74 protein-coding genes and 1 pseudogene (1 of these 75 running past the window's edge) are annotated in these 101,990 nt (G+C 56.0%); 52 read left to right on the top strand and 23 right to left on the bottom strand.

The features are described from left to right. Positions 1-453 (top strand): transposase (locus tag OSO_RS0131855; RefSeq protein WP_010586957.1); only part of this gene is annotated, 453 nt, incomplete at its 5' end. Positions 454-689: 236 nt separating this feature from the next. Continuing rightward, a pseudogene (locus OSO_RS0131850) lies at positions 690-1,058 on the top strand (family 16 glycoside hydrolase); the annotation flags it as partial. 67 nt (positions 1,059-1,125) lie between these two features. Here the strand turns inward: OSO_RS0131850 and OSO_RS0131845 are convergent. Next, entirely contained in the window at positions 1,126-1,479 is a 354-nt protein-coding gene (locus OSO_RS0131845; protein ID WP_010586955.1) for a hypothetical protein, read from the bottom strand. A gap of 385 nt (positions 1,480-1,864) precedes the next feature. Here OSO_RS0131845 and OSO_RS0131840 point away from each other — a divergent pair, with 385 nt between their 5' ends. Both OSO_RS0131840 and OSO_RS0131835 read left to right on the top strand, forming a co-directional pair. After that, positions 1,865-2,356, top strand: a complete 492-nt coding sequence (locus OSO_RS0131840; RefSeq protein ID WP_157605569.1) for a hypothetical protein — start codon at positions 1,865-1,867, stop codon at positions 2,354-2,356. Then, complete coding sequence (locus tag OSO_RS0131835) at positions 2,353-2,622, top strand: hypothetical protein (protein ID WP_010586953.1); 270 nt, start codon at positions 2,353-2,355, stop codon at positions 2,620-2,622. Before OSO_RS0131840 ends, OSO_RS0131835 begins: the two co-directional genes overlap by 4 nt. Before the next feature lie 271 nt (positions 2,623-2,893). On the opposite strand, the gene coaD is transcribed toward OSO_RS0131835, so the two are convergent. The 4 genes from coaD to OSO_RS0131815 all read right to left on the bottom strand — a co-directional run bounded on the left by coaD (position 2,894) and on the right by OSO_RS0131815 (position 7,293). Further along, a complete protein-coding gene (gene coaD, locus OSO_RS0131830) occupies positions 2,894-3,412 on the bottom strand; it encodes a pantetheine-phosphate adenylyltransferase (protein WP_010586952.1) in 519 nt (172 codons plus the stop codon). Between the two features lie 81 nt (positions 3,413-3,493). Beyond that, the gene (locus tag OSO_RS45955; RefSeq protein ID WP_157605567.1) at positions 3,494-4,966 is read right to left on the bottom strand and encodes an MATE family efflux transporter; all 1,473 of its coding nucleotides are present in this window, start codon (positions 4,964-4,966) and stop codon (positions 3,494-3,496) included. Positions 4,967-5,279: 313 nt separating this feature from the next. Continuing rightward, positions 5,280-5,777, bottom strand: coding sequence for a hypothetical protein (locus OSO_RS0131820; RefSeq protein WP_010586950.1), 498 nt, complete (start codon positions 5,775-5,777; stop codon positions 5,280-5,282). 130 nt (positions 5,778-5,907) lie between these two features. Then, positions 5,908-7,293, bottom strand: a complete 1,386-nt coding sequence (locus OSO_RS0131815) for a putative porin (protein WP_010586949.1) — start codon at positions 7,291-7,293, stop codon at positions 5,908-5,910. 729 nt (positions 7,294-8,022) lie between these two features. On the opposite strand from OSO_RS0131815, the gene OSO_RS45950 reads away from it, so the two are divergent. From OSO_RS45950 to OSO_RS0131735, 14 genes are all read left to right on the top strand, one after another. Beyond that, the gene (locus OSO_RS45950) at positions 8,023-8,940 is read left to right on the top strand and encodes an urea transporter (protein ID WP_010586948.1); all 918 of its coding nucleotides are present in this window, start codon (positions 8,023-8,025) and stop codon (positions 8,938-8,940) included. 94 nt (positions 8,941-9,034) lie between these two features. Then, positions 9,035-9,778, top strand: coding sequence for a hypothetical protein (locus OSO_RS0131805; protein ID WP_010586947.1), 744 nt, complete (start codon positions 9,035-9,037; stop codon positions 9,776-9,778). Positions 9,779-9,799: 21 nt separating this feature from the next. After that, entirely contained in the window at positions 9,800-10,102 is a 303-nt protein-coding gene (locus OSO_RS0131800; protein ID WP_010586946.1) for an urease subunit gamma, read from the top strand. 48 nt (positions 10,103-10,150) lie between these two features. Further along, positions 10,151-10,573: an urease subunit beta gene (gene ureB, locus OSO_RS0131795; RefSeq protein ID WP_010586945.1), complete on the top strand. Its 423-nt coding sequence runs from the start codon at positions 10,151-10,153 to the stop codon at positions 10,571-10,573. A 27-nt stretch (positions 10,574-10,600) separates the two neighbouring features. Further along, positions 10,601-12,319 (top strand): urease subunit alpha, encoded by a 1,719-nt coding sequence (locus OSO_RS0131790; RefSeq protein ID WP_010586944.1) that lies wholly within the window; start codon positions 10,601-10,603, stop codon positions 12,317-12,319. 137 nt (positions 12,320-12,456) lie between these two features. Beyond that, complete coding sequence (gene ureE / locus OSO_RS0131780; protein ID WP_010586943.1) at positions 12,457-13,029, top strand: urease accessory protein UreE; 573 nt, start codon at positions 12,457-12,459, stop codon at positions 13,027-13,029. 86 nt (positions 13,030-13,115) lie between these two features. After that, positions 13,116-13,787: an urease accessory protein UreF gene (locus OSO_RS0131775; RefSeq protein WP_010586942.1), complete on the top strand. Its 672-nt coding sequence runs from the start codon at positions 13,116-13,118 to the stop codon at positions 13,785-13,787. A gap of 26 nt (positions 13,788-13,813) precedes the next feature. Beyond that, positions 13,814-14,452 carry an urease accessory protein UreG gene (ureG, locus tag OSO_RS0131770; RefSeq protein WP_010586941.1) on the top strand — a complete coding sequence of 213 codons (639 nt, stop codon included), beginning with the start codon at positions 13,814-13,816 and terminating at the stop codon, positions 14,450-14,452. After that, positions 14,449-15,363 carry an urease accessory protein UreD gene (locus tag OSO_RS0131765; RefSeq protein WP_010586940.1) on the top strand — a complete coding sequence of 305 codons (915 nt, stop codon included), beginning with the start codon at positions 14,449-14,451 and terminating at the stop codon, positions 15,361-15,363. Before ureG ends, OSO_RS0131765 begins: the two co-directional genes overlap by 4 nt. Before the next feature lie 44 nt (positions 15,364-15,407). Next, the gene (locus OSO_RS48860; protein WP_010586939.1) at positions 15,408-16,793 is read left to right on the top strand and encodes a sirohydrochlorin chelatase; all 1,386 of its coding nucleotides are present in this window, start codon (positions 15,408-15,410) and stop codon (positions 16,791-16,793) included. 286 nt (positions 16,794-17,079) lie between these two features. Further along, on the top strand, positions 17,080-17,955 hold the full coding sequence (locus tag OSO_RS48855) for an AraC family transcriptional regulator (protein ID WP_050986224.1): 876 nt from the start codon (positions 17,080-17,082) through the stop codon (positions 17,953-17,955). Positions 17,956-17,972: 17 nt separating this feature from the next. After that, the gene (locus OSO_RS0131745; RefSeq protein WP_010586936.1) at positions 17,973-18,743 is read left to right on the top strand and encodes a class I SAM-dependent methyltransferase; all 771 of its coding nucleotides are present in this window, start codon (positions 17,973-17,975) and stop codon (positions 18,741-18,743) included. 585 nt (positions 18,744-19,328) lie between these two features. Further along, positions 19,329-22,658: an inverse autotransporter beta domain-containing protein gene (locus OSO_RS0131740; protein ID WP_010586935.1), complete on the top strand. Its 3,330-nt coding sequence runs from the start codon at positions 19,329-19,331 to the stop codon at positions 22,656-22,658. Positions 22,659-22,967: 309 nt separating this feature from the next. Beyond that, positions 22,968-23,672 (top strand): SIMPL domain-containing protein, encoded by a 705-nt coding sequence (locus tag OSO_RS0131735; RefSeq protein WP_010586934.1) that lies wholly within the window; start codon positions 22,968-22,970, stop codon positions 23,670-23,672. A 137-nt stretch (positions 23,673-23,809) separates the two neighbouring features. Here the strand turns inward: OSO_RS0131735 and OSO_RS0131730 are convergent, their stop codons facing one another. Further along, on the bottom strand, positions 23,810-24,340 hold the full coding sequence (locus OSO_RS0131730) for a hypothetical protein (RefSeq protein ID WP_010586933.1): 531 nt from the start codon (positions 24,338-24,340) through the stop codon (positions 23,810-23,812). Positions 24,341-24,765: 425 nt separating this feature from the next. On the opposite strand from OSO_RS0131730, the gene OSO_RS0131720 reads away from it, so the two are divergent. From OSO_RS0131720 to OSO_RS0131685, 7 genes are all read left to right on the top strand, one after another. Then, entirely contained in the window at positions 24,766-25,182 is a 417-nt protein-coding gene (locus OSO_RS0131720; RefSeq protein WP_010586931.1) for a hypothetical protein, read from the top strand. A 608-nt stretch (positions 25,183-25,790) separates the two neighbouring features. Next, positions 25,791-26,885 carry an MraY family glycosyltransferase gene (locus tag OSO_RS0131715; RefSeq protein ID WP_010586930.1) on the top strand — a complete coding sequence of 365 codons (1,095 nt, stop codon included), beginning with the start codon at positions 25,791-25,793 and terminating at the stop codon, positions 26,883-26,885. 368 nt (positions 26,886-27,253) lie between these two features. Beyond that, positions 27,254-29,479, top strand: a complete 2,226-nt coding sequence (locus OSO_RS0131710) for an O-antigen ligase family protein (protein WP_010586929.1) — start codon at positions 27,254-27,256, stop codon at positions 29,477-29,479. Between the two features lie 257 nt (positions 29,480-29,736). After that, entirely contained in the window at positions 29,737-30,924 is a 1,188-nt protein-coding gene (locus OSO_RS0131705) for a DUF1573 domain-containing protein (protein ID WP_010586928.1), read from the top strand. A 167-nt stretch (positions 30,925-31,091) separates the two neighbouring features. After that, positions 31,092-32,717: a multiheme c-type cytochrome gene (locus OSO_RS0131695; protein ID WP_010586927.1), complete on the top strand. Its 1,626-nt coding sequence runs from the start codon at positions 31,092-31,094 to the stop codon at positions 32,715-32,717. Between the two features lie 2 nt (positions 32,718-32,719). After that, positions 32,720-33,034, top strand: coding sequence for a DUF971 domain-containing protein (locus OSO_RS0131690; protein WP_010586926.1), 315 nt, complete (start codon positions 32,720-32,722; stop codon positions 33,032-33,034). A gap of 44 nt (positions 33,035-33,078) precedes the next feature. Continuing rightward, a complete protein-coding gene (locus OSO_RS0131685; protein ID WP_010586925.1) occupies positions 33,079-33,825 on the top strand; it encodes a hypothetical protein in 747 nt (248 codons plus the stop codon). Between the two features lie 565 nt (positions 33,826-34,390). Here the strand turns inward: OSO_RS0131685 and OSO_RS0131680 are convergent. Then, the gene (locus tag OSO_RS0131680) at positions 34,391-35,149 is read right to left on the bottom strand and encodes an AraC family transcriptional regulator (protein ID WP_010586924.1); all 759 of its coding nucleotides are present in this window, start codon (positions 35,147-35,149) and stop codon (positions 34,391-34,393) included. 297 nt (positions 35,150-35,446) lie between these two features. On the opposite strand from OSO_RS0131680, the gene OSO_RS0131675 reads away from it, so the two are divergent. Continuing rightward, positions 35,447-37,744: a PSD1 and planctomycete cytochrome C domain-containing protein gene (locus OSO_RS0131675; protein ID WP_162130574.1), complete on the top strand. Its 2,298-nt coding sequence runs from the start codon at positions 35,447-35,449 to the stop codon at positions 37,742-37,744. A gap of 9 nt (positions 37,745-37,753) precedes the next feature. Beyond that, positions 37,754-39,211: a DUF1501 domain-containing protein gene (locus OSO_RS0131670; RefSeq protein ID WP_010586922.1), complete on the top strand. Its 1,458-nt coding sequence runs from the start codon at positions 37,754-37,756 to the stop codon at positions 39,209-39,211. 11 nt (positions 39,212-39,222) lie between these two features. Here the strand turns inward: OSO_RS0131670 and OSO_RS0131665 are convergent, their stop codons facing one another. Continuing rightward, on the bottom strand, positions 39,223-40,524 hold the full coding sequence (locus tag OSO_RS0131665; RefSeq protein WP_010586921.1) for an L-fuconate dehydratase: 1,302 nt from the start codon (positions 40,522-40,524) through the stop codon (positions 39,223-39,225). A gap of 284 nt (positions 40,525-40,808) precedes the next feature. Here OSO_RS0131665 and OSO_RS0131660 point away from each other — a divergent pair, with 284 nt between their 5' ends. Further along, a complete protein-coding gene (locus tag OSO_RS0131660; protein WP_010586920.1) occupies positions 40,809-41,786 on the top strand; it encodes an FAD-dependent oxidoreductase in 978 nt (325 codons plus the stop codon). Between the two features lie 171 nt (positions 41,787-41,957). On the opposite strand, the gene OSO_RS0131655 is transcribed toward OSO_RS0131660, so the two are convergent. After that, positions 41,958-42,770 (bottom strand): hypothetical protein, encoded by an 813-nt coding sequence (locus OSO_RS0131655; RefSeq protein ID WP_010586919.1) that lies wholly within the window; start codon positions 42,768-42,770, stop codon positions 41,958-41,960. A gap of 448 nt (positions 42,771-43,218) precedes the next feature. Here OSO_RS0131655 and OSO_RS0131645 point away from each other — a divergent pair, with 448 nt between their 5' ends. The 7 genes from OSO_RS0131645 (at position 43,219) to OSO_RS0131610 (ending at position 50,840) form a co-directional block, all read left to right on the top strand. Beyond that, the gene (locus OSO_RS0131645; protein ID WP_010586918.1) at positions 43,219-44,658 is read left to right on the top strand and encodes a DUF1501 domain-containing protein; all 1,440 of its coding nucleotides are present in this window, start codon (positions 43,219-43,221) and stop codon (positions 44,656-44,658) included. A gap of 176 nt (positions 44,659-44,834) precedes the next feature. After that, the gene (gene rpmF, locus OSO_RS50195) at positions 44,835-45,014 is read left to right on the top strand and encodes a 50S ribosomal protein L32 (protein ID WP_010586916.1); all 180 of its coding nucleotides are present in this window, start codon (positions 44,835-44,837) and stop codon (positions 45,012-45,014) included. Between the two features lie 6 nt (positions 45,015-45,020). Further along, the gene (plsX, locus tag OSO_RS0131635) at positions 45,021-46,013 is read left to right on the top strand and encodes a phosphate acyltransferase PlsX (RefSeq protein WP_010586915.1); all 993 of its coding nucleotides are present in this window, start codon (positions 45,021-45,023) and stop codon (positions 46,011-46,013) included. A 259-nt stretch (positions 46,014-46,272) separates the two neighbouring features. Then, positions 46,273-47,181: an ACP S-malonyltransferase gene (gene fabD / locus OSO_RS0131630; RefSeq protein WP_010586914.1), complete on the top strand. Its 909-nt coding sequence runs from the start codon at positions 46,273-46,275 to the stop codon at positions 47,179-47,181. 644 nt (positions 47,182-47,825) lie between these two features. Next, on the top strand, positions 47,826-48,062 hold the full coding sequence (acpP, locus tag OSO_RS0131620; RefSeq protein WP_010586912.1) for an acyl carrier protein: 237 nt from the start codon (positions 47,826-47,828) through the stop codon (positions 48,060-48,062). Positions 48,063-48,065: 3 nt separating this feature from the next. After that, complete coding sequence (gene fabF / locus OSO_RS0131615; RefSeq protein ID WP_010586911.1) at positions 48,066-49,304, top strand: beta-ketoacyl-ACP synthase II; 1,239 nt, start codon at positions 48,066-48,068, stop codon at positions 49,302-49,304. A gap of 159 nt (positions 49,305-49,463) precedes the next feature. Continuing rightward, positions 49,464-50,840: a beta-ketoacyl-[acyl-carrier-protein] synthase family protein gene (locus tag OSO_RS0131610; RefSeq protein WP_083843012.1), complete on the top strand. Its 1,377-nt coding sequence runs from the start codon at positions 49,464-49,466 to the stop codon at positions 50,838-50,840. 393 nt (positions 50,841-51,233) lie between these two features. Here OSO_RS0131610 and OSO_RS0131600 read toward each other — a convergent pair whose 3' ends face one another. Further along, positions 51,234-52,646 carry a tetratricopeptide repeat protein gene (locus tag OSO_RS0131600; protein WP_010586908.1) on the bottom strand — a complete coding sequence of 471 codons (1,413 nt, stop codon included), beginning with the start codon at positions 52,644-52,646 and terminating at the stop codon, positions 51,234-51,236. Positions 52,647-53,539: 893 nt separating this feature from the next. Here OSO_RS0131600 and nusA point away from each other — a divergent pair. The 6 genes from nusA (at position 53,540) to OSO_RS0131555 (ending at position 63,187) form a co-directional block, all read left to right on the top strand. Continuing rightward, positions 53,540-54,916: a transcription termination factor NusA gene (gene nusA / locus OSO_RS0131590; RefSeq protein ID WP_010586906.1), complete on the top strand. Its 1,377-nt coding sequence runs from the start codon at positions 53,540-53,542 to the stop codon at positions 54,914-54,916. Between the two features lie 425 nt (positions 54,917-55,341). Then, the gene (infB, locus tag OSO_RS0131585; protein ID WP_010586905.1) at positions 55,342-58,224 is read left to right on the top strand and encodes a translation initiation factor IF-2; all 2,883 of its coding nucleotides are present in this window, start codon (positions 55,342-55,344) and stop codon (positions 58,222-58,224) included. Positions 58,225-58,304: 80 nt separating this feature from the next. Beyond that, a complete protein-coding gene (gene rbfA / locus OSO_RS0131580; RefSeq protein WP_010586904.1) occupies positions 58,305-58,763 on the top strand; it encodes a 30S ribosome-binding factor RbfA in 459 nt (152 codons plus the stop codon). 162 nt (positions 58,764-58,925) lie between these two features. Beyond that, complete coding sequence (locus OSO_RS0131570; RefSeq protein WP_010586903.1) at positions 58,926-59,819, top strand: hypothetical protein; 894 nt, start codon at positions 58,926-58,928, stop codon at positions 59,817-59,819. Positions 59,820-59,997: 178 nt separating this feature from the next. Then, entirely contained in the window at positions 59,998-62,319 is a 2,322-nt protein-coding gene (locus tag OSO_RS0131565; RefSeq protein WP_010586902.1) for a tetratricopeptide repeat protein, read from the top strand. 112 nt (positions 62,320-62,431) lie between these two features. Then, on the top strand, positions 62,432-63,187 hold the full coding sequence (locus OSO_RS0131555) for a YebC/PmpR family DNA-binding transcriptional regulator (protein ID WP_029247684.1): 756 nt from the start codon (positions 62,432-62,434) through the stop codon (positions 63,185-63,187). Between the two features lie 11 nt (positions 63,188-63,198). Here the strand turns inward: OSO_RS0131555 and OSO_RS0131550 are convergent, their stop codons facing one another. Both OSO_RS0131550 and OSO_RS45930 read right to left on the bottom strand, forming a co-directional pair. Next, the gene (locus OSO_RS0131550; RefSeq protein ID WP_157605565.1) at positions 63,199-64,473 is read right to left on the bottom strand and encodes a Gfo/Idh/MocA family protein; all 1,275 of its coding nucleotides are present in this window, start codon (positions 64,471-64,473) and stop codon (positions 63,199-63,201) included. Positions 64,474-64,611: 138 nt separating this feature from the next. Beyond that, on the bottom strand, positions 64,612-66,006 hold the full coding sequence (locus tag OSO_RS45930; RefSeq protein WP_010586899.1) for a BamB-related PQQ repeat family beta-propellar protein: 1,395 nt from the start codon (positions 66,004-66,006) through the stop codon (positions 64,612-64,614). 551 nt (positions 66,007-66,557) lie between these two features. Here OSO_RS45930 and OSO_RS0131540 point away from each other — a divergent pair. After that, positions 66,558-67,775 (top strand): glycosyltransferase family 87 protein, encoded by a 1,218-nt coding sequence (locus tag OSO_RS0131540; protein ID WP_010586898.1) that lies wholly within the window; start codon positions 66,558-66,560, stop codon positions 67,773-67,775. Positions 67,776-67,785: 10 nt separating this feature from the next. Here OSO_RS0131540 and OSO_RS50450 read toward each other — a convergent pair whose 3' ends face one another. From OSO_RS50450 to OSO_RS45915, 3 genes are all read right to left on the bottom strand, one after another. Beyond that, positions 67,786-69,765, bottom strand: coding sequence for an SGNH/GDSL hydrolase family protein (locus tag OSO_RS50450; protein ID WP_010586897.1), 1,980 nt, complete (start codon positions 69,763-69,765; stop codon positions 67,786-67,788). Between the two features lie 140 nt (positions 69,766-69,905). Continuing rightward, positions 69,906-70,943 carry a Gfo/Idh/MocA family protein gene (locus tag OSO_RS0131525; RefSeq protein ID WP_010586896.1) on the bottom strand — a complete coding sequence of 346 codons (1,038 nt, stop codon included), beginning with the start codon at positions 70,941-70,943 and terminating at the stop codon, positions 69,906-69,908. Between the two features lie 262 nt (positions 70,944-71,205). Further along, complete coding sequence (locus OSO_RS45915) at positions 71,206-73,794, bottom strand: CehA/McbA family metallohydrolase (RefSeq protein WP_010586894.1); 2,589 nt, start codon at positions 73,792-73,794, stop codon at positions 71,206-71,208. 537 nt (positions 73,795-74,331) lie between these two features. Here OSO_RS45915 and OSO_RS0131515 point away from each other — a divergent pair. Further along, positions 74,332-75,375, top strand: a complete 1,044-nt coding sequence (locus OSO_RS0131515; protein ID WP_010586893.1) for a YheT family hydrolase — start codon at positions 74,332-74,334, stop codon at positions 75,373-75,375. 138 nt (positions 75,376-75,513) lie between these two features. Here the strand turns inward: OSO_RS0131515 and OSO_RS0131510 are convergent, their stop codons facing one another. Continuing rightward, positions 75,514-76,299: a class I SAM-dependent methyltransferase gene (locus tag OSO_RS0131510; protein WP_010586892.1), complete on the bottom strand. Its 786-nt coding sequence runs from the start codon at positions 76,297-76,299 to the stop codon at positions 75,514-75,516. Positions 76,300-76,979: 680 nt separating this feature from the next. Between OSO_RS0131510 and OSO_RS48850 the strand changes: the two genes are divergently transcribed. Together OSO_RS48850 and OSO_RS0131495 are read left to right on the top strand one after the other, a co-directional pair. Then, on the top strand, positions 76,980-79,862 hold the full coding sequence (locus OSO_RS48850; protein WP_202799995.1) for a DEAD/DEAH box helicase: 2,883 nt from the start codon (positions 76,980-76,982) through the stop codon (positions 79,860-79,862). Positions 79,863-79,967: 105 nt separating this feature from the next. Beyond that, positions 79,968-81,395 (top strand): DUF1501 domain-containing protein, encoded by a 1,428-nt coding sequence (locus OSO_RS0131495; RefSeq protein ID WP_010586889.1) that lies wholly within the window; start codon positions 79,968-79,970, stop codon positions 81,393-81,395. 97 nt (positions 81,396-81,492) lie between these two features. Here OSO_RS0131495 and OSO_RS0131490 read toward each other — a convergent pair whose 3' ends face one another. Beyond that, positions 81,493-82,722 carry a PQQ-binding-like beta-propeller repeat protein gene (locus tag OSO_RS0131490; RefSeq protein WP_050986264.1) on the bottom strand — a complete coding sequence of 410 codons (1,230 nt, stop codon included), beginning with the start codon at positions 82,720-82,722 and terminating at the stop codon, positions 81,493-81,495. A 298-nt stretch (positions 82,723-83,020) separates the two neighbouring features. Here OSO_RS0131490 and OSO_RS0131480 point away from each other — a divergent pair, with 298 nt between their 5' ends. The 4 genes from OSO_RS0131480 (at position 83,021) to OSO_RS0131465 (ending at position 90,848) form a co-directional block, all read left to right on the top strand. Continuing rightward, on the top strand, positions 83,021-83,929 hold the full coding sequence (locus OSO_RS0131480) for a prolyl oligopeptidase family serine peptidase (RefSeq protein ID WP_040593452.1): 909 nt from the start codon (positions 83,021-83,023) through the stop codon (positions 83,927-83,929). Between the two features lie 118 nt (positions 83,930-84,047). Continuing rightward, positions 84,048-85,256: an alpha/beta hydrolase family protein gene (locus OSO_RS0131475; RefSeq protein WP_157605563.1), complete on the top strand. Its 1,209-nt coding sequence runs from the start codon at positions 84,048-84,050 to the stop codon at positions 85,254-85,256. Between the two features lie 230 nt (positions 85,257-85,486). Further along, positions 85,487-85,900 (top strand): BlaI/MecI/CopY family transcriptional regulator, encoded by a 414-nt coding sequence (locus tag OSO_RS0131470; protein WP_010586884.1) that lies wholly within the window; start codon positions 85,487-85,489, stop codon positions 85,898-85,900. Between the two features lie 4 nt (positions 85,901-85,904). Beyond that, positions 85,905-90,848 (top strand): carboxypeptidase regulatory-like domain-containing protein, encoded by a 4,944-nt coding sequence (locus OSO_RS0131465; RefSeq protein ID WP_010586883.1) that lies wholly within the window; start codon positions 85,905-85,907, stop codon positions 90,846-90,848. Positions 90,849-90,898: 50 nt separating this feature from the next. Here OSO_RS0131465 and OSO_RS0131460 read toward each other — a convergent pair whose 3' ends face one another. Further along, entirely contained in the window at positions 90,899-91,645 is a 747-nt protein-coding gene (locus OSO_RS0131460; RefSeq protein WP_010586882.1) for a GNAT family N-acetyltransferase, read from the bottom strand. 320 nt (positions 91,646-91,965) lie between these two features. On the opposite strand from OSO_RS0131460, the gene ruvB reads away from it, so the two are divergent. Together ruvB and OSO_RS0131445 are read left to right on the top strand one after the other, a co-directional pair. Beyond that, positions 91,966-93,075: a Holliday junction branch migration DNA helicase RuvB gene (ruvB, locus tag OSO_RS0131450; RefSeq protein ID WP_010586881.1), complete on the top strand. Its 1,110-nt coding sequence runs from the start codon at positions 91,966-91,968 to the stop codon at positions 93,073-93,075. A 182-nt stretch (positions 93,076-93,257) separates the two neighbouring features. Next, the gene (locus tag OSO_RS0131445) at positions 93,258-94,652 is read left to right on the top strand and encodes an MBL fold metallo-hydrolase (protein WP_010586880.1); all 1,395 of its coding nucleotides are present in this window, start codon (positions 93,258-93,260) and stop codon (positions 94,650-94,652) included. Positions 94,653-94,691: 39 nt separating this feature from the next. On the opposite strand, the gene OSO_RS0131440 is transcribed toward OSO_RS0131445, so the two are convergent. Then, entirely contained in the window at positions 94,692-95,756 is a 1,065-nt protein-coding gene (locus OSO_RS0131440) for a lysylphosphatidylglycerol synthase transmembrane domain-containing protein (RefSeq protein ID WP_010586879.1), read from the bottom strand. Between the two features lie 250 nt (positions 95,757-96,006). After that, positions 96,007-96,624, bottom strand: coding sequence for an RdgB/HAM1 family non-canonical purine NTP pyrophosphatase (gene rdgB, locus OSO_RS0131435; RefSeq protein WP_010586878.1), 618 nt, complete (start codon positions 96,622-96,624; stop codon positions 96,007-96,009). Positions 96,625-96,823: 199 nt separating this feature from the next. Between rdgB and OSO_RS0131430 the strand changes: the two genes are divergently transcribed. Next, complete coding sequence (locus OSO_RS0131430; protein WP_157605561.1) at positions 96,824-98,482, top strand: RNA polymerase sigma factor; 1,659 nt, start codon at positions 96,824-96,826, stop codon at positions 98,480-98,482. A gap of 52 nt (positions 98,483-98,534) precedes the next feature. Here OSO_RS0131430 and OSO_RS0131425 read toward each other — a convergent pair whose 3' ends face one another. From OSO_RS0131425 to OSO_RS0131415, 3 genes are all read right to left on the bottom strand, one after another. Then, positions 98,535-99,749, bottom strand: coding sequence for a PQQ-binding-like beta-propeller repeat protein (locus tag OSO_RS0131425; protein WP_010586876.1), 1,215 nt, complete (start codon positions 99,747-99,749; stop codon positions 98,535-98,537). Positions 99,750-99,874: 125 nt separating this feature from the next. Next, entirely contained in the window at positions 99,875-100,999 is a 1,125-nt protein-coding gene (locus OSO_RS0131420) for an FtsW/RodA/SpoVE family cell cycle protein (RefSeq protein WP_010586875.1), read from the bottom strand. Positions 101,000-101,152: 153 nt separating this feature from the next. After that, positions 101,153-101,990 carry the 3' portion of an acetyltransferase domain-containing protein gene (locus OSO_RS0131415; protein WP_010586874.1) on the bottom strand. It continues 359 nt past the right edge of the window, so only the last 838 of its 1,197 coding nucleotides appear in the window; its start codon lies off the right edge, out of view; the stop codon is at positions 101,153-101,155.

Raw genomic sequence — 101,990 nt, 5'->3', positions numbered from 1 at the left:
GAGCCCGTTCTGAAACATTCACGTTGGTGCCTGTTGAAACGCCCTGCGAATCTCACTCCAAAGCAAGTCGTGAAGCTGGCGGAACTGATGAAATACAATTTGCGTTCGGTGAGATCGCACTTGTTGAGAGAAGAGTTTCAGCGGTTCTGGGAATACGCTTCGGCAGGTTGGGCTGGGAAGTTTCTCGACGAATGGTGCGCTCGAACGATGCGGTCTCGCCTGGAACCGATGAAGCGGGTCGCTCGCATGCTGCGAAACCATCGCAACCTAATTCTCAACTGGTTCCGAGCGCGGGGAGCGATTTCCGCAGGTGTCGTCGAGGGATTCAACAATAAGGCGAAACTGACTACCAAAAAAGCTTATGGTTTTCGCACCTATGAAGCGATCGAAATCGCTTTGTACCATCAACTTGGAAAGCTGCCAGAACCAGAATTCATCCACAGATTCTGGTGAGGAGGCGAATATTTTTGATGATCCCGTGCTGAATGGACTTGCCAAAAAATGCGAGCGTCTGTGAAGGCGAGTGCGTTTCATTTAAAGCGGTCCACAGTATGCCGAAAAAACGCCGTAATCACACGCACGAATTTAAGCGAGCGGGCCACGTTTGGTGATCGACCGTCTGTTGTTCGCGGCTTGCTGAGGAGGAGCCATGCGGTGAGCAGCGTGAGCGGAATGACGATGGACCAGATTCGGGTATCCTCTTTCGCAATATCAAGAATGAGATGAAAGGCATGCAGATCCTGACTGGCGATTGGGCAACCGGTGAACTCATGGACGAATGGAATGACGATATCCCACGCTTTGGCGAGGGGGACGAGAATTTTCGACAGTTGATCTCGAAGACTGTCAAACGGGGAGATTGGAATAAAATCATGATCACTGCGAACGGTGATCATTTCACGGTTCGTCAGAATGGCGTCATCACGCTTGATGTCGAACACGCGATTGGACCGAAGTCTGGGCGAATCTCGTTCAAATTAGGTGACGACGCGCGGTTCCGTGCCAAAGAAATCGAGATCGCAGAATTGCCAGATGACTCTCAAGATGCCGCTAAATAACCGTCGAACACGTCCACTCACGACCTGTGAGGCGCGCGCATAGATCGAGACTTGAGAAACAAAAAGTTCACTCCGCAGGTTTTTTCTTCACGGCCTTTTTCGGCCACGGCTTTTTGGCTGCTGCCGCTTTCTGGCCTTCGGCAATCTTCTGGCTTGCGTGGTATTCCCCACGGGCCTCAACACGTGATTTCGTGCCAGCAACAAACGAGCGAAGCTGGGAAACGGAATCGAGCTGGACCTTCATTGAGAATTCGATCGTCGCGGGCAGATGGACGTTTTGGTACATCGTCGAATGAATCAGCATGTGTGGCATATTGGCGTCACGCATTTCCGCTGCCACTGACCTTAGCGTTTCGCTCGCGCGCACCAGATCGGCCGCAATTTGCTCAAGCTGCTCGGGAGTGCATTCGTTTCTAGCCATGCGGGAAGCAAAGCGATTCACTCGGAGTAGTTCAAATTGCAATGCTCGAAAATGGTTTCGTTGTTATAAAACGAGTTTGATAACGACATCACTCGCGATGAATCTGACTCTCGCCACAACGAAGCGAGAGCGTTTTAACTCACGCAATACAATTTGATTCGCCTTTCCGACCCCTCGCGGTCGATTCGTTGTGGCAGACAAAGCAATCCGCGAGGGGTTTTTCGTTTTCATGCCGCGAGCCAGAGACCTGGCTTACGCGTGCCTACTGCATCGCGTTTCGTTTGAGCGGGCCAAGCCGTACGCAACCTTTCTGCGCTACCGGTGCGCCCTGACGAAGCCTACGCGTTTTTTGTTTGTTGTCTGCCACATGAAAGAGGCTTTCCCAATGCCATTGCGCCCATCGTCTATTTCCGTTCCCGGTGACTGGGGCAGATTCGCGACAGAGAAGAGCATTTTGAAGCGGCTGGGGCCGGTTTGCGCCGTCCTCGAAATCAAGATGTACAACGAGTTTTCGCCGAAGCGGATTGATTCCGTACCTAGTGACGTCCTCCAAGGTCTGCCATTGGATTTGGCGGTCAAGTTCGCGAGGGAATTGAACCAGTTGCTGTTCACCCATCAGAAAAACAGATGGTCGTGCATGGCGATGAACGCCGCAGTTTTCTTCGTCCGTGACATGCCACCGGCAGACCGTCCAGCCGATCCATCCTGCGTTCCGATCGGTGCCCGTTTGGAATTAACCTACGACGAAGCCTTGGAGATTCAGAACCGCGAGAACTTTGCCCGTGAGCACAAACTGCTACGGCCAGATTTCTGGACGGTAGCCTTGCGGCCACTCATGACGCGTAGCGAGTTGCTGGGAATGGAGGTGGCTCAATGATGACCCTATCGCAATTACCGACCGAGCCAGTCAATTTCGATGTAGAGTTCGCGGCGCTATTGGAGCGTGAATCTAGCGACGGACGGCGCAAGGATGCGAGCGATCTGCCGTCACTGGAGCAGATCGCGGAGGAATGCCGGGCAATTCAGGCCAGTTGGTGTGACGAAGAGCGACGCTTGCGATCACGGGGAGAACTGTACCAAGCGGTCAACGCTGGTCATCATCACGCCAAGAAGCAGGCTGCCATGAAGGGCGGTGCCAGATGAGCAGACTTAACCCACTGGCGTCACTGGCCCCGATGCGAGACACAAGGGATACAGGGCGGACGAGCGACAGGGACTTGCTTCGTCGGCTCGATTCCGACCACGACGCGACAATGGGCGCGGATCGCAAGCAGCATGAGGGATCGGCCTGCAAGCTAAGATGGCGAAGGGTGTCCGTGCCGCAACAGACGGTCAATCGGATTGTCGCGAGGTGGGATGGCAGAGACGGTTCAACCGAGACCTTGAATGTGCCGCACTCGACAAGTGACGCCCGCTATCGGGTTCGTTCGTACTTTTGTAGGAGCGGGCCGACGACTTCTGGAGGCACGAACTCCTTGAGTTTGCTCAATGCGGTGCCTTGCGCCAATTGCGCAATCTGCTTAATCAGCGTGCTTGAGACGTGTGTGTATTTCTCGCTGGCCATCAGGAACAGAGTATCGATTTCCGGATCGAGGGCCCGGTTCGCGAGCGTCATCGTGAATTCGGTTTCGATATCCGTCAGTGTTCGCACGCCTCGCAACAGGACGCGGGCACCGCAGTGTCGGATAAACTCAACCGTCAGCCCTTCAAAACACTCAATTTCGACATTCGTCTGTTTCTGTAACACGTTACGCATCAGTGATAAGCGCTCGTCTGCGGTGAATAGCGGGTTCTTGTCAGGATTGATCCCGATGCCGACGGTCAGCCGATCAAAAATTGCTGCGCCACGCTTGATGATGTCCACATGGCCAAGTGTCAGTGGGTCAAAACTTCCCACGTAGACGGCATGATGCGAACTGAGCGTGGTGGCCATCGTGATGTCTCTCGCGGATGACGAGTACTTTTCAAACCTTAACACCAGGGGACCACTTGCTCGCCGGCCTCGACAAGGACTTCAATCCTGCGAAGCTTGGCAAAATACAGTGGGCGACGATGAGTCGTTGGATGTTGGAGAATCGGGCGTCGATCCCTTCCGATGAATAATCGACATTGTCTTCCAGCGTCCACTAAGAAATCGTCCCAGAAAGGCGAAACCCAGCACGATCACATACAGCGAGCACCATCCCCAGCTTGCCAGCAGGTCTGGCTTGTAGAGCTTCCAAGTCAGATAGGTGGGAATGACCAGAATTCCCCAGGCACACGCGCAGGTGACGACCATGGAAAAGACCGTATCTCCGGCGGCTCGTACCGCCGATCCGAAGATGATGGCCATGGCATCGAAGAACGAATAGAGCGCGACAAACCGCAGCAAAACCACCACAATCTCACGTGTCGCATGGAAGTCCTGGTCGTCGGCATACATGGCGTAAGGGATCAGCAGGACCTGCGGAAAGAAGACGTAGACGAAGCCGCAAGCGAGCATGATTCCACCGCCCAGGATGAATCCCTTCCAGGTGGAACGGGCAGCCAGTTCCGGTCGACCCTCGCCGATCCGTTGTCCCACCAGCGTGGACACGGCAATTCCGACGCCGATGACGGGCGTAAAGGCCAGCGTGTTCAGATTGAAGGCAATATTGGAGGCGGCCAGTTCACCGGGGCCAATCCAGCCAATGATCATGATAAATGCGGTAAACCCTGCGACGTCCAGAAACATCTGCAATCCGCTCGGGCCGCCGAATCGGAACAGGTCCGTCATCAACTCTCGATCGAAGCGGCGATGTGCCCAGAAGCGATAGGGGCCGCGCACCGAGTACCAGTACAGTAAGCCGGCATAACACAGCGTCGCGTAGACGTTGGCCAAATTGGTGGCGATGGCGGCTCCTGCGATCCCCAGTTTGGGGAAGGGGCCTTTTCCAAAAATCAGAGCCCAGTCGAGCCCCGCGTTCACCAGCACAGAGGACGCGTTGACCAGCAGCACCGTCATCGTTTGGCCGCGTCCGCTGAAGAAGCAGCCCAGAGCCGCGGGAAGAATCGCCGACGCACCACCCAGGCAAAGCCAGCGAAAGTAAGTTGCTTCTAGCGGCCAGATTTCTTCCGTGTGACCTACGAATCGAAAGATGTTTGACGACCAGATGGCGGGAATCATCAATAAGACGCCGCAGGCCAGCGAGAAATAAATCCCTTGCCAAACCGATGCGGAAACACGGTCCGGTTTGCGAGCCCCCTCGTATTGGGCGACGAAGGCGTTCATGTAGGAAACCATACCCATCGGCAGGCTCAGGCATGACCAGAACAGAATCCCCGCCGGAAGTGCGGCGGCGACCGATTCCTTGGAGTCCCAGGTTAAAAAGACGCGGTCGACGACATGCATCATCGATTGCGTGCTGGAACTCAAAACCATCGGCAGCGCGACAATCAACAGTTCGGCAAAGCTGCCTGCTCGATGACGCGAAGCTCGTAGATCGTGGGGGAGGGAATCGAGAGACAATATACGAACCTGAGCGAGGCGGCGGGGTCGGGACTGGAGCGAGCGGAAGTATGCAGCGCCACCTCCATACCGTCAATTCGCCATCGTGGGACGCGACGATCGGGGCAGGGCACGACAAATGTCCGTCGGCACAACAACGGAGAAGGCAGACACCTCACAAAATGAAAAGGTTCGCCCTGCGATGGCCGTTTTTACTCAGAATGAGGTCTGTTGAAATATCGCGGGCGCACATTCTTTTCCGTATATCACTGGCGTTTTGCCAACGTATCATTCGAAAACTTCATCCGTCATCCCTTGAGGCGCAAACCGTTGTTTACTGTGTGCGGCCTCGCAATTCGGCGCCACTTCGTGCGGTCAGAAGTTCCACATTTTCTTCGAACAATTTTTGGTTAAATCCCTGCCAAGCGACGATTTCGCGACCTTTCGCCGTGACCAACCAGATTTCATACGCGCCGCCCAAGGCCGGGATCAACATGTCGAAGATCGTGGAAAAGACATACTGCATCGGCCCCAATAGCAGGAGTGTTCCGAATCCCGCTCCCAGTGCGTTGTATTTCGTTTCGATGTACAGCACTGCGGGCAGGTTGCACTTTTGCGGCTTCAGCGGCACGAACCCGAGAAAAAGTTGCGTCCGAAATTTGTCGCCTTCAATCGTCGAGATCCGATACGTGCCCGCCAGCACGATCGGGGTAATGCAGCCAATCAGCTTCACCCACCAGGGAATCGGCAGAAGCAGAAACGGGACCAACACGAACCCGACGACCCAGTACCGAGGCGTCAAATTCGTGACAGGTTTCAGCGTGACTTCCATAAGCGATGGATCCGCAAAGAAAACGAGCGTTATTGGACTTGGCGATAGGACAACGCAGGGGTGTGTCCTTCAGATCACAATAAACATGTCGTCTGACGCACGCCATCCGCACGTCGCAAATCTTCTTGCCTCAAAAGATCAACTGCGCTCCCAGAGTGAACAGTTGAATTCGGTTGCTGCCAATCACATCACGTTCACTCCAGGTTGCCGTCAGGCGTGCGTTCGGGCCATTGACGACGTACTCGGTACCGATATCGAGTCCTTGCGAGTAAAGCCCTGTCGACGCCGCCAGAAAATCCCGGTTGTATCTCTGATACCGAGTGAAAGGTCGCAGGCGGCCGTTGATTGACCCGATCGAGATGATTTGGGGAATCAGATATCCAACATAGACAAACCCGCTGTCTCCTTGCTGACTGCTGGTGGCCAGGTTCTGGTTGTCGTAACGATAAAGGGCACCTTCGAGCGTGAACACGCCATTGTTGTCGAGCTTCTTTTCGAACAGCGCATCCATGCTCAGGCCAGTAAAGTTCGCGGGGTTTGCGGCCGTGCCTAGAGCGTTGTTCTGAGCCTGTACGACGAAGCCGATGGCCAGGATATCTTTCTGCCCGTAGTACGAGCTTTGGTGGTAATAACCCGGTTCCGGGTCGAGAAAGTTGATCGTCACCCGAGCGTCGACCTGGATATTGCCACTCGCATTCGGAGGACTATTCGGTGGATTGGTATAAGGCGACTGCAAGGTGGCTCCGGTCCCATTGAAGGCCCCGACGCTCCATTTGAGCATGCCACCACCCCACTGGCCCCAATACGCGGTACCGAGTTGACGACCTTGAAAGATGGCCGGATAGTTCGAGACGAACGGGAAGTCCCAGCCATTGATATAGAAGGGGCCGTCAATGTTCGAGCGGTCTGAGGGAGGCAGAAATTGCCCTGCCCAGACATGGAAATAGTCGCTGGTTTCGACTTTGACGATCGCGTCCAGAAGGTTAAATGTGCTGGGCAGGTCCAATGATGTGGGGCTGGCCGACTGGGCCAGGCTGACATCGGAGTTTAGTTCGAAGCCCAGCGAGTCAGTGATCTGGCCGCTGGTCAGAAGCCGGGCGTTGTTAACGGTGAAGTAATTTCCGCCGATCCCCGGGGCCGAAGCCGGTTGGGAATTGAACGAAGCCCGCACGGCCGCCCCAACCTTAGCCCATCGATCAGGTGCCCAGGTGTATTTGAAGCCCGAAGGATCGCAACCATCGCAGCAACCGGCGAATTTCGCGCAGGACACGTCGCCCGTCGCTGTTCCCAAGGCGAAGATAGTTGGGACGCGATCCGAGCCGCTGCTCTCGACGCCATCGAGCGGGTCAGAACCGCCGTCGTCCCCGAAGGATTCGTCTTCGTGTTCGTCGAAGGTCGAATCTTCGTCGGTCGATGACGAAACGAGTTTCACCCGCGCGGCTTTTTCAGCACAGGCCTGCTGCAATCCAAACCCACAGAGAATGGTAAAGAGAAGTCCGGCGTGAAGAGGCTTCATTCCGCGCTCCAGCTTCTTCAAGGAAGAGAGAGTGGCGTTTCATGCGAGTAAATTCGGTAGAGAGGCATGACTGAGACATGCGGTCAGATCTTTTCCATCGACCCAGACTTTCCGTGAAATTGAGCACAATCGCTATTATTGTGGGATTGTGCATCGCTCCTGGCCGCAAAGTCCTCCCATATTCCATCCGTAGATCAAATCGACAGGAATTCAATCGGGCTCGCAGTGCGTGTCGACCATCAAGTCTATCCCGCCAAAGAGGCTCTCGATTCTGTGTCTAAGCGGTCTTCATGAAAGAGGTCTCTTTAATGTCACGTGTGTCGTCATCAATACGTTCGTCGTATTGAAGTCAGCGATATATTGTGTTGCTGCACTGAATCTCTCCAAGCCATCGATAAGCCGACGTACAGGGGTGGATCATCGTGTTCACGGAATCGTGACAATGCGCACTGGCGCGCGCGCTGTGTTTGTCTCTTTAGAATGACGTGCCTCGTCAGATGAATTCAATGAATCGAGTGCGGGTCACCCTGTCAGAGGCGTCGGCGTATTTACGGAAATTTCGTATTCTTCTTTCGGACGGAAACAGAATTAGATTGATTGAGTGCGGCAGCCGAGAACAGATCTCCTTGACAATGCGGCGGGTGAGGGATAGCGTGATCACGCAATTGGCTCTGCAACGAGATTTTGGTCGCAAATCACCGTTCAAAATTCTCCCAGCGAGATGCGCTCATGGCTGTCGAGTCTGTATCGATAGAACAAGGTCAGCAATCCAATTCCGTCTTCCAGGACTGGTATGTCCCGCTGACGGGCTTGGGTCAAATCATGTTTCAGGGAAGTCCCCTGACTGGTGCTTTCTTTCTCACCGGAATTGCACTTGTTTCCCCGCTCGTCGCGGCCGGGGCGGTTGCTGGTTCTGTCATCGGAACGGTCACGGCATATGTGCTTGACTATGACCGTGACGAGATACGTAACGGAATCTATGGATTTAACTCGGCATTGGTGGGAATCGCGTTACTTGCTCGCGAGCAGCCGCAACTTCTCACATTCGGGCTGATTCTTGTTGGTTCGATCGTGGCGACTCTATTGACTTATGCGATGAGTCGACGACTTCCTGTCCCCTGTTACACTGCGCCATTCATCGTTACGACATGGGTTGCACTTTATATTGCTCATGAATTCAAAATTCCTGATGTCGTTGCATCGCCGTATGTGCAGGCCGAAAAACTGGACATGGCCGCCGCGGTCGTCCGTGGGATCAGCGAGGTGATGTTTCAGACGAGCGTCTTGACGGGCGTCTTGTTCATCGTCGGCATTCTATTGTGTTCTTGGAGATGTGCCTTCTGGGCCATGATAGGTTCGCTTGTGGGGTTGTTGACCGGACTTTCGCATGAAGCGCCAGAGGCAAATCTTTCACTGGGCATCTATGGATACAACGCCGCACTGGCCGCGATGGGATTGGCCCTCTATCGACGCTCTGTGATGCTACCGATTGTGGGTGCACTCATGTCCGTTCCATTCACGGAAAAAATCCCGCTCCTCGGTTTGCCAACCCTGACATCTCCGTTTGTTCTTGCAAGCTGGATCGTGATTGCCATGGATCGACTCGATGTGCGACTTTTCGGAACGCAACAAAACCCGAGCAATTGATCAATTCGTAGACGCTTGCCTCCATCTGGGAAACTCGGGAGCCGATACTCGAGTTGGAAGTCAAACTATTCACCAAAAATATACATGAGGAATTGTGGATCAGAATCTCGTCATGCTTTGTGGAGCAGCCGTGGCGATTGCCTTGACGCACACGTTGTGCGGGCCGGATCACTATGTTCCGTTTGTGGCGATGTCACGAGCCGGTAAGTGGTCACTTCGGCGGACCGTGATTGTGACACTTCTTTCCGGGCTCGGGCATGTGGGCAGTTCGGTCGCGCTGGGATGCATTGGAATCGCTGCAGGTGAACTGCTAACGCGGCTCGAGTTCATCGAACAGGCACGAGGACGGATCGTTGGTTGGATGCTGATCCTGTTTGGATTTGCCTACCTGTTGTGGGGCATCATTTATTGGCGACGAAATCAGCCGCACATGCACATTCATGGCGGTGCTCATCACTCACATCACCATTCCCTCCTCGACGTGGCGCATCATGATCAACCGCATACCTCTGCAATACAGGCTGCGGAAAGTTCGGCAAGCGAGCCACCTGTGGCGGTTCGTCTGACGCCCTGGGTGCTGTTTACGATTTTTGTGTTTGGGCCATGTGAACCGCTCATCCCACTATTGATGTACCCGGCGGCTCAATCTTCGCTGTCAGGTGTGTTGCTGGTGACAATTCTGTTTTCCGTAACGACAATTGCGACGATGCTGACTGTTGTTCTGTGCCTGTTGCAGGGAACAAAAAAGATGCACTTCACTGGACTTCATTCGTACAGCCATGCCTTGGCGGGGATGATTGTCATGCTGTGCGGATTGGCAATCAATTTCGGTCTATGAGACTGTGTTGGAGGAATCGAGATGCATTTAACCCCCCGAGAGATGGAGAAGATCCTCATCTATTCGCTCGCGGATATCGCTCTGAAGCGAAAAGCCAAAGGCTTGAAACTGAACCATCCCGAGTCGATGGCGGTGATCTGCGCGGCGGCGATGGATGGTGCCCGCGAAGGGAAAACTCTCGAAGAAGTCATGACGTCCGCCGCTCAGGTCTTGACGCGCGACGACGTCATGGAGGGTGTGGCCGACATGATTCAATACGTGCAATTGGAGGCGGTCTTCACGGATGGCAGTCGCTTAATCACCGTTCACAACCCGGTGAAATGATTGTTTCGTGCGTACGAACACTCCAAGGTTCACTTACGGAGACGCAGCATGGCCAAGCATGACAAAGAGCCGAAAGAGACCGCCCCGGTGGGCGGCCTGGTTCTCGGAAAAGGTGAGATTGAAATCAACGCCGGTCGACCGACGGTGACCTTGAAAGTTCGGAACACGGGTGATCGTCCGATTCAGGTGGGATCGCACTATCACTTTTTCGAAGTCAATCGCGCCCTGGAATTCGATCGCGCCGCCGCCTTCGGGATGCGGATGGACGTTCCCGCCACGACGGGACTTCGATTCGAACCAGGGGATGAGAAAGAAGTCACGCTGATCCCCATGGGCGGAAAACAGCGCATTTACGGCTTCGCCAATCTCGTCGACGGATGGACGGGTGGGGCTGAGTCCAATTACCGACCGAACTATGGAGAATCGGTCAAGCGCGCTCATGACCTTGGGTTCAAATCGAAGAAGAAGTAGTCACCGTCGATCACGGGAGCCAAAACGATGTCCAAGATGACTCGGAAGCAATACGCGGATTTGTTTGGTCCAACCAAGGGCGACAAGATCCGACTCGCGGATAGCGATCTTTATATCGAAATCGAAAAAGATCTTCGCAACTATGGCGATGAGGCCGTTTATGGTGGCGGCAAGACGCTTCGCGACGGGATGGGGATCGACAATACGGTGACCAGCGCTGCCGGGGCGCTGGATCTCGTCATCACCAATGCGACGATCTTGGATCCGTTGCTGGGCGTGATCAAGGCCGACGTGGGGATTAAGGATGGCCGCATCGTTGGAGTCGGCAAGGCCGGCAATCCCAACACGATGGAAGGGGTGACGCCCGGTCTGGCGGTGGGGCCCGCCACCGATGCGATCAGTGCCGAGCATCTGATCCTGACGCCAGGTGGCATTGATAGCCACATTCACATGATCTGTCCGCAGCAGGTTTATACGGCTCTCAGTAACGGCATCACGACGTTCTGGGGCGGGGGCATCGGGCCGACGGACGGTACTGCAGGAACGACCATCACCTCGGGGCCGTGGAATCTGGAGATGATGTTCCGCGCCATCGAAGGGCTTCCGGTCAATTTTGGTTTGCTTGGCAAAGGAAATTCATCGGGACGCGGTCCGCTCATCGAACAAGTTCTGGGCGGAGCGACCGGTTTCAAGGTCCACGAAGATTGGGGTTCGACCCCTTCGGCGATTCGCCGGGCGCTCGAAGTGGCGGAAGAGTACGATGTCCAGGTTTCGATTCACACCGACACGCTGAACGAATCGGGATATGTCGAAGATACGATTGCCGCCATCGATGGGCGAACCATTCACACGTTCCATACCGAAGGGGCCGGCGGTGGCCACGCTCCCGACATCATCAAGATTGCGGGCGAACCGAACGTGTTGCCCAGTTCGACCAATCCGACACTTCCGTATGGAATCAATTCGGTCGCCGAGCTGTTCGATATGATCATGGTGTGTCACAACCTCAACCCGAAAATCCCGTCCGACGTCGCCTTCTCGGAAAGTCGCGTTCGGGCCGAGACGATCGCCGCCGAAAGCGTGCTCCATGACATGGGCATACTTTCCATGATCACGAGTGATTCGCAGGCGATGGGACGCGTCGGCGAGAACTGGCTGCGTGCCATTCAGACGGCCGACTCGATGAAAAAGGCCCGTGGCAAGCTTCCCGAGGATACGCCTGGCAACGACAACTTTCGCGTTCTTCGTTTCATCTCAAAAGTCACGATTAACCCTGCCGTTGCACAGGGGGTCTCACACGTGATCGGTTCGATCGCCCCTGGTAAACTGGCCGATCTGGTGCTCTGGGAGCCGGCCTTCTTCGCCGCGAAGCCCAAGATGATCATCAAAGGGGGGTTGATCAACTGGGCGAATATGGGCGATCCGAATGCTTCGTTGCCGACTCCGCAGCCGACTTATTATCGCCCGATGTTCGGCGCTTTCGGTTCGGCGCTGTCAAAAACGTGCGTGACGTTTGTGTCTCAGGCCGCTCACGATCTGGATATCAAGAAGAAGTATGATCTTCAGCGCCTCGTGATGCCGGTCAAGGGGACGCGAACCGCCACAAAGCGTGACATGGTTCGAAACTCGACACTGGCGGATATTCAGGTGAACTCGCAGACGTTTGCTGTGACGGTCGATGGAGTTCATGCGACCGCCCCCGCACCCAAAAACATTGCAATTAATCAGCTGTACTTTTTCAGTTAATCCATAGTCGTGGCGGCCAGATCATTGACCTGCGATTCGAGATAAATCAGACGTTGTCCGACGTCCATTGACGTTGGCGATGCTTGATGGCTGCGACTGGCGAAATGACGATCATCCGCATCTGAGTGGAGAACATTGTGATCATCGTAGACAACGTCCTCGGAAATCTCCGAGACGACAATTGGAAAAGTCTGCTTCAGGGAGCCACGTTCGATTATCTCGATCTCGACCAGTGGCAGGCGCAAAAGAATCGCTTTCGCGCGGAAACTGCGCAGGGGATCGAACTGGCTCTATCGCTTGAGCGTAACAGCCGACTGCAAGACGGCGATCTCTTGCTCTGGGACGAGACGAATCGCAAGGCCACCGTCGCGCGGATCGCATTACAAGATGTGCTGGTGATTGAGTTGTCCAAGGTCATTGATCAGCGGGAACCGGCGAATTGGCAGACATGCTTTGAACTGGGACACGCGTTGGGCAATCAGCATTGGCCCGCTGTTGTCAAAGGGACGAAAGTCTATGTTCCGCTCACCGTCGCGAAACAGGTGATGGCCTCCGTGATGAAAACGCATGCCTTCTCTGGTATCACATACGAGTTCGTTCCGGGGACGGAAGTCATTCCCTACCTGGCACCGCATGAAGCGCGTCGACTGTTCGGTGGCGCTAACTCGACGCCGCATACGCATATCCTGCAATATGCGAACGCTCAGTAACCACTGTGAGTCGAAATTCGTAAACGCAATCTGACAAACGTCATCTGATCGGAGCGTCTTTTTCCGTGCCGAGCATTTCTGAGCTCATGCGAGCCCTGCAGTTCGGCGATTCCATGTTGCCGGTCGGCTCATTTTCCTTTTCCAGCGGGCTGGAATCGGCCGTGCAGGAACGCATTGTCCATGATCGAGAGACTCTGCGGCAGTTTGTGCTGACTGCCGCCGAACAGGCCGCAACCGGAGACGGCGTGGCGGTCTTAGAGACGCACCGTGCCGCGCGCGCCAACGATTTTGGTCGGATCGTGGTCGCCGATCATGCGGTCTTCAGTCGCAAGCTGAGCGAAGAGATGCGCACCATGACGATTCGCATGGGACGTAAACTGGCGGAGATGGCCGTGCAGACATTGCCCTCGGTCCCGCTTGTCAGTGATTGGCTGGCGGCGATCAAGCAGGGAGCCGTTCCCGGATGTTATCCGATCGGACAGGCGATCGTCTTTGCGTCACTTGATCTCTCTGAACAGGATGTGTTTGCCGTCCATCAGTATGGGGTGGCGTCGACAATTCTGGGAGCGGCACTGCGACTGATGAAGGTCAGCCATCTCGATACGCAGGCGCTGCTGTTTGAGGTCAACGAGGCGGCGGGAGCGGCCTACCAGCGCGTGGCCAATCTGCAGCTCGATGACATGTCCACGTTCGCGCCGGTGCTCGACATTCTGGCGGCGATCCATGTCAAATCGAAAGTTCGAATGTTCATGAATTGACAGACCGCAATTGAGGAAACTGGCAAATGAAGAAAATCTCGCGGGTTGGCGTGGGTGGCCCCGTCGGTTCCGGAAAAACGGCGCTCATCGAAGCGATCACGCCGATGTTGATCAAAATGGGCGTCCGGATTCTCGTCATCACCAATGACGTGGTCACGACGGAAGATGCCAAACACGTTCAGCGCACGCTGAAGGGGGTGCTGATTGAAGAACGCATCATCGGCGTGGAAACGGGGGCCTGTCCGCATACCGCCGTCCGCGAAGACCCCAGCATGAATCTGGCCGCGGTCGAAGATATGGAATCGCGGTTTCCGGAGACCGATTTGGTTCTGATTGAATCGGGCGGCGACAATCTGACGCTGACATTCAGCCCAGCCCTGGTCGACTTTTTCATCTATGTGATCGACGTGGCTGCCGGTGACAAGATCCCCCGCAAGAATGGACCCGGCATTACACAGTCGGACATCCTCGTGATCAACAAGACCGACCTGGCACCGTACGTCGGAGCCAGTCTTGAAGTCATGGAGCGTGATTCGTTGATGATGCGGGGTAAGAAACCGTTCTTGTTCACGAACTGCAAGACCAACGAGGGGATTCCCGAACTGGTCAACTTGATCCGCGAAAATATCCTGTTTGACCTCGATCTTTCGGCCGCCAGCAAATGAAACCGTTGCATCTGATTCCAGAGCTGGCTCCCTATCAGGATGAACCCAAGCAGTTGCCAACGGGTTCGCCCGGCAAAGTCGCAGAGTTGCGAATGGGCTTCGAGCGGCGTGGTGATCGCACCATTCTGGCCGATCTCTATCGCCGGGCGCCGCTCATCGTCCATCGCGCGATTTACTGGGATGAGGAGATGCCGGAGATGCCCTGCGTCTTCATCATCACCAATTCCGGGGGGATCCTTCAGGGAGATCGCAATTCCATCGCGATCACGCTAAGTGCCGGCGCTCGGGCGCATGTCACCACCCAGTCGGCCACAAAAGTCCACGAGATGGATGCGAACTTCGCGACGCAGATCCAAGAGATTGTCCTTCATGAAGACTCGTATCTGGAGTATCTCTCAGACCCGTTGATCCCCCATAAGCACACCCGATTCTTGAGTCAGACGCGCGTCGTCATCGATCCCAGCGCGACCTTGCTGTACTCGGAAATCTTGATGGCAGGTCGTAAGTATTACGGGGATGGCGAACTCTATCTGTTCGACATGCTCTCGTCGACGGTCAAGGGTGTTCGCCCCGATCAGTCAACGCTGTTCGCCGAGAAGTTCGTGATCCAGCCTTACGAAAAGTCGGTGCGACAGGTCGGGGTCATGGGAGACTACGACGTATTCGGCAACGTGATTCTGCTTACCCCCAAACACCATGCAGACCAGATTTTTGAGCAGATTCCCGCGGTGTTCAATCCCGATGAAGGGTGGGCAGCAGGGGCAAGCCGACTGCCGAACGATGCCGGACTGATCTACAAGATTGTCGGAATGGAATCGCATGTGGTACGTTCCAAGGTTCGCGAGTTCTGGTCCGTCGTGCGTCCTCAGGTCGTCGGCGCGCCCGTTCCACCAGAATTTGCCTGGCGTTAACGGACTGCTGAAATCGTCGTCATCGACGAGTGGATAGACTGCAAATGCGAATACCAACCGGCACGTTACTGGTCGCGCGTGACGTCGGTGCCGCCTGGGGCAGGCAACACGTTGAAGAGTTGGCTCAAGGTCTGGAGTCACGCCTTCACCAACCGGTGGCCGCTTGCCTGCCGGACATCGACGAAATACCGCTGCTGGAACGTATTCAATCTCTGGTCGAACCGACAACACGTCGGCTGGTCATTGTCCCGTGCGGCCTTCTTCCGGTTCCTGAACGTGGTTTCATTGCCCGATCAATCACGGCCGCGCAGCGAAAGTGGCCATCCCTAACAGTGCACGTCGCGGTGCCTTTGACCTGGATCGAATGGAGCGGCTGGTTGCGGCTGATCAGCCTTGATGCGATCCACGAACTTGCCGTTCCACCCGCGGACACAGGGGTTCTCGTCGTCGGGCAGATTGACTCCGATCCGATGGTGAACGCCAATCTGGCGCGGCTGGCACACTTGATCTACGAATCGAGTCCCTTGGCCACCGTGACTTACGCCTTTCTCGGTGGTGGGCAACCCGGTGTTTCTGATGCGATTCGGACGTTGGCCCGTCAGGGCCTGCGAAATCTGATCGTGATTCCGTGGCTCGTGTCCGACAACGTCAGCCTGGCCAAGCTTCAGGCGGAATTGGCTCAGGTCACGAAGACCTGCAACCTGCCTGCACAGCTCGTGCAACCGACGCTGGCGCATCCGGCTCTGGTCAATTTGCTCGTCGCGAATTGTTATGCCGCATTAACGTATGGTGGAGAAGACCAGCTGATCGATACCACGGCGAAACCCAACTCCGACGATCAGCCGTCCGAAGGTTCTTCGACGAGCGACCAATTGGCGGAAGATGCCTTTGAGCTTCAGGAGTTAGAAGCACGAATCAACGCGTTGCTGCCGTCGGAGTATCAGGGGCGTTATGAAGATGTTTCTTCGCAGTCCATGGGGACTGCCGGGCTGAAATATGACACCGATGGAAACGTCGCTTGGGACGAAATCTGGACCAGTTTTTGTGATCTGGCCCTGGCAGGCGGTCCGCCGCATCGCGGTCGGTTGCTCGAGGCCGTCTCGGCAGAAGACGTGAAAAAAGAGCCTGAACAATATCAGGCGGTCGTGACCGAGATTGGGCGTGGTATTCAAATGGTCACGGGCCTGCCCATTGTCGCCAGCGCGTCACTGGGGTGGATCGGAGTTCGCTGCGAGAATGAAGAGATGGCCGTCTGGCTGATGCGGGCGATCATCGTCGAAAACATCATGGTTCGCCGCGAAGGGAACGTCCTTTACTTACCGGCCGGTCCTCAATTTACGGTCAAACGCGAGATCAAGAACGTCATTACGGCCGTTGCAAAAACGGTTCACTATTGGACGGCACATCTCAATGCGCGACGCCAATCGTGAATGAGTCTTGTCGCCGCGAAGAAGCGACCGTTCGCCTCGGCTCTCTCGCTCAATCTGCCGATGGACGACATGATTCGCGATTTCAACGTTGGGATTCACGTAAGGTTCGTCGCGGGGCGTGAACCCGTTCGCCGTTCCAACACTCTTGAAAGAGATGGGGACTTCTCGTGTCTTGTCTGTGCAAAAAAATAGAGACCGGATGGTATTGCGTTGACGGATCGCGGGGCCCGACTCACCATTCGAAAAGCGGCGGTGGCAATCGGATTGAAAATGGTTGGAAATGTCCATGAAGAAAACGCAACAAAAGTACAACGTCTTCTGGACGTCGTGCATGGCCGATGTCGAGGCCTGGTCGTCGGAATGGCGGCACGCCCCGCAGCCTCGACATTCCCACGACTTTTTCCAGATCTCGCTGACTCGAAGTGGAACTGGTCAGGTCCGTCGTACCGGTCAGATGGCCACGTGCCCCGTTAATCATTTCGTCGCCTTTCATCCCGACGAAGTTCACGAGCTTCAACCGGATGGCAATGACGTTTGGGTGTTCGACACGTTGTATCTTCCAGTGAATCGCGTGGCCGAAGTGGTCGAAGGACTCACTGGATCAAGTCCTCGGCAGCAGCTTTCTCCGATGCCGTTTCATGACGCGGAACTTAAGGCCCGTTTTCGTCAGCTTCATCACGCTGTTGTGCACGGCGATGAACGACTTGCTCAAGACGATCGACTGTTGAACTTTCTTAAACGGCTTGCGTTACACCAGAGCCGACTGTCGGATTTGCCCCGTTTGCGGTCACATACGAAGGGGATCGAGCGGGTTCGTGACTATCTCGAATCGCGAATTGAGCAGAGTGTATCGCTGTCGGATCTCGCTGCCATCGCGGGGATTGGCTCGTTTCATCTGACGCGTCTGTTTCGTGAGCGATACGGTTTGCCTCCACACGCGTACCACATTCAGGCCCGCGTTCGGCATGCGCGTCAGATGTTGAAAGTGGGAGTTCCCGTGGTGGATGTGGCCGCTCGGGCCGGGTTTGCGGACCAGTCGCATTTGACCCGCCTGTTCAAGAAGCTGGTCGGCGTCACACCCGGAGATTTTCGCCTCAGGTCAAGATCGTTCAAGACGGATGACGCGGTCGACGCTCTAATGGCCCGCGACCAGTTCCACTGAAACGACGGAGACCAACGATGGATGCAGAACGACAACGGCAAATGATTCTCGATCAATTCACGCGGCAGGCGATCCCCTTCACGGAATTGCCCGCACATTCCGAAGAGGCTTCGAATCGGCTGGTCATCGAGACCGCCGGCATCACTCCCAACGATACGGTTTTGGATGTGGCCTGCGGACCGGGGCTGATCACCTGCGAGATCGCTGCGATCGCACGGCGTGTGACCGGAATCGATCTCACTCCGGCCATGATCGAGCAAGCGGAAAAGCGGCAATCCTCGAAGGGGTTGGCGAACATGGATTGGCGCATCGGTGACGTGACGGTTCTTCCATTTGACGACGCTTCGTTTTCGTCGGTCGTCACCCGTTACTCGTTCCATCATTTACTCGATCCGAAGGCGGTGCTGGCGGAAATGGTGCGAGTGTGCCAACCGGGCGGCAAGGTGACGGTTGTGGATATGTTCACGTCATCACCCGAACAGGCCGACGCACTCAATCAGGTTGAACGACTTCGAGATCCGTCGCACGTGCGGGCCTTGGGGGCGGACGAACTTGTCCAGCTCTTTGAAGATGCGGGACTGAAAAACGTCCGTACCGAGTACTACAAGGTGGAAATGCAGGTTGAAAAAATCCTGGCCGTGTCGTTCCCGAACCCGGGAGATGGTGACAAGGTTCGCCAACTGTTCCGAGACGATGTTGGAGTCAATCGGATCGGCATGGGAGCCATGCTCAAAGATGGAGCTGTTTACTACGCCTATCCAATTGTGATCGTCGTTGGCGACAAGTGAACGTCATCGAGCAAGAACACCTCTTCGCCTCTTCGCCTCGCCGCCTCGCCGCCTTGCCGTTGAGCCGCAACTCCGCTTCGTTGAACACGGAGCCAGCGGCGACGGCGGTTTTCTCATGGGCTGTTCAGCGGTCAACTCCGTGGATGTGTTGCGCACAGTCCGTGTGAAATGCCTCGGTACTCGATGAGCTGCGGTCCAACGAAATTCATGCCGATGAATCTTTCTGCCTGAATTCCACGTGAATTCACGCGATCTCTGATCTCGACTCATTCCCGATTGTTCGCTGAATTTCGAGAAAGACTGCCGTCGAAGGGGCTGCATTCACGTTCTCCGATTTTCGCAACGCGTCTAAGATCGGCCGCGGCCCATCTCCCCGTGTCGTGTGTTGCAGCCTTTAGAAATAACGGGGACTGGCTCCGAAGGTGCCTGTCCGCATTATTTCGCCCTCTGGTTCAGCAGGCCGATCACCCGAGCACTGACCTTCGCGCTTTATTGTTTGTGACGTCCGTGCATGACCCATCACATCGGTGGATGACGTGGGCCGAATGAGGCCACCATCGAGATGGACGTGCTGGAATTTTTTCGATGTTGACCAGTAGTCGAATTCAGTTGCTGCCAATGCAGATCGTCCCGCGATTGGGGATGATCGCATTGTCGTTTCTGTTGGTGACAAGAAGTGCCGTTTCGCCACGATCCGTTCAGGCGGGTGACTTGGTGTTCGATGACATACCCGCTTCGAAACCCAACAAAGACCTGTCTGATTCGGAATTCGACGTGGATGGTTCTGATGAACCCGCGCCGCGCCGGAAAAGGGCAAGGCCGACGGCGACGGAGGAATTTGAAGATTCGTCGACATCCGACCAGGTCTCACCGCACGTCATCGGCAACGGGTTCGGCACGATGGGACGAGCCAGCCATCTCGCAGGGAAAACGTTTGGTCGAAATGATTCGATCACGCCGCTCGAATTCATGCCGTACATGCTGACCGATCAGCATTTCATTTTTGCCGATGTCCGCGGATTTGTCACCAATCGATCTCAGGGTGGGGGAAACCTGGGGATCGGTTATCGCCGCCTCTTCGACGATCGGAATGCCTGGGCTGGTGCCAGCCTCTGGTATGATGCCGATCAGTCGACTTCGAGAATGTTCCAGCAGGTGGGTCTAAGCTTCGAATGCTTGATTCAACAGTTCGAATTCCGATCCAACATCTATCTTCCCGTCACGTCTTCTCAGATCTACTCCAACACGACCAACAACGCAGCGTTCGTGGGAAATCAACTGCTCTACACACGTTCCATCGATTCGGGAACGGCCCTGCGAGGGATCGACGCTGAAATCGGTTACGGCCGCCCCGTACTGGATCGGCACATCGTTCGCGGCTTTGTGGGCGGCTACCACTTTGAAGGTGGCTCGTCCGGGGGAGTGAACGGATTCAAGGCCCGAATCGAAGGGGTTGCGAATCATACGATTACGGCTCAGGCACTCTACACACACGATCATCTGTACGGCGACAATCTGATGGTCGGACTATCGATGCAGTTTCCTTTCGCAAGCAATCATCCGTCGACGGGTTGGACCAGAAACACACCGTCTCCGTTCCGGTTTGTCGAACGAAACTACAACGTCATTGTCGACCAGTCGCAAACGAACGATGCCAATCAGGTGGCCACCGATCCAACGACCGGTCAGGCGTATGTGATCGACCAGGTCTACGCACCTGCGTCGGGTCCCGTCCCTGCGATTCAAGACGGGACCACGGTCAATCCGTTCTCGTCTGTCGCGGCGGCTCAGGCCGCTGGTGGCAATGTGATTTTCGTGCAAAGCGGATCCGTCTTGAATCAACCGATCACGTTGTCGTCGGGGCAGCACCTGTTCGGTCAGGGAAATTTCTCCGAGAAGCTGGCGACGACCGGTGGCGGATACGTTCAGCTTCCAAATCTGCTGCAAGCAGGGCAAACCACGCCGATCATTCAGAACGTGACAGGAACGGCCGTAACGCTCGCGTCGGGAACCGAGGTGGCAGGTTTCAATATTGTGGGCTCCACGGGGAATGGAATCGCGGGGAATGGTGTTTCGGGAATCTCACTGCATGACTTGGTGTTTGCGTCAGTCGGCAGTGACGCGATCAACCTGACCAATGCCTCGGGCAACGTGACGATTCAAGATACACAGATCGCTTCTTCGTTCGGAAACGGAATCGTATTCAATGGTGGGAATCCGAACATCGCCTTCTACGGTTCCGGAAACACGATTAGCACTCAGGGAAATGGCTTTGTCCTGGAAAACCTGACGGGCGGGACCATTGCCGTCAGCAATCTGTCGCTGACGAATGTCGGCGAGACGGGATTGGTCATCGACAACGTGGCGACAGAAGCGTTCTTCTCGTCCTTGTCGGTCACGCAATCCGGGATGAGCGGCCCAGCGGGATCGGCCGTGGCGATTTCCGGAACGACCGGGGCCGACCAGACCTATCGCTTTACCGGGACGACAACGATCACCTCGCCAAGTGGAGCGGGCCTCGTGGTCGACGGCACCGATGCGAAGGTCAGCGTCACCAATTTGGTCGCGACGTCAGCGTCGTCGCTTCCCGCGATCTCACTGACGAATACGACGAGCACAATCAGTCTCGGAAATGTAACGGTGAATACCCACAATGCGATGGGTTTGTCTGCGAACAATGTCTCCAATCTTCAAGTGAGTAACGGCACGTTCACGACCGTGAATGCCCCGGCGCTCGACGTGGAATCCTCGGCGATCAACGCGACACTTCGATCGGTCTCAGTGGATGGGGGGCCGTATGGAATCAAACTGGAGTCGAGCACCGGCACCTTTACGATTCAGGGCAGCGGTGGCTATGCCTCGGGGGGAACCATCCAGAACACAACGACAGCGGGCGTACTGATCAATTCGTTCACGAATACCAGCCTCAATTGGATTGATTTCGTGAATAACGCGACCGGGATTCAGTCGACCGGCTCCACACAGCTCGCATTGACGGACTTGCGCATCAATGGCTCGGCCGGCTACGCGATCGACTCACTCAACGACAGCAATATGAATCTGTTCAGTTCGATCCTGGCCGGAAATGGATCCGTTGGCGGCGGGACCGTTCGAATGCAGGCAAGCGCCGTCGGAACGTTCAACTGGAACGTCGAGAACAACACGATCACCGATCCGAATGGTACTGCGATTCAGCTTCAGACTCAGCCCGGTGGGGAAGGGGCAACGCTGACCTCGTTGGTCACCGGCAACACGATCACGGGATACCACGACGGATCGTCGGCGATTGGTGTCAACTGGACGGGCACGGCCACGCCTACAATCAACAGCAATACGATAAATGCCTATGGCTCCAATATGACTGCCGTGATGCTTCAGGATGCGTCCACGACCGGACTTTTGACCGGAACCATGAATTCGAATTTGATCTATTTCCAAACGGCGGCGGCAAGTTCGGGGACCGGAATCTGGGTGATCGATGGTCAGTCGGGGCAAACCTCGACGATCACGTCCCTGGTGAACATTTCCACGAATACGATTCAGTTCCAGGGAACTGGCGGCACGGGACTGCGGTTCGGGCTCTACGACAAGAGCACCGACACGATTACGACAAATATCATCACGGATCAGGCGGGCGGGGCGACCGGAATGCTGTTTGACAGTGTCGCCGCCAATACCACCACGACGATTACCGGAAACACCATCACGTTGTTGGCCGGTGATTCTCTGATGCATCGCGGAATCATCTTTACGCAGGTCACCCCGACCATGAACCTCTATACACCGTCGAGCCAATCTGCGGGGACGGCCAATGCGATTTACAACGCAACCTCGACTCAGAATCTGTTCTCCATGCCAGCCGGGACTGCGGTCGGCGGCATCATTATCAACGGTTCTTACTATGTGACGCCGTAATGCACGATCAAAATGGCGTTCGGCGAACGCGTTGATAACTCAATCACACATGCGGCGCAGCGTTTCCTTGAGCCCTGATCAGGTGTTTTCCTGGCAAACCGTTCGTGAACGGTGAATAAATTGCGCCAAAGACTTCAAAATGCGGGAACTCGGCGCGGGAAATTTCATCTAAATGGCGAACGCCGGAAGGCCATCATCGCGCAGAACTTGGTGGCCGGCGTTTCCGACTGGAACTGACCGTGGTCCCTTCGTATGGTACCAGTCAGAACCCCTTCGCATCGCCATTTTGTAGGAATAGGAGTCGCTCTGATGTCGCGTTATTTCCTCACGGTTCTGTTGCTGTGCAGTGGTGTCGCGGTTGCCGACGAGATCAAACTTTCGCCGCGGCATGTCGCGGTGACCGGAACATCCATTTCGCGCGTTCAACCGGATACGGTCGTCTGGCAGATCAATATTCGGCGTGCCAATCGGGAATTGGCCAAGGCCCAGTCTGAATGTGATGACGCGGTGAAGAAGGTGCTGGCGCTACAGACTGAACTCAAACTGAAGCCGGAAGACATTCAAACGGGGTACATGTCGATCCAAAAGATTTATGATCACGACGCGACCGGGAATCAAACCTCATTCCGGCACTTCATGGTTGATCGTCATGTCACATTGCGTCAGCGCGACATCAGCCGGTTCGACACGATTCTGGCCAAGTTGATCGCCGCGGAAGATGTCGAAGTCGGCTATTCGCTGGAATCGTCGGAACTCACCTCGATTCGGACGAAGACCCGCCTGGATGCTGTCAAAGCCGCCCGTACGAAGGCGGCGGAGATGACCGAACTGCTGGGAGCGAAACTCGGTCGAGTCCTTCGGATCGCGGAACCTCAAGAATTTCACGGCATGCCCATGATGGCCAATACGTTTCGAGGCGCCGCCAAAGCCGAATCCGACGATGGCAGTGGTACATTCGCTCCCGGCACAATCGAGATTAAAGTGAGTATCGATGTGGCGTTTGAGATCGAGTAAACGATCCGCTTGAGCGAGCTCGTCAGCACAGTGCGCCCGGACGAATTTGTTCATGACAAAAGTCTTGAACATGTCGTCTGGGCGACGTCATTTTCGCGTCCTACTTTAAGACGACCCGACGCCGCCATTGTTCACGGTTAGTTCGCTGCCGCGGCCTTTGAAGCAGGGGTTGGACTCGATGTCTTGTGACCCAATGGCATCGCGACGGGGCGAAAGTACTTGAGTGTTCCCTGTTTGAAGCCTGTGGGGATTTTCAATTGGGATGGTTTTGCACTTGGGGATGGCACCCCTTGCTGGGCAATCAGAAGATGGCCGTCGGAATCGACTCTCAGAATGATCGCGACATGCTTATGAAACTGGTGTTTCACTCTCGTGATTGTCGTTGATTTTACGGTCCCTCTTCCTGTCTTATGCTTGTGAATCGTGGCCCATGCCGCGTCTTTCAGGACGATGATGTAACCTATGCCGGGCTCTGTCGCTGGTTCGCCCCAAGCCGCAAAAATCGGATCTGATTCACCTTGGTGATTGAAGTCATAGAAGCTCTTGGCATTCACGGTCGCAAGAACGTGGTGCACAAAACCCCAGCACATCCCATTTCCATAGGGCGACCCGTTCTTGGAAGCCGATTCAGCGGTATTCGCGACTTTCGTCTGGATGTCATCCGCCATGGCATGTTTCCATTAATGGATGTTTCTATTTGTTCCCTATGCTAGTGGACAGAATAGGGCGCGTTTTTGAGATTGTGAAGCGTTGCCCGTGGTCGTTTCTATGCGGGCGAAACGTCGCGGTGTGTCAATCCTCATAAATGTCGAACAATCTCAGTCGCCCCCTGCAACAGTCGACTTGAGGCTCTCACATCGCTTGCCAGCGCGACGACGCACGATAGGCAAAGTTGAGGCCGATTGGGCTTGCATGATGCGGCACACGGCCAGAAGATAAATGCGGAATGTCACAAATTGAGCCGCGTCGAAAACAGAGGCCGATGAAACGCCCTGTCGATCACGAACACTCAACGAGAATTCCGCGGCTCGGGCATGCATTACCTCTTCGCCGCGCCGTTCATGGAATTGCGCGTTGCAAAAGAGACAGGGACATGATGGACCGTGAAGCACCCATTCCGACGCAGTCGAGTCCATTGCTCAGCGTGCTGCTCGGTGTGCTCTTCAGCATTGGAGCAACATTTCCAGCTGCAATCCTCACCGCCTGTTTCTACCGATTTCCCGTGATCATGTCCGGTGACGTCAGCATTCCTGAATTCATCGGGACCAAAGGTCTCGGAGAATCGCTACGACTCCTCCCGGGGATCATGCTCGGCATTTCGCTCACGGTTTTCATCTTGGGCATTCGCGGCTGGTACGTCATCCTCGCTCTTGTGGGCGGAATCGGCGGGTGGCTGATCCATCGCTCAGGTACCACCAACTATCGTGGCGTCGTTCGCAAAAACCTGTTCATCGCCATTGTTCTTGGTTTCGTGTTCGCGCTCGTCAGCGCCAGCATGGGGACGCGTTGAACGTGTTTCCTGTGGTCTCGCCGAAATCATTGGCGGTCTGCGTTCCGCCCGCATTCTCTCCGCGCCCTGAAAGTCGGTTTGTAGCGACTGGCGGGTTGAAAACGCGGGGCGAACCGTGAAACGGCCTCAGGATTCGATCCTGCGGTTGACTCCGATGATTGTAAAACTCATTCTGGTCTCGACTTGAGGATGTCCAGGAACTCGCGTTCCTTGTTTCACTCTCGACTTGTCCCTCATTTTCCTCGTTACCAAGCTCCCGCTTGTTAACGTCTCCTACGCATCGGGAATGTGTACGACAGTTCCGGTTCAAGTTCCTACTCAGCAGAAACAAGATCGCAAAAGGCGTAAAGATGCGTTACCAAGCGGGAGCTTGGTAACGAGATGGAACAAGATCGTAAGAGGCGTAACAAGAATGAATCGAGAAGGATTGTTTTTGGGAGGCCGTTGGCGATTGACGTTGTGGAAATCGTGATCGCCAGCCGAAGCGCAAACATTTTTGACGCTTTAACGTACGTTGAGCGAGCTTTCTCACAGGGTGGAAATTTCTTGGCGGATTTCTCGAAACGAAGGGACACAGGCAGGAATGTCTGTGCCACTGATATCGATCCATGTGGCTGTTGATCATTGGATGTCTGCTCTCGGCGTTCTGGGTGTCGTTCCTGGCCACCGGACTGATGCGGTTGATCGCGCCGCGGATTGGATTGATCGACAAGCCCGCCGCGCGCAAGGTGCATCTGGTGCCGACGCCGCTCGGGGGCGGAATTGGCATCTGGTGTGGCGTCGTGTTGCCACTGGCGGCGGCTCAGATCTTGATTTGGATCTGGCGCAAGCATCCGCCTGAATGGTTACCACTTGAATTGGCCGAGCATCTGGCGGGGGCACGATTGCGGGCCCGCGAACTGTGGGGGGTGATCGGGGCGGCGACGCTGTTGTCGATCACGGGGCTGATGGATGACTTTCGTCCGCTCTCGTGGAAGCTGCGGATGGCGCTGCAGTTTGGAGTCTCGATCGCGGTTGTCTGTTCGGGCGTGCGTGCCACAGTCTTTGTCACGAATCCGGTGTTCGGCGGGATCCTGTCCGTCATCTGGTTTGTGGTCCTCGTGAACTCATTCAATTTCCTCGACAATATGGATGGTCTGTCGGGCGGAATCGCCTTGATCGTCAGCACGATCTTCGCGGTGATGATGCTGACCAAACCGGGTGATCCGCATTGGTTTGTCGGGGCGTTCTTCCTGATCGTGGCCGGCTCGCTGATCGGCTTTCTGTGTCACAACTGGTCGCCGGCACGTATCTTCATGGGGGATGCGGGCAGCTACTTTTTGGGATTTGCGATTGCCTGCATGACGATTCTGGGCACGTTTTACACCCCGACCGATCAGAATCGGCATGTGATGCTCGCACCGCTCTGCGTCCTGGCGGTACCCCTGTATGACATCACGTCCGTGGTCTTGATCCGTCTGCGGGAGGGGCGTAGTCCGTTCCAACCCGATAAGAAGCATTTTTCACATCGATTGGTGGCGCTGGGGCTGACGAAGGTTCAGGCGGTGTTGACGGTACAGCTCACGACGCTGACGACGGGGCTGCTGGGATTGACGCTGTACTCTGTGACGACTTGGAACGCGGCCTTGGTCGTGGTTGCGTGCGTGGGATGCGTGTTGCTCTTGATTGCGATCCTGGAGGCGGCTCCGCGGGCCAGTGCTTAGCTGCGCGTTGAAGTACATCGACGCACATAGGGGAGAGGCACGGTGGTGCTCATGAGATTGTCCTCGTTCATAGATTCAGGCGAGCCGGTTTTTCCTCGTTTTCCTGTCCTCGTTACCAAGCTCCCACTTGGTGACGCCTTTTGCGATTTTGTTTCTGCTGAGCACGAAAGTCGGCTGGGATTGTCGTACACGTTTCTAAAGGGCAGGGAGCGTTGCCAATCGGGAGCTTGGCAACGAGGAAAGAAGAGCACTGGCATCGTCAGTGGCACACCAAGGAACAGAACAGCGCCCGGCGTAATACACACCACCACCACAACAACTTGATCTAGCACCAAATAAACCCTGATAGACTCCGCGAACCGCAACTGATGACAGCCCGCTTGCCCACATCTCGTGTCCCGTGGTTCTCGCCTCGATCGATCGGGGGCGGACTGATTCTGTCGTTGTTTCTGCTCCGCTTCTTTGATGTCGCCGAATCGGCGGGGCAGGGCGAAACGCTTTGGGTGGTCGCACTTTGGCTGGTCGCCTGGGCCTTGTCGGCGATCCTGTTACGGTGGCTGCCTCCGCCCCAGGGCAGTCCATTCGGCTGGCTGGATCTGTGCGTATCACTTTTGGCGGGGGGGCATCTTGTCTCCGCCGCAGCCGTGATGGCGACAGCGGGCGAGAAACGCACCGCGCTCAATCTGGCCTGGGAATGGTGCGGTGTGCTCGTGGCGTGGTTTCTGCTGCGGCGACAGTGTCAGCAGGTCCTCTTTCGCCGAGACTTGTTGGCGGCATTCATCGCAATCGGGGCGGTGATGTCCGGGTTGGGCCTGTATCAGCATTATGTCGAGTTTCCTGGTCTGGCGGCGAAATATGGTCCGATGTTTGATCGGCTGAAGGTGGCAGACCCCGGCGAAAAGGCATTGATCCGTCAGGAACTGATGGCCCAGCAAATTCCCGTGGAGGGTGCGGGGGTGACTCTGTTCGAAAAGCGGCTGCGAGACAGCCGCGAGCCGTTGGGACTGTTTGCGCTCGCGAACACATTCGGCGGTTTTTTGGCCGTCTGCTTGATTCTGACGGTGGGAGCGGGGATCGCCGTATCTGGCTCGGCGAAGGGCGGGGCTCTGAATCGCCTCGTCTGGATCGGGATCCTGATCCTGTTGGGCTGGTGCCTGATGCTGACCAAAAGCCGAACCGCGTGGGCGGGAATCCTCGTGGCGTCGGTGCCGTGGTTCTTGAGCGACCGTCGCATTCGATGGACGCGTACACGGGTACTCGGGAGGCTGGGAGCCTGCTCTCTCTTACTGGTCGCGATCTGGGGGCTCGGCCGGCTGGGAGGGCTTGATCGACAGGTGCTGACCGAGGCACCGAAGTCCTTGGGGTATCGCATGCAGTACTGGCGCGCCACACTCGCGATGATCGCCGATCATCCGGTGCTCGGCGTGGGACTGGGCCAGTTTCGCACGGCATATCTGTTTTACAAATTGCCCGAAGCGAGTGAAGAAATCGCTGATCCGCACAATCTTTTTCTGGATGTGTACGCGAATGGCGGGTTGCTCGCCGTTTGTGGCCTGGCGGGATTCTGCGTCGCATTCTTGGTGGGACGTCATTCACCTGTCAGGGCATCGATCGATTCGCTGCCGGATTCGGCGGGCGATGCGACCGATTCGCCGGAATTCTTCATCGTGGCCGTGGCCGCGCTCGTGGGCTGGGGCGCGGCCTTGTTGACTGGTTACGACGATCGGCTGCTGATCGTGTTGCCCGCAACTGTCGGACTATTTTTTCTGATTCGCCGACAATTGCGGATGGAGATTCTCGAAGCCCACGCGGTTCGAGTTGCCATTACGTCCGCCGTGCTGGCGCTTCTGGTGCATCTGCTGGGGGCAGGCGGGATCGGCATGCCGGCGATCAGTTTGTTGTTGCTCACGCTGGCGGCGCTCGCAAACCAGGAACCGCGTTGGCTGATCCGTTTCGGAGCCTTTCCGCCAGCGGGGACGGAGATTTTGCAGATCGGATTATCGGTGGTGCTGCTCGGGGGGCTCGTCTGGTCGGCCTGGCGCCCAAGCCGCATCGTCCAAGTTCATTTGCAAGCTGGCGATGGGCAGCTTCAGCGCGGACGGAAGGATGCGGCAGAGGTGGAATATGCCGCCGCCGCGACCGCAGACTCGCTGACGCCAGAGCCATGGCGGCGAAGGGCCGAGCTGGCGTACCTGGGCGTCGAGGCGGGCGGCTTCCGGTCCAACGCTTCCTGGGAGAACGCCGTAGGGTTGATGCGCGAGGCCCATGCCCGAGATCCGGCAAATGGTCGCGACGACCAAAGAGTCGGCGAATGGTGCTTGGCGCGGTGGCGGGTCACGAATCGGCCAGCCGATGCGATCGCTGCTGTCGAGGCACTGGATCGAGCCTGGAAGCGATATCCGACAAGTGCGTTTTTGATGTCGGATTTGGCGAAAGCCTATGTGGCAAAAGGTGATACGGAGTCTGCGGTGAAGGTGGCGTCGCAGGCATTGCAGCAGGATGAGATCAATCGAGCGTGGGGACATGTGGATCGAATTCTTCCGGAACCGGTCCGGAATGAACTGGAGATGCTGGTGAAGCAGGCGGGCGGATGACCCGTCAATGGAAATTGAACCGTCGTTCAACAAGTGGTGGGAGCTTGGAAAGACCAACGTTGATCTCTCGCTCTGCGAGCGGGTTCTTTTCTGATGGGGCCATCCCACGGAACCCATTGAAAGCGTTGTGGGATACAATCGAAATGACGCCAGGGCAGTGCCGAATTGCAGTGCCTGTCGTTTCGTTTATACTCCTGTCGATTCCGACCAAGAACGCCTAACGTCAGAGTGGCGACCGAACCTGAGAGGTATCTTTCGTGAAACCGTATGCAATCTTACTGACAATCGTGCTCGGTATTGCCTCGTTGTGTGTCGTTGCCTGGGTGGGAAGAGGCGGGGCGTCCGCCTTGGTGAAACCGCCTGTCACGAACAAGCCGAGCGATGAATCCGATGCCGACGAACTGCCGATGCCCAAATCGGGGCCCTTTGGCAAAGTGGAGATTGAGGAGACCGAATTTGACTTCGGTGTCAAACAGGTTGGATCGAACGACGAGCATGTCTTCAAAATCAAAAACGTGGGTGAAGGCCCGTTGAACTTCAAACTGGGGAAACCAACCTGCCAATGCACTGTTGGCGAAATCACGACCGAATCGGGTGAACCTCGCAAGGAAGGCCCGTTGGGGCCAGGCGAGGTGGTCAGTATTCTCGTGAAGTGGGACATGAAGGCCGAGAACGAAAAGTTCCGACAGGCGGTCCCCGTGTTCACGACAGACCCCGAAAAACGTCGCATGGATCTGGCGATCACAGGTGTGATCGATAGCCCGATTCATATTACCCCCGCGGGTTTTTGGGATCTGGGCGAGATGTCGCATTCGGAACCGACCAAGGGCGAAGGGTATGTCTACTCGTCAGTACTCGAGGAATTCACGCTGACGGAAGTGCCGCGCGACAATGCGGCGGTCAAAGTGACGATTCAGCCTGCCGACCCAGAAATTCTGCACACCAAAGGTGGAAAAAGCGGCTATCGTCTGGCGGTGGAGGCCGGTCCCAATGTGCCAATCGGCATGCTGCGTGAATCGATCAAGGTGAAGGCCGTTTCTGGTGAAACCGAAGTCATTCGAGAATTCACCGTCGCCGCACGGCGGTCGGGGCCGATCGATGTTCGGGGACCGCTTGGGGCAGGGTTCAATGTGACCACCAACCGCCTCATTTTCACCGATTTTCCCGCTGCGACCGGCAAGTCGGCCAAGTTGACGCTGTTCGTCAAGGGAATGGCGGACGACTTGGTTCTCCAGGGCGTCGAACCGGCCGATTCGCCGTACAAGATTAAACTGTCCGAGGCGAAGGTCTTGGGGAATTCCAAGAGCTACCAATTGGAAGTCGAGATTCCTCCTGGCCCCCCCGGCAAGCATCGCGAAGACAAATGTGCTCAAGTCGTGTTGAAGCTGAATCATCCGGAAGCGCCTGACTTCCGTTTGCTGCTCGACTACAATGCGACGCGCTGATTGAACGCACCAACGTTTACCCTTCGCTCAAGCCACACGCGAGCGAAGGGCAAACGGAATGAATCCCTCGCTGTCGCGTCGGACGAATTTGATAACGCGGGCCACGGAATTGACGGACCGATTTCCATCACGTTTTCAATGTATACCGACGAATTCCAGGAGGGATTGTGATTCCTACTTCGCTTGCACGTCTCGCACAATCAATGATTCTGGCGACATTTTTCGGCGTAGTGCTGATGGGATGTGCGCAGCCTGCCGGGACGTCAACGAGTTCCACCGATGAGAAGTCCGCGGCCGACAAAACCCCTGCAGCCGCAGGGACTGCCACGACGGATCCGAATCCCGCAACGGATGACGCAAAGCCGAAGGCCGCCGGTTTTCTGAATGACTGGAAAAAGCCGGCTGTGGCGCTCATGTTGAGCGGCGAACAGCATGGCTATCTCGAGCCGTGCGGCTGTTCGGAAACACAATCGGGCGGCATGGCGCGTCGCGCAGATCTGTTCGAAAAACTGGTCAAAGACCGTGGCTGGAATGTCGTCGGTCTGGATCTGGGAGGAACCCTCAAGCGATCGCGACGTCAGGATGAAATCAAGTTCGACCAGTTGTTCGAAGCGTTCCGGCAGCTCAACTATGCCGCCATCGGAGTGGGTGTCGAAGAATTGAAGCTCGGGGCTGACTTCCTGCTCACGCGAAAAACCAGCGACGAGGTTTCTCCGGCGCTGGTTTCCGCGAACGTGGTCTTGTTCGATCAACCCGATCTGGAATGGCCGTTGCCACACCGTCTGATCGAAAAGGGCGGGGTCAAGATCGCCGTCACGGGAATCTTCGGTCCCAGTCTGACTGATAAGGTTGCTCCGGCAGGTGTGGTTACGAATATCTCGATTCGCAATCCAGATGATGTGCTTCCTGGGGTGATCAAGAATCTGGAAGCGCTGAAGCCAGATCTGATGGTTCTCTTGTGTCACGGCAACGACGCCGAAGCGAAGCAATATGCCAAAGCGTATCCACAGTTCAAAATCGTGCTGGCGGCAGGCGGCTACGACGAACCCGATGGCAAGCCGATTCCCGTCGGTGAGAGCTGGGTCTTGAATGTCGGTCACAAAGGCAAACGCGTTGGTGTGCTTGGTTTCTATCCCGATGACAAGGCAAATCCATTCCGCTTTGAGCTGATTCAGTTGGACAAGGATCGCTTTCAAAACCATCCTGCCATGCGTCAGTTGATGCGAGATTACCAGCAGCAACTGCAAGATGAAGGAATCGCAGAGTCCGAGCAACTTTTGATCAACAGCCATCCCAGCGGTCAGACCTATGTCGGGGCGGAAAAGTGTGCGGGTTGTCACTCAAAGGCCTTCGAACACTGGAAAGAGACCGGGCATGCGCGGGCGTTCACGACCTTGAAAGAAGGTCCCTGGCACGAGAACCGCGCCGAAGAAAAAATTGGTTGGATCCCACGCCAATTCGATCCCGAATGTCTGTCGTGTCACGTGACGGGCTGGAATCCGCAGGAAATGCTGCGGTATGGCAGCGGCTACGTAAAAGAGCAGGTATCGCCTCATCTGTTGGGCCAACAGTGCGAAAACTGTCACGGACCCGCCAGCTTGCACGTGTCACGCGAAGAAGCCGGGGCCGCGATGGACGAATTGCTCGAGGGTCGCCGAATGGTGAAGCGGACTCTCGCCGAGGCCAAAAAGACGATGTGCATCGAATGTCACGATCCCGACAACAGTCCGAAATTCACCCCTGATCGCTTTGACGCATTCTGGGATGAAGTCAAACATCCCTGGAAGGACTGATCGTGACCGATTCCACGCTACCGCCCAAATCGCTGAAGGCATTGAAAGACGCGAACGCATTTGAGATTGTCTGGCCCGATGGCCTCGTGGCCCGATTGCCATTCAAGTTCGTGCGCTACGAGTGCCCTTGTGCGCAGTGCATCGACGAGATCACTGGCGTCCGAATTTTGAGACCAGAATCGGTTCCGGACGATATTTCCCCAACCGAACTCGGGTATTCGGGCAACTATGCCCTTAAGATCGTCTGGAGCGACCGTCACAGTTCGGGGATCTATACCTGGGACCGGCTGCGGCGGTTGAGCGAAGCGGTGATCTGAGCGCCGGGTGGTTCACTCGATGCCTGGCTGCAGTAAGGACCGACATGAAACGACTTTGGTTTCTTATCGGCGTGGCCTGTCGCGTCTTTCTGGTGTCGTTTGCACTCTTGGTCATTGGGATTTGTTTCCAGCTTTACCATTTCTTGCAGCCGATTGAGTTCATCGATTTGTCCGGCGAACAAGCGCGATCGCGGATGCCTGGACTCTTGTGGCCCGAGACCGTTCCGCCGACCGATGTCGACAAGTTGAGCGCACGAATTTATTCGGAGATGGATTCGTACGTCGGCTGGTATCGGATCATCGCGACGCCGGAGGTTGCGGGAAAATGGCAGGACGCAGCGCATTCCCAATTGGAAGATGCTTCACAGTTCGGCGAGCGGTTCAAACTGGTGGAAGGCGTTCACAGAACGATCGTCACTCCGCGATTACCGCCCGATCCACCCATGACGGGCGACAACATTCGGAAGCCCGATTGGTGGAAGCCTTTGACAAGTGAATTTCGTGTGACGGAGCGGATGCGCTGGTACAACTCGAGTGACTCTGGGTATGGCGATGCGGTCTATTCCACCTTCGACCCTGCGACGAGATGCCTGTGGATTTATGCTCAAAAGCGTCAGCACCATCGGCTGTGGGAACCGGGAAACGCACCTGCCGGGAATCAGTTCGTAACACCCATCGAAAAAGTGGTCACCGCCATAATGCCGCCCGTGCCTGATCATACCGAAGAAGAAGCGGAATCACTTCATAAGGACCATGAGTCCCCACAGCCTTCGTCCAACAAGAATCAATAGCGCAACCTCGCCCCATCTGCTCTATCGGAAAATTCGATCATTTCCTCCTCTGTGTCTCCGTGCCTCAACCCCCAACCGATGCGGTCCCAAAGTCTACGAATCATTCAACTGGGCTCAGCGGAGGTGTGGGAGACACAGAGGCGCGGAGACACAGAGAAGACCGGAATGGGCGGTCATCATCGACCTTCCAAACGTTTGGAAACGACGCCCAAACTGGTCGCTGCGCGGTGCCTGAACTTTGCTATTCTGGCACGCTGATGGGGGGCGCATCGTGACACGCAATCTCTGCGATGAAAATGTGTCAGTCCCCAATCCGTGAATGGGTTGCTGTGTCGGCCTTCATGCCTTCAACAGATCTGACGTTCATCGCGACGTGATGATGCGGCGGCTACCGGTCTGTCCGCGATCTGCCGAAATCGGGGGTTTCAGGGCCAAGACGCGATCCGTTGATCAAGTTGATGATCACGCTTTTATCCATGAAAACAGGGATGTTGATCACGTTTGGTAACTTGATCAACGAAAATGAAAAATGGGCAATAGTAGAAAATTGCCACCTGAGCCTGTGTCACGACTCCTCAGACTGCAGGCTCGGATGTTGGTGTTCGCGGCGGTAGGTGGTGGGTGTCACGCCGTAGTGTTTTTGAAACGTGCGAGTGAAGTGGGCGTGGTCGTGAAACTCAAATTCCTGGGCGATTGAGGAAATGGTTCGGTTCGTCTCGGCCAGGACGCGACAGGCTGATTCCAGTCTGATTTTAAGCAAGTACTGATGCGGTGACGTGCCGATTTGCCTGCGAAACGTGCGGTTGAGCTGACTGACCGACAGGCCCGCCATTTCCGCCAACTGTTCTGTCGAGGAAATATTGTGTGATTCGTCGTGCATTCGCTCGATCGTTCGGCTCAACCGCTCGATGGCGGGTTTTTCGCGAATTTGATCGGTCAGTCGCGAGAAGCCCGCGACACCGATGATCCGTCCGTGTTCGTCGCGTAAAGGAATTTTGCACGTGATCACCAACCGCGGAGATCCCTCCATCTCTGGCGCACTTTCGATCTTGCCGACCATCGGTTTGCCGGTGCGGATCACTTCGCGATCGTCGCGCCGATATTCCAGCGCGCGTCGCCGAGGCACAAAATCGAAGTCCGTTTTTCCGAATGCCTCCCGTTCGTTCGCGACACCGCAAAACTCGCAACCTCGTCGATTGAGAGCGACGAATTGCCCGCTCGTGTCTTTGACAAAAAAGGAAACGTCCGGCAGCAACTGGAAGAGCGCCAGCCAGTCGGAATTGCGTACGCTCTTCAGTAAAAGATCTCGTTGTTGTTTGCTCATTCAGACATAACCGTTCACAGGCCGGGGACTGGCTCAGGTTCCCGCGGCAAAGGGCAGGATTGCTCTGGCCGAATCGCAGTGGATTCCCATGAACCGGGAATGTGTGCCTGTCGGCTTCCGAGTATCTAGGGTTTTGCCGCTGCCGCGATGATTTTAAGGGCTTGCTATCTCGCCGCATTTGCAATGCGCAAATTTTACAATGTTCTGCTTTGATTCTGCAAGACGCCCCCTCGGTCCAGGGCTACGATGACGCTCATTCACTTGGACACGACTCGTTCAATGGTTAACGCGCACACCATGAAACATGCACGTCATTTCAAAGAAGCCAAACTGTCATCCCTGATTGGAATCGCCCTGATCCTGGCGGTCGCAATGCCGGATACCGCGCGATCTCAATCGGAGCTCTTGGAGTTCAATCGAGATATCCGACCCATTCTGACGGACAACTGTTACGCCTGTCATGGATTCGATGCGGCGCATCGAGAAGCCGGGTTGCGACTCGATCAATTTGAGGGAGCGACGCGGATTCTGGAGAGTGGCGATCGGGCGATTGTCCCCGGTTCGCTACAACAGAGTTCTGCCTGGGCGCGAATCCAGAGTGAATCATCGGACACTCGGATGCCACCGGCAAGTTCTCACAAACAACTGTCGGAGGTGGAAAAACAAAAGATCGCGCGGTGGATCGAGCAAGGTGCAAACTATCAGGGGCATTGGTCGTTCGAGCCAATTCGGTTGCCGGTCCCACCGGTTGGTGCGGTCAAAAATTCCATTGATGGCTGGATTCACGATCGACTTAAGCGGGAAGGGGTGCAGCCGTCCGCATCCGCCGATCGAGAAACGTTGTTGCGTCGGCTGACGTTCGATTTGACCGGATTGCCACCGACGCTCGAAGAGCTCGATGCGTTCCTGAGCGATTCCGATCCCGAGGCCTACTCCAAGCAAGTGCACCGATTGTTGGCGTCGGCGGCGTACGGCGAACGCATGGCAGTAATGTGGCTCGATGTGGCTCGTTACGGTGACACCAATGGCTATCTTCATGACAACCTGCGCACGGTCTGGCCCTGGCGTGATTGGGTGATTCAATCTTTCCAGCAGGACATGCCTTTTGACCAATTTGTGCTGGAGCAGATCGCCGGTGACCAGCTCGATCAGAGTTCACCGCTTCAAACCTTGGCGACCGGATTTTTTCGGCATCATCTCGTCACGACGGAAGGTGGCACTCTCGCGGCCGAGTACTTGAACGACTACGCGGCGGACCGTGTGCAAACATTCGGAACGGCCTTTCTGGGGCTCAGCTTCAATTGCTGCCGTTGTCATGATCACAAATTCGACGCGCTGACTCAGGCCGATTTTTACAGTTTGCAGGCCTACTTCAATTCCATCACGGAAAAGCATGCGGAAAACAGTTCCACACCGGCGTTCGAGCCCGTCGTGGAGATTGCGCCGCCGTTGCATCCGAACGGTGACAAGGTCAAAGTCTCGGTAATGCAAGACGCACCGACGCCGACCAAAACGTTTGTGTTGACCCGTGGCCAGTACGATCAACCCGATCCGATGCGACCTGTCGATCGTCGCCCGCCCGGCGTGCTGCTGGCGGACAAGTCGATCGATCTCCCCAATCGGCTGGCGCTCGCCCGATGGCTGATTTCCGACGACAATCCGTTGCTGGCGCGTGTGACCGTGAATCGATTCTGGCAACGATTCTTCGGGAAAGGGATTGTGAATTCGCTCGACGATTTCGGAGCGCAGGGCGAGTATCCCAGTCACCCCGAGTTGCTCGACTTTCTTGCCTACACTTTCCAGCACAGCGATCAATTCGGTGGTGCCCACCGATGGTCCGTTAAGCATCTCATCCGCGAGATCGTAACCAGCGACACCTACAAACAATCCTCGCGAGTGCGCCACGAGGTGCGTGAAAAAGATCCCGACAACCGCTGGCTGGCCTATTTTCCGAGGCAGCGACTCTCGGGCGAGGAACTGCGCGACACCGCTCTGTTTGCTTCGGGCTTGCTTTCTGGGGCGATCGGGGGCCCGCCGGTCTATCCCTATCAGCCGGATGGATTGTGGGAAGAACGAGCGAATGAAGGGAGCAACACCCGTGTCTACGTGCGCAGTCAGGGCGAGGGGCTCTACCGAAAGAGCGTTTACACGTTTTGGAAGCGAACCTGTCCGCCTCCTTTGATGGCGGTCTTCGATGCGCCGGATCGCACCCAGTGTGTCGTTCGCCGCAATCCGACGAATACACCGCTGCAAGCTCTGGCGACGCTCAACGATGAGCAACTTTTGGAATGCGCCAAGATGCTGGCTGTCCGTACGCTGACGGAAGGCCAGCAAACACTCACAACCGACGAACGATTGACGCGAATGACTCGTCGCGTCACAGGGACACGTCCGTCGGATGGTGATCTGGCCTTGCTGAAACAGACCCTTGAGGAATTACGAGTTCGGTATCGGGATCAACTCGACGACGCAAAGGCTTTGCTGCAACAAGGGGTCGCCACGGTGCCCGAGACACTCGACCCGCGCGAAGTTGCCGCATGGATGCTGGTTGCGAACGCCGTGCTCAACCTCGATCAAACACTCGTGCGAGAATAGGACTCGATCATGGATCCACTCTACGATTTCACGTTTAATCTGAATCGCCGTCAATTGCTGAACCGCTCCGTTATGGGCGGCTTGGCACTGCTGGGCTCGACGGCCTTACAACAACTGCTGGGTGACGAGGCTCCCCAGGTCGCGACGAATCGACTCGGGATTCCGCACATTCCGCCAAAGGCCAAGCGGGTCATTTATTTGTATCAGGAGGGAGCTCCGTCGCAGGTTGACACGTTTGACTACAAACCGAATCTGCAGGAGTGGTTCGACAAGGACTTGCCGCAATCGATTCGCGGCACGCAGCGTCTTACGGGGATGACCAGCGGTCAGGGGCGGCTACCCGTGGCCCCCTCCATGTTCCCGTTCAAGCGATTCGACAACCATCAGGATGGATTGTGGGTCAATGAACTTCTCTCGCATACGGGTTCGGTGGCTCATGAGATCTGTGTGATTCATTCGATGATGACCGAACAGATCAATCATGGACCGGGAATCACCTTCATGCAGACCGGCCATCAGCTACCTGGCCGTCCATCCATTGGTGCCTGGTTGTCTTACGGTCTTGGTAACGCGAACAAAGACTTGCCCGCGTTTGTGGTGATGATCAGCCAAGGACGAGGGCAAATGCAGGCGCTGTTTTCGCACTTGTGGGGTGCCGGTTTCTTGCCGGGTGAACACCAGGGAGTCCAATTTCGCGCGGCCTCAGATGCGGTCCTTTATCTGAATAATCCCAAAGGAATGAATCGCGAAGACCGCCGCCGAACATTGGATTTGATTGGCGAAATGAACCGCCGACACGCGGAACAAAATGGAGATGAGCAAGTCCTGGCACGCATCGCTCAATATGAAATGGCGTATCGAATGCAAATGAGCATTCCGTCGTTGACTCAACTCGGTGATGAAACGGCGGCGACGTTGGAGATGTACGGACCGGATGTGCACAAGCCCGGCTCCTATGCTTACAACTGTTTGATGGCACGTCGGATGGCCGAACGGGGAGTTCGCTTTATTCAATTGTACCATCGCGGTTGGGACCATCACGGAAGTGTGCCCAGAGACCTGCCGATGCAATGTCAGGACGTCGATCAGGCCCAGGCCGCTTTATTGCGAGATCTGCGTCAACGAGGTTTGCTGGATGACACGTTGGTCGTTTGGGGCGGCGAATTTGGTCGAACCGTGTTTTCCCAGGGAGCTCTGACGAAGACTCAGTATGGACGCGACCATCACCCGCGATGCTTCAGCATCTGGATGGCCGGGGGGGGAATCAAACCGGGAATCACGTACGGCAAAACCGACGAATTTGCATATAACGTTGCGGAGAATCCGGTGAGCGCGCACGATCTTCACGCGACGATGCTCCATTGCCTGGGGATCGATCACGAACGGTTGACCTACAAATCGCAAGGCCTCGATTTCCGCCTGACCGGTGTCGAACCCTCGCGCGTCATTCGCGAAATTCTGACGTGACGGCACGTGCGTCACATCGCCCACGCCGGTCCGTCGGGAAATGAGTATTCCGCGATCGACGTCGGCTTCATCGTGATGCTGTAGCCGGGGGCGGTAGGCGGCATGTAGCGTCCGGAACGCATTTCAACAGGATGTTCGAAATGTTCATGCAGATGACCCGCGTACTCGCACAATCGATCTTCCAACGATCCGCTGACGCAGATGTAGTCGATCATCGCGAGATGCTGGACATATTCGCACAGGCCCACGCCGCCCGCGTGCGGGCAAACCGGAATACCGAATTTGGCCGCCAGCAGCAGGATCGACAACACTTCATTCACACCGCCCACACGACAACTGTCGATCTGGCAGACACCGATCGCACCCGATTGCAGAAACTGCTTGAACAGGATGCGATTCGCGCAGTGTTCGCCCGTCGCAACCTTGATCGGTGCCACACCCTTGGCGATTGCCAGATGCCCCAGCACGTCGTCGGGGCTGGTCGGTTCTTCGATGAACCACGGTTTGAACGGAGCGAGCGACTTCATCCATTCAATCGCTTGGGGCACTTCCCAGACCTGATTGGCATCCACCATCAATCGCCGATCCCAGCCGATTTCCTCACGGATAATTCGGCAGCGGCGGACGTCGTCGTCCAGGTCGCGTCCGACCTTAATCTTGAAAACATTCCAGCCTTGAGCCAGGCAATCGCGGCACAGCCGACGCAATTTCTCGTCGTCATATCCCAACCACCCAGCGGACGTGGTGTAGGCCGGGTACCCGTCGCGTGCGAGTGCCGCCATTCGTTCGGCTTTAGTGGGGGCGAGCCGTCGAAGGATCTGCACGGCTTCCTCAGGAGTCAGCACGTCCGTCAAGTAACGGAAGTCCACACAGCCGACGAACTGTTCGGGCGTCAAATTCGCGACCAGTTGCCAGAGGGGCAATCCTTCAGATTTGGCCCACAGATCCCAAACCGCATTGACGACCGCGCCCGTGGCCAGATGCATCACGCCTTTGTCTGGTCCCACCCAACGGAGCTGGCTGTCGCCAGTGATGTGCCGCCAGAAGCCTGCCATGTCCGAGGCGAACGACTCCAGCGTCCGGCCAACGATCAGTGGCGCAAGGGCCTTGATCGCCGCCACACACAGGTCGTTGCCGCGGCCAATGGTGAACGTCATTCCATGTCCGGCCAGGCCATCGGGGCGATCCGTCTTCAGGATGACATACGCCGCAGAATAATCAGGATCGGGATTCATCGCGTCCGAACCGTCCAGCATACGCGACGTTGGGAAACGGATGTCATGGGCGGTCAGGTCGGTGATGGTCGTGGGCATGATGTCTCGGCGGCTGCGGGTTCGGGTGGGTCTGGTCGGTCGAGTCGCGTGCAGAATCGTAATCAGATCGTCGGCTGTCAGCTATTGGACGAGCGTGTTGAGCCACAATGATCCGGCTTTCTTCAGATCGCGCCGACTGGCGAATCCGGTCCTACAACCGGCACGATCGTTACGGTTGCCGGTCATCGGGAAACTTTACCGATTTGGGAAACTCTTTGCTGTTTACGTAAACCCCCTCCTGCCGATTCTTCCCAAAGTACGTAAACCGAATTGGGGGCAGAGTCATGAACTACGATCTATTGGTCATTGGAAACAGCCGCGCAGGAGCGGAACGCGCAGCGGCGGAAGCTCTGGCTGGCCGCCGTGTGGCGCTGTTGAAGTCTGTGGAAAAGACTGTGCGGCTTGATGTTATGCAGACATCGGCAGAAATTATCGTCGCGTCAGACAACGTATCGATGCGGGCCTGGCGCGCGGAAGTTGATCGATTGACACGGTCCGAAATGGCCGCGGAATTTGAACGACTTGCCGAGTTGGGGGTCGAGCAGATCGTCGGTTCGGCACGGTTTGTTTCACCGACTGTGGTCGAAGCGACTTTCGGGGCAGAGCGACGCCGGGTCGAGGCGTCGGATTTTGTTCTCGCCTGCGAAACACGTTCACGTCGGCCGAATTTTTTGTTTGCGAATGATCGCTGTACGGTGGTGGCCGAGGACCTGTTGAAATTGACGGATCTTCCGCGTTCGGCGGTTGTCGTGGGGGCAGGCGCAACTGGGCTCTCGACTGCAGTTACCCTGGCCACGCTGGGGGTAGAGGTCGTCGTCGTCGACAATCACGCAACGCTGCTCGAACTTTGCGGGCTGTTTGATTCGACGTTCGATGCGCTGCAAACGCGAGACGTCGCATTTCGTTTGGAGGATGAAGCGATTGGTGTGACGGCGCAACCTGATTTGCAGGCTGCCGTCAGGCTGGCCAGCGGCCGTCAAATCGTTGCCGATAGCATCGTCGTGTGCGTGGGCAGTGAGGGGATGGTCGAGGGGCTCAATCTTGAGGCGGCCGGAGTCGGGGTCGACGACCGGGGTCGCGTCTGGTGCGATCGAAATGGAAAAACGTGGGCGAAACAGATTTCCGCAGTGGGTCCAATCGTCGGTGCGCCGCGCGAATTCAATGTTCCGTCGATTGATGTCTTTTCATTCCTTTCAGGCAGCGGACGAGCGGCCTCATCGATGACCGACCGCTTGAAAATCGCGAGAGCTTTGCAATCCTGACCGACATTTCCGCACACGTCTTTTCTGTGTCTCCGTGCCTCCCCCCCAATGTGTCTCCGAAGCACGCGAAACGTACAAGTGGCTCCAGCGGGAACGGGAGACACACCGAGGCACGGAGACGCAGAGAAATGAGTTGCGCTGCTTATCTGGTTGTCCAAGGGGCTTATTGCGTTAGAGCTTGCCAAGTGCTTTGCGGTTGCCGCTGAAGGCGTCCAGACTGCGATTGGCGGCGGGAGGTTGGCTGGAGCCATAGTTGACGCCGACGGTCCCACCTTCCTGTTCATGGAGGTCGTCGTGAAGTGAGCGAAGTTCTTCATAGGACCAGCTTTCGATATCGCCATAGCTGGCGCTGGCATGACCGTGATTGGGGCCGCGCAAGTGTCCAAGCACCGTTTGTTTTGTTGGGTTTGGGTCTCCTTCGAGCGACCAGTGGTTACCACGCAAGCGGTAATGTCCTGTTGTTTCCACGCGAATGGCTTCCGGGATCGCTGGTTTTGGTCGTTCGTTGGTTCCTTTGATCAACCATCCGAATGTCCAGGCATCAAGGGGTGTTGTGCAGCCATCTTTAAAGGAGCGAATGATCTCACCATCGGCCACGCAGGCGATCGCCGGGAATTCGCGCACGTTCAATAAAGGGATTAGGTCGGGGACTTCCGTTTGATCGATGATCTGGATGTGATTGCTGGATTCGGGGCCGATCTTCCATCCGATTGATCTCATGGTTTCGAAGTCACCACCCGGTTTGCGAAGCCGATTCAGTTGCAGTTCGCACTGCGGGTTGTCCTTCGCGACGATGATCAAAACCCGGGGATTCCGGCCACTTGGGATGCGGGGTTTGAGATGTGAGGGTTCGTGTGTTGGACGAGGGCTGGGCTGCGTTGCGTTTGGGGTGTCCCCAACTGGGGAGGCGGGGTCGGCCGACAACAAAACACCCGCCGAAACGATCAGCACGAATGCTGCAAAAGAGTGCGATTTGCCGGACATCGTGGAGTGCCTCTGAAAGTGTTGATAGACAGGCTCCGACGCAAACGTCCCCCAGGAATGGCTTCCGTATCCTTGCGTTATGCGAGGAGTCTAGGCATTCGGGGACGCTTGAGTGATCGTGTGAGTGGCTCGGGTAGAGGCATACCGTGTGCCACTGTCGTCGGCGGAGTGTGCCGCAAGAGACAATTTCGGCGATCTCGATTTGTCGATCCGAATGTCAGAGATTGGCGACCTGAAATCCGCAGCAACTCATCGCCATCAGGCGATTCAATACAAATCTTGAGTAGAGTCGATGCTAACGTTTGCTTCATGAACCAGTGGGTCATGTGAAAAGCAAATCGCATGACGACGGTGTTTCCGGCTAGGGGGAAACGGGGAGTCAGACAACCGGTTCCGAATGGTGAATGCGATTATGTTTGACCGGCAACGTGAGCGCCGATTAAGATCAATGTCGACCGATGCGTCGGTTCCCTGCCAGAGTTTCCTGCCCGATCCGAAAGGCCCGCCCATGTTTCGCCTCGATCTTGGCTCGACCGGCCGCTACTGCGATGGCATCTCGCGTCGTAGCTTTGTGCAATTGGGCGTGGCTGGAATGGGAGCGATTGGCTTGCCGCAACTCTTGCGGGCAAAAGAAGAATCGGTCCAATCTGGGGTAAGTGGCAAGAAGACATCCGTGATTCTGTTGTGGCTGGATGGTGGACCAAGTCATCTCGATCTTTACGATTTGAAGCCGGAAGCTCCCTTGGAGTGTCGCGGGATCTGGAATCCGATCCCCACGAACGCTGATGGCATCGAGATTTCGGAATTGTTTCCGCTGCAAGCCAAGTGTGCAGACAAATTTTCGATCGTTCGCTCGCTGCATCACGGAACTGGGGATCACTTCACGGCCGGTCATTACATTCTGACGGGGCGGGGTGGGGTTAGTGGTGCGGATACCCAAAGCAAATCACCGTTTATCGGTTCGATTGCCACGAAAATGACAGGTCCACGTCAGCCCGGCATGCCGCCTTACGTAGCAGTGCCTTATGGGATGAGCATCGGTTTGCGGCCGGGCTATTTTGGCGCCAACTATGTCGGTGCGTCGCACAATCCGTTCGAAACGGACGGTGATCCGAATGCCGCCTCGTTTCAAGTTCAGAATATGCAGGTTCCAGGCGGCATGACGGTGAGTCGTCTTGAGGATCGCGCGTCGCTGGCGAAACATTTTGATCGCATGCGGCGTGACGTTGAGACAAAAGGGATGCTCGAGTCGATGGATCGGTTTGATCGGCAGGCGCTGGATCTGGTGACGGGTGCCAATGCGCGGACCGCCTTTGACATCAGTCTGGAAGACCCGCGTGTCCGCGATCGGTACGGTCGTCACAATTGGGGACAAAGTACCTTGCTGGCCCGGCGGTTGGTGGAGGCGGGTACGACCTTCGTCACGGTTCATTTTGGCGGCTGGGACCATCACTGGGACCTGAAGTCGGGGATGGAGCGATACCTGCCCATGGTTGATCAGCTCGTTTCCGCATTGCTGGAAGATCTGACGCAACGTGGATTATATGAAGATGTTCTGGTGATGCTGTGCGGCGAATTCAGCCGGACCCCGCGGATGAATAACGGCGGCAACGGCGGACCGCCACTGAGCATGGGGACACCTGGTCGCGATCACTGGGGCAATGCGATGTTCTGTCTTTTGGCAGGAGGCGGGGTCAAAGGGGGGCGGATTGTCGGTTCGACGAATCGGCTGGGCGAAGTGCCCCAGGATCGACCTGTGACGCCTGCGGATATTCACCATACGATGTTCCATGTCCTGGGAATCGACCGAAATATAAGCTTCTTGAACCATAGTGGACGTCCGACACCTGCCTTGGAACCCGGAGATGTGATTCAGGAATTGCTCTAGGATGTCGAATTGAAATTGCGGGCGGATCGAAACCCGTTCCCGAAATCTGATCCTTGACCGTCATTTGGCGTTCGCGTACCATCTGCGGCTTTACTCGGCAGAGAAAAGCTCGCCACGGCGTGGTCGATGCCCGATTCTGTCTTCAACCGTGTCTTGATCCGTTGGGATAACTCAACATGGCCGCCCCAAAGCGTCGTCAGTCCAAAGGTCGTTCGCGTCGTCGTCGTAGTCACGATGCACTGACTCCAGTTCAGCTCCATAACTGTCCTAAATGCCAAACCAAGATTCCTTCTCACGTTGTTTGTCCGACGTGCGGGGATTACATGGGACGGACGCTCGTCGAAATCGAGGAATAGTCCTCTATGCGGATTGCACTGGATGCAATGGGTGGCGACTTCGGTGTGCAGCCCAATTTTGACGGAGCGATTGCGGCGCTTGACGAAAATCCGGATCTCCAGATCAGCTTGGTCGGCGATGTCGAGACGCTTGAGCCGCTCGTGTCGCGATCGGGCTTTTCACCCGATCGGCTGAAGCTCACGCCGGCAGATGGTTGGATCGAAATGGGCGAAAAGCCCGTGGACGGACTTCGAAAGAAGCCGAATTGTTCGATCATTGTCTGCTGGCAGCAGATGGCGACGCAGAAGGTTGATGCGGTCGTCAGTGCCGGGCATACGGGGGCCGTTGTTGCAGCGGGGTTGCGTACGCGGCTGTTCCTCAAGGGTGTGAAGCGCCCTGGGATCGCGGTTGTGTTGCCAACCACGAAGGGTAAGACGGTTCTGATGGATGTCGGGGCCAATCCTGGCGCGCGTCCAGAGCACTTGGTGCAATACGGGTCCATGGGGTCGATTTACGCTCGCGAGTTTCTCGGGATCGAGCGGCCGACCGTGGGCTTGATGAATATTGGAAGTGAAGACGGCAAAGGAACCGACGACGTTCGCGACTCGCATGCGCTGTTCCTGAAAAGCCCCTTTCGCGATCGGTTTATTGGAAACGTTGAAGGCCGCGATCTTTACCAGGGCGGTGCTGACGTTGTGATCTGCGAGGGGTTTGTCGGAAACGTGTTATTGAAAGCGGCTGAAGGCATGGTCGACATGCTGATGAAGACCGTTTCTGCTGAGGTGCTCGGCGCGCTTGATCAAGAGCGGCCACAGGCGCTGGAGGCGTTCAAATCGCTGGGGCGTCGCTTCGAGTATCACGAAGCGGGTGGGGCTCCTTTGCTTGGCGTTGATGGCATCGCGATCATCTGCCACGGTTCGAGCAATTCGCGATCGATTTTTAATGCACTCCGTGTCGCAACGACATTGAAGAGTCGGCGAATCAACGAGCAAATCGTGGATGAACTGGCGATTCAGTAAGGCGTGGTGGCCCCATGCTCGTTCCAGAGTGCCGTCATATGATAAAACTCACCGCCGTTTTGGCGCGCCTGTTTTCTGCTGCGTGAATTGGCATGCTATGGCGTGTCGACGAGCGGGATTCTTGGTTCGCCGGTGTTGCGGCCAATCCGGCGGCAAGTTCTTGTGGGCCTTGCGGTGCGCGGGGGCTCTGGTTGTTGCCGCGTTCTGGTTCTGAGGGTGTCGATTCGACGCGAGTGCGTCGTGGAAGGTCGAGGAATCTGTGGCCAAGATTGCATTCCTGTTTCCGGGCCAGGGTGCTCAGCACATTGGGATGGGTAAAGTTATCGCCTCGCGATTTCCCGCGGCTCGGCAGCTCTACGATCGTGCGAGTGAGATTCTCGGCTTTGATCTGGCTTCAGTTTGCTTTGACGGACCTGCGGAGCGACTCGACACAACGATTGTGAGTCAGCCGGCGCTCTTTGTCAGCAGTTTGGCCGCGTTGGAGATGTTGAGAGCGGAGAAGCCCGAGGTGGTCGACGGGTGTGCGATGGCTGCGGGGCTAAGCCTTGGGGAATACACTGCGCTCGTGTTTGCCGGGGCGATGTCGTTCGAGGACGGTTTGCGCGTCGTTCAACGGCGTGGTGAGGCGATGCAGCAAGCGGCGGATGCCAATCCCTCGTCGATGGTGAGTGCGCTTCTGTTGAATCCTGAGCAGGTCGCGAAGGTTCGGGATGATGCTGCGAGCGCTGGTCAGATTTGGGTTGCGAACTATCTGTGTCCGGGGAATACGGTTCTTTCCGGTGACAAGCCGGCCTGTGCAAGGGCGGCAGAGCTGATTGAGCAGGCCGGGGGCAGCGCACGGGTTCTGACGGTCGCAGGCGCATTCCACACACCGCTCATGGCATCGGCGTGTGGTCAATTGGAAGAGGCGCTGCGGACGGTTTCGATTCAGTCGCCACGGATTCCGGTCATTTCGAATGTAGATGCCAAGCTGCACGATGGCCCCGAGCGGATTCGTGAAATCTTGATTCGTCAGGTGACGCAGCCGGTTTTGTGGGAAGAGTGTGTGCGAACGCTGCTCTCTCAAGGCTGCGATCAGTTCTATGAAGTTGGCCCGGGGAAGGTGCTGAAGTCGTTGATGAAGCGAATTGATCGCAAGGTTGATTGCCAGACGGTGAATGACGACTGACCGCATTCGGCTCGCGAGGACTGTGCAGGGACGTTGACTTCAGTTGTCAGGGTGCCATGATTCTTGCAGCGGGCGCGACGTCTGGAGGTCGGGCTTCGTGGAGAATCTGGGCTTTTTTTATCGATTCGTGCACAGGCTGGTTGTCGATTTTAAAACGTCGTCGCGGTACCGGTTTGTGAGTGCTTTGCGATGGGACGACTGACGCGGGTTGCGCAACTTCCCTGAAAATAACGGATTTTCTTGCGAATTCGCTTTCGAATTGCAGCCGTGCGCGCCGACCTGCTTTCAGGCGAATTGCGGGTTGCTTGATTTGCGGGCATCGAATTCGTCGTCAGATCGATTCGTTGCGGTTTACACGACTCAGAAAACCCGGTATACCGTGCCGACATCGGTGCGGAGTCGCCATTTATTAACTTATTGCTTGGTTCAAAGCTCACGGCTTTCTGCGAGGCGTTCGTTGATGCAGCGGGTTTCTGTGCAGAAAAGTAGCGTGTCGAGTGGCGAGAGTTCAGTCGAGTCTTCGCTGACGAATTGTCGCTGAATCGTCCCGGCCGTTATTCGCGAGCATTCAAAACAAATTTCCCAGCACGATGGCCGTGGTGGGCATTCCCTGAAAACAAGATTCGGCTCCAAAGGAGTGAGGCGTGGCGTCGTCGATTGAAGAGAAAGTCATCGGGATTGTTAGCGAGCAGCTCAACATTCCGAAGGAAGACATCAAGTTGAGCAGCGATTTCGTCGCCGATCTCAAGGCGGATTCGCTGGATTTGGTGGAACTGGTCATGGAATTCGAAGACGAATTCGGTGTTCAGATTCCAGAGTCGGATCAGGAAAAGATCAAGTCCGTAGGTGATGCAGTGAAATACATCACGGAGAAGCAGTGACGGATGTCCAGACGCGTCGTCGTGACAGGGATGTCGGTGATTACCGCCTTGGGCTCAGAAGTTTCTGAGTTTTGGGAACGTCTTTGCGCGGGCAAAAGCGGTGTCGGCCGGCTGGAGCGATTTGATTGCTCCGATTTCAAAGTGAACTTTGGTGGCGAAGTCAAAGACTTCCGCCCCGAAGAGCATTTTGATTCGAAAGAAGCAAAACGGCTGGATCGCTTTAGTCAGTTCGCTTTGGCGGCTGCGCAGAAGGCGATTGCCCAGTCCGGCATTCAATTCAAGGAAGTGGACGATCCGTATCGCTGCGGTGTCATCATCGGCAGTGGAATCGGCGGATTGAACGAAATTGAAGAGCAGCATGCCAAGCTGTTCGATCGCGGTCCTTCGCGCGTTTCGCCATTCATGATCCCAAAGTTGATGGTCAACGCCGCCACCGGGAATATTTCGGTCCAGTTTGGTCTGAAAGGTCCTAGTAGCGCCGTGGCAACGGCGTGTGCGTCGGCCACCAATGCGATTGGTGATGCGTTTCGACTGATTCAGTACGGCACGGCAGATGTCGTCATCGCTGGTGGAAGTGAAGCCGCGATCACGCCGATGGGCTTGTCAGGCTTTGCACGGATGGGCGCCTTGTCGACTCGTCTGGATGCCCCGGAAGCTGCCAGTCGACCGTTCGATCGTGATCGAGACGGGTTTGTGCTTTCCGAAGGCGCGGGGGTGGTCGTACTCGAAGAGTACGAGTGTGCCAAGCGACGTGGGGCCACGATTCTGGCAGAGGTGCTGGGGTATGGTGTCTCCTCGGATGGTTCGCACATGACCGCACCTGATCCTGAAGGGACGGGGGCTGCGAAAGCAATGAGTCTCGCGCTGCATGACGCGCGGCTTGCCGTGTCCGACGTGGGTTACATTAATGCCCACGGTACGAGTACACCGCTGGGTGACAAGGCTGAAACAAATGCGATTAAACGCGTATTTGGAGCCGAATCAAAGCGAGTTTGTGTTTCAAGTACGAAAAGCCAGTTGGGGCATCTGCTTGGCGCGTCGGGTGGAGTTGAGTTTGTGATTTCTGTGCTCGCTTTGATGCACGGTCTGATTCCACCGACGATCAATATTGATAATCCCGACCCGGATTGTGATCTCGATTATGTCCCTCACAAAGCGCGTGAGTTGCGGGTCGATCGAGTCATGTCGAATAGCTTTGGGTTTGGCGGACACAATGCCTGCCTGGTGGTGGGGCGAGTGTGATTTCGCGAAATTCCCTTTGCGTGGCGATCAGACCGCGATACCGTTTGGCTGTGATACCGTTGGACTGTGATGCTATTGAGCTGTGCGACAGTTTTGCTGTGACAGTTCAGTTGTGATAAGTTTTGCCTGCCACTTTGAACGGTTTCCGCCGACTGTGGAATGCGCTGTTCGCGTTGCGAACTGCTGATACAGGAATCGCCGGATCCCCGTGAGCTAACTATTGTGACCAGATCTTCAGAGACTCGGGAAGTTGTGATAACCGGCGTCGGGGTTGTGAGCCCGATCGGAATCGGTGTTGATGCATTTTGGGACCGCCTTTCCAAAGGGCAGTCGGGCGTCACTCACAGCAAGTTGTTTCCAGGCTTTGCCGCGCCCAATGGCGTCGGGGCGGAAGTCAGTGACTTCACCGATGAGTCTGCGCGAAAAGTCTATCTGAAGGAACAACGCAAGAATCTGAAGGCGATGTGCCGTGAGATCCAGATGGGTGTCGCATCAGCACTTTTGGCTCTGCAAGACGCCAAAGTTGATGTCGATCAGATGGAACACGAGCGTCTGGGCGTCGAGTTCGGCGCCAATTTGATGCTGAGTCCACCCGAAGTTCTCGTTGAAGGGTGTAGTGCCTGCTGCGAAGACGGGTCGCGCGTGTTTCAGACGTCACGCTGGGGTCAAACCGGTCTGACGAAGCTGGAACCGCTGTGGCTGCTGCGTTATCTGCCCAATATGCCGGCCTGTCATATCAGTATTTCTGCCGACGCGCGTGGCCCGAGCAATTCGCTGACGCTTGATGATGCGTCGGGAAATACGGTCATTGGCGAAGCGATGCGAATTCTGTTGCGTGGTGATGCCGACGTCATGATCGTTGGCGTGACCGGTACCACGTTGCATCCCATCAAAACGTTGCATCTCGCTCTGTGGGATGATTTGGCGAGGACACCAGAGGCGCCCGAACGACGTGCTCGCCCGTTTGATCTCAATCGTTCAGGGCGAGTTGTCGGTGAAGGCTCGTGCTCGTTTATTCTCGAAGATCGTGCCCATGCGGAAAAGCGGGGTGCGAAAATCTGGGGGCGCGTGCTCGGTACGGGTTCGTCTTGCGTGTCGAGCCCGGTCAATGGGCCCAACTATCGGTTGGCGCTCGCGAACGCGATGCGAGGGGCTTTGCGCGATGCGGGCCTGAAGCCAGATCAGATTGGGCATATTAACGCTCATGGGCTGGGGACGCGCGATGTGGATATTGCGGAATCGCAAGCCATTCACGACGTGTTTGGTGAAGAGCTTGGGCGGCGGATTCCTGTGACGGCTCTGAAGAGCTTTCTGGGGAATTCGGGGGCCGGGGCAGGGTTGCTGGAATTGGCGGGGTCTGTGATTGCCTTGTCACACGGGGTGATTCCACACACGCTGAATTACGAGAATCCCGATCCAGAATGTCAATTGAATATCGTGTCTGGGCAGCCACAAGCCACGTCAAATCGCGTGGTGTTGAATGTCAATGTGACGCGTATCGGCCAGGCCGCAGCGGCGATCATCGAAGTCGCTTGAGTCGCAATGCAGGTGGGTAGAGAGCTGTTTCTGCGCCTCCCCCACGAGAAGTGTCGGTGTGCGCCGTCGTGAATTCACGGGCCGGGGCATTCTTTGTTGGCTTTGAGTTGCCGTTCCGCTCTGAAGTCGTCTGCTAAGTCTCTTGCGTGTGCTTCATCTCCGAATTTTTCTGGCGGTAGAAGCTGTTTGATGTCAGCGTGCGCTGACGTTGCGTGTGCCATTGATGGAGCGTTGATCAGAGGCGGCCACTTCGCCAGTCGGGTGCACAATCTGTCTCGCCGGAATCTGGTTTTGGGATTGTTCGCGGATTCGCCTGTCGCTTCAAACGAACACACTCGCCAATCGGTTGGAATTGGCGAGTGTGTTTTGTGGTTCGGTGCTGCGATGAAGTGATTACTTGCTGAAGGTTTTGAGGGCGAACTGAGCACCGCGATAGGCGGATAGCTGAGTTTCCTTCGTCTTCAGGACTTCTTCGTAGAAGCGGACATTTGTCTTGTCGTTGGCCTGAAGTCGTCGTTCGGCAATGAAGTAGTAGGCTTCGCACATTTGTGCACTCTTCAGTTTCGGGTCGGGTGTCTTGTTGACGAACTCGACCAGTTCCTTCTCGGAGATCTTTCCATTCAGGAACAGGACTTGTTCGTCGATCCAGTCGCGATCCTTTTCGGGTTTACTCGCACTGGCTTCCGCGACTTCGGCGACCGCGTCGGGGCGGCCTGAGAGTACGAGTGACCAGGCTTTCCATGGGCTCAGGTATCGCATCACGTTCGCGTCGATTTTGGTTGACTCATCGAAGGCCGTGAAGGCCCCTGCGAAATCTCGTGAGAAGAACTTCGCGAAGCCCAGATCGGCGTGCGCCACAGGGTTTTGCGGGTTCAGTTGAATGGCCTTGGTGTAATCTTCAATCGCACCTGCGGTGTTTCCCTGCGAGAGGCGGCATGTTCCACGCAGGCTGGCGAAGAGTGGGTTTTCGGGCATCAGACTGATGGCTTTGGTGAAGTCGGCTTCGGCTTCTGCAAGCTGTCCCTGGCCTTGAAGAGTGAATCCGCGGTTGGTGTATGCGGTTGCGAATTCGCCGTCGAGTGCGATTGCCTTGTTGAAGTCTTTGAGGGCTTCTTGCGGTTTGCCTTGCTGTTGCAAGAACAGGCCGCGATTGTTGTGGACCAGCTTATTGTCAGGCAGGGTTTCGACGGCAGAAGTGAAGGTGGCCAGTGCCTTATCGGGTTTGCCGTCAATGATGTAGCAATGGGCAAGTCCCATATACGAGCCGATATGGCCAGGGAAGCTCTTGATTGCGTCCTGATAGTCGCTGATCGCAGCATTCAGGTCCTTCAGGTACAGGTACGCCTGAGCGCGTTGGTAAAGCACGTTGGCGCGTTGCTCGCCGGTTAGGGTTGGTTTGCCGAGCACGGTCTTGGCGACGGTCAATGCGACATTCGCGTGTTCCTTCTTGTCTTCGATCGTGGCGAGTGAAACCATGCCGTAGAGGTAGGGCAGGTAGTAGTTGATTTCTGACCCGCCAATTTTGATCGATTCCCGCGAGTCTTCAATTCCTTCGCGGATTTCTTTCACATCGTGCTTGAGGACGCCGAGTTCCACCTTGGCACTGGCTCTCAGGTACATCGCCACGTGATCCTTGGGGTTTTGTGCCAGGATCTTGTTGGCTAGTTCCTTCGTTTCCTCGAAGTCGCCTTCTTCATAGGCGGCCTTCGTGTCCGCGCGCAATTTTTCGTGTTCGGGGTTGGGCTGCGCAGCAACGGTGGAGGTCCCCGCACACAAAACGAGCACGATCAAAATGCGAGCAAGCATGAGTCACTCCGGGGGAGGGGTGGCGATCGGGTCTAGGGTCTTAGCCGCGCCGCATCGGCGGCTTGAGCATGATTCAATCCGGAATCTTCGTTGGCGTCAACCTGTGGTTTAGAAACAGTTTGAATCGGCTCCGGTCTTGCATGGGGCTAATCGGGCGGACTCGCGAGTCGGTTTCATCGTGTGATCGCGACCGGATTCTTTGAGCCGCTGATGTACTGTATCGTTCGAGATTCTCGGTCCGATGCGGCCGGTGGATGTTGGAAAAATGGCTTGGTTCGAGAATTGTTTCACCAAGAGGTCGCTTCCGGGGTGGTTTGCAGGTGCGGCTTGCCGATGGTCCATCCTGCAGTGCCACGTTCGGGCGAGGCGGGGCCAGCTGACGGCGATTGCGTATGGGTGGTTCAGTGGTCGGCAGCCCATCCGTCGGATGCGGCGACTTGGTTTTGGAGAGGTTGTTCAATTTTTGCGGGCGATCGCGGGAAAACTGTACGAGCGATTGGGTTTGAAGCGCTCGGAACGCGACGAACTCCTTGACATCATGGTTCACGGCCAGTATCGTCATTCACGCACCAAAGGGATGTTCCTCTGTATGTCGTCGGACACATTTACTCGTCTTAGGCGGATTTGGTTGGATGAGCATCCATGAAGTGCGTTAGTGAGTCTCAGCTTATGAGCGGGAGCATTGTCCATGTAGCCTGAATATTGACAGGTTTCTGGTCGGCACCGCGAGTGGCAGCCAGTTTCTGGTTGTTTGGCAGGTGTCATGGTCGGCTCCCTGGAGTTTGGCCGCGAACGAAGTGGGACTTGTGCCCGCTTTTTTTGTTTCCACGGACGGAAACTCTGGTCGACGATAAATATCGCGGTCTTTGCCGCTCGGCAGTAGAGGTCATACGATGAACGGTCCCGAACTCTTGAGAATCGTTGATGCGATTCATCGAGATAAGAGTATTGACAAGGAGATTGTGTTCGAAGGGATCGAGCAGGCCATTTTGTCGGCCGCGCGCAAGCACTACGGCGAAGAAGAAACCATCGAAGTGCATGTCGATCGGATCGGGGGGCACCCCACGGTCAAAACGAACGGTCAAGATGTCGATGCCGATGCTTTGGGCGAGTTGTTGGGGCGTATCTCCGCTCAGACCGCCAAGCAGGTGATGATTCAGAAGATTCGCGAAGCAGAACGCGATGCACTGTTCGACGAATATGTTGAGCAGCGAAATCAGATTGTGACGGGAACGGTTTCCAAGCTGGAAGGCGGTTCATCGATCGTCAACCTCGGCAAGGTTGAAGGTTTGCTGCCACGTGGTGAACAGATTCCAGGCGAGATGTTCCGCGTCGGTGATCGGGTTCGTGCAATTGTTCTGGAAGTGCGTAAGTCCGGAAGTCGCGTGAAGATTATTCTGTCGCGAATTCATGTCGAGTTTGTGCGACGGCTGTTTGAGCTGGAAATTCCAGAAGTCTCCGAGCGAATCATCGAAGTTCGGTCACTCGCTCGCGAAGCCGGCTATCGCTCGAAGGTGGCTGTCAGTTGTATCGACAATAACATTGACGCCGTTGGTGCATGTGTTGGTGTTCGTGGGGCACGTATTAAAAACATCACCGGTGAGTTGGGTGATGAGAAGATTGACATCGTTCGCTGGAACGATTCGCTTCAGGTGCTTGTGCCGAATGCATTGCAGCCAGCCGAAGTCGAAGATGTGATCCTGTGTCCGATGCTCGGGCGCGTGATCGTGTTGGTGCGAGATGATCAGTTGTCGCTGGCAATCGGCAAGCGAGGACAAAACGTCCGTCTTGCTTCGAAGCTGGTGGGTTGGGATATTGAGGTGATGACGCGTGAGGAGCTGGATGAGCAGCTCGAGCGTGCGGTGCAGGCGTTCTCTGAAACGCCGGGTGTCACGAGTGATTTGGCCGAAAGTCTTGTTGCTCAAGGGTTTTTGAGCTTCGACGACTTGTCGGTCATTGAGCCTGATCAGTTGGCGGAGATGGGTGGCCTGACGGAAGAGCAGTGCGACGAGATCGTGGCTCATGCCGAGCAGGAAAGTGAGCGGCTCGAGCGGGAAGAGCGTCAACGCCGCGCCCAAGAGAAGTCACAAGGTTCGTCGGGGGGTAACGAGCGGAATCGGACTCCCGTTCAAGAGAAGTCTCCAGTGGAAAAGGTTGAACCCACTCCGGTGGAGAACGTCGAGCCCGTTGCAGAGGCGGAAGCTGGCGGGGCGGTGTCGGAAGATGCTGCACCAGCCGAGGAGCCATCTCCAGGGGGCGACGGGGCGTGATTGGGGCCGTGAAATTAAAAAACTGGGTTTTTGTGACCCGTAGGTGATAATTTATTTTGGTAGTCGTTTGGTTCGTGATTTCGGAAATGGCGGCACGTATGATAGTGTGTCGCGTTCAGGAACGCGGTAAGCCTCTTTTAGGGATGTAGTCAAGCCCGTAAAATACGGCCACATTGGGTTGGCAGCCCGAAGTTCAACGTCGTCATCACAAAGTTTGAGCGAAGTACTCGCGAACCAGAGTCGCAGAATCTCGCAAACGCTCGGTCAATGAGCGTTTTGTTTGTGAGAACGACTCGGTTCCGATGGCGTTTGAGAAAAATTCATTTCGGGTAGCGGTGCCGGGCTGGTAGTGTTTGAGCGGCACCCTTTGGTTGTCGCCGACACTCCGGATTCCGGAGGGGCTTTTCCCTACGAAGGACTGGCGTTTGAAAATACGAATCTTCGCTCTTGCCAAAGAGCTTGATATCGATAGCAAGTTATTGATCGATTACTGTGCGAAAGCCGGAATCACGATCAAGAATTCCGCATTGGCGAGCATTTCGCCAGAAGAGAAAGACCGTGTCTTGGGTGTGATGCGATCGGCGACCGCCGGTAGCGCGCCAGCCTCGACTGCGGTTGCTGCTGCTGCACCGGCGAAAGCTTCACCTGTTATGGCCTCTCGCGAACCTGCTGCCGATCTGGCGTTGAAACCTCGTCCGATTCGTGTGATGGGCGCAAAGCCGCCACTCATGGTTCCGCGCTCGCGGATCAGTGAGAGCGAGCCTCCCAAAGAGGAGGCGCCAGCCCCGGTTGAGCATGAGGAAATTGCCGTTCCGGCCGAACCACCGGAAGTGGTTGTGGCAGAGACGGTGACGCCTCCGCTCGAAGAGGTTGTGGCGGAAGAGGTTGCGGAAGTGGTGGACGTTGCTCCGCCTCCGCCGGTTGCCGTTGTGGAGCCAGTCGAAAAGCCAGTTGCGGCTCCCGTTCCTGCTGCCCCAATGGCACCTGTTTCTCGAGCACCGTCTGCGCCGAAGGCGTCTGAAGACGATCGCGGGATTCTTGCGCCGCCGCCTTCGGCATCGCCGCGAGGCGATTTCGCGCCGCCGTCATTGCCACAGCGATCCATGCGGACAATGGTGTCGCGCGGCACTGCCGATATGGGTGGAGCCAAAGCGGGTGCGCCAATTAAGAAGGCGAAGCCTTCCGGTCCGTTGATCGCCGAGATTCCGCGTTTCAAAGCACCACCCGTGGTGAAAACGCCGAAGCCGGAAGATGCGACTCCTCAGCGGCCGGTGCAACGATTCAATGCCGAAACGCCATCCAAAGAAGCGCCACTTGGTCAGATTCTTCGGAAGCGTCCGGAAACGACTTCGAAGAAGAAGCCGGGCGATGAAGAAACAGACGATTCAAAAGTCAAGAAGCACGTTGGTGGTGCGTCACTTCAAGAAGCACGGAACCAACGTCGCAAGGTGACGTTGAAAGACATTGACGAAGAGGAAGATCGTGGTGGACGCGGATCGCGCGTTCGGCCAAAACCACATCGTCGTTCGGGGCCGGTGCCGTTGAAGTCTACGGCAGAGCTGGAACTTCCGCTGACGGTCCGATCATTGTCTGAAGGGATCGGGCGTCCTGCCAAGGCGATCATGCAGATTCTGTGGCAGCGTGGCGATATGGTGACGATCAATTCCGCGCTGGAAGAAGATGTCGCCATCGAGATCTGTCTGGACTTGGGCGTCGATCTGCAGATTCGTCGCGAGAAAACCATTGAGGATGAAGTGACAGAAGTTGTTTCGGGCGAAGATCGTCCTGAAGACCTGCTGCCGCGTCCGCCGATCATCACGATCCTCGGGCACGTCGACCATGGTAAGACGACTCTTGTTGATAAACTCCGTTCGGCCAACGTTGCCGCGTCCGAGTACGGTGGGATTACTCAACATATCGCGGCGTACCAAATCGAACACAATGGTCATAAGTTGACATTTGTGGATACGCCTGGTCATGCGGCGTTCGGTGAAATGCGTGCGCGTGGTGCCCATGTCACGGACATCGTGGTGCTGGTGGTCGCGGCCAACGACGGCGTGATGCCACAAACGGTGGAATGTATCTCGCACACCCGTGCGGCCGGCGTGCCGATGGTTGTGGCGATGAATAAGATCGATTTGCCCGAACGCAATGAACAACGCGTGCTGACGGAACTGTCCGCTCAGAATGTTCTGGCATCCGAGTGGGGCGGCGACGTTGAAGTCGTTCGAACTTCGGGGCTGACGGGACAGGGGCTGAGCGAGCTGCTGGACACGTTGCTATTGACCGCCGAGTTGCACGAGTTCACCGCAAATCCCAATCGTCCGGCATCGGGCGTTTGTCTGGAAGCGTTCCGTGACGAAGGGCGAGGCCCGCTTGCGTGGCTGATCGTTCAACGAGGTACGTTGCGACTGGGCGATGTCATCCTGTGCGGTACGGCCTATGGTCGTATCCGTGCGATGTACAACGAACGCGACGAAGAACTTCAGGAGGCGTTGCCTTCGACGCCGATTAAGGTCGCGGGACTCGACATCGTTCCAGGTGCCGGGGAGCAGTTCCTGGTTCTGTCGGATGTCGATGCGGCGCGAGATGCGGCAGAAACGCGACGTCAAAAAGGTCGTGCGTCGGTCCTGGCCAACATGGGTGGGAAGCGGACGCTCGAAGATATCCTCAACGCGGCGGCCGAAGGTCAGGTTCAAGATCTGGCTGTCATCGTCAAAGCGGATTCGCCTGGTTCGCTCGAAGCATTGCGAAGCGAGCTCAGCAAATTTGAGCATGACGAAGTGCGTGTCAAGGTGCTGCATGAAGGTGTTGGTGGTGTGAACGAGAGCGATGTCTATCTGGCGTCGGCTTCGAATGCGGTCATCTTCGCGTTCCATGTGATCGCGGACGATCGAGCACAGCTTCTGGCTCAGCAGGAAGGCGTCGAAATCCGTCGATATAACATCATCTACGAGGTGATGGACGAGATTCGACGTATTCTGGAAGGGATGCTTCGTCCCGAGCAGAAAGAAGTGGCCACGGGGCGGGCGATCGTGTTGCGAACATTCAGCATTACGCGATTCGGTACGATTGCCGGTTGCCGCGTGTTGAATGGAAACATCGAACGTTCAAGTCGGATTCATCTGATTCGCGATCAGAAGATCATCAACACCTACAGCATCGCATCGCTGAAGCGTGAAAAAGATGATGCACGTGAAGTTCGCGAAGGGATGGAGTGCGGGATTCGATTGGAGAATTTCAACGATATCAAGGAAGGTGATTTGCTCGAGGCGTTTAAGATCGAGGAAGTCAAACGAACTTTGTAGTCGTGTTGTAGATCCGTGGTCCGTCGGAAGGTGTGCTTTCGAAGAATTGGTCCCGATGGGCCGAATGAATCCGAGGTTTCATGAATACACGTCGCGTCGCTAAAGCCGCCGAAGCCATTCGCGAGTCGGTCAGCATGACGATCCTGGTCGGTCTGCGTGATCCGCGCGTCAAGAATGTTACGGTGCTTCGAGCCGAGGTCAGCGGCGATTTGCGGTCGGCCAAGGTGTATGTCTCAGTGATGGGTGACGCAAAAGCTCAGTCGCTGACCATGCACGGTTTGGAGTCAGCCCGCGGATTCATTCAGGCCAAAGTCGCGGATCGGTTGCAGACGAAGAATACACCTGTGCTGAAATTCGTCCTGGACCCCGGGCTGAAAAATACCGCCGAGACATCGCAGGCCTTGCGCGCTGTGATGCCCGACGAGTCGTCCGGCAGTCACCAGGATGACGATCCTCTGGACGAGGATGACGAGGCGATCGAAGACGATGCGGACATCGTCGATGACGAGAGCCAGGCGAGAAAAGCGAAGACACCCTAACTGACCGTCGTGAATCGAGGTTTCGTGCCTGATTCGACCGTGATTGTTCCTTTGAAGGTTGTTTGCATTCGCTGTCGGTAATACCCCTGCATGATGTGATCAGAAGAGCCATCGTGCGGTCATCGAGTTGAATGCAATTTAGAACGGAGTTGAGACAAGCCCATGGTTGCAGCGTCCCGTGCCAAGGCGTCCGATCGGGCAGCGCTTCTCAAGAAGCTGTTTCCAATCATCAAGAAGCATTACAAGGTCTTGGTCCCCAAAGGGGGAAAGCCGGTACTGGAAACGATGCTGTACGCGATCTGCCTCGAAGATTCGACGGTCGAAGCCGCAGATGTTTCGTTCAAGAATTTGTTCACCGAATTTCCGGACTTGAACGAAGTTCGCGTTAGTACGGTCGGCGAGATTGAGCGGGCGTTTGCCGGACAACCCGCCGCGGAATGGCGCGCATTTCGGGTGATCTCGGTGCTGAAGTTCGTTTTCGACAAATCCTATGCGTTCGAATTCGAAAGTCTGCGCAAGAAGACGCTCGATCTTGCGACCAAGCAATTGGCGAAGATCAAGGATCTGTCGCCGTTCGTCCGCGATTTCACTCTGCATGAAGTGACGGGCGCCCATATGATCCCCATCGATCAGGCGACGGCTCGTCTGCTCGTCTGGCTCGGTCTGGCTGTTCCCAATCAGACGCAAGAGCAAATCGGCGAGACGATGAAGGGGGCGGTTCGCAAGGCGGAAGTGGAAGGGTTCGTCTACACGCTTCGCTGTCTGGCGTCTGACCAGAAATTGCAGGCCGCATTCGACCTGTCAAAGTATCCCGCACCGGAAGGTGGGCACGATACCGACACGGCCATGGACCGTCTGGCCGAATTGATCAAGCACGGACCTGAAAAGATCACGAAGGCCGCCGCTCCTAAGAAGGTTCCGCCGAAGAAAGATGCGCCGGCACCTGCCGCCACGGCGACTCCTCCCGAAAAACGACGCGTCAAAGAATCGGCGGCTTCAACGCCTGTCGATAAAAAGACGACGGTCGTGAAGAAAGTCACGAAGAAAAGTCGCTGAATGAAGGCTCGCTGATTCTCGCGGAATTGTCAGCGGATTGACGTATTCAGACTCGGCATCCTCCTTCGATTTCGATCTTCGAAAGGGATGGGGTTGACACAGAGCCCTCGGAAACGGAATTTCAGAGTATGAGACAACCTCACAGGTTGTCATACGCGGCATTGAAGGAGATCGAACAATGCGTCCCGCACCTCAGCAGCGGATTCTGTTAGCGGTTCTGTGTCTCGTCGCATTGGTTGATCGAGCCGCCGCACAAGAGGCGGCTGCGGCCCCGGCGGAGGCGGCAACTCCAGGGACATCATTGTCTCGTGGTTACTCGCTTCAGGACGCGGACGACGTGGCACTGCCACTGAATCCGGTTAAGCCTCGATCTGCGGCCACCGAACAGCGGATGGACGCACTCGGTTGGTTCATGACGGGGCGGATGTTCGACAACCGGTTTCCCCGTGAAGCGTCCGAAGCAGGCGCGGCTCCTGATGGGCGCGTCAAACAAGAGCGTCAGAAAGCTCTTAAGGCGTTCCGTAAAGCGGTGAAACTGGAACCGGATACCATCGATCTGTACCGGTATTTGATTCCTCTCGAAATCGAATTCAAAAATCTCGAAGCGGCGGTGCGGTACGGAGAGAAAGTCGCACAGCTTGACCCCGATGATTGGAAAATCCAGCAACTGCTGGCGAGTAACGCGGCCGAGTCTGGACAGTTGCCTGATGCGATCAAGCATTTGGAGCAGGCGGTCAATTCTCCGCGAATGGACAAGCATTCGCCGCAGTACGTCTTGCTGCAGAAAAGTCTTGGTGTGCTTTACGCTCGTACGGGACAGACAGAGCAAGCGGCAGACGCCTATGAAATTCTTTTCGATGTCGTAAAGAATCCCGATAAATACGGCCTGGATCAGCGCGCGCAAAAGGTCTTGTTGTCAGATCCGCTGACGGGCTACGAGCAGATCGGACAGGTTCTTTTAGAGGCGAAGCGTCTTGAGTCGGCGTTGGATGCATTTGAGCGAGCGGCAAAAGCGTCGCCACGTCTGGGTGTCGGCAATCTGAGCTATAACCGGGCGCGCGTGCTGTTCCTGTCAGAGAAGTACGACGAAGCTCTGGTTGAACTCGACAAATACTTCGACGCACAAAAGCGATCCAAGGGGCGACTTCCCTATCAGTTGCTTGCCGAGATACTTGCAAAGCAGAACCGCTCTGACGAACTGATCCGCCGTCTGGAAGCCATTGCCGAGAATGACGCTCAGAATGTCGACCTGCAGTATTTCCTGGCCGATCGGCTGACGGATGTCAACGAATTGGAGCGGGCGCGAAATCTCTACGATTCGATGCTCCGTAAAGGTGGTGATGCGTCAGGATACGCGGGGTTGGCTCGTGTTCTTCGCAAGATGCAGAAGTCTGATGAATTGCTCGATGCGCTGGGACGCGGCTTCGCCCGTGGTGAAGACGCGATCGCGATGCTTGAGCCTGAAGTGAAGGCGATTTCTCAAGACAAGGCGCTGATGGAGGCCCTGGTTGAATCGGGACGAAAGCGCGCAAAATCGGACGAACTGAAATTCGAAGAGGCGCTTCTTCTGGCCAAGTTTGCCGCGGTTATGAAAGAAGCGGAATCGTCGGGTGAGTTCTACCGTATGGCGATTGCGCTGAATCGAGAGGGACGTCCGACGGTTCTGATTCAGTTGGAAATGGCCGAGATGTTCCTAAAGCTCAGGAAGTATCCGCAAGCGGTTGAGGCCTTTGGCGAAATTCTGAATAGCGGGCAGTTGAATGACCGCGGACAGGCCATGACTTACTCGTCGATGGCCCAGGCGCTCGCCTATGACAACCGCACCGACGAAGCGCTTGCGGCCATTTCGAAAGCGATCAAACTCGACGACGATGAGGCTCAGTACCGTTTCTACGAGGCCTGGATCTATGGCCATGCGAAACGCTGGGACGACGCGATTCAGAAGTTTGAGCAGTTAATCAGGGATTTCCCAGACGAAAAACGGATGATCCTGGTGACGCAATTCAGCCTTTCCAATGTCTATGTCCAAAAAGGCGATGTGAAGACGGGCGAAGAGATTCTCGAGAAGGTCTTGGAGGACAACCCCGACAATTCCCAAGTCAATAATGACCTGGGATATTTGTGGGCGGACCAAGGCAAGAACCTGGACCGCGCGGAATCGATGATTCGCAAGGCACTGGCAGTGGAGCCAGACAATGGTGCTTATCTCGACAGTCTCGGTTGGGTCCTCTTCAAACTGAACCGAGTCGAGGAAGCGATTCCTCCGCTGGAGCAAGCCACGCAAAAAAGCATGGGCGGCGATGGCACGATCTGGGATCATCTGGGCGACGTCAAGCTGAAAGCGATGCACGTGGACGAAGCGATCAGCGCCTGGACAACAGCGCTGAAACATCTCGAAGAAGAAGGAACTTCGGATGTCCAGTTGATCGATAAGATCAAAGATAAGCTGAAACAACATGGTGGCATTCAGCCGAAACCGGCTGACAAAGATGCGCCCTGACAAATAGGATCATTCCAGATCATTGTGCTTGACTGATCGCAGGCAGCACGGGATTCGATTCTGGTGTGATTTGACCGATTCGACGCTCATCCTCAATTTTGATTCAAAGAACATGGCAGGACATTCCCACTGGGCCAACATCGCGTTCAAAAAAGGTCTCGTTGATAAGAAGCGAGGCAAGCTGTTCGGCAAGCTTGCGCGATATATCATCGTGGCCGCTCGTCGTGGCGGGGGTGATCCCGCTGCGAATCTGGCACTGCGTTATGCCATTGATCGAGCCAAAAAGGCGTCGATGCCCAACGACACCATCGAGCGCGCGGTGAAAAAGGGAACGGGCGAACTCGAAACGGAAACTTACGACGAAGTTCTCTACGAAGGTTACGGGCCGAACGGTGTCGCCGTGCTCTGTGAGATCTTGACGGAAAATCGTAATCGCACGGCTGGCGAAATCCGGAAGATCTTCGAAGTCAATGGCGGGAACCTCGGCAGTACCGGCTGCGTCGCTTGGATGTTCGAGCGGAAGGGAATTATCCAGATCCCCGCAAAATCCGTGGCGGAAGAAAAGCTGTTCGAAATCGCGCTCGAAGCGGGTGCCAGCGACGTTCAGCAACTCGGTGAATCGTTTGAGGTCAGTTGTACGCCCGATGCATTCCAAGAGGTGATGGGCGCGATCGACGCGGCTAAGATCCCAATGGATTCAGCCGAAGTGATGCGGGTTGCCTCGAACACCGTTGATCTGGACGCGGACGCTGCACGGTCGGTCTTGAAGCTGATGGAAATCCTGGAAGACCACGACGACGTTCAGAGTGTCACCGCAAACTTCAATATTCCCGATTCGGTGATGGCCGAACTGGAAGCGAGTGCCTGACGGTCACTGTGTCACACGGATCGTTGATGTCGTGCGATCATGGCTGAAGCCTCGGGATCGTTCGGGAACGATTCTGTCGACGGATCCCATTTCACCGTACGTCCCAGCCGCATGGCGATATTGGCGACATGGCACGCACTGGCCGAGCGATGCTGGCTGTCGACATCGGAAATGGGCGTTTGCCCTGTCCTGATGCAGTCGAAGAAATGCAGAATGTGCGAGACGTTGTAGTTGGTAAAGATTGATGTGCGGCGATGACCAAAGCACATGGCATCGGGCGGCAGCGGATTGTGGGAAAGTTCTTCGGCCGGGACGCCTGTCAATCGTTTTCGATTGACGTAAATTCGGCCCGCGTCGCCCTGGAAAAGAATTCCACTGTCATCGGGATTGGTGCGGACGCGGATCAACAGATCGTCCGCATATTTCATCTCGACGTCGAAGCTCGGCGGTGTGTTGTAGCCGTTCTCGACTTCTGGAAGCTTTGCATTGCCGCTCACTTCAATCGGGCCGGAACCGTCGAATCCCATGGCCCAGTGGGCAATGTCCACGTTGTGGGCGCCCCAATCGGTCATGGTCCCGCCGCCGTAGTCGTAAATGAAACGAAAGCCGCCGTACCGTTCATAGCAGTATTCGGCTTCGGGAGCAGGGCCGAGCCATCGTTGCCAGTCGAGTGACTTGGGTACGGGCTGCGCCGCGAATGGTCCGCCGGTGGGGTTCACGGGCACGGAAATATCGATCCGTTGGAGTTTTCCCAGTCGGCCGTTGCGGACCAGTTCACACGCCTGTTGAAATTGTCGGCAGCTTCGTTGTTGCGTTCCAACTTGAAAGGTCTTGCCTGTGGTCCGCACGGCGGCTTGCAGCTCGTGGCCCTCGGCAATCGTCAGTGTCATCGGTTTTTCGCAATAGACATGCTTTCCCGCGGCCATTGCATCCAGGGAACATTTGGCATGCCAATGATCGGGCGTCGCAATGAAAACGGCATCGAGATCGTCACGGCTGATCAGTTGTCGATAGTCTTGCGTGGCTGCCGCCGGGACACCGAATTTCGCGCAGGCCTTCTCTGCTCGCGTCTGGTCGACATCGCACGCGGCGACAATCTGACCTCGGATGTCATGCCAACCCGTTGAATGAATCAGATCGGCGAGCTGCATTCCGCGCATTCCACAGCCGATCAAGCCGACCCGGATCGTCTGTTGCCGCTGGCGGTGAAGGGTCCAACCCAGTCCGGATCCGGCCACCAGGCCTCCGGTGAGAAACAACATTCGGCGGCGAGTGAATCGAGCCACAATATCGGTCCTTCTTGACGCATTTGAGTCGTTAGTGGCACCGCCACTCGGTCCTGATCGGTTCGTGAGCATGGCCGCAGGCTCGTTGGCTGGCTCACGGCGAGTTCAACGAGGTGTTCGTTCGGTCCTCAAGCTCCACTAGAATCGTTGGTCCGTTGGCTGTGGTTTGTCCGCGACGGGAATCATTCGTTGCGTCTCCTTCAGGCAGTACAAACCCGTCAATGTGCGAAAATAAAGGCGATCACGACTGACGATGGGCGAGGCCATCAGTCCCTCGCCGAAGGAATTCTCGGCGACGATGTCGCCACGAGTTCCCAATTTGACGACGAAGATTTGCCCGTCTTCATTGGCACAATACAGGTGCTGGCCCGCGATCAGTGGCGAGGACGAGACGGTGCCGCCAAGTCGTTTTTTCCATTGCAGCTTGCCCGTTTCGGTCGCCAGGCAGGTTAAGACACCATCGTCGCTGAGCGAGTAAAAAAGTCCTTCGTGCACGCAAGGCGATGGAACGTCGCAGGTCGCCTTTTGATCACGCCAGACCAGATGCGTTTCCGTGACATCGCCCTGACCGTCAGCGCGAATACAAATCGTTTCCGCCTGCGGGTGTCGAGCCGAGGCGTAGACGAACTTGTCATCAAACGCGATGGCGTTCGCCGTCCGTTTGATGCCCCAACGGCATTTCCAGCGGACGTCGCCCGACGATGGATCATACGAATGCACGCAGTCTTTACCGGCCAAGAGCAGTTGATCGCAACCGGCGACATGAGCGACGACAGGTGAGCCGAAGCTGTCTCCTTCCGCCCGTTTGACGCGCCAGACCACTTCGCCGGTCAGGCGGTGCATCGCGGCCAGCCAACTGGTTCCCATCAATCGATCAATCGCCTTGCCGCGATTGTCAGCCGCGACGATGACCAGGGACTGATGAATGGTGGGAGACGAACCATAACCCCATTCCGACGAGTAAGGCCCGGCTTCGCGACTCCAGACGATTTGACCATTGAAGTCGACTGCGGTGACCCAGAGTGAACCATGAACCGCGCAGGTGACGAAGATCGACCGACCGTCGCAGGCAGGCGTCGACGAGGCCTGTGAATTCTTCTGGTGGGATTCCATGAAGCCACCGCGATGAAGCTGGGTCTGCCAGAGCGAACGGCCAGACTCGCGATCAAAGCAAAGCAATGACACGGTTTGCTTTTCGTCGTCGGCTGTGGTCAGAAACAGCCGCTCACCCCACAAGCAAGGTGACGAGTGGCCGCGACCTGGGACCGAGGTCTTCCAAGCGATATTTTCGCTAGAGGACCATTGAATCGGCAAATCTGCCATTGCTGCGGCGCTATTGCGTCCATTGTGTCCGCGCCACCAGGGCCAGTCATCGGCCGCGGGTTGGGCATCTTTGACGGCAACGGAAGGCGTATCGATTGGAGTGTGAATCTCGCGAACGCCTGTATTTCGTAGAAGAATGAACAGGCCTAACGCGAGCACTGGGAGCACAAACAAGAATGATTTGATCCAGATTTGTCGTTTCACGTCCATGCTCCACTCGATCTGTCGGTCGTGACTCGATTCTCGAATCAGAATCGCGCAATCGATTCACCTCCAACGGATTCTCGGTCGCCTCCAGCGAACACGAACCCTTGCCTGGGTCAAGGATTCCATCGGAAACCGCTGATCGCGTCAACAGCAGTTGTGCGAGGTGACTTTGTGGAGTTTTGCCTGGATGCCGCATCTCTTGGCGACCTCCCAAAATCAGAGAGGTGGACACCTTGGAATTCACGGTCTCAATGGCGTCTTTGAAAGTCGGATGGAGGCACGTCCCCGTTGCTTTGATAGGCGATCGAGGGCTGATCGTCTTTTGCATCCAGCGCGACAGGCGGCCCAGCCTCGATCGTTGTGCTGGGCGTCTTGTGGCCAATGTGGAAGCATAATCAAGATGATGCAGGTGTAATGGACGTGCGGTCAGGCATGTCGGCGAAAACAGTCAGGAACTTTCGAATGCGATTGACCCTTTAGGAGGTGAAACGTACTCTGTCGACGCGTTACGGGCCAACCGGGTGGAATGTGCCTGGAGCGAAAAGGGGGACACGATGTCCGATGAAACAGAATCTTCCGTCATCCATCGCCAAGCGGGATGGTTAACATGGCTGCTGCTCACAGCTGCGATTACGTTTGCCGTAATCTACTCGATCCTCATGGAGCAGGAGCGATCCGTAACGCCAGCCTACTGTTCGGCAGTGGTGAACTGGTTTGAAGGACGGCCGCTTTATAACCTGCAGGGACATGGGTTTCTGTATTTACCACAAGCGGCGCTCGTCTTTGCGCCGTGGGCCATTGTGCCGCACGACATTTCGGAATTGCTCTGGCGCTGGACGATCATTGGGTTGATGGCGCTGAGCGCGGCTCGTTTGACGCGGCTGCTTGGCGGTGATGGTCGTTGGTTTTGTGCCGTTTCGATCTCGTCCGCCGTGCTGGCCTGGGGATGTGCCCGGAATGGGCAGTCGACGCTCATGATCACCGCTCTGATGATTCTGGCCGCAGCAGATCTCAGCGAAGCGCGCTGGTGGCGGGCAACGCTTTTGCTGTCACTGGCATTTGCGTTTAAGCCATTGGCCATCGTGATGATTTTGCTGGCCGCAGTCGTATATCCGCAGGTCTCGTGGAGACTGGCGTTGGGGCTGCTGTTGGTGGCGCTGGCTCCCTTTGCCACGCAGTATCCAGACTATGTGATGGCACAGTACCGGGATTGCTATCGCAGTCTGAAGATCACATTCAACGTCGGTGAGTCGGAGAATTGGGCTCAACTATTCGGAATGTTGAATGTGGCGGGAATTCCGATTCCGAGTCCCGTTCGTTCAGGGATTCGCGTCGCTGCGGCTGTGACGACGTTGTGCTTGTGCTGGCGCGCGTCGCGACACCTATCGCCACAGAGGTCGGCGTACTATCTGTTCTCATTGACTGCATGCTACCTGATGCTGTTCAACTCGCGGACCGAAGGCAACACGTATGCGATGGTCGGACCTGTTTACGGCATCCTCATGGCCGAAGCCGCTTATCAATTGAAGAATCGCTGGGCGGCGAACGCCATGATTACCGCTGTGACTTTGAGCGTCTTAAATTACGAACTGGCGATCCTGATGACACCACGTCCCAATGCGATTTGGATCTCGCCGCTAGTCTGCGTTTTCGTCACGGGATATTTAATCGTCCGGTTGCAGCAAGATATTCAGCAAGCTGCGACGGAATTCGAACCGGTCAAGCTGCCGCAGTCGACGTCCGACGCGACTCGGGGTTCGATGGCTGCCTGATGTGACCGCATCAGTCGCGAACATGTTGTCTCAGCCATGATGAGAAGAGTTCGGCCGTAGTGGTCTTTTCATCCGTCGTACGATCAATCAGTTCCAGATGCTGGGCCTTCACCAATCGGCGAATCAAGTCGTCTTGAGTTCCGGTTGTTTCCGCGGAGGCCACTAACGGATGAACAATCACGCAATCCCATTCCTGATGCCCGAAGCTCAGCGACCAATTCATAATCCATGAAAAGCTGTGTACGAACTGTTCGTTGGTCTCGGCCCTCGCGCTTCGAGGGACAGCCAGGATGACGAGATCCGGCTTTTGAGCGCGTACGTTCGTCTTTGCTTCTTGTTCAAGCGTCGCGAGCGTTTTTCCCTCTGTTGTCCAAGTCGTCACTTCGACCGTTGCAGTCTCGTCAATCTGTTTCAGTGCGTGGGCCACCAGCCCATCGTAGGGGGGCATGGCGAGGACACGAATCGGTTGCTTCTGCTGTAGTCGTGCTGTGGTGCGTGGTAAAGTCGGTCGCGGAGGAGATACGGCGTCGAGAGAGACGCGTTTCGAGGCGATGGTCTGGATCAGTTCTTCCGCCATGCGCTTATGCCCATCCATGTTGGGGTGAATCTCGTCACTGAGTGTCAGTCGCCATGTCCAGGGGGCTCGTGTTTTCAATCGAGTGCCCGCCTGGTACTGGTCACAGACAGGAGCTTTCAGATCACGGCCGACGCTGCGGATGATGTCGCAATACGTGATGAGCTTGTCGATCGGGCGGCCTGACGTGTCAATCACCGCGTTGGGAGTGCAAAGGACAACTTGACTGCCGTGCGCGCGGCAACGATTGACCAGCAGTTCCAGATTGCTGCGGAACGCATCGGGCAAGACGCGGACCATGTCGTTCAATCCAAAACTGATTGTCACAAGTTGCGGATTCTTTGCGAGGACATCACTGTCCAAACGGGCGAGTCCGTCTTGAGTTGTATTCCCGCTGATCCCCGCATTGATGACGGTCGTTTCTGAGTTCGGAAATAACTGCCTCAGACCGATTTGCAGCATTTCTGGATAAGCTCGCCAGCCGCCGGTGTGATAGTAGACCCCGGTAACGCTGTCACCGAGGCAAACGATCGTTGCGGCCGGTGATTGAAACGGCAGCAGCGACGTGGCGGACGATTCTTTCTTACCAACCGCATCAATGACATATTGCAATGCGGCGACTCCGTCTGCGTAGGGCGTGTTATGCCCTCCTTCGGGGCGGTGGATCAATTGGATTTCGGCGCCCTTTTGCTTCAGGACGTCTGCGAGTCGTTTGCAACTATCTGGGGGAACTACGGTGTCGCGCTCGCCGGTGGTGATCGCGATCGGCATGGTGAATCGTTCGGGAAACAGTTCAGCCGAACGTTTGCGGTATTCCTCGGGTTTTTCGGTCTTCGTCCCGCCGTATGACGAGATGAAGGCCTCGGAGAAGCCTGTGTACTCGAGCACGTTGGCGGTTCCGTTCATCGAGACCACGCCATCGATCAACTCGGGATGCATGGCGGTGAAGGCGAGGGCTGACGTTCCTCCCATGGAGGCACCGCACAGAATCAGATTTCGAATCCGATATTGCTGGTTCAGGTCATCAATGATCTGTACCAGATCGGATTCCGCAGCGGGGCCCATCCACGACGTTTTCGCACGGTAATCCGGTGAGACATAAATCATCTGGTGTGCTGCGGCGAGGTCGCGCGCCGCACGGCACTCGTCGATGGCGCCCTGGGCGAATTGCCATCGGTCCGATCCATGACCGTGAAGTGCGATCATGAGGTCGTGTGGAATCGAGGCATCGAAGTTCTGTGGCAGGCGAATGACGTATTGTTGTGGAGTTCCATCCCGTTGTGCGGTGAAGGTCATATCCTGAGCAGGTCCGAGTTCCGTAGGTTGATCTGCGGCGTTCAGGATCGCGCCTGACATGCTGATCGTCGCGACGACCAGCATTCGTACAGCGTGTTGCCATTGTCGATTTCGAATCACGTCCGATGTTCCTTCGATCCAACGAGAATAAAATGCGTACGACGTCGGTGTTTCGCATGGCGGAATCGCCGTATGACGCTTTTGAGCAGTCGCGATTTCAAAACCACACGCGACGATTCATCAGGGTACCCTGAATTGCATCATGCGAAAACCGATTGTGATCGTCCCGACTCGGCCGCGCGATAGCAGGCGAAGATTGTCTTCAGGACGTTCAAGCTCTGCGTGGGAGTGATCGGGGGTGGGGCCGCTTCGTCAATGCTGGCGCGGACGCATGCCTGGATGAAGGGTGTGTACGTTCCGTCGTCCGCGGCCCCATCGTACTTCTTGATGGACGGCGATGGTTCGGCCGTGCTGTACCACTTCAGCCCTTCGCCCTCGTCGAATGACAGTTCCAGCCAGCCTTTTGAGCCCCAAATTCTGATGCTCATCTGTTTTCCACGGTCCAGGTAGTAGCCACTGGTCATCGTTCCGAATGTTCCATTGTCAAATCGAAGTGCCATCGCAGCGGAATCCTCGGCTTTCAACGGTTGTCCACCGACGATGCCGGTGAATCCGGCCGTTTCAATGATTTGCGAGTCGGTCAGAAACATGATCAAGTCGATCCAATGGATTCCCAGCCAAATAAGGTGGCCACCACCCGCGCGGGCGCGATCCGCGAACCAGGTTTTGTGATAGGCGGGGCTGACCAGGCGGGTCTGATCGGCGATCAGATGCAGTTCGCTTCCATAGATCTGTCCGATTTGTCCGGTTCGGATCAAACGTTTCGCGGCATGCACGCTATTGCGTGTTCGATTGGCCATCGCGAGCATCAAGTGGCGATGTTTCATTTCGGCCAATTGCGCCAGCGGTTCGAAATCGGCGGCGGTGACACACGCAGGTTTCTCGGCCAGAACATGACAATTCGCGTCGAGTGCCGCTTGAATAGCAGGGGGGCCCTGGACGGCTTCGAGTGTGACGACTGCCAGGCCCGGTTTGTGTTCGGCCAGGCATTTTTGAAAGTCACGCTCGAAACGATGCAGTTTGGAGCCAAGCAGTTTCTTGGCGAGCGATTCGCTCGCGCCACTGGGGTCAGCCACCACAACTCGCGTTGCTTGTTCGGTCTGTGCAAGACCCGTGAAGTAGCCGTCTAAATGCGCTCCACCTTGATTTGTCAGTACGGCGACGGTGAATTCTGGCATCGGGACCTCACTGAGCGGTTGAAGTAAGTTTGCTGCCCATCGTGACCGGCGCGTGGACCGTGTGCACAATCCGTGACTGATCAAGGTGGCCCGGTCTGTCGAGGTGTTCCAGTCGGCACCGAAGTGCGGACCGAATCACCGCTCGTGGAGATTGTGCCAACATGGGCGTGAGATTCCGAGCGAACCGGTCACGGATCTTCCCGAGTGATTCCGCGGATGTGCGTGATCCCGCTGACAAGGGCATTGGTGGCACCTGATGTAATCATCGGCCCGGAGCGTTCTTGACAGGCAGGGGATGACCGAGCGTATCTTTGTTTGGCTGAAAGCCATCGCCATTGATGTCGACGAAGATCGGATTCGTCATCGCCGCCGGCTGAGTTTTTGCGCTCATCGTGCCGTAGATCGTTCCCAGTTTTCCGCCGCTGTTTCCGGTGGCGACGATGATGTGGGCATCTTCCTTGAGCTCGATCTCCAGCGTGCGGTCGAACTTGACGACACCACTACGAAATGCGTCGGGAGTCTTCTCGCGCGAGTAGTCATGTGTGGAGTGCGTGCGTCCATTGATCAATACGAAGACGCGATTCACGTCCAGCCAGTTGGGGCACTGCACCCGTACCTTCAACGTCACCTTTCCGCTCATGGCCTTCATGTCTTGTCCGGCCACAAATCGATCGGATTTTCCGCTTTCCACCGCGGTCACTTCCAGATACGGGCCATTCGACATGATCAGTCGGCCCTGTTTTGTCGCTCGGGCCAGTTCCATCGGATCGATCTTCGCCGGGTCGTCCGTGGACGATTGAATCCAGTTTCTGATCCAGCCCGAGCCGTGGAAGTTGTAATGCGCATCCGTATTTACGACACCGTAAATTCGGAATCCCTGGTTGAGCAATTGCAACCAGTTGAAGATTGTATTGTGAAACCGCTTCCCGTCGACTTCCCACGATGGCGTCAGATTCAGCACTCGGTCGATCGGATGGACTTCGATCACGTCCATGAAGGGAAATGCACGTTCAAATCCGCTGTCGGGTTGTCCGTCGCCATCCTTGTCGTAGAACATCCATCCGATATCGGGATGATTGACCTGGATGAGTTTCTCGCTGCGATTGTCATGTAGGCCCAATCGTTCGATTTGCGTTTCCAGGTCGGGGCCGGCCACTGGGCCGCCGCCATCCTGCACTCGCGGAGTCATTCGCATGGGAAAGGCGTTCTGATGGTTGAGGGGCAGCGGAATGCCGGTGAGTTCGATGCCCGAAACCGTTGCCATTCGCGAGGCGATTCCCAGCTTTTCGAGATGCGGTTCATACGTCGTCACGCGGTTATGTTCGGTACAGGGAGCGAACTCAATGTGTTCCGCGACAAGGTTCAGAACGCGGCCCAACTGGCTTGATGTGTTGTCGCCCGACGGGCTGCTGTGGCTATGAAAGTCGCCGCTGACCCAGCCGGGGGTTTGAACGGTTCGAATCAGCTTCGCGACGAGAGGCGCGGTCGCACCCGGAGGAATCGTCAAGTCGCTTGTGAGGGCATCATACTCGGGGCCGTGGCTGATCGTGACGTGATACTTCCCGGGCGGGATTGGCTGTTGAAATTTACCGCTGGCTGTGTAAACGAGGTTTCGCAATGCGAATTCGCCCGTTTCGGGGCCGAAATCCAGTTTGGCTCCGTCGTCCAGGGGAGTGAACTCAACCTTACACGCGATTGGTTGATTCTGATCGTCGGTGATGGTGGCCTGAACGAGTCCAGGATCGAGGTCGACATTCAGCACGGTTGGTTGTGAATTTGAAGTCACAACGGGCAGGCTCGTTCCAATCTGGCGACCAAAGGCAAAGACGTCGCCCGTCAGAATGTCCTTCGGCAGTACAACCGTGAGCATGCCATTTCCATCGGTGCGGGCCGTGGCGTATGTTGCTCCGTCACGCTTAAATTCCACTTGCGCGCGAGAAATCGCATGGCCTTGCTGGTTCTTCACGGCGAGCTGAATGGTGGAAGCGTTCTCTGGTGACAAACTCAACGCGATCGCGTGGACATCGGCAAGGTTTGCGCCGGGGTAGATTCGGCGCGTGAACTGAAATGATTGTCCCGGCGCCAGCGTCACCGTCGACATTCCGTCGGCCCCCGCGTACTTGACCGCCGTGACGCGTTGATCGCTAGTCAACTGCAGCTTGTAGCCGTCTGCATCCAATCCATACGCCTGACCCCAAAACCGATCTTCAAGCCAGAAGTGGTCGACGGTTCCGTTCGGGGTACGAGTCTGGTCTTCTTTCCCACCGTCGATACGAAAATTGTCTTCCAGGGAAACTGTTTGTGATTGCTGGCCGCGATTGGTGAAAGTGGTCGTCACCGAGACAAATCGATCGGATGGGTTCAGCAGATAGCGGACGATCGCTTCTGGCCGTTCATCAGTACTGTCGGCCCGCACTGAGACGCCCACCGGTGACAAGGTCGAAATGGGGGCCGAGAGGGGGATTTCACGTCCCGCAGCGTCGTTGGCAGAGACGGTGCGATAGGCAAAGTCTGTCTTGCCCGGATAATAGGCGGCGAGTTGATCACCCGGCATGTTTCGCACAGTGAGATCAATCAGGGCACCGGCGATATTTCTGACGGTCATGTTCGCATGGCGTGTGGCCAATGGCTGCGCAATGACGGCGGTCAAATGACCGTTTCTCAGGACGATATCACCATAGATGGCATCGACTTCTTTTCCGCCGGGAACAAATTGATCCCAATTCGATTCGGCAAGGATGGCGACTTCCACCGGCTTGACCTGGTCGCCAGTCTGTTGGCGCGCCCTGCTCAATCCGACAACCACACCGAGTAGCAGAACTGTTCCAGCGAATGCGAGTCGCGATCTCATATTCCAGACTCCTTGATGTGTGAAGGGGTAATCGTTCACTGGCGGGGGACTGGCTCATTTTCCCGCGGTAAAAGGAAGGACTACCCTAGTCAATGCACTGTGGATCCTAATTTAACCGGGAAAATGTGACTGTCCCCGTGTCTTTGGGCCGTGAACGGTTGCTGTGAAAGGTGACTGGAAACGGTAACCTGAATGGAATGGAAAAGCATGTTCGGTCCGTCTGGCTTCATCGATTTTTGATAGACCGCGTCAGATCGGAATGAGAGTCTGCCGAAATCTTTCGATGGTGAACTTGTCCAAAGGCACCCGGCTGACGTCCTGCGGACGTGCCAATTGGGAAGAATCCCCACTGTCGAGAGGGGCTCTGTCCGCCCTGGCGCGAACGGATTCTGATTGTGCGAGCGATTGTTTCGGACAGCAGTCACTGCTAGATTTCCGTCGAGTGTGATTCAAAATTCGGATCGGGCCCCATCTTTGTGACCGCCATTGTGTGGCGGCTGAATGTTTATTACTCCAATTTGAGGCAGCCAGTCGGCTATGACCGCGACTCCCTCGACGTCTGCAGATTTGCAAGCGAATGTGCTTGGTGGCCAACGCCCGAACTTTTTGCCGCCGTGGGTGTTTCGCAATAATCATTTTCAAACGCTGGCCGGCGCTTATGTTTTTGGTCGCTGGCGAAGTGGGCGCCTATTGCCCACCGATCGATCGAGTTCGGGTGAAGTTCTGGTCGACAATGACGACCGTCTGGCGTTTCAAGATGATTGTCCCGCGGGATGGGTCACTGGCGATCGTGTCGTCGTGCTAGGGCATGGACTCTCTGGCAGCCATGCGAGTCCCTACATGGTGCGGATTGCGCATCAGCTTTATTCTCGGGGCGTCAGAACTGTACGCCTCGACTGGCGTGGAAGCGGGGCAGGGGTTGGTTTGGCGCGGTATCCGTATCACAGCGGTCGTTCGGACGACTTGCGTGCGACGATTCTGGAAGTCGGACGCCGTTGCCCGGGATCACCGATCAGTGTTGTCGGGTTTTCCATGGGCGGGAATATCACACTGAAGATGCTGGGAGAAGCGGGGGCGCGCCAGGAAGTTCTCCCTGGAGTTGATCGAGCCGTTTCCGTCTGTCCGCCGATCGATCTGGCGACGACCATTGATTTTCTGAAGTTTGGGCTGGCACGCTGGTACGACGCCTATTTTGCGAAATCCTGCACGCGCGATGTTCGTTATCGCAAGCGGGTACGACCAGATGCGATCATTCCAGAGGGTTGGTTCAATCGACCACCGCGAACGATGCACGAATTTGACGACACGTTCACCGCTCCCGTTTGCGGATTCGCCTCGGCGGATGACTACTATCGGAAATGCAGCGCGAAGCAGTTTCTCCCGACGATCAAGATTCCGACGCTGATTCTGGCCACCAAAGACGATCCTGTTGTGCCTTACACCCCGTTTGAAGACGCCGTTCTGTCGGAATTTACGGAGTTGCATGCGACACGATACGGCGGTCACATGGGTTTCGTCGCGACGCGCGGCGTCGGGTGGATGGACCAGCAGGTTATTAGTTGGATCATGGACGGAATGTAATCCCACCGCATGTCCGAGCTCGCAGCCTGTTGAAGTAAGGGGGACAGGCACCTTGAGGTTCACGATATCGGGGCGTTTTTTAATCTGGCCGAATCCAGTCCCCGTTACTTCAACAGGCTGCTAATCGCGTTATTCTCTCTACAGTGACTTTCGCAGCACAAACACCATGTCGTTCGAATGAGTCGCCGAAAACGGATGGTAGTGGTAGTCGCCATAGGTCGCTTCGATCGCGAATCCGGCACGCGCAAACAAGTGCTCGAGTTCGTATCGGAAGAAGTAACGCATCTCGAAGGCATGGACCACTCGTTGAGTGTCACCTTTGGCATTGATCACGTCATAGATCAGTTCGATCGATAAGATCTGTTTGATCAGGTCTCGCGCGACGATTCTTTCCAGATGGATTACGTGGCGTCCGTCGGGAAGATGAAATTCCGGTCCGGCGACCTCTATCCGTCCCAAGTTGTCGCGTGTCAATGACGTCAAAGAAGGGTTGAAGACATCCAGCACCAGGCGACCATCGTCATTCAGATGCCGCCGAGCGCATGCGAGGCAAGTGAGTTGCTCGTCGATTTCGACCAGATGCTGAAACGGCCGAAAAGGGAACATGATGAGCGAGAATCTGTCAGCTAACTCGAAAGTCCGCATATCACCCTGGATCAGGGAAACGCGTGATTGGACGTCGGTCGGCTCACGTCGCAGCTTTTGTTTGCAGACGGCCAGCATTTCGGTTGACTGATCGAGTCCGACAATCGAACACCCTGCGCGGGCAACAGGAATCAGGACTCGTCCGGTACCGCATCCCAGTTCCAGAATCTTTCCGGGACTCGATTCGGCACCCTCGACGAAGAAGGGGACGTCGGGTCGCGATCGGTAATCAACGACGAAATCGTACACACCCGCTGCAGCATCGTAAGAAGTGTGCATGTCGGACTTTCAGTACTGGTTTTGGCTCCGTAACTTTCTGGTCGATGACACACGAGCAATCTCGCAGGTTCGGATTGCCGTCTTGGTTTTGACACACGTTGCGTGTTGCACGTTTTTTTCGAATCGTTGTCCGGTTCGTCCATCCGCTGACAATCCCTTGGATAGGGCCGGTTTGCGCAGGGCGAAGCCTTCAAGTCGCGATTGCGAACGAAAATGAATGGTGGCCATGACGCGCCGGAGTTTGCGAAGTACTCTCTGCATTGGCTTGGCAAGACGCATGATTACACGCATCAATGCATGAGCGTGCGCGTCTTGCACCAGGATTTGGCGGAGGAGTCGAGTTGGACAGCGTGTTTCTGCGCGAATTGCGTTTTAGGTGGCTCCAAGAACTCGAAAAGAAAATCTACGCGCATCCGGTTGCGATCCGCAGGGACCCCAGATTTCAATCGGGGCGGAGCTTAAGTCCGAGTTTCCGCGAAGAAGAATTTGATCTCCACTTTAGCGTCGTTTCTCTTTTAGAAAGCCGCATCGAGGTCACGATCGCGCTCAGCCATGAGTGTGAGTTCACCGATTTCATGGAGGGCTTTCGTTGTTCGTGTCCAACGTTTCTGTCGCGGCAGTTTTGTGAGCACACATTTCAGGCACTTCAGTCGCTGAAACTTGAGTTGTACGATCCGCGAATGAAGTTGATGAAACAGATTCTGAATGGAAATAAGCCCACCGTTGCCGTGGCTTTGAAGTCACTCGATCAATTCATTGAATCGGACGCATCTGACTCACCCGTGTCCGAGTTCGAACAATCGACTGTGCGATCCCGTCTGGCATGGCGTTTGATTTCCAAGAATGACAGCGAATTAAATCTTTCTCCTGTTGAGCAAACAGCATCGAAAAGAGGGGGATGGAACAAGGGGCGCATCATCTCTTGGGACGATGTGATGCATCGAAGTGGTCTTGCGATCCTTCCGGTCGATTTTCTCGTCCTTCGCATGGGATTCGAAATCAGTCCCTATTTAGATTCACGCGATAGGCATATCGGAAAATTAATCGAAGCTTTGGTGGGACATCCTCACGTGTTTCTGGATGACTTACCTGTCACGGTGCAACAAGGCCAGGTGGGCTTGTCATTGCGCGAAAACAAGGGAAGCTGGACTCTTGATCCGGCAATGAACCGCCGTCCGATCGATCGATTCGATACGTTCTTGATCGATCGAAACGGCTATGCCGTCGCTCTCGACGAACGTGAATGTGTCGTTCAAGTGGCTCGAATGAGCCCTTCGTTGGCAAAGCTTGTCACAAAGTTCATGTACACGTCGATTCCAATTCCGGTCGAGTCGCAATCGGAAATTCTGAAGCGTTTGCCGGTTCTCGAAAAGCAGATTCCGATTGGTCTGCCCAGTTCGATGGAAGGTGAACTGACTGCCGCAAATGAGACCCTATTCTTGCGAATCGACCCTCATCCTGTCCAAGGCGGCGTCGTCTGTTTGGAAGTCCAACCCGTTTTGGGTGGGCCATTTTTCCTTCCAGGGGAAGGAATGCTTGAAGTTACCGGACATGTTGACAATCGACGAGTGCGCGTGGCCCGAGACCACGAGGCCGAGCGATCCCGGGCGAATGATCTCACGACGGTGCTTGCGTTGCGGCGATTTCAGCAATCGGCACCGTACAGCTGGGTCGTGGCATCGGACGACGACATTCTGGATTTGTTGGATCTGCTGAGGCAGCGGCCAGAAAATGAACCGATCGTGCGGTGGGCGAATGGGCCGGGCGAACGCAAGATGCAGGTTCTGGGCGAAGTTTTGCCCTCAACACTGCGAGTTGACATCAAGGATCGACATGACTGGTTTGGGCTTTCGGGCACGATTGAACTGGCGGGACACGAATTTCCCCTGGCGACACTGCTGGTTGCGATCAGGGGCGGCAGACGATATCTCGATCTTGGCAAGGGCCAGTTCGCTGCGATCTCCAAAGAGTTTCGTGATCGGTTGGCCCGGGTCAATGACATCCTGCATTCGAACCGAGGGAAGCTCGAATTCAACGCGACGGCGGCACCGGTACTCGATGACTTGTTCGATGATCAGATGGTCTTGAAGGTGTCCAAAAAGTGGCGAGACTCGTTAAAGCGGCTCAAGAATGCCAGTCTTCTCGAACCGACCGTGCCGACAACATTGATGGCGGAACTGCGCGACTATCAAGTCGATGGATATCGATGGCTCAGACGACTTGCCGAGTGGGGCGTCGGTGCGTGTCTCGCCGATGACATGGGACTTGGAAAAACCGTTCAGACGCTGGCTGTTTTGTTGGACCGTCGCGAGGCTGGCCCCATTCTGATCGTCGCGCCTGTGTCCGTCGGGTTTAACTGGATGCGCGAAACGGCTCGGTTCGCACCAACGCTCAACCCGATCTTGTATCGGGATAGCGATCGCGAAGAGGTCGTGACGTCTCTTGGCCCGGGTGACATGCTGATCACCAGTTACCATTTGATGCAGCAGCATGCGGAACATCTGAAGCAGATCACGTGGGGAACGCTTGTGCTCGATGAAGCCCAGGCGGTGAAAAACAGCCAGACGAAGACCGCGCAGGTTGCCCGGGAATTGGAAGCGCACTGGCGAGTGGGCTTAAGCGGTACCCCCGTAGAAAATCATCTGGGTGATCTTTGGAGTGTGTTTCGAGCGATCTCACCGGGACTGTTTGGAAGTTGGGAACGCTTTCGCGAATTGTTCGCCGATCCCATTGAGAAAGCAAAGGACCCTACGCGGACCCAGGCGTTGTCGCGGGTGATTCGGCCGTTCATTCTGCGCCGCACGAAAAGTGAAGTTCTGACCGAATTGCCGGCCAGGACCGAGATTCAACTGATCGCGGAGCCCTCCGAACAGGAACGTCGCGTCTACGAAGATGCGCGATTGTGGGCTGTCACGAACCTGGCCGATCAGACGGGGGACGTTGCTGCTGATCAACGTTTTCAAGTTCTGGCGGCGCTCACGAAACTTCGCCAAATTGCCTGTCATCCACGGCTGGTCGATCAAAGCTGGAAGAAATCCTCCGCCAAACTCGACTTGTTCCTGGAAACGATCGACGAATTGCGAGATGGACGTCATCGAGCCCTTGTGTTCAGCCAGTTCACTCAACATCTGGCAATCGTGCGGGAAGCACTCGATGAGCGAAAGATCAAGTATCAGTACTTGGACGGCTCAACACCGGTCAAAAAGCGACAGGCAGCCGTTGACGCGTTTCAAGCGGGGGACGGAGATCTATTTTTGATCTCGCTCAAGGCGGGTGGATCAGGACTCAACCTGACGGCGGCCGACTATGTTGTTCATCTCGATCCCTGGTGGAATCCCGCTGTCGAAGATCAAGCGTCGGATCGTGCGCATCGCATCGGTCAAACTCGCCCCGTGACGGTTTATCGACTGATTGCGAAAGGAACGATCGAAGAAAAAATCTTGAATCTGCACGCGGACAAGCGAGGGCTCGTGGCGGGGATTCTCGAAGGAACTGAAAGTGCCGGTAAGCTTTCCACGAAGGAACTGATGGACCTGATCAAACACGGTCGAACTGAAGCGTGACTTCGGATTTCAAGCTTTCGCGTTCCTCTCAATCCGAGTACGCTATTTCGCATCAGTGGTTGTTAATGGAATGGTTGGGTGGTTAGCTGACGGTGGAAATTGCGAATGGGACATTCCGTGATGGATTCAGAGCGGCACTCGGCACACCACCATCTGCAAACGGCGCAGTCACCGTTCCGGCCCGTTGGAGACGACCTGATTCAAGTTGGTCGATCGCGTCGTTGGTTTCTGCAGACGGGGCTTGCGGGCTTTGGCGGCTTATCGCTTCCCGGTTTGTTGAAGCTACGAAGTGCATCGGTCCAGGCGGCGGAAGGGCAGATCTCCTCAGGCGAGAAAACTCCAGAAAAGAAGTCGGTCATTCTCTTCTGGCTCTCTGGCGGTCCCAGCCAGATTGATATGTGGGATCCCAAACCGGATGCGCCGACAGAGATTCGCGGTCCCTATTCGACGATCAGCTCCAAGATTCCCGGCGTGGTGCTCAGCGAGCATTTGCCACTTCAAGCCAGCATTGCTGACAAATTGTCGTTCCTACGAGCGGTGGACTGCAAAACGAGTAACCACACACCGATTACCATGCAGGCCGGCAATCCGTTGGCTCGGCGAACTGACGATAATCGTGACGGGCAAGGATATCCCTCGATGGGATCGGTTGTCGCGAAATTTCGCGGTTCCAATCATCCCGATCTGCCGCCATTCGTTGGGTTAGCACCAGCATGGGCCGCGGATGTCTGGGAGTCGGGGCATATGGGGGCGTCCTACAAGCCCGTCAAAGGATTAGAGCTTGTTGGCAAATTTGGACTTCCCAAGGGGATTGAGCTTGATCGCCTGCAGGACCGGGATCATTTGCGCCGTTCATTCGACCGGTTTCGCCGTGATCTGGATGGGCAGAACGTCCTGGAGAATCTTGATCGTTACCATGCGCAGGCGTTCGACATGGTGGCGGGCGGACACGTGCAGCGCGCGTTTGATATGACGTCCGAGACGGACGCCACTCGAGATCTCTATGGCCGGAACATCATCGGAGAAAAAGCGATTCTCGCGCGGCGGTTGGTCGAAGCCGGTGTCACGTATGTGCTGGTTAGTGGAGCCTGGGGTTACTTTGATCATCATGGCGATTCTGTCCAATGGGGTGGAATTCAGAAAGGGCTGACACCGCTCTTGCCGAGCGTTGATCGAGCCTTATATGGGCTCGTCACGGATCTCGAGCAGCGCGGGTTGCTTGATTCCACTCTGATTCTGATGATGGGCGAATTTGGTCGCGCACCCGTGATCAATAAAGATCTGGGCCGCGATCATTGGACGAACGTGATGTCGATGGTGATGGCCGGTGGCGGACTGCGGCATGGTCAGGCGATCGGCAGTACCGACTACAAAGGATTCGACATCCAGGACGGTTTGGTTCGGCCGCAGGATCTGGCGGCCACGGTCTTCCGTCATCTGGACATCGATCTGGCCTCGCATTGGATCAGTCCGCAAGGTCGTCCGACACCGATCGTCGTGGAAGGCGGTCGGCCGATCCCGGAGCTGATCTGAGCGGCAACGGCGCAATCACGGCGCCACCGACGACGAATGGTGCGGTGAACTCGTCGCAGTGATCAACCTGAGTTTTGGCTTGTGCGAGCGGCCCATCTTATCGGGGTAACTCGACGCAGACCAAGTGACCTGCTGCGTTTCGGCCGTAGATGCGCTTGTTCAGCAGCACGGGGATCGTCCAGCATCGCCCCGTCAAAAACGGCGAGCGACTCAGTTCCTCGAAGCCCGTTGGTGTTGCGTTTGCCAGGATCAGCGAACCCTTTTCGTCCAGGATCAGCAGTTTGCCATCGGCAATCATGAGCGATCCGCAACCCATTCCGCGCTGCTTCCAGGCAACTTCGCCTGTGGCGAAGTTCATGCACGTCAGTTGAACGACGCGGCCCAAGTTTGAGTTTCCGTCAAATCCGTACAGATATCCATTCCACAGAATGCTGTTATTGAAGTGGTTGCGCAGATCACGACTGGTGTAGATCTCTTTCAATGAATCTCCGTCGAGTTCGAACAATCCGCTACCGACGTTGTAGGCAGAAGAAATGAAGATGAACTTCCCGTCGACGATCGGGGTTGTCGAATTGGTGCGGAATGGAGAAGGCCAGGATTTGAACGCGACTTGCTCACCGTTTGCAAGCTTCGTGATTCGCAGTCCGTCGCAATCCAGCGTTGCGATCATGGATGCATTGTCGCCGCGAGGGAAAATCGCGGCCGAACCGTAACCGGCTTCGTGCGGGGCAGACTCCCAGTTTTTCTTTCCGGTCAATTTGTCGTACGACACAACCCGTCCGGCTTCGAGGATGAGCTGTGATCCTTCGATGACCGGTGAACTGGAAAAGCCCCATTCCGGGAGCGGGACATCAAGATCCGCGCGCAGCATGACCTTCCACACGACTTTACCGGTTTGCACGTTCAGGCAAAACAACTGTCCCTCTTTCCCGACCGTGTAGACGTGATCGCCATCGACGGTTGGCGTGGACCCCGGCCCACCTTCGTGCAAATTGTCATTTAAGCCGCAGGGATAGTGATGCGACCAGAGAACCTCGCCATTTGATGCATTCAGGCACCAGACGAATTCTTCGCCATCGACATGTCCCATCGTGAATAGTCGCCCGTCAGCCATGGAAATCGAACTGAATCCAATTCCGATTTCACGTGACCAAGCCACCGGCAATCCGTCCTCGGGCCATGTGGTTTTCCAACCGGTTTCCCGGGAGATTCCGTCACGAGCGGGGCCCATCCAATTCGGCCATGCAGCGGAACTGACAGGTTCGGCGGAACTCGCTGAGGTCGTCAAGAATCCGAGAATCATCAGGCAGGAAGTGATCCGTGTCATTCGCAAGGGATTCCTTGATGGCAGCGACAGTTCGTTCGATCGATTGGCCCGTCGATTGACTGAACGCAATGGCATGTTTGGCGGCCAGCGGTTGAAACCATTTCGGTTCGATGTGGGTATTAGATCAGATCGAGCATGAAGACGACAACGGGCTGAATCGCCTGTTGCCATCGCGGGTCTGGCTCCGCCTCGTTTTGAAAACGCCATGACATTGTGAATGCCAGGGGCCGGTGCCCTGTTTTCTGTTTCATGCCTTCGCGTGCGATTTGTCGGTTTCGGGAGTGAGGATCAAGTGGCGATGCGAATTCTGCAGTCTTTGTCGATGGCCGTGGCCTTGTTGGTAATCGTCGGTTCTGGCATGGCCGACGACGTCCCCGTCGATTGTCGAACCACGGATGATATCGTGTTCGGCCACAAAGATGGGCTTGCCTTGACCTTGGATGTGCTCGAGCCTGAAAAGAATCGTAAAGGGGTCGGATTGATCCTGGTGTCGAGTGGCAGCTGGGCTTCGCGAAAGTCCGATGTTCCCGGTGAAGAATCGCATCGCATGCGAACTGACCATTGGGCGCAAGGGCTGCTCAAGGGGGGCTTCACCTTGTTTGTGGTGCGCCATGGAAGCAGCCCTCGCTATTTTGTGCCCGAGATGATTCCCGACATGAATCGTGCCGTGCGCTTTGTGCGTTCCATTGCCAAAAACTACGGTGTCGATCCCGATCATCTTGGGATTACGAGCGGTTCCTCGGGCGGACACCTTTCGCTGATGGCGGCGATGACGGGTGACGATGGGAATCCTGAATCGAAAGATCCGATCGAACGAGTGAGCAGTCGCGTGCAGTGCGTTGTGGCGTGGTTCCCGCCGACGGATTTGGTGAACTGGGGGGCTCCCGGTGGCTACAGCCTGATCGAGTTTGTGCGACCTGGATTCTTCAAACGCGTCCTGGGGGAAGTTCATGATATCGAACCCCAGCTCAAGGCGATTTCTCCGTTGTATCTTGTCAAATCGACTGCACCACCGTTGTTGCTGATTCACGGCGATAGCGACAAGACAGTGCCGCTGCAGCAGTCGGAAATTATGAAGGCGAAGTACGACGAACTCGGGTTGCCTGTTAAACTAGTCGTTCAACCGGGTGGTGGGCATAGCGCATGGCCGGGGATCATGGAGCAGTACCCCATCGTTTGGGACTGGTTCGACAAGTATCTAAAGTGAGTGGCATCACTCTGCAAGGGGATGGGCGTTGATGAGTTCGATTTCAACAAGGTCCCCAAAACAGTGCGTGTGGTTTTTTCGATCGTTGTTCCTGCTGTGGTGCGGCACAACGTGTGCGATGATCTTGGCTGATGAGCCATTGGCCAAACCCCGCGATACGGTTCACGTCGGTGACGAGTTGTCGGCGCGTGCGAAGTTGAGCCGTGCGGCGCTCGACTCGGTCCCTGAAATCTTTCCCGCTGAGTCCTTGCAGGTTGAGGGCGTGAAAGCGTTTTTCTACCGGGGATTGGACCACAAGAGGCAGCCGACACGCGTCTTCGCGTACTACGGCGTGCCTGCCCTTGATGAATCCAAGCGTCATGGCAAATTGCCTGCGATGGTGTTGATACATGGCGGCGGTGGAACGGCATTTGACCGGTGGGTCAAGGTTTGGAACGCGCGTGGCTATGCAGCCATCGCCATGGATTTGTGCGGGTGCGTTCCCGTTGGAGCTTATGGTAAATGGGAACGCCACGACCACCCAGGACCGCGCGGGTGGGATGCCAGTTTCGAACAACTCGCCGATCCCATTGAAGACCAGTGGACCTTTCAGGCCGTCAGCGCGGTGAAGCTCGCGCATTCGTTGATTCGCTCGTATCCCGAAGTGGATGCTGACCGCATCGGTGTGACGGGAATCTCGTGGGGCGGATATCTCACTTGCATCGTGGCGGGGACTGATCCGCGATACCAATTTGCCGTACCCGTCTATGGCTGCGGTTTTCTGGGTAAAAACTCGGCCTGGTTGCCGGCGTTTGAAAAGCTGGGCGCGGAACAGGCGAAGCTTTGGCTCAGTCAGTGGGACCCGTCCGTCTATCTGCCGCAGGTCAAGATGCCGATGCTGTGGGTTAATGGAACGAACGACTTTGCATATCCCATGGATTCCTGGCAAAAGTCCACGCGTTTGTCGCAGGGAACGAACGAGCTCTGCCTACGGGTTCGCATGCCGCACGGGCATGGTCCAGCGGGCGAAGACCCTGAAGAAATCCATGTTTTCGCCAATTCGAAACTTCGAGATGGAAAGCCGCTCGCCCTCATCACCGATCAAGGTCTCGACGGCGATTCCGCTTGGGCGACGTTCAAATCGGACGTGCCGATCATCAAGGCCGAACTGAACTACACGCTGGACACCGGCCGTTGGCAGGAACGAAAGTGGGAGCAGATGCCGGTGGCGTTCGATGGTTCGACTGGTCGGGTTAGTTCGCCGATTCCCGGGGGGACAACCGTCTGCTATTTCAATCTCTTCGATGACCGCCAGTGTGCCGTGAGTTCATCGCATCTCGAGCGATGACGATCGGCGGACGACATCTCGCAATCCGCGCATGAGCGACTTCGTATCTTTTCGCCCACGATGTCCCGCTCGCGCACGCCACCGACGCTCGACGGCGCGACTTCCTCTCGCCAGTCAAGTTCGCCGCACCACGCTCGGGCAGTGATGTGCAGAAACTTCTGCAGAATGTGATTGACTCGCCAGATAATGTGCAGTAGTGTCTGCACATTGATGAAGTGAAGGGGGGCTGGATGTCGAGGTTTACGGCGGGCGAGCTGAAGGTCATGCAACTTCTGTGGGAACACGGTGAGTTGAAACCTACAGAGCTGCAGCAACTTTATCCCGAGCCGATCAAGAATCCGGCGTTGCGGTCGTATCTCGTGATTTTGGTCGAGAAGGGCCATGTCGTCCGACGCAAAGTTGGTAAAGCGTTTTTCTATCGCGCCAAAACGCCGCGCCAGCGTGCGTTCTCTTCAATGCTCAGCGATCTCGTCAAGACCTTCTGCGCGGGAAGCGTCGAGCAATTGCTGATGACGCTCGTCCGTAAAGAGCAGCTCAGTGCCGACGATTTGCTTGAGCTCAAGCGGCTTGCAGATGAACCTGCGCTGGACGTCTCTGAGGCGGCAGAATCTGGTCCAAAGAAACGCGGCACGAAGGAGACGTGAGGCTATGAGCCTGAGCTTTGAAGCGAGCGTCGTACTGTTGGCGATCAAAGTATCGCTCACGCTGTTGGCCGCGTGGTTGGGGCACGCAATTGTTTCCCAAAAGAATCCGCGTTGGCAGGTCCTGATCTGGCGAGTTGCGGCATCGGCGATGGCCGTCTGTTTTGTGGGAACGCTGGTGCCACCACTGTATTTGGTGCCATTCTTGAGGGCCGAAGTCACTCGGGAGAGGGTACCACCACAGCCAGAGGCGGCTCGTGTTGCGGTCGAATTGCCGACCGCGCTGGCCTCGTCGACGCCGTCACCGACGGATCAGAGCGGTGGACACGACACAGAGCGACAGATCCCAGGGAATGAGGCGGGATTGAGTCTTTCCAGTACCCAAACGGACCCGATACCCGCGTCTCATGGCACAAGTGAAACACGTCCCATTGTGACACTTGATCCCTCACCGTCTGAATCCGTGAGTATTGCGTCGGGCCCCGCGGATGCACCTCTTGGTTGGATGAGAATCGCGTTCGTCGTCTACGCGGCCGTGGCCGGAGTTCTTTTGCTGCGCCTGCTGATTGGACTGCGCGCCGCGAAACAAGAATGCCGGATGTCCACCCCAGCGCCGGATTGGATTGTTGCAATCGCCGCGCCACTGACTGAACGTTCCGCGCTTTCGGTACGGATGACAGATCGCTTCGAATCACCAGTGTTGTGTGGTCTGATTCGACAAACGATTCTCTTGCCGACAGCTTTGCTTCAATCTTCCTCGGCCGAGATTGACGTTCGTGCGGCGATCGCTCATGAGACCGCTCATGCCGTGGGGCATGATCTCGGTTGGGACTGTTTCCTTGGCATCATGGCCGCAGTCGTTTGGCCCGTTCCACTTGTCTGGCGGATGCGGTCTGTGCATCGCGCGGCGTGTGAACGAGTGAGCGACCGGGTTGCGGTGGATTGCGTGGGTGATCTGGTCGCCTATCAGCGCTTGATCGCACGAATTGCATTGCGGATTGCCGGAGAGCAACGAGCTGTGGGCATGGCAATGGCCCGGCGATCTGATGTTCGCGAGCGTCTTGCCGCCCTCCTGATGTGCCCCGGTGTTCCCGTTTTGGGTTGGCGCGGAATCCTGTTGGCAAGTGGTGTGATGATCGCGGCAGGGGTTGTCGGCAGCGGTTCGCTCGGCCCGCGAGCGGCGGATGCCAACCCCCTCCTCGCCGAAAAAGACAATCAACCCGTCGCTGCCGACGAGGTTGGGCACGAGCGGGCGCCATTGCGTACGCGCCCGGAGAAATTGCGATTTCAAGTCGTTCGGAGTGATAACAATGAGCCGCTCTCGGACGCGAAGATTACCGTGCAGCTTTATCATCCGCAGCAACGGGATCGACGCGATCTTCTGACGGACGAGATGGGACAAGTGGACTTTGAATATCCCGATGGCGACGTCCCAATTCAATTATGGGGCTTAGTCAAGCGGCCGGGATTCGTGCCCTATTTCGCCAATTTCGGACGGAATTTGATTCCCACGGTGTTGCCAACTGAAAAAATCATTCGGATGGATGTGGGCAAGACAGTTGGAGGAATCGTCGTCGATTCTTCGGGGGCGCCGATTGCCGGTGTCGCTCTCTCCATTTTAATTCCGGCCACAGATACACCGTCCGAAATTCACTATACGATTTTCGAAGAGACAACGAATGAGGATGGCAAATGGCGATTTGATGGAGCACCACTCTCACACGGACTAAATGTCTCGTTGTCACATCCACGTTTCACGAAGGGGAGTCAATCCGTTCAAGATCGTGTCGATGGTCGTTATGTCCTCGAACCAGGTTTGACGCTGACGGGACACGTCACCGATGAAAACGGCCAGCCCGTCCCCGGCGCACGGATCACGATCGGACGTGATCGCTTTGGAAGCGATGATAAACCCAGCACTGTTGAGAAAGATGGATCGTACGCGGTCTATGCCTTAAGACCCCAATCAACGTATGTGACCGTCGAAGCACCGGGGTTTGCACCGCAAGTTGTTCCGATTGATTTAGATGCGAACTCAAAATCTGTGGATTTTAAGCTGAAGCCCGGACATCTGATTCAATTCCACGTGCTCGACGAAGCTGGCAATCCGATTCAGGCTGCAAGTATCTTCGCCGACACTTGGAATGGGTTTCGAACATTGAGGTGGGTGGGAAAATCGGACGCACAAGGGAATGTGGCGTGGAATGGTGCGCCGGCCGAGAATGTTAAGTTTGACATTGTGCACGAAGGCTATGCCTACCTGAGAAATCTTTATCTGGGGCCACAAGAAGAACCCCATCAGATTCAATTGCTGCCGCCTTTGGTCGTTTCCGGAACCGTTGTCGATACGAAACAGGCGAAGGTTGCCAAGTTCAACGTCTGTTTCGGCGCGAAATACAACGGGCGCGAGGAGATTACTTGGGACACGAACGATGGTTCAAACGGAAAGAACGGCAAATTCGAGGTCCGATACCTCGAGTCTTGCGAGGAAGTCTTCTTGCGGATTGAAGCGGAAGGGTTTCGGCCTTGGATTTCAGACGCAATTCCGTTTCGGAAGGCGAATCACAAGGTCTTCGTCAAGCTGGAACCTGGTCGCGGACCCATGGGCATTGTCTGGTCGCCGGATGGCACGCCCGCAGAGGGAGCCCAGTTGACGCTCGTCACGGCAAAAGACGGGATGCAGTTTACCGCCGGTTATCGCCCCAGTGGTGGCAAGCAGACCGTGAAATCAGAGGCCGAAGGTCGGTTTGAATTCCGGCCATGTGATGATGAATCGCTGATTGTTGCGGTGCATCCGACAGGATACGCAGAAGTCACTACGAGCGATTTCATCAACAAAAAAGCGATTCACTTACATCATTGGGCCAGGCTCGAAGTCCTTGTGCGTCAGGGGAGGGCTCCGCTGGCAGAAGCTGGTATTCGGATCGATCCAATCCGTCAAACCGGAAGGGCTGTTCAGGTTTTCTCGTATGGCATCCAGGGCAAGACCAATGCCGAAGGCCGTGCCGTTTTCGATCGCGTCGTACCGGGCGAGGTCTGGGTGAGCAAAAGTTTGGAGCAAGTCATTGGCAGCGGATCGGTTGTCTATGGCGAACGTGCGGAGAAAGTCGGGTTGTTACCCGGCGCGCGGAAACTTATCGAACTCGGTGGCTCAGGTGTCATGGTGAAAGGGCAGATCAGGTTGCCTGAGAATCCCCCTGAACCGCATCTGTGGAGTCTGAATGCCGCCGCCAGAATCTATACGCAACCGACGTCGACGAATCCGGAAAGCCGATCGTATCAAATGTTGATTGGCAAAGATGGTTCATTCGAGCTGCATGACGTGGCACCAGGCCGCTATCAGTTTCAACTTGATCTGACAGCCGTTCCCGACCCGGCACAGTGCGGAACCGGGGCTGCGATGGGACGCATCACTCGTGAAATTGATATACCGGAAACAGATCCTGTTCTGGATCTTGGCGTCATTGAGGGAACCTGGTTCAAACGGTTGGGGGCGGGTGAGGCTGCGCCCGTATTCGTCGCGACCGGGCTAAACGGCGACAACATCCGATCCACAGATCTGCGCGGCAGACTGACCTTGATCGATTTCTGGGCAACCTGGTGCGGACCGTGCATGGCCGAAATGCCTGATCTCGTGGAGCTTCATGAGCAGTTCCAATCGGACCCTCGCTTTGAATTGGTGGGAGTGTCGGTTGACCGATCGATGGAAGAGGCGACGACCGCCATCAATAAGCACGGTTGGAAATGGAAGTTTGCGTACGCGGGGGGCGGGATGCACACCCTGATTCCGTCCCGATTTGACGTCACGACCATTCCCGTCAAATTTCTGATCGACGTGGACGGCACGATCTTGTACCGCGGTCAGGATTTGCGGGCCATTACCAAGTTAATCCAGAAACGCCTTGCCGATTTGTCTAACTCGACATCGTTGGAGGCTGAAGATCGAAAAGGGCGTCGCTCCAAACCGTCGACAGATTCCTTCTCGTCACCGGATTTGACCGAAGTGGCGGTGGTTGCCGACAACCTCGAGTATCCGTCTGGAACCGCGCCCCGCGCGAATGGGGCTGGGTTGACACTGTGGTTTGCCGAAAAGCAGCCGCTTCGCAGCTTCGCTGATGTGGGGACATCTCGATGGCTCTCGGGGCCACACCGAGCGGCCGTCGATTCAATTCGAAGTCGTATTGCAATCTGCGACACGTGGCATAAGCGGCTCGTTGTGCTCGATCGTTTCGGGCGAAAGCACTTCGAGACGGAGCTTCCTGGCCTTCATGCGGTGTCGGTGGACGAACAGACGGGCGAATTCTGGTGTCTGGCTCTTTCTATTTTGGACTCAGGCGAACTCGTCGTTCTTGATGAAAATGGCAACGAACGGACGAGGTATCCGATTTCGGCTTACGGAATCGAGTTTTCACCCGCCGATGACGCGTTTTGGGTTGTGGGGAAATCGCTTGCCAAGATGACCCGTGATGGCAAGACGGTCAGCGTCGGCCAGTTGTCCACAGGTGCGTACACGTTCACGGATATTGCCGTCGATCGGACGGTGAAAGGTGCATGGGTGTTGGAAGACGATCATCCCGATCTGCCGGCGAGCCAACTGCGGCTTTGGAGAGTCCAGCCGGACGGAACCGCGCAACCAACCTATCGTTTCCCTGAGAAAACGTTGGCCCGATCATTGGCGTTGATTGGGGGTAGACCCTGGATTGCGACACGCCTGTATGATCGATCGCAAGTCCCGACGGAATCTGAATGGAGCATCCAACGTTTCACGACCGACGGCGTTCCCAGCGAATTGTCCGAACTGGCGGCTTCGGATGTGACGAAGGGAGCGGTTTCTGGAGCGATCTGGATCAGGACCAAGGAATCGCTGCAGCGTATCGAACGAGATGGGACGGTTTTGAAAACGATTTCACTACCCGAGAAAGTCAAATGCATGCAGATTCTCGCATTCTGAACGCGATGAACGACCTTGTCGGCAGGCATCGTGGCTTCGCCGTCACAGGATTATTCCTGCTGTTTGGCCAAAGCTGCCGTCAATGATGCGAGCGATGTTCTCTGTGTTCCCTGTTCATCGAAGTTTGTGGGGGCGAGCCATTGTTGGAAGACGAAGCGCAGGGCTGGCCATTCCTGGTCGATGATGGAATACCAGGCCGTATCGCGATTGCGGCCCTTGATCACGACGGCCTGGCGGAAGATTCCTTCGAACGAGAACCCGAACCGCTGTGCGGCGCGGCGTGAGGGGGCATTCAGTGAGTGGCATTTCCACTCATAACGCCGATATCCCAGATCGAACGCGCGCTCCATCATCAAATACATCGCTTCCGTCGCGGCGGGGGTCGCTTGCAGCAATGGTGAAAAGTTGAGATGCCCGACTTCGATGCAGCCGTGGTTCGGGTCGATGCGCAGATAGCTGGAAACCCCGACGGCTTTTCCTGTCGCCTCGCTGAGGATTGCGAAATAGAGCGGGTCGCTGCCCAGAGCCGATTGCGTCAGCCAGTTTTTGTACTCGGTGAACCCGTCGAAAGGACCATAAGGCAAATAGGTCCAACTTCTCCCTTCTTTGTCGAGCGAATTCGCCTGGTAGAGATCTTCGGCATGTCGATCCACGTCGAGCGGTTCCAGGCGACAAAATCGCCCCCGCATTTCTTCGCGAACGGGGAAGGCCACCGGCTGCCAATTCGGAACGATGTTTCCGATGGGCTGTCCCAAAGAATTGACTTCCTGAGAATTGAGTTCGTGGTGCGGAATCATTTTTTTCCATCTCATGGGGCTGATTGACCAGGTTTTGTCGTCGTGGGAAGAGGATATTCGACCGCAACCTCTGGTTCGCGTGATTCCGCCCAAAAGTAGCGGTGTTCAATCCGTTGGGACAACCGTCGGGTTGCTCATGGCTGTTATCCCCATGGAATCGGCGATACATTTCAGGGACTCTGCGGGTGCACGGCGGCACCATGAATCCAGGGATCGGCGGTGACCGCGTGCTTTTCCAGATGCTTTCCTGAACTTGCGACCGCAAAATGGTTTGAGTCCGGTATTGGATGGCTTCTTAATTCGTGATGGATCGTAGTGAGATGGCTCGGCAAAAAGTGATCGAAGGTGGGGCGGGTGAGGGCGATCCAAAACCTCCGCTGCCGCCAAACATCGGCGCCGGAATCGGAGCAGGGGGCGAATTCAATCCGGACGATGACAAGTTTGATGAAGAACTTCGACCACAAAAGCTGAGCGAGGTCGTTGGGCAGAAGAAAGTCGTCGATCGATTGAAAATCGTGCTCGACGCAACGCTTCGCCGGAAAGAGCCGCTTGGGCATATTCTGTTCGACGGGCCACCAGGCTTGGGCAAGACCACGCTCGCGATGACCTTGGCTCGCGAGATGGGCACGGAATGTCAGATCACATCGGGGCCATCGCTGATGGCACCGAAAGATTTGCTGTCGTATCTGACCAATGCCAGCTATGGCTCGGTGTTGTTTATCGACGAAATTCATCGCCTGCCTCCTGCCGTCGAAGAATTCATCTATCCGGTGATGGAAGATTTTCGTGTCGATATCGTCCTGGGCGAAGGGCTGAACGCGCGTACCATCAACATGAAGTTGAAGCCGTTCACGATAATTGGGGCAACGACTCGCAGTGGGATGTTGACGGCGCCGTTACGCGATCGATTTGTTCACCGCGAGCATCTGGATTTTTACGACCTGCCGGAACTGACGGAAATTGTCCGCCGCAACTGTGCGAAGTTACGGACGCAGATCGTCGAAGACGCCGCGCGGCTGATTGCGGATCGAAGCCGAGGAACTCCGCGAAAGGCGAATAACCTTCTGCGCTGGACGCGCGACTTTGCGACAGTGCGCGAGCCAGAGGGTCATGTGACACGCGTGGCGGCAGAGAACGCATTGGCCATGCTGGAAATCGATACCGTGGGCTTGGAAGCTCAGGACCGGCGTTATCTGCAAACGCTAGTTTCAGTCTTCACGGGCGGGCCCGCTGGCTTGTCGGCGATTGGTCACACGATGAACGTTCCGCCGGACACACTTGAGGACGAGGTCGAGCCATTTCTATTACGTGTCGGCTTCATTCAACGTACCCCAAGGGGGCGAATGATCACCGCCTCCGGATTGAATCATCTTGGCATTAAACCCCAAGAACCGCCCTCGACAGACGATTCCCAAAAGCGTCTCTTTTGATTTCAACTCTGTGTCTCCGTGCCTCCCCCACCACCAGTGTGTTGCCGACGTACGCGAAACATACAAGTGGGTCCAGTGGGGGAAGGGAGACACGGAGACACAGAGACGAGGACGGGCAGAGTTCGCGCTTCAGTGCTAGGTGTTGAAGATCTCTTTTGTTTCATCGTGATGAAAGCTCGTCTATGAAGATCACGTTTCTCGGTGCGGCGGGGGAAGTCACTGGCAGTCAGCATTTGATTGAGACCGATTCGCATCGAATCTTGCTCGACTGTGGCTTGTTCCAGGGGCATCGGACCGAGTCCCGGCTGAAGAATGAGCATTTCTACTGTGATCCGAAGTCGATCGACGGCGTGATTCTGTCGCACGCGCATGCCGACCACTGCGGGAACTTGCCGGGGCTGTACAAGGCGGGATATCGCGGCCCCATTTTCTGCACCCCCGCGACGGCAGACGTGGCTGACGTGATGCTGCATGACAGTGCTCACATTCAGGAAGAAGACGCGAAGTACCTGAACCGCAAGCATCCGCCGGGTACGCCGTCGATTAAGCCACTCTATGATGACGGTCATGTGACGGCCGTGGTGAAGAATTTTGAAACGGTGCCGTACGCGGACTGGCATCAGCTTTCGAAAGACTTTCGGCTTCGATTTCAAGACGCTGGACACATCCTGGGCTCGGCGATTACCGAGATGGAGATTCGCGACAAAGGCGATTGGAAACGGGTCGTCTTTACCGGGGACCTTGGCCGCCGTGACACGCCGCTGTTGCGAGATCCTCAACGGGTCGAAGGGTGTGACGTCTTGATTACCGAATCGACCTATGGAAACCGCATTCATCCTCCGGCCGACGATATCAAGGTTCAACTGAAGTCGATCCTGAAGCGGGCAGCGGCACGGGGAGGGCGAGTGATCATTCCGGCGTTTAGCTTGGGTCGGACGCAGACGTTCGTGTACTTCTTGAATCAGTTGTCGAACGCGGGTGAATTGCCTTCGATCCCGGTGTACGTCGACAGTCCACTTTCGAAAGAGATCACTTCGGTCTATCGGAATCACAACGCATCGCTCGACGTGGAATTTCATCGGATCATGCAATCCGACAAAGATCCGTTCAGCTTTCCCGGGCTGCGCTACATTGCCAATCAGTCGGAAAGCATGCAGCTCAATCATCGCAAGGGTGCGTTTGTGGTGATTGCCGCCAGCGGGATGTGTGAGGCGGGGCGCGTGGTGCATCACCTGCTGCATGGGATCAGCGATCCGAACAACATCGTCGTCCTGATCGGCTATCAGGCCGAGAATACGCTCGGCCGCCGAATTCATGATCAAGCTCCGATGGTCCGCATTCTGGACCATCAGGTGGAACTTCGCGCCGAGGTCGAATCGCTCGAAGGACTTTCGGCACATGCGGATGCCGAAGACTTCAAATGGTGGTTTGAGGGCTTAGCCGCCGATCGCGGCGTCGGTCGTGCATTTATTGTTCATGGCGAGCAGGATCAACGACTCGCGTTGTCGCAGTTGCTGGATCATGTCTGCGACGAACCGCCAACGCTGCCCAAATATCGCGAGTCGTTTGAAGTATAGGGGGCCGCCCGTTTTAAACTGCTCTGCGATCATGCTGGGTTATGCGGCGACAGGTTGCGTCTCTGCAACTTCGGCCGCTCGTCGAATTTCTTGACGTGACGACAGGTAATAGACGACGCCTACGGCACCCCAGACGAATGATGTCAAACGGTATCCCAGTGCAGTGAGAACTCCGTTTGAAAGAGCTGTTGCCAATTGTTCTTGCGTGCTATCTGGCACCAGTGACTTTTGAGCCTGCTGATAGAACCAGGCAACAGCCCCTTCGAGTGCCCCGACCCCGCCGGGGGTGGGGACGGCCGCACTGAGTGCTTCTGGTAGCGGCAATCCGACGATGTGATCAATGAAACCGGGAATGATCTGGCCATGATGTAACGAGAGGGCACAAAAGTAGAACGATGTCAGAAAGCCAAAATGTCCCGCCAGACCCAAGAGGGCGGCTCCAATCACGATCTGTGGTTTTCCTTGATACATCTGGACCGAATCCATCAGTTCTTTGACGATCCGGCCGCCGATGCGCCAGGTCGTCAGCCAGTGCATCAGTCGTGAATGCGTAAATGCCGGAACAAACATCAGGCCGATCCCGAACAGGCCGGCGACAGCGCCACCCCACAGCACCCACACCGCCCACTGGAGTTCTGGCCCAGGTTTCGTCCCGGCGGGGCTGAGTGACGCAAGTGCACCCAATACAAATAGAGCCCACATTCCGAGGACTCGATCCAGAAACACCGTCGCGAGCACGGAAGGGATTCGCTTGGGATGATCCTTGGCCAACAGAGCCGCTTTGATCAAATCGCCGCCGACGGCACCGGGGCCCATCAGATTGCATGCCTCACCCAGCATTCCCAAACGGAATGACTCTCGTAACGAAAATGGCAAACCTGTCCCGCGTACAAGCAGTCGCCAGCGCGTGAAGGTGGCCATCAAGGATGCGAGTCGCACCAGCAATGCGGCACCGAACATCCCCCACAGAATCTGGCGATCTTTCAGCTTGGCCAGATCCTTTCCGCACATCACATACAAACCCGCCAGCAAGCCGATGGCGAGCAGCCATTTGAAGGACGTGATGACAATGGCACGCGTACGATTGGGAGGTGTGGCAGTCACAGAATGGGCTCGACACGAAATGAAAGAACAAGTGACGAAACGGGCCTTTAATGTCGTGGATGCCGCCAATTTGTGCTAGATCTCTTGCCGAGATCCGCGTGACAGGTCTCTGACGTCGATTCGCCATCCATGAATGCGGCCGGGAGGCGGACGGCGAGTGGAACAAGAACACGTTGAAAGCGTTTCGGCGCAAATCCAGGCTCGCTTACGGAAACTCGATTTGGAGTGTTGCCTCGAGCGTTTTGGTCACTCACTGGCATTGTTCGAATAAACGCAAAATCTGCGGAATTAATCGCTCGAACGCCTTGGCACGATGGCTGATATGACGTTTTACTGCCGGAGTAAGTTGGCCGAACGTCTGATGATATTCCTGGACGAGAAACAACGGGTCATATCCGAATCCGTGCTCGCCGTGAAAGCTGTTTAGGATCACTCCGCCACAACGTCCTTCGGAGGAGAGACGCACCTGCCCGCTTGGATCGCACAACACCGCGTGACAGACATAGTATGCGGTTCGTTTCTCAACCGGGACGGCGGCGAGTTCGTGCAACAGCTTTTCGTTGTTGGCGGCGTCGGCACCCTGCTGACCGGCATATCGAGCGGAGTAGATCCCCGGTGCACCGTTCAGGGCGTCGACACACAATCCGCTGTCCTCGGCGATGACCCAGTGCTGGATCTGTTTCGCGACTTCGGCTGCTTTCTTGGCGGCATTGGCGGCAAATGAATCGCCATCTTCTTCCACTTCACCGACTTCGGGAAACTGATCGACCCCGACAAGTTCAATCCCCAGCGGCGCAAACAGCTCTGCGATTTCACCGATCTTCTTCTTGTTACGGCTACTCAAGACGATCGAAGGGAAGGACGTCATCGGTGTCGAACCATCTGGTGAAAAGTGAGGGGACTCGTTTGCGGCCGATTGTGACGAAAAGCGTCATGGCAGAAAAGTGACGGCACGATCGAGGCCAGATTGAATGAATAAGATCTAAAAAACTTTGATGCATTGCATTCGATCGAGCGGTGTCCTTACTGTGAAGATCACAGAATTCGTCAGGATCGGGGTGCGCGCGATGGACGATCAAACACTCTTAAAACGCTACACGACAAATCGAGATGCAAGTGCATTCGAGGAGCTTTCGAATCGCCATGCCGGTTTCGTCAAATCTGTCTGCCAGCGAGTGTTGGGGAATTCGCACGATGCGGAAGAAGTGGCGCAAGAGTGTTTTTTGGAACTGGCACGCCATGCCGACGAAATTCATTCGTCCGTCGTGGGATGGCTGCATCGAGCGGCTATGTCCCGGTCGTTGAATCATCTTCGCAGTCGAGTTCGGCGGAAGGTACGCGAGCGTCAGGCGGGAGCGGAAACTGCCTCAATGACTTCTGGATCCGACCTGACGACACGCGAACTGAAAATCGTAATCGATGGCGCGCTCACGGAAATGCCCGATGATTTGCGCTTGCCCATGCTGCTGCACTACTTTGATGGACGATCGCAGCGCGACGTGGCCCTGGAACTGGGGGTGAATCAGTCCACGGTCAGCCGTCGGATGCGAGATGCCCTGGATCAACTCCGCGAAAAGCTGACTCGATCAGGCTACGTTACGACGGCCCCGGCCTTGGTCGTCATGATGCGCCAGCAAGCGGGGGCGGTGGAATCGGGATTGTCGGACGTCACGGTTTCGGCCGTTGCGAAAGAATCGGCCGAAGCCATGTCGATGCTTGGCGGGCTGAAGGCCTTCATCATTTCGGCGCTGTCGTTGTGTAGTTTACTCCTCGTTGATGGTTGGATTTCGTTGGGACTTGCGATCGGCTTGTCGATTCACGTCGCGCGACATCAGCCGCGCTGGATGGCCGATCTCTGTTCCAGTTTGGGAATATCGGATCTGTACGATGATCCGACCTATCCCTTCAAACGCTGGGATTGGAAGGTCGCGCCCGCTGATTGGCGGCGACAAATGCTCGCGTCAGTGACGACGTTCGCTTTCATCGGTGCCTTGACGGTTGCATTTGCCATCAGCAGTTCGCGCGTTCCTTGGGGAAGCGTCCTGTTGAGTGGTGCGGTCTCGATAGGATCGCTGATTCATTCGCTGCGGTTGGTTTATCGCGCGTGTCTGCTCAGGATCGCTTCGCGACCTCACGCGATGGAGCATGCGGTGATGGCATGTCCGATCGACCAAGGCCTGGTGCGAACACGACCGGATGGATTCGAGTTTGATTCGAATGAGTCGATATTGTTGTGCATCGAAGCCATTCAACTGATCGCGACGGGGCTGGCGGGAGTCGGTTTAACGTTGCTGTTACTGACGACGTCCGCGACGCCGACCGTCTGGCCGTCGAGGATTCTAGTGGGAATTTTGGGGCCGGTAATGCTTTGGAGCGGTGCGTGTCTCTGTCGGCGTCTCACGCTGCGATGGCAAAGTCCGTTCTGTCGCGACGTTGTTCCCTATGGGCCTCCTCGTCCCGCACAGGGAACACGACTTTTTCTCTCGATTGGTGTAACCCTCGTCGCAGCACTAACGACCTGGATTGTCTGGAATCCGTCGTCAATCCGCGGCTTTTCTTTGTCGCTGGCATCGATCCAAACGGCGATGCTGGGCTGGATGTTCTTCCGTCCGGCGGTTTACTGCCGCAACCTGGATGTGCGGCTCGTTCGCCAAATCGCGTTGGTCCTGCTGATCAGTTGTTTTGTGTTGAATTCCGGCGTTTGCATGGCGAATTGCTGGTGGTAGCGATTTGCGATCAAAGTGACGCTTCGAAGGCAGACTGCCAACGGAGCTAATTCTAACGCGGTCTCTGGATTCTATAGACCGCCTGATCGGTTCTCAGGAACAACGATTCATCGGCGGCGGCGATTGAGGACAGTGTGCGGCCGGGAAGCTCGTTGACCGCCAGTTCGCGATATTCTTCTTTCGTCGGAGCGATGACGTAGGTCTTGCCGTTCTCATCGAGCAGGTAGATTCGATCGTCGGCGAACAGCGGCGAGGCGGAAAAGTTGCCGCCGATCCGCTTCTGCCAATGTTGCTGCCCCGTTTTGGCATCAAGGCAGGTTGCTACACCATTGTCAGCCATGAGATACAGCTCTTCGCCCAGCAAAAGCGGCGATGGGTTCAGCGGCGCACCCCGTTCCAACTTCCATGCCTGATGCGTCTCGGTGACATTACCCGTTCCATCGGGTCGGACGGCAAACAGGAACGGCTTCAGATAGCCAGAGCAGACGTAGACCAGTCCTTGGCCAAACACAGGTTTTGGGACGTTCGAAAACCCGGACGGGTACCGAAATCGCCATATCTCATGGCCTGTTGTTGGTTCGTAACTGACGGCCCATTCGCCGCCCGTGCTGACGACCTGGGGACGTCCGTCGACCTGGATCAGCAGAGGAGTGGAATAGGCCATCGCGCCGTCACGTGTAGTTTTCCAAACTTCCGTCCCGGTGTGCTTGTTCAACGCCGTCACATACTGCACGTCGGTGCCGTCGCATGCGATGATCAGCAGTTCGCCAACGATGATGGGACTTCCGCCCGGACCGTGACGGTGTTCGTAGGGCAGTTCTTTTTTCCAAACGACGGTTCCGTCTCGATCGAGACATGCCGTGCCGAGACGACCGAAATGGGCATAAAGTCGATTTTCATCGATGAGGACGGAAGGCGACGCATAGCTGTTCTTTCCATGAATCGCGCCGGGATCGTCGTGGTGAAAGACTTCAATTTCATGGACGAGCCTGCCGGAATCACGATCGAGGCAAATCACGCGCAATGACTTTCCTTCGTCCGTCGCCGTCGTGAGCCAGACCTGAGTTCCTGCAACGGAGGGGGTTGACCAGCCGAGTCCAGGGATACTGGTTTTCCAGCGAATGTTTTCCGATTCGCTCCACGTCAATGGCAACTTCGTCTCGCTTGAGTGACCCTCGCCGTCGGGACCGCGGAACTGCGGGGAATCTCCTGCCAATAGATCCAACGTCAGAAGCAACCATACTGTCAGCAACCATAACTGCCGCACTGGACTCTCCTTCCAGATGTCGATCGCGAACGCAACAGTTGAAGTTTAACTGTTGAGCCTTCGAATGTCCCGGCAGCGTAGGGGACGGAAGATCTTCCAAGAATCGCGACGTCGACTTCGAGTCACTATTCAAACACAAATGGTTCGCCGGTGACTTCATAGCCGGGGCGTGCCCCGACATTTAGCAACAGGCCGAGACCGACAGTGGTCATGAGCAGGCTTGAGCCGCCGGAACTCATCAGGGGTAGAGTAATCCCCACGACGGGCAGCAGGCCGACGGTCATGCCGGTATTGATAATCGTTTGAGTTCCCCAGAGTGTCACAATCCCGACGGCGATCAGGCGGCCGAATGGTTCGTGCGTTCGCGCGGCAATCCGAAGACCCAGCGAAAACAGGACGACGTAAAGTCCCAGCGTGATTGCCGTGCCGATCAACCCCCACCGTTCACCAACCAGACAGAACACAAAGTCGGATTGGGCTGCAAACAACCGATAGGCATCCACGTCATCAATTCGCATCCCCGAGAATTCGCTGCCCCAGAGTCCGCCAAGTGCCAGCACGGTCTTGGACTGATGCTGGTGCCACCGATCGCCGCCCGGATTGGGTTCGCCATCAACTTGGGCAAACAGGGCGATGATTCGGGATTTCTGTTCGGTACTCATTTTTACCCAGAAGACGGGCGACATGGCCAAACCCAGGACTCCGACCAGCATCATGTGACGCCATCGCATTCCTGCTGCAAACAACATCGCGAACAAGACGGGGACAAACAGCAATGCCGATCCCAGGTCTGGTTCGAGCAGAATTAAAGCCAATGGTACGAGCGTGATGACGAACGGAGCAAACAAGCCAGTCAGACGGCGAAAATTGTCTCGGTACATCAAGTACTGAGCCAGCGCCAGAATGAACGTCAGTTTGACCACTTCGGACGGCTGAAGATCAAAATATCCGAACTGAATCCAGCAGCGGGCTCCCCCGCGTTTTTCCATGAACAAAACGACGATCAATAACGGCAGCGATCCGATGAACAGCAGATGGCTGATCGGCTTCCAGGCCCGATAGGGAATGACGAGCGTCACGGCCAGGGCGGGAATCGAGAGCAGGGCGTACGTGACCTGCTTCCCGAACAGATCAGGACCGTCGTACAGTTCGTCGGCGCGTGCAATACCGGTTAAGCCTATCGCGAGCAACGCGACGGCACATCCGACAACCAGCCACGGCACACGCCTGAGCAATTCCACGGTCGACACGACAAATTCTCCGCGAACGGGCGTGGGTCTGACAAATGAATCTCAGACTTGCCAGACCAATCGCGGACGTTGTCGCTGTAGGCGGAAAATGTGTCCAGAGCAATTCTGGACTGCTCGCCTTTCGATCGTCGGAACGTCTATTTATTACACGAGTTACAGAAAACGCAGCAGGCTGTCGGGGTAGCGTTTCTTCAGTGATCCATAGATCCGGCAAAGTGGATAATGGATCAACACAATCTCCAGCCAGATCAAATACAGATAAGGCAGCGTGACGCCACACCCGGGGCCGGCGTGTCCTGGAGGAAAGCTCCAAAGCCAGTTCGGTAGTGGATTGGCTTGAAACGAAACGATCGCAAGCGTCAGTCCGTGAATGACAAACAGGTGCGCCAGATAAAAAAAGAGCGGCACGCGCCCGAAGGTGGTGATGAAGTCTGCCACCGGGCCACGCCATCGTTCAAGCAGCGGCCAAAAGGCCAGTACGGGGCCCAGCGTCATTAGAAGGAATGAAAGTGACGGTGGGTACTTGTGACAATTCAGAAATGACAGGATGGAGAAAGCTGTCGACGATTGCGGTGTCCACGCCACAGGGTCGCCGTACAGGTTGCCGCCACGCAAAAGACCAAATAGCAGGATCATTCCGAATCCGATTCCGACGATGATCGGACTTCGTGTTTGGGGCGGCTTTTTCAATAAGTCACCGAACCCGAATCCCACCGCCATTACGCCCATCCAGGGGATCAGGGGGTACGCGACATAAATGGAGAAATGCCCCCATTGAACAGGGCCAGCGGCATGCAGAACTGTCCAGATCCACCCGAATGATCCAAATCGCGAACTGAGGATTCCATCGAACGCGTTGTGCCCGAAAATGAGCAGCAGACCGAAGATGAGAATGATTCGTTTCGGCAGAAAGAACATCAGCCCCAACCCCACCATCGACCAACCAATCGCCCAGATGACCTGCGCCACCCCGGACTGAAATTGGAGATTG

It is taken from the genome of Schlesneria paludicola DSM 18645 (assembly GCF_000255655.1).
Classification (GTDB): domain Bacteria; phylum Planctomycetota; class Planctomycetia; order Planctomycetales; family Planctomycetaceae; genus Schlesneria; species Schlesneria paludicola.
The sequence above is the reverse complement of the archived record's forward strand: the minus strand, read 5'-3'. Positions and strand labels throughout refer to the sequence as shown.

Bases quoted from the DNA above. Each gene is read 5' to 3' on its own strand.
- OSO_RS0131465 (WP_010586883.1), top strand. From the start codon at position 85,905: ATGAGCCTGAGCTTTGAAGCGAGCGTCGTACTGTTGGCGATCAAAGTA.
- plsX (WP_010586915.1), top strand. From the start codon at position 45,021: ATGCGGATTGCACTGGATGCAATGGGTGGCGACTTCGGTGTGCAGCCC.
- OSO_RS0131745 (WP_010586936.1), top strand. From the start codon at position 17,973: ATGGATGCAGAACGACAACGGCAAATGATTCTCGATCAATTCACGCGG.
- OSO_RS48860 (WP_010586939.1), top strand. From the start codon at position 15,408: ATGCGAATACCAACCGGCACGTTACTGGTCGCGCGTGACGTCGGTGCC.
- OSO_RS0131660 (WP_010586920.1), top strand. From the start codon at position 40,809: ATGAACTACGATCTATTGGTCATTGGAAACAGCCGCGCAGGAGCGGAA.
- OSO_RS0131845 (WP_010586955.1), bottom strand. From the start codon at position 1,479: ATGGCTAGAAACGAATGCACTCCCGAGCAGCTTGAGCAAATTGCGGCC.
- OSO_RS0131430 (WP_157605561.1), top strand. From the start codon at position 96,824: ATGGACGATCAAACACTCTTAAAACGCTACACGACAAATCGAGATGCA.
- rdgB (WP_010586878.1), bottom strand. From the start codon at position 96,624: ATGACGTCCTTCCCTTCGATCGTCTTGAGTAGCCGTAACAAGAAGAAG.
- OSO_RS0131790 (WP_010586944.1), top strand. From the start codon at position 10,601: ATGTCCAAGATGACTCGGAAGCAATACGCGGATTTGTTTGGTCCAACC.
- OSO_RS0131445 (WP_010586880.1), top strand. From the start codon at position 93,258: ATGAAGATCACGTTTCTCGGTGCGGCGGGGGAAGTCACTGGCAGTCAG.
- OSO_RS0131495 (WP_010586889.1), top strand. From the start codon at position 79,968: ATGGGACATTCCGTGATGGATTCAGAGCGGCACTCGGCACACCACCAT.
- OSO_RS0131460 (WP_010586882.1), bottom strand. From the start codon at position 91,645: ATGATTCCGCACCACGAACTCAATTCTCAGGAAGTCAATTCTTTGGGA.
- OSO_RS0131480 (WP_040593452.1), top strand. From the start codon at position 83,021: ATGCGAATTCTGCAGTCTTTGTCGATGGCCGTGGCCTTGTTGGTAATC.
- OSO_RS0131715 (WP_010586930.1), top strand. From the start codon at position 25,791: ATGTGGCTGTTGATCATTGGATGTCTGCTCTCGGCGTTCTGGGTGTCG.
- OSO_RS0131570 (WP_010586903.1), top strand. From the start codon at position 58,926: ATGGTTGCAGCGTCCCGTGCCAAGGCGTCCGATCGGGCAGCGCTTCTC.
- OSO_RS45950 (WP_010586948.1), top strand. From the start codon at position 8,023: ATGGCTGTCGAGTCTGTATCGATAGAACAAGGTCAGCAATCCAATTCC.
- OSO_RS0131510 (WP_010586892.1), bottom strand. From the start codon at position 76,299: ATGCACACTTCTTACGATGCTGCAGCGGGTGTGTACGATTTCGTCGTT.
- ureB (WP_010586945.1), top strand. From the start codon at position 10,151: ATGGCCAAGCATGACAAAGAGCCGAAAGAGACCGCCCCGGTGGGCGGC.
- OSO_RS0131475 (WP_157605563.1), top strand. From the start codon at position 84,048: ATGATCTTGGCTGATGAGCCATTGGCCAAACCCCGCGATACGGTTCAC.
- OSO_RS0131800 (WP_010586946.1), top strand. From the start codon at position 9,800: ATGCATTTAACCCCCCGAGAGATGGAGAAGATCCTCATCTATTCGCTC.
- OSO_RS0131555 (WP_029247684.1), top strand. From the start codon at position 62,432: ATGGCAGGACATTCCCACTGGGCCAACATCGCGTTCAAAAAAGGTCTC.
- OSO_RS0131655 (WP_010586919.1), bottom strand. From the start codon at position 42,770: ATGTCCGGCAAATCGCACTCTTTTGCAGCATTCGTGCTGATCGTTTCG.
- OSO_RS0131730 (WP_010586933.1), bottom strand. From the start codon at position 24,340: ATGGCGGATGACATCCAGACGAAAGTCGCGAATACCGCTGAATCGGCT.
- OSO_RS0131740 (WP_010586935.1), top strand. From the start codon at position 19,329: ATGTTGACCAGTAGTCGAATTCAGTTGCTGCCAATGCAGATCGTCCCG.
- OSO_RS0131765 (WP_010586940.1), top strand. From the start codon at position 14,449: ATGAAACCGTTGCATCTGATTCCAGAGCTGGCTCCCTATCAGGATGAA.
- OSO_RS0131565 (WP_010586902.1), top strand. From the start codon at position 59,998: ATGCGTCCCGCACCTCAGCAGCGGATTCTGTTAGCGGTTCTGTGTCTC.
- OSO_RS0131775 (WP_010586942.1), top strand. From the start codon at position 13,116: ATGCGAGCCCTGCAGTTCGGCGATTCCATGTTGCCGGTCGGCTCATTT.
- ruvB (WP_010586881.1), top strand. From the start codon at position 91,966: ATGGCTCGGCAAAAAGTGATCGAAGGTGGGGCGGGTGAGGGCGATCCA.
- OSO_RS48850 (WP_202799995.1), top strand. From the start codon at position 76,980: ATGAAGTTGATGAAACAGATTCTGAATGGAAATAAGCCCACCGTTGCC.
- OSO_RS0131490 (WP_050986264.1), bottom strand. From the start codon at position 82,722: ATGACACGGATCACTTCCTGCCTGATGATTCTCGGATTCTTGACGACC.
- OSO_RS0131735 (WP_010586934.1), top strand. From the start codon at position 22,968: ATGTCGCGTTATTTCCTCACGGTTCTGTTGCTGTGCAGTGGTGTCGCG.
- ureG (WP_010586941.1), top strand. From the start codon at position 13,814: ATGAAGAAAATCTCGCGGGTTGGCGTGGGTGGCCCCGTCGGTTCCGGA.
- rbfA (WP_010586904.1), top strand. From the start codon at position 58,305: ATGAATACACGTCGCGTCGCTAAAGCCGCCGAAGCCATTCGCGAGTCG.
- OSO_RS0131710 (WP_010586929.1), top strand. From the start codon at position 27,254: ATGACAGCCCGCTTGCCCACATCTCGTGTCCCGTGGTTCTCGCCTCGA.
- OSO_RS0131665 (WP_010586921.1), bottom strand. From the start codon at position 40,524: ATGCCCACGACCATCACCGACCTGACCGCCCATGACATCCGTTTCCCA.
- OSO_RS0131600 (WP_010586908.1), bottom strand. From the start codon at position 52,646: ATGCTTGCTCGCATTTTGATCGTGCTCGTTTTGTGTGCGGGGACCTCC.
- OSO_RS0131470 (WP_010586884.1), top strand. From the start codon at position 85,487: ATGTCGAGGTTTACGGCGGGCGAGCTGAAGGTCATGCAACTTCTGTGG.
- OSO_RS0131820 (WP_010586950.1), bottom strand. From the start codon at position 5,777: ATGGAAGTCACGCTGAAACCTGTCACGAATTTGACGCCTCGGTACTGG.
- OSO_RS45915 (WP_010586894.1), bottom strand. From the start codon at position 73,794: ATGAGATCGCGACTCGCATTCGCTGGAACAGTTCTGCTACTCGGTGTG.
- OSO_RS45930 (WP_010586899.1), bottom strand. From the start codon at position 66,006: ATGGACGTGAAACGACAAATCTGGATCAAATCATTCTTGTTTGTGCTC.
- OSO_RS48855 (WP_050986224.1), top strand. From the start codon at position 17,080: ATGAAGAAAACGCAACAAAAGTACAACGTCTTCTGGACGTCGTGCATG.
- OSO_RS0131675 (WP_162130574.1), top strand. From the start codon at position 35,447: ATGAAACATGCACGTCATTTCAAAGAAGCCAAACTGTCATCCCTGATT.
- OSO_RS0131840 (WP_157605569.1), top strand. From the start codon at position 1,865: ATGCCATTGCGCCCATCGTCTATTTCCGTTCCCGGTGACTGGGGCAGA.
- OSO_RS0131815 (WP_010586949.1), bottom strand. From the start codon at position 7,293: ATGAAGCCTCTTCACGCCGGACTTCTCTTTACCATTCTCTGTGGGTTT.
- OSO_RS0131670 (WP_010586922.1), top strand. From the start codon at position 37,754: ATGGATCCACTCTACGATTTCACGTTTAATCTGAATCGCCGTCAATTG.
- OSO_RS0131835 (WP_010586953.1), top strand. From the start codon at position 2,353: ATGATGACCCTATCGCAATTACCGACCGAGCCAGTCAATTTCGATGTA.
- OSO_RS0131685 (WP_010586925.1), top strand. From the start codon at position 33,079: ATGAAACGACTTTGGTTTCTTATCGGCGTGGCCTGTCGCGTCTTTCTG.
- OSO_RS0131515 (WP_010586893.1), top strand. From the start codon at position 74,332: ATGACCGCGACTCCCTCGACGTCTGCAGATTTGCAAGCGAATGTGCTT.
- OSO_RS0131610 (WP_083843012.1), top strand. From the start codon at position 49,464: ATGCGCTGTTCGCGTTGCGAACTGCTGATACAGGAATCGCCGGATCCC.
- OSO_RS0131680 (WP_010586924.1), bottom strand. From the start codon at position 35,149: ATGAGCAAACAACAACGAGATCTTTTACTGAAGAGCGTACGCAATTCC.
- OSO_RS0131645 (WP_010586918.1), top strand. From the start codon at position 43,219: ATGTCGACCGATGCGTCGGTTCCCTGCCAGAGTTTCCTGCCCGATCCG.
- OSO_RS0131525 (WP_010586896.1), bottom strand. From the start codon at position 70,943: ATGCCAGAATTCACCGTCGCCGTACTGACAAATCAAGGTGGAGCGCAT.
- nusA (WP_010586906.1), top strand. From the start codon at position 53,540: ATGAACGGTCCCGAACTCTTGAGAATCGTTGATGCGATTCATCGAGAT.
- rpmF (WP_010586916.1), top strand. From the start codon at position 44,835: ATGGCCGCCCCAAAGCGTCGTCAGTCCAAAGGTCGTTCGCGTCGTCGT.
- coaD (WP_010586952.1), bottom strand. From the start codon at position 3,412: ATGGCCACCACGCTCAGTTCGCATCATGCCGTCTACGTGGGAAGTTTT.
- OSO_RS0131540 (WP_010586898.1), top strand. From the start codon at position 66,558: ATGTCCGATGAAACAGAATCTTCCGTCATCCATCGCCAAGCGGGATGG.
- OSO_RS0131720 (WP_010586931.1), top strand. From the start codon at position 24,766: ATGATGGACCGTGAAGCACCCATTCCGACGCAGTCGAGTCCATTGCTC.
- fabF (WP_010586911.1), top strand. From the start codon at position 48,066: ATGTCCAGACGCGTCGTCGTGACAGGGATGTCGGTGATTACCGCCTTG.